Source organism: Nocardioides sp. NPDC047086 (assembly GCF_040643685.1).
Taxonomy (GTDB): Bacteria; Actinomycetota; Actinomycetes; order Propionibacteriales; family Nocardioidaceae; genus Nocardioides.
The window spans coordinates 1-113,228 of the sequence record NZ_JBEYUV010000013.1; the positions used below are offsets into that span (position 1 = coordinate 1).

The 113,228-nt window shown below is 68.3% G+C and carries 106 protein-coding genes, 1 tRNA gene, 1 other RNA gene and 1 pseudogene (1 of these 109 running past the window's edge); 76 read left to right on the top strand and 33 right to left on the bottom strand.

Features of this window, described 5'->3' with window-relative positions:
• Window positions 1-126: 126 nt before the first annotated feature.
• Window positions 127-1,275 (bottom strand): acyl-CoA dehydrogenase family protein, encoded by a 1,149-nt coding sequence (locus ABZ796_RS11650; protein WP_357337050.1) that lies wholly within the window; start codon window positions 1,273-1,275, stop codon window positions 127-129.
• A 120-nt stretch (window positions 1,276-1,395) separates the two neighbouring features.
• Between ABZ796_RS11650 and ABZ796_RS11655 the strand changes: the two genes are divergently transcribed.
• The 4 genes from ABZ796_RS11655 to ABZ796_RS11670 all read left to right on the top strand — a co-directional run bounded on the left by ABZ796_RS11655 (window position 1,396) and on the right by ABZ796_RS11670 (window position 6,192).
• Window positions 1,396-1,989: a helix-turn-helix domain-containing protein gene (locus ABZ796_RS11655; RefSeq protein WP_357337051.1), complete on the top strand. Its 594-nt coding sequence runs from the start codon at window positions 1,396-1,398 to the stop codon at window positions 1,987-1,989.
• Between the two features lie 53 nt (window positions 1,990-2,042).
• Window positions 2,043-3,254 (top strand): acetyl-CoA C-acetyltransferase, encoded by a 1,212-nt coding sequence (locus tag ABZ796_RS11660; protein ID WP_357337052.1) that lies wholly within the window; start codon window positions 2,043-2,045, stop codon window positions 3,252-3,254.
• A gap of 134 nt (window positions 3,255-3,388) precedes the next feature.
• Window positions 3,389-5,554: a 3-hydroxyacyl-CoA dehydrogenase NAD-binding domain-containing protein gene (locus ABZ796_RS11665; protein ID WP_357337053.1), complete on the top strand. Its 2,166-nt coding sequence runs from the start codon at window positions 3,389-3,391 to the stop codon at window positions 5,552-5,554.
• Window positions 5,555-5,673: 119 nt separating this feature from the next.
• Window positions 5,674-6,192, top strand: a complete 519-nt coding sequence (locus ABZ796_RS11670) for an SPFH domain-containing protein (protein WP_357337054.1) — start codon at window positions 5,674-5,676, stop codon at window positions 6,190-6,192.
• A gap of 24 nt (window positions 6,193-6,216) precedes the next feature.
• On the opposite strand, the gene ABZ796_RS11675 is transcribed toward ABZ796_RS11670, so the two are convergent.
• Window positions 6,217-9,030 carry a M4 family metallopeptidase gene (locus ABZ796_RS11675; protein WP_357337055.1) on the bottom strand — a complete coding sequence of 938 codons (2,814 nt, stop codon included), beginning with the start codon at window positions 9,028-9,030 and terminating at the stop codon, window positions 6,217-6,219.
• 156 nt (window positions 9,031-9,186) lie between these two features.
• On the opposite strand from ABZ796_RS11675, the gene ABZ796_RS11680 reads away from it, so the two are divergent.
• The 4 genes from ABZ796_RS11680 (at window position 9,187) to ABZ796_RS11695 (ending at window position 13,351) form a co-directional block, all read left to right on the top strand.
• Entirely contained in the window at window positions 9,187-9,738 is a 552-nt protein-coding gene (locus ABZ796_RS11680) for a PadR family transcriptional regulator (protein ID WP_357337056.1), read from the top strand.
• Entirely contained in the window at window positions 9,735-9,884 is a 150-nt protein-coding gene (locus ABZ796_RS11685) for a hypothetical protein (RefSeq protein WP_357337057.1), read from the top strand. The genes ABZ796_RS11680 and ABZ796_RS11685 overlap by 4 nt, the downstream gene beginning before the upstream one ends.
• Window positions 9,877-10,599, top strand: a complete 723-nt coding sequence (locus ABZ796_RS11690; protein ID WP_357337058.1) for an ABC transporter ATP-binding protein — start codon at window positions 9,877-9,879, stop codon at window positions 10,597-10,599. The genes ABZ796_RS11685 and ABZ796_RS11690 overlap by 8 nt, the downstream gene beginning before the upstream one ends.
• A 76-nt stretch (window positions 10,600-10,675) precedes the next feature.
• The gene (locus ABZ796_RS11695; protein ID WP_357337059.1) at window positions 10,676-13,351 is read left to right on the top strand and encodes an ABC transporter permease; all 2,676 of its coding nucleotides are present in this window, start codon (window positions 10,676-10,678) and stop codon (window positions 13,349-13,351) included.
• 262 nt (window positions 13,352-13,613) lie between these two features.
• Here ABZ796_RS11695 and ABZ796_RS11700 read toward each other — a convergent pair whose 3' ends face one another.
• Window positions 13,614-13,973 carry a VOC family protein gene (locus ABZ796_RS11700; protein ID WP_357337060.1) on the bottom strand — a complete coding sequence of 120 codons (360 nt, stop codon included), beginning with the start codon at window positions 13,971-13,973 and terminating at the stop codon, window positions 13,614-13,616.
• Window positions 13,974-14,087: 114 nt separating this feature from the next.
• On the opposite strand from ABZ796_RS11700, the gene ABZ796_RS11705 reads away from it, so the two are divergent.
• The 7 genes from ABZ796_RS11705 (at window position 14,088) to ABZ796_RS11735 (ending at window position 23,276) form a co-directional block, all read left to right on the top strand.
• Complete coding sequence (locus ABZ796_RS11705; RefSeq protein ID WP_357337061.1) at window positions 14,088-14,687, top strand: TetR family transcriptional regulator; 600 nt, start codon at window positions 14,088-14,090, stop codon at window positions 14,685-14,687.
• Window positions 14,688-14,763: 76 nt separating this feature from the next.
• Window positions 14,764-15,558: a TIGR03084 family metal-binding protein gene (locus ABZ796_RS11710; RefSeq protein ID WP_357337062.1), complete on the top strand. Its 795-nt coding sequence runs from the start codon at window positions 14,764-14,766 to the stop codon at window positions 15,556-15,558.
• A complete protein-coding gene (locus tag ABZ796_RS11715) occupies window positions 15,555-17,303 on the top strand; it encodes an acyclic terpene utilization AtuA family protein (protein WP_357337063.1) in 1,749 nt (582 codons plus the stop codon). The genes ABZ796_RS11710 and ABZ796_RS11715 overlap by 4 nt, the downstream gene beginning before the upstream one ends.
• Entirely contained in the window at window positions 17,300-18,433 is a 1,134-nt protein-coding gene (locus ABZ796_RS11720; protein WP_357337064.1) for an acyl-CoA dehydrogenase family protein, read from the top strand. The genes ABZ796_RS11715 and ABZ796_RS11720 overlap by 4 nt, the downstream gene beginning before the upstream one ends.
• Window positions 18,430-20,064 carry an acyl-CoA carboxylase subunit beta gene (locus ABZ796_RS11725; protein WP_357337065.1) on the top strand — a complete coding sequence of 545 codons (1,635 nt, stop codon included), beginning with the start codon at window positions 18,430-18,432 and terminating at the stop codon, window positions 20,062-20,064. Before ABZ796_RS11720 ends, ABZ796_RS11725 begins: the two co-directional genes overlap by 4 nt.
• A gap of 126 nt (window positions 20,065-20,190) precedes the next feature.
• Window positions 20,191-22,098, top strand: a complete 1,908-nt coding sequence (locus ABZ796_RS11730) for a biotin carboxylase N-terminal domain-containing protein (protein ID WP_357337066.1) — start codon at window positions 20,191-20,193, stop codon at window positions 22,096-22,098.
• Window positions 22,095-23,276 (top strand): acyl-CoA dehydrogenase, encoded by a 1,182-nt coding sequence (locus ABZ796_RS11735; protein ID WP_357337067.1) that lies wholly within the window; start codon window positions 22,095-22,097, stop codon window positions 23,274-23,276. Before ABZ796_RS11730 ends, ABZ796_RS11735 begins: the two co-directional genes overlap by 4 nt.
• A gap of 63 nt (window positions 23,277-23,339) precedes the next feature.
• Here the strand turns inward: ABZ796_RS11735 and ABZ796_RS11740 are convergent, their stop codons facing one another.
• Window positions 23,340-24,035: an RDD family protein gene (locus ABZ796_RS11740; RefSeq protein ID WP_357337069.1), complete on the bottom strand. Its 696-nt coding sequence runs from the start codon at window positions 24,033-24,035 to the stop codon at window positions 23,340-23,342.
• A gap of 51 nt (window positions 24,036-24,086) precedes the next feature.
• A complete protein-coding gene (locus ABZ796_RS11745; protein ID WP_357337071.1) occupies window positions 24,087-24,647 on the bottom strand; it encodes an RDD family protein in 561 nt (186 codons plus the stop codon).
• A gap of 96 nt (window positions 24,648-24,743) precedes the next feature.
• Here ABZ796_RS11745 and ABZ796_RS11750 point away from each other — a divergent pair, with 96 nt between their 5' ends.
• Window positions 24,744-25,877, top strand: coding sequence for a YihY/virulence factor BrkB family protein (locus ABZ796_RS11750; protein WP_357337073.1), 1,134 nt, complete (start codon window positions 24,744-24,746; stop codon window positions 25,875-25,877).
• On the opposite strand, the gene ABZ796_RS11755 is transcribed toward ABZ796_RS11750, so the two are convergent.
• Entirely contained in the window at window positions 25,874-26,452 is a 579-nt protein-coding gene (locus ABZ796_RS11755) for a protein-L-isoaspartate O-methyltransferase (protein ID WP_357337074.1), read from the bottom strand. The two genes, ABZ796_RS11750 and ABZ796_RS11755, sit on opposite strands and share 4 nt — an antisense overlap.
• A 19-nt stretch (window positions 26,453-26,471) precedes the next feature.
• On the opposite strand from ABZ796_RS11755, the gene ABZ796_RS11760 reads away from it, so the two are divergent.
• Complete coding sequence (locus ABZ796_RS11760; protein WP_357337075.1) at window positions 26,472-27,239, top strand: enoyl-CoA hydratase family protein; 768 nt, start codon at window positions 26,472-26,474, stop codon at window positions 27,237-27,239.
• Between the two features lie 116 nt (window positions 27,240-27,355).
• Entirely contained in the window at window positions 27,356-29,545 is a 2,190-nt protein-coding gene (locus tag ABZ796_RS11765) for a UvrD-helicase domain-containing protein (protein WP_357337077.1), read from the top strand.
• A gap of 88 nt (window positions 29,546-29,633) precedes the next feature.
• Here ABZ796_RS11765 and ABZ796_RS11770 read toward each other — a convergent pair whose 3' ends face one another.
• From ABZ796_RS11770 to ABZ796_RS11780, 3 genes are read right to left on the bottom strand one after another with little or no spacing between them, the layout of a single operon-like run.
• A complete protein-coding gene (locus ABZ796_RS11770; protein WP_357337079.1) occupies window positions 29,634-30,278 on the bottom strand; it encodes a hypothetical protein in 645 nt (214 codons plus the stop codon).
• Between the two features lie 40 nt (window positions 30,279-30,318).
• Window positions 30,319-30,936: a hypothetical protein gene (locus ABZ796_RS11775; RefSeq protein WP_357337081.1), complete on the bottom strand. Its 618-nt coding sequence runs from the start codon at window positions 30,934-30,936 to the stop codon at window positions 30,319-30,321.
• Window positions 30,933-31,433, bottom strand: a complete 501-nt coding sequence (locus ABZ796_RS11780; protein ID WP_357337083.1) for a SigE family RNA polymerase sigma factor — start codon at window positions 31,431-31,433, stop codon at window positions 30,933-30,935. The genes ABZ796_RS11775 and ABZ796_RS11780 overlap by 4 nt, the downstream gene beginning before the upstream one ends.
• 96 nt (window positions 31,434-31,529) lie before the next feature.
• Between ABZ796_RS11780 and ABZ796_RS11785 the strand changes: the two genes are divergently transcribed.
• The 4 genes from ABZ796_RS11785 (at window position 31,530) to zwf (ending at window position 36,847) form a co-directional block, all read left to right on the top strand.
• On the top strand, window positions 31,530-33,470 hold the full coding sequence (locus ABZ796_RS11785; RefSeq protein ID WP_357337084.1) for an anthranilate synthase family protein: 1,941 nt from the start codon (window positions 31,530-31,532) through the stop codon (window positions 33,468-33,470).
• On the top strand, window positions 33,467-34,054 hold the full coding sequence (locus ABZ796_RS11790; protein ID WP_357337085.1) for an aminodeoxychorismate/anthranilate synthase component II: 588 nt from the start codon (window positions 33,467-33,469) through the stop codon (window positions 34,052-34,054). The genes ABZ796_RS11785 and ABZ796_RS11790 overlap by 4 nt, the downstream gene beginning before the upstream one ends.
• Entirely contained in the window at window positions 34,051-35,313 is a 1,263-nt protein-coding gene (locus tag ABZ796_RS11795; RefSeq protein ID WP_357337086.1) for an anthranilate synthase component I family protein, read from the top strand. Before ABZ796_RS11790 ends, ABZ796_RS11795 begins: the two co-directional genes overlap by 4 nt.
• Window positions 35,314-35,389: 76 nt before the next feature.
• Window positions 35,390-36,847: a glucose-6-phosphate dehydrogenase gene (zwf, locus tag ABZ796_RS11800; protein ID WP_141802270.1), complete on the top strand. Its 1,458-nt coding sequence runs from the start codon at window positions 35,390-35,392 to the stop codon at window positions 36,845-36,847.
• Window positions 36,848-36,851: 4 nt separating this feature from the next.
• Here the strand turns inward: zwf and ABZ796_RS11805 are convergent, their stop codons facing one another.
• The 7 genes from ABZ796_RS11805 to ABZ796_RS11835 all read right to left on the bottom strand — a co-directional run bounded on the left by ABZ796_RS11805 (window position 36,852) and on the right by ABZ796_RS11835 (window position 42,710).
• Window positions 36,852-37,388 carry a hypothetical protein gene (locus tag ABZ796_RS11805; protein WP_357337087.1) on the bottom strand — a complete coding sequence of 179 codons (537 nt, stop codon included), beginning with the start codon at window positions 37,386-37,388 and terminating at the stop codon, window positions 36,852-36,854.
• Window positions 37,389-37,399: 11 nt separating this feature from the next.
• Window positions 37,400-38,818, bottom strand: coding sequence for a HAMP domain-containing sensor histidine kinase (locus ABZ796_RS11810; RefSeq protein WP_357337088.1), 1,419 nt, complete (start codon window positions 38,816-38,818; stop codon window positions 37,400-37,402).
• A complete protein-coding gene (locus tag ABZ796_RS11815) occupies window positions 38,815-39,489 on the bottom strand; it encodes a response regulator transcription factor (RefSeq protein ID WP_357337175.1) in 675 nt (224 codons plus the stop codon). Before ABZ796_RS11815 ends, ABZ796_RS11810 begins: the two co-directional genes overlap by 4 nt.
• A 116-nt stretch (window positions 39,490-39,605) precedes the next feature.
• A complete protein-coding gene (locus ABZ796_RS11820; protein WP_357337089.1) occupies window positions 39,606-40,388 on the bottom strand; it encodes an ABC transporter permease in 783 nt (260 codons plus the stop codon).
• A gap of 76 nt (window positions 40,389-40,464) precedes the next feature.
• The gene (locus ABZ796_RS11825) at window positions 40,465-41,475 is read right to left on the bottom strand and encodes an ATP-binding cassette domain-containing protein (RefSeq protein WP_357337090.1); all 1,011 of its coding nucleotides are present in this window, start codon (window positions 41,473-41,475) and stop codon (window positions 40,465-40,467) included.
• Window positions 41,476-41,623: 148 nt separating this feature from the next.
• The gene (locus ABZ796_RS11830; protein WP_357337091.1) at window positions 41,624-42,265 is read right to left on the bottom strand and encodes a PadR family transcriptional regulator; all 642 of its coding nucleotides are present in this window, start codon (window positions 42,263-42,265) and stop codon (window positions 41,624-41,626) included.
• 31 nt (window positions 42,266-42,296) lie between these two features.
• Window positions 42,297-42,710, bottom strand: coding sequence for a VOC family protein (locus ABZ796_RS11835; protein WP_357337092.1), 414 nt, complete (start codon window positions 42,708-42,710; stop codon window positions 42,297-42,299).
• Window positions 42,711-42,762: 52 nt separating this feature from the next.
• Here ABZ796_RS11835 and ABZ796_RS11840 point away from each other — a divergent pair, with 52 nt between their 5' ends.
• From ABZ796_RS11840 to ABZ796_RS11850, 3 genes are all read left to right on the top strand, one after another.
• A complete protein-coding gene (locus tag ABZ796_RS11840) occupies window positions 42,763-43,440 on the top strand; it encodes a helix-turn-helix domain-containing protein (RefSeq protein WP_357337094.1) in 678 nt (225 codons plus the stop codon).
• 98 nt (window positions 43,441-43,538) lie between these two features.
• Entirely contained in the window at window positions 43,539-44,240 is a 702-nt protein-coding gene (locus ABZ796_RS11845) for a winged helix-turn-helix transcriptional regulator (RefSeq protein ID WP_357337095.1), read from the top strand.
• Window positions 44,241-44,326: 86 nt separating this feature from the next.
• The gene (locus ABZ796_RS11850) at window positions 44,327-45,031 is read left to right on the top strand and encodes a winged helix-turn-helix transcriptional regulator (protein WP_357337096.1); all 705 of its coding nucleotides are present in this window, start codon (window positions 44,327-44,329) and stop codon (window positions 45,029-45,031) included.
• Window positions 45,032-45,041: 10 nt separating this feature from the next.
• Here ABZ796_RS11850 and ABZ796_RS11855 read toward each other — a convergent pair whose 3' ends face one another.
• Window positions 45,042-45,374, bottom strand: coding sequence for a hypothetical protein (locus ABZ796_RS11855; protein ID WP_357337097.1), 333 nt, complete (start codon window positions 45,372-45,374; stop codon window positions 45,042-45,044).
• A 112-nt stretch (window positions 45,375-45,486) separates the two neighbouring features.
• Between ABZ796_RS11855 and ABZ796_RS11860 the strand changes: the two genes are divergently transcribed.
• Complete coding sequence (locus ABZ796_RS11860; RefSeq protein WP_357337099.1) at window positions 45,487-46,365, top strand: MoxR family ATPase; 879 nt, start codon at window positions 45,487-45,489, stop codon at window positions 46,363-46,365.
• The gene (locus ABZ796_RS11865) at window positions 46,362-47,723 is read left to right on the top strand and encodes a VWA domain-containing protein (protein WP_357337100.1); all 1,362 of its coding nucleotides are present in this window, start codon (window positions 46,362-46,364) and stop codon (window positions 47,721-47,723) included. The genes ABZ796_RS11860 and ABZ796_RS11865 overlap by 4 nt, the downstream gene beginning before the upstream one ends.
• A 140-nt stretch (window positions 47,724-47,863) precedes the next feature.
• On the opposite strand, the gene ABZ796_RS11870 is transcribed toward ABZ796_RS11865, so the two are convergent.
• The 3 genes from ABZ796_RS11870 to ABZ796_RS11880 all read right to left on the bottom strand — a co-directional run bounded on the left by ABZ796_RS11870 (window position 47,864) and on the right by ABZ796_RS11880 (window position 51,631).
• Window positions 47,864-48,643: a GntR family transcriptional regulator gene (locus ABZ796_RS11870; protein ID WP_357337101.1), complete on the bottom strand. Its 780-nt coding sequence runs from the start codon at window positions 48,641-48,643 to the stop codon at window positions 47,864-47,866.
• A 557-nt stretch (window positions 48,644-49,200) separates the two neighbouring features.
• On the bottom strand, window positions 49,201-50,709 hold the full coding sequence (locus tag ABZ796_RS11875; protein WP_357337102.1) for a fused MFS/spermidine synthase: 1,509 nt from the start codon (window positions 50,707-50,709) through the stop codon (window positions 49,201-49,203).
• A 10-nt stretch (window positions 50,710-50,719) separates the two neighbouring features.
• On the bottom strand, window positions 50,720-51,631 hold the full coding sequence (locus ABZ796_RS11880) for a DMT family transporter (protein WP_357337103.1): 912 nt from the start codon (window positions 51,629-51,631) through the stop codon (window positions 50,720-50,722).
• Window positions 51,632-51,672: 41 nt separating this feature from the next.
• Here ABZ796_RS11880 and ABZ796_RS11885 point away from each other — a divergent pair, with 41 nt between their 5' ends.
• Together ABZ796_RS11885 and ABZ796_RS11890 are read left to right on the top strand one after the other, a co-directional pair.
• Window positions 51,673-52,161: a MarR family transcriptional regulator gene (locus tag ABZ796_RS11885; RefSeq protein WP_357337104.1), complete on the top strand. Its 489-nt coding sequence runs from the start codon at window positions 51,673-51,675 to the stop codon at window positions 52,159-52,161.
• A gap of 65 nt (window positions 52,162-52,226) precedes the next feature.
• Window positions 52,227-53,222, top strand: coding sequence for a MerR family transcriptional regulator (locus ABZ796_RS11890; protein WP_357337105.1), 996 nt, complete (start codon window positions 52,227-52,229; stop codon window positions 53,220-53,222).
• 102 nt (window positions 53,223-53,324) lie between these two features.
• Here ABZ796_RS11890 and ABZ796_RS11895 read toward each other — a convergent pair whose 3' ends face one another.
• From ABZ796_RS11895 to ABZ796_RS11915, 5 genes are all read right to left on the bottom strand, one after another.
• Window positions 53,325-54,428, bottom strand: coding sequence for a hypothetical protein (locus ABZ796_RS11895; RefSeq protein ID WP_357337106.1), 1,104 nt, complete (start codon window positions 54,426-54,428; stop codon window positions 53,325-53,327).
• A 134-nt stretch (window positions 54,429-54,562) separates the two neighbouring features.
• Window positions 54,563-55,969, bottom strand: coding sequence for a hypothetical protein (locus ABZ796_RS11900; RefSeq protein ID WP_357337107.1), 1,407 nt, complete (start codon window positions 55,967-55,969; stop codon window positions 54,563-54,565).
• Window positions 55,966-56,844 carry a hypothetical protein gene (locus tag ABZ796_RS11905; protein WP_357337109.1) on the bottom strand — a complete coding sequence of 293 codons (879 nt, stop codon included), beginning with the start codon at window positions 56,842-56,844 and terminating at the stop codon, window positions 55,966-55,968. Before ABZ796_RS11905 ends, ABZ796_RS11900 begins: the two co-directional genes overlap by 4 nt.
• The gene (locus ABZ796_RS11910; RefSeq protein WP_357337110.1) at window positions 56,841-57,206 is read right to left on the bottom strand and encodes a hypothetical protein; all 366 of its coding nucleotides are present in this window, start codon (window positions 57,204-57,206) and stop codon (window positions 56,841-56,843) included. The genes ABZ796_RS11905 and ABZ796_RS11910 overlap by 4 nt, the downstream gene beginning before the upstream one ends.
• 94 nt (window positions 57,207-57,300) lie before the next feature.
• On the bottom strand, window positions 57,301-58,476 hold the full coding sequence (locus tag ABZ796_RS11915) for a pyridoxal phosphate-dependent aminotransferase (RefSeq protein ID WP_357337112.1): 1,176 nt from the start codon (window positions 58,474-58,476) through the stop codon (window positions 57,301-57,303).
• Window positions 58,477-58,528: 52 nt separating this feature from the next.
• Here ABZ796_RS11915 and ABZ796_RS11920 point away from each other — a divergent pair, with 52 nt between their 5' ends.
• Entirely contained in the window at window positions 58,529-60,019 is a 1,491-nt protein-coding gene (locus tag ABZ796_RS11920; RefSeq protein WP_357337113.1) for a potassium/proton antiporter, read from the top strand.
• Between the two features lie 12 nt (window positions 60,020-60,031).
• Here the strand turns inward: ABZ796_RS11920 and ABZ796_RS11925 are convergent, their stop codons facing one another.
• The gene (locus ABZ796_RS11925) at window positions 60,032-60,547 is read right to left on the bottom strand and encodes a LytR C-terminal domain-containing protein (RefSeq protein WP_357337114.1); all 516 of its coding nucleotides are present in this window, start codon (window positions 60,545-60,547) and stop codon (window positions 60,032-60,034) included.
• A gap of 27 nt (window positions 60,548-60,574) precedes the next feature.
• Window positions 60,575-60,868: a type II toxin-antitoxin system VapB family antitoxin gene (locus ABZ796_RS11930; protein WP_357337115.1), complete on the bottom strand. Its 294-nt coding sequence runs from the start codon at window positions 60,866-60,868 to the stop codon at window positions 60,575-60,577.
• Between the two features lie 49 nt (window positions 60,869-60,917).
• Here ABZ796_RS11930 and ABZ796_RS11935 point away from each other — a divergent pair, with 49 nt between their 5' ends.
• Together ABZ796_RS11935 and ABZ796_RS11940 are read left to right on the top strand one after the other, a co-directional pair.
• Window positions 60,918-62,480: a helicase HerA-like domain-containing protein gene (locus tag ABZ796_RS11935; protein ID WP_357337116.1), complete on the top strand. Its 1,563-nt coding sequence runs from the start codon at window positions 60,918-60,920 to the stop codon at window positions 62,478-62,480.
• Window positions 62,481-62,547: 67 nt separating this feature from the next.
• Window positions 62,548-64,041 (top strand): amidohydrolase family protein, encoded by a 1,494-nt coding sequence (locus ABZ796_RS11940; protein ID WP_357337117.1) that lies wholly within the window; start codon window positions 62,548-62,550, stop codon window positions 64,039-64,041.
• A 112-nt stretch (window positions 64,042-64,153) separates the two neighbouring features.
• Here the strand turns inward: ABZ796_RS11940 and ABZ796_RS11945 are convergent, their stop codons facing one another.
• Window positions 64,154-64,324 (bottom strand): hypothetical protein, encoded by a 171-nt coding sequence (locus ABZ796_RS11945; RefSeq protein WP_357337118.1) that lies wholly within the window; start codon window positions 64,322-64,324, stop codon window positions 64,154-64,156.
• Between the two features lie 193 nt (window positions 64,325-64,517).
• Window positions 64,518-65,405: a fused MFS/spermidine synthase gene (locus ABZ796_RS11950; protein WP_357337119.1), complete on the bottom strand. Its 888-nt coding sequence runs from the start codon at window positions 65,403-65,405 to the stop codon at window positions 64,518-64,520.
• Window positions 65,406-65,531: 126 nt separating this feature from the next.
• On the opposite strand from ABZ796_RS11950, the gene ABZ796_RS11955 reads away from it, so the two are divergent.
• The 9 genes from ABZ796_RS11955 to ABZ796_RS11995 all read left to right on the top strand — a co-directional run bounded on the left by ABZ796_RS11955 (window position 65,532) and on the right by ABZ796_RS11995 (window position 75,832).
• Entirely contained in the window at window positions 65,532-66,896 is a 1,365-nt protein-coding gene (locus ABZ796_RS11955) for an RDD family protein (RefSeq protein WP_357337120.1), read from the top strand.
• Between the two features lie 64 nt (window positions 66,897-66,960).
• Window positions 66,961-71,466, top strand: a complete 4,506-nt coding sequence (locus ABZ796_RS11960) for an FtsK/SpoIIIE domain-containing protein (RefSeq protein WP_357337121.1) — start codon at window positions 66,961-66,963, stop codon at window positions 71,464-71,466.
• Between the two features lie 124 nt (window positions 71,467-71,590).
• The gene (locus tag ABZ796_RS11965; RefSeq protein ID WP_357337122.1) at window positions 71,591-71,878 is read left to right on the top strand and encodes a WXG100 family type VII secretion target; all 288 of its coding nucleotides are present in this window, start codon (window positions 71,591-71,593) and stop codon (window positions 71,876-71,878) included.
• A gap of 247 nt (window positions 71,879-72,125) precedes the next feature.
• Window positions 72,126-72,413 carry a WXG100 family type VII secretion target gene (locus tag ABZ796_RS11970; RefSeq protein WP_141791345.1) on the top strand — a complete coding sequence of 96 codons (288 nt, stop codon included), beginning with the start codon at window positions 72,126-72,128 and terminating at the stop codon, window positions 72,411-72,413.
• 114 nt (window positions 72,414-72,527) lie between these two features.
• Entirely contained in the window at window positions 72,528-72,860 is a 333-nt protein-coding gene (locus ABZ796_RS11975; protein ID WP_357337123.1) for a flagellar protein FlgN, read from the top strand.
• A gap of 26 nt (window positions 72,861-72,886) precedes the next feature.
• A complete protein-coding gene (locus ABZ796_RS11980; RefSeq protein ID WP_357337124.1) occupies window positions 72,887-74,077 on the top strand; it encodes a hypothetical protein in 1,191 nt (396 codons plus the stop codon).
• A gap of 93 nt (window positions 74,078-74,170) precedes the next feature.
• Window positions 74,171-74,743: a hypothetical protein gene (locus tag ABZ796_RS11985; protein WP_357337125.1), complete on the top strand. Its 573-nt coding sequence runs from the start codon at window positions 74,171-74,173 to the stop codon at window positions 74,741-74,743.
• Complete coding sequence (locus tag ABZ796_RS11990) at window positions 74,733-75,353, top strand: hypothetical protein (RefSeq protein ID WP_357337126.1); 621 nt, start codon at window positions 74,733-74,735, stop codon at window positions 75,351-75,353. Before ABZ796_RS11985 ends, ABZ796_RS11990 begins: the two co-directional genes overlap by 11 nt.
• Window positions 75,353-75,832, top strand: a complete 480-nt coding sequence (locus ABZ796_RS11995; protein ID WP_357337127.1) for a hypothetical protein — start codon at window positions 75,353-75,355, stop codon at window positions 75,830-75,832. The genes ABZ796_RS11990 and ABZ796_RS11995 overlap by 1 nt, the downstream gene beginning before the upstream one ends.
• Window positions 75,833-75,887: 55 nt before the next feature.
• Here ABZ796_RS11995 and ABZ796_RS12000 read toward each other — a convergent pair whose 3' ends face one another.
• Entirely contained in the window at window positions 75,888-76,325 is a 438-nt protein-coding gene (locus tag ABZ796_RS12000; RefSeq protein ID WP_357337128.1) for a DUF3592 domain-containing protein, read from the bottom strand.
• Between the two features lie 457 nt (window positions 76,326-76,782).
• Here ABZ796_RS12000 and ABZ796_RS12005 point away from each other — a divergent pair, with 457 nt between their 5' ends.
• The 20 genes from ABZ796_RS12005 (at window position 76,783) to ABZ796_RS12100 (ending at window position 95,421) form a co-directional block, all read left to right on the top strand.
• A complete protein-coding gene (locus ABZ796_RS12005; RefSeq protein ID WP_141791345.1) occupies window positions 76,783-77,070 on the top strand; it encodes a WXG100 family type VII secretion target in 288 nt (95 codons plus the stop codon).
• 339 nt (window positions 77,071-77,409) lie between these two features.
• Window positions 77,410-77,697 (top strand): WXG100 family type VII secretion target, encoded by a 288-nt coding sequence (locus ABZ796_RS12010; protein ID WP_141791345.1) that lies wholly within the window; start codon window positions 77,410-77,412, stop codon window positions 77,695-77,697.
• 130 nt (window positions 77,698-77,827) lie between these two features.
• A complete protein-coding gene (locus ABZ796_RS12015; RefSeq protein WP_357337129.1) occupies window positions 77,828-78,130 on the top strand; it encodes a flagellar protein FlgN in 303 nt (100 codons plus the stop codon).
• A 56-nt stretch (window positions 78,131-78,186) separates the two neighbouring features.
• Window positions 78,187-79,419, top strand: a complete 1,233-nt coding sequence (locus ABZ796_RS12020; RefSeq protein ID WP_357337130.1) for a hypothetical protein — start codon at window positions 78,187-78,189, stop codon at window positions 79,417-79,419.
• A gap of 150 nt (window positions 79,420-79,569) precedes the next feature.
• The gene (locus tag ABZ796_RS12025; RefSeq protein ID WP_357337131.1) at window positions 79,570-80,100 is read left to right on the top strand and encodes a hypothetical protein; all 531 of its coding nucleotides are present in this window, start codon (window positions 79,570-79,572) and stop codon (window positions 80,098-80,100) included.
• Between the two features lie 20 nt (window positions 80,101-80,120).
• Window positions 80,121-80,708 carry a protein TPRXL gene (locus tag ABZ796_RS12030; protein WP_357337133.1) on the top strand — a complete coding sequence of 196 codons (588 nt, stop codon included), beginning with the start codon at window positions 80,121-80,123 and terminating at the stop codon, window positions 80,706-80,708.
• 39 nt (window positions 80,709-80,747) lie between these two features.
• On the top strand, window positions 80,748-81,455 hold the full coding sequence (locus tag ABZ796_RS12035; RefSeq protein WP_357337134.1) for a hypothetical protein: 708 nt from the start codon (window positions 80,748-80,750) through the stop codon (window positions 81,453-81,455).
• A gap of 39 nt (window positions 81,456-81,494) precedes the next feature.
• The gene (locus ABZ796_RS12040) at window positions 81,495-81,920 is read left to right on the top strand and encodes a hypothetical protein (RefSeq protein WP_357337135.1); all 426 of its coding nucleotides are present in this window, start codon (window positions 81,495-81,497) and stop codon (window positions 81,918-81,920) included.
• Between the two features lie 322 nt (window positions 81,921-82,242).
• Window positions 82,243-82,530, top strand: a complete 288-nt coding sequence (locus ABZ796_RS12045) for a WXG100 family type VII secretion target (protein WP_141791345.1) — start codon at window positions 82,243-82,245, stop codon at window positions 82,528-82,530.
• A gap of 324 nt (window positions 82,531-82,854) precedes the next feature.
• Window positions 82,855-83,142: a WXG100 family type VII secretion target gene (locus ABZ796_RS12050; protein ID WP_141791345.1), complete on the top strand. Its 288-nt coding sequence runs from the start codon at window positions 82,855-82,857 to the stop codon at window positions 83,140-83,142.
• 101 nt (window positions 83,143-83,243) lie between these two features.
• A complete protein-coding gene (locus ABZ796_RS12055; RefSeq protein ID WP_357337136.1) occupies window positions 83,244-83,600 on the top strand; it encodes a flagellar protein FlgN in 357 nt (118 codons plus the stop codon).
• Between the two features lie 48 nt (window positions 83,601-83,648).
• Window positions 83,649-84,749: a hypothetical protein gene (locus tag ABZ796_RS12060; RefSeq protein WP_357337137.1), complete on the top strand. Its 1,101-nt coding sequence runs from the start codon at window positions 83,649-83,651 to the stop codon at window positions 84,747-84,749.
• Between the two features lie 30 nt (window positions 84,750-84,779).
• The gene (locus tag ABZ796_RS12065) at window positions 84,780-85,442 is read left to right on the top strand and encodes a hypothetical protein (RefSeq protein ID WP_357337138.1); all 663 of its coding nucleotides are present in this window, start codon (window positions 84,780-84,782) and stop codon (window positions 85,440-85,442) included.
• Window positions 85,435-86,133 carry a hypothetical protein gene (locus ABZ796_RS12070; protein WP_357337139.1) on the top strand — a complete coding sequence of 233 codons (699 nt, stop codon included), beginning with the start codon at window positions 85,435-85,437 and terminating at the stop codon, window positions 86,131-86,133. The genes ABZ796_RS12065 and ABZ796_RS12070 overlap by 8 nt, the downstream gene beginning before the upstream one ends.
• A gap of 24 nt (window positions 86,134-86,157) precedes the next feature.
• Window positions 86,158-86,787, top strand: coding sequence for a protein TPRXL (locus ABZ796_RS12075; RefSeq protein ID WP_357337140.1), 630 nt, complete (start codon window positions 86,158-86,160; stop codon window positions 86,785-86,787).
• 332 nt (window positions 86,788-87,119) lie between these two features.
• A complete protein-coding gene (locus tag ABZ796_RS12080; RefSeq protein WP_357337141.1) occupies window positions 87,120-88,226 on the top strand; it encodes a hypothetical protein in 1,107 nt (368 codons plus the stop codon).
• A 133-nt stretch (window positions 88,227-88,359) separates the two neighbouring features.
• On the top strand, window positions 88,360-88,995 hold the full coding sequence (locus ABZ796_RS12085) for a transcriptional regulator (RefSeq protein WP_357337142.1): 636 nt from the start codon (window positions 88,360-88,362) through the stop codon (window positions 88,993-88,995).
• A gap of 272 nt (window positions 88,996-89,267) precedes the next feature.
• Window positions 89,268-90,818 carry a hypothetical protein gene (locus ABZ796_RS12090; protein ID WP_357337143.1) on the top strand — a complete coding sequence of 517 codons (1,551 nt, stop codon included), beginning with the start codon at window positions 89,268-89,270 and terminating at the stop codon, window positions 90,816-90,818.
• 56 nt (window positions 90,819-90,874) lie between these two features.
• Complete coding sequence (locus tag ABZ796_RS12095) at window positions 90,875-93,085, top strand: protein kinase (RefSeq protein WP_357337144.1); 2,211 nt, start codon at window positions 90,875-90,877, stop codon at window positions 93,083-93,085.
• A gap of 272 nt (window positions 93,086-93,357) precedes the next feature.
• The gene (locus tag ABZ796_RS12100; protein WP_357337145.1) at window positions 93,358-95,421 is read left to right on the top strand and encodes a protein kinase; all 2,064 of its coding nucleotides are present in this window, start codon (window positions 93,358-93,360) and stop codon (window positions 95,419-95,421) included.
• A gap of 73 nt (window positions 95,422-95,494) precedes the next feature.
• Here ABZ796_RS12100 and eccCa read toward each other — a convergent pair whose 3' ends face one another.
• Window positions 95,495-99,526: a type VII secretion protein EccCa gene (eccCa, locus tag ABZ796_RS12105; protein ID WP_357337146.1), complete on the bottom strand. Its 4,032-nt coding sequence runs from the start codon at window positions 99,524-99,526 to the stop codon at window positions 95,495-95,497.
• Between the two features lie 174 nt (window positions 99,527-99,700).
• Here eccCa and ABZ796_RS12110 point away from each other — a divergent pair, with 174 nt between their 5' ends.
• From ABZ796_RS12110 to ABZ796_RS12135, 6 genes are all read left to right on the top strand, one after another.
• Window positions 99,701-101,074 (top strand): hypothetical protein, encoded by a 1,374-nt coding sequence (locus tag ABZ796_RS12110; protein ID WP_357337147.1) that lies wholly within the window; start codon window positions 99,701-99,703, stop codon window positions 101,072-101,074.
• A 154-nt stretch (window positions 101,075-101,228) separates the two neighbouring features.
• Window positions 101,229-101,564: a WXG100 family type VII secretion target gene (locus ABZ796_RS12115; protein ID WP_091043262.1), complete on the top strand. Its 336-nt coding sequence runs from the start codon at window positions 101,229-101,231 to the stop codon at window positions 101,562-101,564.
• A gap of 47 nt (window positions 101,565-101,611) precedes the next feature.
• On the top strand, window positions 101,612-101,905 hold the full coding sequence (locus tag ABZ796_RS12120; RefSeq protein ID WP_357337148.1) for a WXG100 family type VII secretion target: 294 nt from the start codon (window positions 101,612-101,614) through the stop codon (window positions 101,903-101,905).
• A 183-nt stretch (window positions 101,906-102,088) separates the two neighbouring features.
• A complete protein-coding gene (gene eccD / locus ABZ796_RS12125) occupies window positions 102,089-103,459 on the top strand; it encodes a type VII secretion integral membrane protein EccD (protein WP_357337149.1) in 1,371 nt (456 codons plus the stop codon).
• On the top strand, window positions 103,459-104,874 hold the full coding sequence (locus ABZ796_RS12130; protein ID WP_357337151.1) for a type VII secretion protein EccB: 1,416 nt from the start codon (window positions 103,459-103,461) through the stop codon (window positions 104,872-104,874). Before eccD ends, ABZ796_RS12130 begins: the two co-directional genes overlap by 1 nt.
• The gene (locus ABZ796_RS12135) at window positions 104,856-106,001 is read left to right on the top strand and encodes a S8/S53 family peptidase (RefSeq protein ID WP_357337153.1); all 1,146 of its coding nucleotides are present in this window, start codon (window positions 104,856-104,858) and stop codon (window positions 105,999-106,001) included. Before ABZ796_RS12130 ends, ABZ796_RS12135 begins: the two co-directional genes overlap by 19 nt.
• Window positions 106,002-106,005: 4 nt before the next feature.
• Here ABZ796_RS12135 and ABZ796_RS12140 read toward each other — a convergent pair whose 3' ends face one another.
• A complete protein-coding gene (locus tag ABZ796_RS12140) occupies window positions 106,006-106,371 on the bottom strand; it encodes a helix-turn-helix domain-containing protein (RefSeq protein WP_357337154.1) in 366 nt (121 codons plus the stop codon).
• 77 nt (window positions 106,372-106,448) lie between these two features.
• Between ABZ796_RS12140 and ABZ796_RS12145 the strand changes: the two genes are divergently transcribed.
• Window positions 106,449-106,859: a Rid family hydrolase gene (locus ABZ796_RS12145; RefSeq protein WP_357337155.1), complete on the top strand. Its 411-nt coding sequence runs from the start codon at window positions 106,449-106,451 to the stop codon at window positions 106,857-106,859.
• An 81-nt stretch (window positions 106,860-106,940) separates the two neighbouring features.
• Here ABZ796_RS12145 and ABZ796_RS12150 read toward each other — a convergent pair.
• Window positions 106,941-107,028: transfer RNA gene (locus ABZ796_RS12150), tRNA-Ser, on the bottom strand.
• Between the two features lie 100 nt (window positions 107,029-107,128).
• Between ABZ796_RS12150 and ffs the strand changes: the two genes are divergently transcribed.
• From ffs to ABZ796_RS12190, 8 genes and pseudogenes are all read left to right on the top strand, one after another.
• An RNA gene (ffs, locus tag ABZ796_RS12155) (signal recognition particle sRNA small type) lies at window positions 107,129-107,219 on the top strand.
• 66 nt (window positions 107,220-107,285) lie between these two features.
• Entirely contained in the window at window positions 107,286-109,445 is a 2,160-nt protein-coding gene (locus tag ABZ796_RS12160) for a DNA polymerase III subunit gamma and tau (RefSeq protein WP_357337157.1), read from the top strand.
• Between the two features lie 10 nt (window positions 109,446-109,455).
• Window positions 109,456-109,845 carry a YbaB/EbfC family nucleoid-associated protein gene (locus ABZ796_RS12165; RefSeq protein ID WP_357337158.1) on the top strand — a complete coding sequence of 130 codons (390 nt, stop codon included), beginning with the start codon at window positions 109,456-109,458 and terminating at the stop codon, window positions 109,843-109,845.
• 33 nt (window positions 109,846-109,878) lie between these two features.
• A complete protein-coding gene (recR, locus tag ABZ796_RS12170) occupies window positions 109,879-110,475 on the top strand; it encodes a recombination mediator RecR (RefSeq protein WP_008356228.1) in 597 nt (198 codons plus the stop codon).
• 86 nt (window positions 110,476-110,561) lie between these two features.
• Complete coding sequence (locus ABZ796_RS12175; protein WP_160025786.1) at window positions 110,562-111,149, top strand: DUF5063 domain-containing protein; 588 nt, start codon at window positions 110,562-110,564, stop codon at window positions 111,147-111,149.
• Between the two features lie 11 nt (window positions 111,150-111,160).
• Window positions 111,161-112,468, top strand: a pseudogene (locus ABZ796_RS12180) (aspartate kinase); the annotation flags it as partial.
• Between the two features lie 69 nt (window positions 112,469-112,537).
• Window positions 112,538-112,999 carry an ACT domain-containing protein gene (locus ABZ796_RS12185; RefSeq protein WP_357337177.1) on the top strand — a complete coding sequence of 154 codons (462 nt, stop codon included), beginning with the start codon at window positions 112,538-112,540 and terminating at the stop codon, window positions 112,997-112,999.
• Window positions 112,996-113,228: the beginning of an aspartate-semialdehyde dehydrogenase gene (locus ABZ796_RS12190; protein WP_357337159.1), read on the top strand. The gene runs 811 nt beyond the window's last position; only the first 233 of its 1,044 coding nucleotides appear in the window; its start codon is at window positions 112,996-112,998; the stop codon falls past the right edge of the window. Before ABZ796_RS12185 ends, ABZ796_RS12190 begins: the two co-directional genes overlap by 4 nt.

Genomic DNA, 113,228 nt, shown 5'->3' on the forward strand with positions numbered 1-113,228 from the left:
CCCGCCGCCGCTGGGCGGTGGCGTTCCTCCACCAACACGGTCCCATCGAGCGCGACAGGGGACCGTGTTGGTCTCGACACGCTCGGCCGCAGGCGGCCTCACGGCTCGACCAGCGAGGACCGGGCGTTACAGGCCGAGGTGGCGGCTGATGATCAGCTTCTGGACCTCGGTGGTGCCGCCGTAGATCGTCTGGATGCGGCTGTCGACGAACGCCTTGGCGATCGGGTACTCCATCATGTAGCCGTAGCCGCCGTGGATCTGGACGCCCTGGTCGACGAACTTCTTCTGCAGCTCGGTGGTCCACCACTTCGCCATGCTCGCCAGGACGGTGTCGGCGGTGCCGGCGTTGAGCTGGGTGACGGCGTCGTTGAGGAAGAGGCGGGCGAGGTAGGCCTCGGTGGCCATCTCGGCGAGAGTGAACGCGGTGTTCTGGAAGCGACCGATCGGGCGGCCGAAGGCCTCGCGGGTGCGGGCGTAGTCGAGGGAGAGCTCGAGGACCTGCTCGACCGCGGCGACGGCGATCGAGGCGACCGAGATGCGCTCCTGCGGCAGCAGGGTCATCAGCGAGATGAAACCGGAGCCCTCCTCGCCGAGCAGGTTCTCCTTCGGGACCACGACATCGGTGAAGGAGAGCTCCGCGGTGTCCTGCGCCTTCATGCCGACCTTGTCGAGGTTGCGGCCGCGCTCGAAGCCCTCCATGCCGCGCTCGACCACGAGCAGCGAGATGCCGTGGGCGCCCGCCTCGGGGTTGGTCTTGGCGACCACGATGACGAGGTCGGCGTTGATGCCGTTGGAGATGAACGTCTTCGAGCCGTTGAGGAGGTAGTGGTCCCCCTTGTCGACCGCGGTGGTGCGTACGCCCTGGAGGTCCGAGCCGGCGCCCGGCTCGGTCATCGCGACGGCGGTGATGATGTCGCCCGAGACGCAGCCCGGCAGCCACCGGGCCTTCTGCTCCGGGGTCCCGAGGTGGGAGATGTAGGGGACGATGATGTCGGTGTGGACGAAGAAGCCGGGCCCGCTGGCGCCGATCTTCGCCATCTCCTCGTGGAGGACCGAGTTGAACCGGAAATCCTTGATGCCGGGGCCGCCGTACTCCTCATCGACGTCGAAGCAGAGCAGCCCGGTGTCGCCGGCCTTCTTCCACAGCTCGCGCGGGACGATGCCGTCCTTCTCCCACTGGTCGTGGAACGGGACGACCTCCTTCTCGAAGAAGGCCTTCGCTGTCGCGCGGAAGTCCTCGTGCTCGGCTTCGTAGATGGTGGGCTTCGCGGGCATGACACTCCTTCGTCGGTGGTCGATCTCATCGGGCTCACGACTGTGACGCAAGACACCGACGGAGCAACTGTGACAGTAACACTGGCGAAGTAGCAACACTTTGGTCTACGGTCCCTGGCTATGACCGAGACGACCGATGAGCTGCTGACGATCGATGAGCTGTCGACCGTCACCGGGGTGTCGGTGCGCACGACGCGCTACTACGCGAGCCTGGGGCTGATCCCGCCCGCGATCAGGCGCGGCCGGATCGCCTACTACGGCCCCGAGCACCGCGCCCGCCTCGACATGGTCACCGCGCTCCAGGAGCACGGCTTCACCCTGCAGGCGATCGAGCGCTATCTCGCCAGGCTCCCGGCCGAGACCACCCGGGAGGATCTCGCGATGCAGCGCGCCATGATCACGTCCTGGGCCACCGAGCCGACCGACGACATCCAGGCCAGGATCGGCCGCGAGCTGATCGCTCTGGGGCTGCCCCGGGACGCGCTGGCCGCGGCGTACGCAGCGACCTCGCGCCTCATGGCGGACCTCGCCGCCGAGCTCAACACGATCCTGCGGGACCAGGTGATCGACCCGTTCAAGCGGACCCATCACACCCCGGAAGAGGCGGCGCGCCTGGAGGAGGTGCTCCCGCGGCTGCGGCAGCTGACCACCGAGGCCATCGTGGTGAGCTTCCAGGACGCGGTGAACCGGACGATTTCTCGCAATCTGTCGTGAACCTTTGGGCAACACCCTGTTGACTGTGACAGTTTTAGTGTCACAATCGGCGCATGGCTGAAGCATTCATCTATGACCACCTGCGCACGCCGCGCGGGAAGGGTAAGAAGACCGGAGCGCTCCACGAGGTCAAGCCGATCGACCTGGTGGTCGGCCTGATCGACGAGGCGCGCAAGCGGAACCCCAACCTCGACCCGGCGCTGATCGACGACGTCGTCCTCGGTGTCGTCACCCCTGTCGGCGAGCAGGGCGGTGACATCGCCAAGACCGCCGCCATCAAGGCCGGTCTCCCCGAGACGACCGCCGGTGTGCAGCTCAACCGCTTCTGCGCCTCCGGCCTCGAGGCCGTGAACCAGGCCGCCTCCCGCGTACGCGGCGGGTTCGAGGACCTCATCCTCGCCGGTGGTGTGGAGTCGATGAGCAAGGCGCCGATGGGCAGCGACGGCGGCGCCTGGGCGCAGGACCCCGACACCGCGCTCAAGACCGGCTTCGTCCCGCAGGGAATTGGCGCCGACCTGATCGCGACGCTCGAGGGCTTCAGCCGCGCGGACGTCGACCGCTACGCCGCCCAGTCCCACGCCCGCGCGGCCGCCGCGTGGGAGAACGGCTACTTCAAGGACGCCGTCATCCCGGTCGTCGACCAGACCGGCCTGACCGTCCTCGACCACGACGAGCTGATCCGCCCCGGCACCACCGCCGAGACCCTGGCCGGCCTCAAGCCGTCCTTCCTCCAGCAGGGCCAGGAGGCCGGCTTCGACGACGTCGCGCTGGCCAAGTACCACTGGGTCGAGAAGATCGACCACGTCCACCACGCCGGAAACTCCTCCGGCATCGTCGACGGCTCGGCTCTGATGCTGATCGGCTCCGAGGAGGCCGGCAAGGCCAACGGGCTCACCCCGCGTGCCCGGATCATCTCGGCCGCTGTCTCCGGCGCCGACCCGACGATCATGCTCACCGGCCCCGCTCCGGCCTCGCGCAAGGCGCTGGCCAAGGCCGGTCTCACCGTCGACGACATCGACCTGTTCGAGATCAACGAGGCGTTCGCCGCGGTCGCGATGCGGTTCATGAAGGACATGGGCATCGACGAGTCGGTCACCAACGTCAACGGCGGCGCGATCGCCATGGGTCACCCGCTGGGCGCGACCGGTGCCATCATCCTCGGCACCCTGGTCGACGAGCTCGAGCGTCAGGGCAAGCAGCGCGGTCTCGCCACGCTGTGCGTCGGTGGCGGCATGGGTATCGCGACGATCGTCGAGCTGGTCTAGCCCGCGAATGCTCACCGAGGTAACTCGGTGAGCGCCCACTTCCCTCGTGGAACTCCGCGAAGGAAGCGACAGCTGACCGAGGTACCTCGGTGAACATCCCGGGCCGTGCCCGACACAGACTTGAAGGAAGACAGATGAGCGAGACCGCAGTCCGCTATGACCGCGATGCCGACGGCATCGTCACGCTGACCCTGGACGACCCGAACCAGTCGGCCAACACCATGAACGAGCTGTACAAGACCTCGATGGCGGAGGCCGTCGAGAAGCTGTACGCCGAAGCTGACGACGTCACCGGCGTCGTGATCGCCTCCGCGAAGAAGACCTTCTTCGCCGGCGGTGACCTCAAGAACATGATCCAGGTGCGCCCGGAGAACGGCGCCCAGGTCTTCGAGGAGGTCGAGTCGATCAAGGCGACCCTCCGCAAGCTGGAGACCTTCCCCAAGCCGGTCGTCGCGGCGATCAACGGCGCCGCCCTCGGTGGCGGTCTGGAGATCGCGCTGGCCGCGCAGCACCGCATCGCCCTGGACGCTCGCTACGACATCGGCCTGCCCGAGGTCTCCCTCGGTCTGCTCCCGGGCGGCGGTGGCGTCACCCGCGTCGTACGCCTCCTCGGCATCATGACCGGGCTGATGGACGTCCTCGGCCAGGGCACGAAGTTCAAGCCCGCCGCTGCCCTCGAGAAGGGTCTGATCCACGAGCTGGTCTCCTCCCCCGATGAGCTCGTGCCCGCCGCGAAGGCGTGGATCAAGGCCAACCCCGACGAGATCGCCCAGCCGTGGGACAAGCCCGGCTACAAGATGCCTGGTGGCAAGCCGACCTCGCCGGCGCTCGCGGGCTTCCTGCCCGCGTTCCCGCCGATCCTGCGCAAGCAGCTCAAGCAGTCCGACATGCGTGCGCCGAAGGCGATCCTGTCGGCCGCGGTCGAGGGCGCGATGGTCGACTTCGAGACCGCCACCCGGATCGAGTCGCGCTACTTCGTCTCGCTGGTCACCGGCCAGCAGTCGAAGAACATGATCCAGGCGTTCTTCTTCGACCTCGGCGCCATCGGCGCCGGCACGCTGCGCCCTGACGGCGTCGAGAAGTTCAAGGCCACCAAGGTGGGTGTGCTCGGCGCCGGGATGATGGGTGCGGGCATCGCGTACTCCTTCGCCCGTGCGGGTGCCGAGGTCGTCCTCAAGGACGTCGCCATCGAGTCGGCGGAGAAGGGGAAGGCGTACACCGCCAAGCTCAACGAGAAGGCCGTCTCGCGCGGCAAGCTCACCCAGGAGAAGGCCGACGAGATCCTCAACCGGATCACCGCGACCGTCGCCCCGGAGGACTTCGCCGGTGTCGACGTCGTCGTCGAGGCGGTCTTCGAGGACGTCGCGCTGAAGCAGAAGGTCTTCAGCGAGATCGCCCCGTTCGTCAACGATGACGCGGTGCTCTGCTCCAACACCTCGACCCTGCCGATCACCGAGCTCGCCAAGGGCATCGACCGCCCGGCCGACTTCATCGGCCTGCACTTCTTCTCGCCCGTCGACAAGATGCCGCTGGTCGAGATCATCCGCGGCGCCGAGACCAACGATGTCGCGCTGGCCAAGGCGTACGACGTGGTCCAGCAGATCAAGAAGACCCCGATCGTGGTCAACGACAGCCGCGGTTTCTACACCTCGCGCGTCATCGGCACCCAGATCCAGGAGGGCCTGGAGCTGCTCGCCGAGGGCTTCGCGCCCTACTCGCTCGAGCGTGCCGCGACCCAGGCCGGATTCCCGGTCGGGCCGCTGCAGATCGCCGACGAGCTCAACCACGAGCTCATGGTCAAGATCGCTCGGACGACCCGGGAGGCCGCCGGCATCGAGGAGCCGACCACCACGGAGAAGGTGCTCAACCCGCTCATCGAGGCGGGTCGTTCCGGCAAGCTCAAGGGTGCCGGCTTCTACGACTACACCGACGGCAAGCGCGGCTCGATCTGGGCCGACCTCGGCAGCGTGTTCCCGGTCGCCGAGAAGCAGATCCCGATCCGGGACGCCGAGGAGCGGATGCTCTTCATCGAGGCCCTGGAGACGGCGAAGTGCTTCGAGGAGGGCGTCATCACCTCCGCCGCGCACGCCAACATCGGCTCCATCTTCGGCATCGGCTTCCCGCCGCAGACCGGTGGTGCGGCCCAGTTCATCACCGGCTACGAGGCCGCCGACGGCTCGATCGGCATCGACGCCTTCCTGGCCCGTGCCGACGAGCTGGCCGAGACGTACGGCGAGCGGTTCCGCCCCACGCAGTACCTCCGCGACCTCGCGGCGAAGGGTGAAGGCTTCCCCGCCTGACCTACGGCACATGTGGTGAACCGGCACGGATCCTGTGAAGGAACCGTGCCGGTTCGCCGTTCTCGAATGGGTGGCAGCGCCCATTCGAAATCGGCTGCGGGCCGAGAAGACTCGAAGCCATGGGGGAGATGGCGACGGTTCTGGTGATCGCGGCGATCGCGGTCGTCCTCGTGGCGGCCTCGTTGGTACGTCGGGCGCCCCGTGGTGAGTGCCTGGTCGTGACCAGGCACCGGCGGATCGTCCGGATCGCCTCCGACTCGATGACTTTGGCGGTCCCGGGCTTCCACGAGGTGCTCGAGTGGCCGACCGGCCCGATGGAGATCGCGATCGTCGTCCGGACCCGGACCGCCGACGCCCAGGACGTACGCGTCCTCGCGACCTTCACCGTCGAGGTCGACCCGCCTCGGGTCGGGGCGGCGTACATCGACCCGCGCGCGGTCCTGCACACGGCGCTGGAGCGACGGGTCTCCGACGCGGTCCGCGCGCGTCCCGCGTCGCGACTGACCGGGCCCGATGGCCTCACGGCCGCCATCGAGGGCATCCGGATCGACGGTCTCGCCGCCGGTGTCGTGACCGACATGGTCATCGACGAGGTCGATCTGCTGCTGCACCCCGGCCGACCCGACGATGACGGCTGAGGTCGCCGTCACCGTCGGGGAGGGTCATCGGATCACGCTGGTTGCTGCGGAGGTGCGCACCTTCGTGTAGTAACCGGTCTTGCGGCCGGTCACGCGGACTCGGATCCGGTCGCCGCGGTCGACCGTCTTGAGCCGGTACGTCTTGCCGGTGGCTCCCTTGATGACCTTGCCGTTGCGCAGCCACTGGTAGGAGAACGTGATGCCGGACGGGCTCCACGTGCCTCGGGTCGCGGTCAGCAGCCGGCCTACGGCCTTGGTGCCGGTGATCTTCGGTGTCGCCGAGCTGAGGTAGCCCGCGCTGATCGCACCGGTCGCCGCGCTCGTCCTGACCCCTGGGTTGGCCGCGGGCCAGGAGGACGAGTAGGCGGTGACCCTGACCTGGATCTTCCGGGCGTGGTCCGCCCCGGTCAGCTTGTACGTCGCCCCGGTGGCTCCGCTGATCGCGGCACCGTTGCGCAGCCACTGGTAGCGCCAGCTGGTCGCGGTCGGGCTCCAGGAGCCCTTCGACGCGGTCAGCGTGTAGCCGACCCGCTGGGTGCCGCCGACCTTCGGCACGGCCGTGTTCGCGATCGTCTGCGGGGTGCAGCTGTAGAGCTCCAGCTCGTCGATGAACCAGCCGATGAACGCATCCGACTCGTCGCCGCGTACGACCCACTGGAACTGGACAGTCTTGCCGGCGAACGAGGAGAGGTCCACCCGGGAGGCGGTCCAGCCGTTCGAGTCGCCGCCGAAGCCGGACAACGGCTTGTCCGGGTTGCTGAGCAGCAGCTTCTGCTTGGGCCCGTTGACCCACGCCGAGGCCGGGATCGCGGTCGCCTTGCCGTCGATGACGAGCCGGACCTCGCCGCCATCGATGTGCACCGTCGGGTGGTCGGGCGTAGCCGGATACCACTCGAACAGGTGCCACTGGGAGAAGCGGACGTAGGTCCGCTTGCCCGACGGCACCTTGAAGGCGCTGGTCGACAGGATGCTTGCCGTCGGGTCACCGTATGCCGCCGGGTCGGGGTCCCAGCCGAACTCGGAGCCGTTGCCGTCGCGGTCGTTGGCGGGGACGCCGACCGAGGGATCGGGAGCCTGGGTCCACAGGACCCCGCGGCTGAGCGACGGGGTGGTGATCGCGGCCTTGTTCAGGCTGCCTGCGGGGCAGGTGTTCGGGGCGTCTGCCGGACGGACCGCGCCGACCTTGGTCGGTGACTTGGCAAGCTCGGTCGCCGCTGTGGCGAGCCGGACCTGGGCGCAGTCCTCAGCGGTGAAGCCGGAGGTGCCGGCAGCAACCAGCACGTCACAGCCGCTGGCCAACGTGCGGCCGAGGTCGGCGTACTGGCTTCCGGAGACGAGATGCTGGATCGCGTAGAGGTAGAGCGTGGCGGTCTTCTGCAGGCTCGCGTCAGCGCCGTCGATGCCGGTGATCGTGCGGCCGTTGAACGTGCCGCCTTGGGAGATCAGGTACGCGGTCTTGTTGCCGACGCCGCTGTTGGTGTGTACGCCGCCGTTGTCGGCGTACAGGCTGTTCTCGTCGGCCTCCCACAGCGCGCTGGTCATCCGGTCGGGCTGGTCGAGGATCGTCGGGTCGGCCATGTCGCGCAACGCGCCGAGGCGGGTGTCCTCGCCGATGCGCCAGTCGGTCGGGCTGTCGTCGGCGGTGGCGTAGCGGTGGTCGAGGATCTCGCCCATGACGTCGGCCATCGACTCGTTGATCGCGCCGGACTCGAACCAGTAGAAGAGGTTCGAGCTGCGCTCGACGACACCGTGAGTCAGCTCGTGGGCGATCACGTCGTCGCTGCCCATGCCGCCGCCGGCGAAGAACTCCTGACCGTTCCAGTAGGCGTTGTTGTAGGGGGAAGCCGCACTGCAGGCCTCAGCCGGGTCGCAGTAGCGGACGTTGGCGGTGATTGCCTTCGCCGTACCGCCCGACTGCCAGCCGAGCAGGTCGGTGAGGTCGATGCCGAGGCCGGCGTACATCTCGGCGGTGGCGCCGACGATGTCGTACGCAGCGTCGACCTCGGTCACACCGGTGGCCGCGTCGCCCTCGCGGCGGGCGACGCGAGTGCTGGACGTGCCGCACTCCTGGGGGACAGTGGTCGCCGTGCGGGTGTTCTGCCAGTCGCAGATGCGGCGGTTGGCGTGCGCGATCTCGTCGACCCGCATGAGAACGCGGCCGCTGGTCGCGTCGACCAGGACGGTCTCGCGGATGGCCGAGCCGTCGGTCACGGTGAGCCGGCGGACGCTGGCGGTGCCGACCTGCGGGCCGCGGACGAGCTCGTCGTCGTAGAGCCAGACACCCTGGTCCTCGACGGTGAGCCGGTTGGTGGTGCTGCGGTGGGCCTTGGTGACGATCTTTGTGGCGGCCGCGGCCGCCGAGGCGCGGCTGACGTTCGCCTCCGGCGCCGAGGTGGCGTCGGAGAGGCTGGTGGCTGCGGAGTTGAGCCCGCGCTCCTCATCGAGGCCGACGACGACCTCGCCGCCGAGGACCGGGAGGCCATCGACGTACTGGTCGAACCGGGTGACCGAGCCGCCGCCGACGGCTGCGGTGGTGTTCTGCTCGCGGAGGTCGAGGTCGTCGGTGCCGAGGGCCTCGCCGGCCCGGGTGAGCTGGGTCCGGGCGGCCTTGCCGGGCGCGACCGAGGCACCCAGCGGCTCGGCCGCGTCGCTCTTCGCGCCGATGAAGTCTGCGTCGCCGGTGGTGTTCCGATGGATGGTCAGGGGGACGCCGGTGCGGTCCTTGTAGGTCGCGATCGGGTCGGGTTCGGCGGCGTACGAGGTCATCGGGATGACGCTCACCCCGCCGAGAACGAGTGACGCCGCGGCCAGCGCGACGACACGTCCATGACGTGACACTTCTTGTCCCTTGGTCAGGTGGCTGGTGGATGCCGACCCGAACCGGCCGCGGAATTGTTTCATGCAAGGGGAGGCATCGGCAGCGGAATTTCGGCTTGCCCTTGGATGCATACTCGGTATATACATACTCAGTAAGTAATCAAGGGAGGTGATCGAGTGTCCGTGAAACACGCACTGCTGGCGCTGCTGGAGAAGCCGCGCTACGGCTACGAGCTGCGCGCCGAGTTCGAGCAGCGCACCGGGGCCAGCTGGCCGCTGAACGTCGGGCAGGTCTATACGACCCTGTCGCGACTCGAGCGTGACGGCCTCGTGGAGGCGGGAGGGACCGACGCGGAGGGACGGTCCCTCTACCAGCTCACCGAGGCCGGCAGGGTCGAGGTGCAGGGGTGGTTCGACACTCCGGTGGAGCGTACGCAGCCACAGCGCGACGAGCTCGCGATCAAGCTCGCGGTCGCGGTCGCGGTGCCGAGCGTGGACGTCGGCAAGGTCGTCCAGCAGCAGCGCAACGCGACGATGCAGGCGCTCCAGGGATACCGCCGCCAGTCGCGATCCGGAGCCGGCGAGGACCTCGCCGGCGGGCTGGTCCTCGATCGCCTGATCTTCGCGGCCGAGGCCGAGATCCGCTGGCTCGACCACTGCGAGGCCCGGCTCCGCCGGGCGGCCGCGTCGAGCACCGCTCCGGACCCCGTCGACGGAGCGGGCCGATGAACGCCGCTCTCGCCCACGACCTGCGCCGCCTCAGCCACGACCAGAACCGCTGGCTCGCCGACGCCCGCGAGCGGCTGAGCCGCCGCACCCACGCCACGCCCGTCAAGCCGGGCACCACCTCGACCAAGGAGTCCACCGATGAGTGAACCCGTCCTCCGGCTCACCGACGTGAGCCGCGTCCACGGCACCGGTGCCGCCGAGGTGCACGCCCTGCGTGGCGTCAGCCTCGCGGCGTACGCCGGTGAGCTGGTCGCGATCATGGGGCCGAGCGGCTCCGGGAAGTCGTCGCTGCTGACCATCGCCGGCGGCCTCGACTCACCGACCTCCGGGTCGGTGCGCGTCGACGGCCAGGATCTCGACGAGGCCGGGGTCAGCGGGCGCGCCAAGCTGCGGCGTACGTCGATCGGCTATGTCTTCCAGGACTTCAACCTGATCCCGGCGCTGACCGCCGCCGAGAATGTCGCGCTGCCGTTGGAGCTCGACGGCGCCGGGCGCCGCCCGGCGCGGGACGCGGCGCGGAAGGCGCTCGAGGAGGTCGGGCTCGACGGCTTCGCCGACCGGTTCCCCGACGAGATGTCCGGCGGGCAGCGGCAGCGGATCGCGATCGCCCGGGCGATCGTCGGCAATCGCCGACTGATCCTGGCCGACGAGCCGACCGGCGCCCTCGACACCGAGACCGGCGAGGACATCCTCAAGCTGATCCGCGCGCGCTGCGACGCGGGCGCGGCCGGCGTGCTCGTCACCCACGAGCCGCGCTACGCCAGCTGGGCCGACCGGGTGATCTACGTACGCGACGGGCTCGTCGTCGACGAGGCCGGCGAGACGCCGAGCACGGTGCTCGTGGACGAGGTGGAGGCATGAGCGAGCGACAGCGAGCGACAACAGGCCTCAGGCCGCCGCGTCCGTATTCCTCGCTCTCTGCGACGGAGGCGGCGGCATGAGCGGCGGCCTCGGCGGCTGGCGGCTCGCCCTCCGCCTCGGGCAACGGGAGGCCCGGCGGGCGAAGTGGCGCAGCCTGCTGGTCGTCTTGATGATCGCGCTGCCGGTGGCGGGCGTGACCGCGGTCGCGGTGACGTACCGGACCTATGACGTCGACACCGTGGAAGGTCTCGACCGCCGGCTCGGCACCGAGGCCGCGGCCAGCATCGACGTCCAGGGCTCCGCTTCGGTGCGGCAGGGCATCGATCCCGAGAACGCGTCCGAATGGCTGGACGAGTCCGACGCCGACCCGCTCGACGCGGCGGGGGTGAGGGCCGTCATCGGGGACCGTCCGCTGCTCGCGGCCGAGGACCAGACCTTCGACGTACGCACGGACAAGGGGGTCACCTGGGCCAGCGGTCTGCAGACGGATCTGAACGACCCGCTCGCCGCCGGGCTGGTCCGGCTGACCGACGGACGACTCCCGCAGAGCCCGGACGAGGTCGTGGTCAACTCCGACCTCGCGTTCCGTGGTCCGGGCATCGGCGAGGAGCTGCTGATCCCCAACGGCGACACCGACGAGACGCGCAAGATCGTCGGGATCGTCGAGTCGGCGGACGTACGCAACGACCCCTTCATCGCCGGGCAAAACCTGCCGGTGGACTACACCAGCGAACGTTCGACCTGGCTGGTCGGCGGTGGACCGGTGACCTGGTCCGACATCGAGGACCTGAATGCGGCGGGTGCCTTCGTGCTCTCGCGCTCGGTCGTCATGGACCCGCCGGCAGCGGCCCGCGCGGCCGACAAGGAGCTCCGTCCGCCCATGGGCGCCCCGGACGCGTCCGAGCTCGTGGTCCTCGTCCTCATCGTCGTCATGGTGATCCTCGAGGTGGTCCTGCTCGCCGGGCCGGCGTTCGCGGTCGCGGCCCGGCGCCAGGCGCGCGACCTGGCCCTGATCGCGGCCTCGGGAGGGACCGCTCGACAGTCCCGGCGTGTCCTGCTCGGGATGGCGATCGTCATCGGTGCTGTCGCGGCTGTCGTCGGTGCCGTCCTCGGGGTCGGGCTGGCGCGGCTGCTCCAGCCGTTGGCTCAGGACCAGGTCTCGGCGTGGTTCGGCCCGTTCGAGGTGCCGTGGCTGCAGGTCCTGGCGGTCGCGGTCATCGGCTTCGCGGCCGCGATCTGCGCGGCCATCGTCCCGGCCTGGATCGCCTCGCGACAGAACGTCGTCGGCGTACTGTCCGGGCGGCGGTCCGAGAGCCTGCCCTCGCGGCGCTCGCCGATCATCGGCCTCGTGCTCGTGGCCGCCGGGGTCGCATCGGCGGCCTTCGGCACCCGGAACGCGCTCAGCGGGATCCCGATCGCTCTCGGCGTACTGCTCTGCGTCGCCGGGGTGCTGTTCATCCTTCCCGCCCTCGTGTCCGCGGCAGCGCGGTTCAGTGCTCGGCTGCCGTTGGTGATCCGGTTCGCGACCCGCGACGCCGATCGGCACCGCACCCGGACGGTGCCGGCTGCCGGTGCGATCGCGGTGACGGTGGTCGGTGTGGTCACGCTCGGGATCGCGTTCAGCAGCGATCAGGAGCAGAACCAGGAGAGCTACCTGCCCTCCTTCGCCATCGGCGACGCCGTGGTGCATCCGCGGCACAGCGCCGCCGGGGGCGACGTCGACCCGGACGCGACGAGAGCGCGGTGGGAGAACGTCGCCGCGCAGGTCGAGAAGGCCATCCCGGGAGCGAGCGCGGCACTCACGTACGGTGCGACGACCGAGGCCGACGGGCAGTACGTCGCCGTCGAGACCGGCGATGGTGGGTCGATCCCGCTCGACACCACCATCGGCGAGTTCGGGGACCTCGTCGTCGCCGACGCCGACGGCACCCTCCCGCCGGCCGTGGCGCGGTCGCTCTCCGAGCGCGACGCCGCCGCTGCCACCGAGACCCTGCGGTCCTCCGGTGCGGTGGTGTTCACCACCGACGACGAGCTGAGGTCTTCGCAGCAGTCCGCGCGACTGGTCATCAAGGAGTGGTCGGAGGAGGAGCAGACGGATCGCGACGCAGTCACCGTCGAGGTGCCGGCGACCTACCTCGACGTCGGTGAGCGGGCTTCGCCGGCGTACGCGGTCGTGACGCCGGGGATGGCGCAGAAGCTCGGTGTCGAACCGCGGGTCCTGGGCCTCTACATCGAGAACGCCCGGCTCGGCGCCGATGCCGAGACGGACCTCGACGAGGCCCTGGCCGCCGGGCAGTTCCCGACGACGATCCTGGTCGAGCGCGGCTACCAGGAGACGGACACCGCCGTGATCGTCTGGCTGCTCCTGGTCACCCTGGGGGCAGTGCTGATGATCGGTGGCGCGCTGACCGCGACGCACCTGGCGCTCAACGACGCCCGCCCCGACCTGGCGACGTTGTCGGCGGTCGGCGCCAGGACGCGTACGCGACGCGGGGTCGCTGCCTCGTACGCCCTGGTCGTGACGCTTCTCGGGGCCGTCCCGGGAGCCCTCATCGGGTTCGTTCCGGGGATCGCGATCAGCTTTCCGATCACCACCGAGGGCTGGCCGGAACGCGACAGCGTCGCCGCGCACTACCTCGAGATCCCGTGGGAGCTCGTCGGCATCGTGGTCGTCGGGCTGCCCCTGCTGATCGCGCTCATCGTCGCGGTCACCACCCGCGGTCGGCTGCCGATGGTGGCCCGCGTCGAATAAGCACCTGTGGCGGGCCGAATCCTCAGTTGTGGGGGGGGGGGGGCCGGGTGTTGGGGGCGCACAAAACGAAAGCGTACGCCACAACTTGCGAGCCAGGGCGGCCGGGGCGGGGGGCCGGGGGCGGGGGGGGGGGGGGGCCCCCCCCCGCGCCCCGCGCCCCCCCGCCCCCCCCCCCCCCCCCCCCCCCCGCCCCCCCCCCCCCCCCCCCCCCCCCCCCCACAACTGCATTCTCGGCACGCCATTTCTGCCGACTCGGCGGGAGTCAGGCCCGGCAGAGGCAGAAGGGGTGGCCGGCGGGGTCGAGGAAGACGCGGAAGCTCTCGCCGGGCTGGACCTCGTGCTTGGTGGCGCCGATCTCGAGGACCTCGGCCTCGGCCTTGTCGAGGTCGTCGACGGTGACGTCGAGATGCGTCTGCTGAGGTACGTCCTGGCCGGGCCACTGCGGGGCCCGGTAGTTGTCGACGCGCTGGAAGTCCAGCGATCCGCCGTCGCCCCAGGCGCTGGCCCAGCCGCCGTCGTCGTCGACCTTGGACTCCCATCCGAGGAGCTGTGCGTAGAAGGTGGCCAGGGCTGCCGTGTCGGGACAGTCGATGACCCACTGAGGATTGCGTGCGATAGCCATGGGACCGACGTTAGGTGCGGTTCCGGACGTTTCGCTTCCGCCTGCAAGGTCGTCGTCTCAGAAATATACAGTCAGGGTTGACTGTTTGTTTCTGGAGCGGCAGAGTGCCTGCCTGTGAGCCAGGCCACCCGGATCCCTCAGGAACAGCGCACCCGCGCGATGCGGGCCCGCCTCCTCGACGCCACCGTGGAGCTGCTGGCCGAGCGCGGCTTCGCCGGCACCTCGACCACGCTCGTCTCCCAGCGGGCCGGGGTCTCCCGTGGGGCCCAGCTGCACCACTTCCCGGCCAAGAACGACCTGGTCGTGGCGGCCGTCGAGCACATCACCGAAGCCCGTGGCGAGGCGCTGAAAGAGGCTGCCGGCGCGCTTCCGGAGGGCGGGCAGCGTACGCGGCACGTGCTCGCCATGCTCGCCGAGCAGGTCACCTCGCCGGTCTTCGCCGCGGCCCTGGAGCTGTGGGTCGCGGCCCGCACCGACGAGCAGCTGGCTGCGGCGGTGGGTCCGCTCGAGCAGCGCATCGGCCGCGAGCTCCACCGGGCCACGGTCGAGCTGCTCGACGTGGACGAGTCGAAGCCCGGTGTGCGCGAGCTCGTGCAAGCGACGCTTGATCTCGTCCGCGGCCTGGCTCTGGCTGACACGATTACCGACGACGCCGCCCGACGCGAGCGGATCCTCGATCACTGGGCCGAGGTCCTGGAAAGAGAGCTGCAATGAGTGAGCGACAGCGAACGACAACGAGCCTCAGGCGGCCGCGTCCGTATCCTGGCGCTTGCGCTACGGAGGTGGCCGCGTGAGCCTGCTGGATTCCCTTCTCGAGGACCTCTCCATGGAGGGGTTCGAGCTGCGCCAGGTGGTGGCGGGCCTGAGTGAGGCGGGCTGGCGCGAGCCGACGCCGGCCGCGGGCTGGGACGTCGCCGCCCAGATCGCCCATCTGGCCTGGACCGACGAGGCCGCGATCGCCGCGACCGAGTGGGTGGCGGGTGATGCGGCCGCGTGGGACGAGCTCGTCAACGAGGCCATCAAGAACCCCGAGGGCTACGTCGACGAGTCCGCTCTGGCGATGGCCGCGATGCCGGCGACGGAGCTTCTGCAGCACTGGGACGGCGTACGCGGCGAGCTCGCCGGGGCGCTCGCGAACGTCCCCGACGGGCAGAAGCTGCCCTGGTTCGGGCCGCCGATGTCACCGGCGTCGATGGCGACCGCGCGGTTCATGGAGACGTGGGCCCACGGGCTGGACGTGCGTGAAGCGCTCGGCCACACCTACGAGCCCAGCGACCGCATCAAGCACGTCTGCCACCTAGGCACTCGCACCCGCGACTTCTCCTACGGAGTGCAGGGCCTGACGCCGCCTTCCGAGCCGTTCCGCGTCGAGCTCACCGCACCGTCCGGTGAGGTGTGGGAGTGGGGGCCGGAGGACGCGGCGCAGAGCGTCCGGGGCCCGGCGTACGACTTCGCCCGGCTCGTCACCCAGCGCATCCACCGCGACGACACCGCGCTCGAGACCACCGGGGACGACGCCGAGAAGTGGCTGAGCATCGCCCAGGCGTTCGCCGGGCCCACCGGGGGCGGGAGGCCCAAGAAGTGATCACCATCGGCAACTGCTCCGGCTTCTACGGTGACCGGTTCTCGGCGATGCGCGACATGCTTGAGGGCGGTCGGCTCGACGTGCTCACCGGGGACTACCTCGCCGAGCTCACCATGCTCATCCTGGGCAAGGACACGCTCAAGGACCCGACGACGGGCTATGCCAAGACCTTCCTGCGTCAGGTCGCGGACAGCCTCGACCTCGCCCTGCAGCGAGACGTCAAGATCGTCTCCAACGCCGGCGGGCTCAACCCCGCCGGTCTCGCGGCCGCCATCGAGGCGCTCGGGACCCGCGCCAAGGTGGCCTATGTCGACGGCGACGATCTGCGCGGTCGCCTCGACTCCCACCCCGACGCACTGACCGCCAACGCCTACCTCGGTGCCTTCGGGATCGCGCACGCGCTCGACGCCGGCGCCGACATCGTCGTCACCGGTCGCGTCACTGATGCGAGCGTCGTCGTCGGGCCGGCGATCGCCCACCACGGCTGGAAGCGCGACTCCTACGACGAGCTCGCCGGTGCCGTGGTCGCCGGGCACGTGATCGAGTGCGGCACCCAGGCCACCGGCGGCAACTTCTCCGGGTTCCTGACCATGTCGCCGCAGGCCCGCGCACGGCCGCTGGGATTCCCGGTCGCCGAGATCGCCGTGGACGGCTCTTCGATCATCACCAAGCAGGACGAGACCGGCGGCACGGTCACGGTCGACACGGTCACCGCACAGCTGCTCTACGAGATCCAGGGTCCGCTCTACCTCGGTCCCGACGTGACGACCGACCTCACCTCGATCCGTCTGGAGGAGGTCGGGATCGACCGGGTCGCGATCACCGGCGTGACGGGCACCCCGCCGCCGGCGACCCTCAAGGTCGCGGTCAACTCGCTCGGTGGCTACCGCAACTCGGCCGAGTTCGTCCTCACCGGCCCCGACATCGACGCCAAGGCCGCCTGGCTGCGTGACCAGCTCGACGCCGAGCTCCCGATCGGTCCCGACTACACCTGGTCCACCTACCGCATCCCCGCGCCCGACTCGCCGACCGAGGAGGGAGCCGCCTGCATCCTGCGGCTCTCAGCGCGGGCGGCGGATGCCGATGCCGTCGGACGCGCACTGACGGCTCCGGCCATCGAGCTGGCGCTCGCCTCCTACCCGGGCTTCCACGTCACCGCGCCCCCGGGGCGGCCGTCTCCGTTCGGCATCTACAAAGCTGCGTACGTCCGGCGCGACCGCGCCCCGGAGACCGTCCACCTCCCCGACGGTTCGACCTACGAGGTTCCGTCCCCCCTCGCCTATGCCGAGACGTCACGCGCGTCGGCCGAGACGTCACGCGCATCGACGGGAGTGACGTCTCGTACGACCGGGGCGACGTCTCGGCCGACGGGGGCGACGTCTCGGAGAGAGCTGGGAGAGCTGGTCTACGCGAGATCCGGGGACAAGGGCGGCGACGCCAACCTCGGGCTCTGGGTGCCGCAGGGACGGCCGGAGGCTGCTGTCGAGTGGCTCTTGGACACCGTCACCCCACAGTGGGTGCGGGAGCTGCTGCCCGAGGCCGAGGACCTGGCCATCGACATCACGCCGCTGCCGCACCTGCGGGGCGTGAACATCGTCATCCACGACCTGCTCGGGGAGGGTGTGGCCGCATCGACCCGGTTCGACCCGCAGGCGAAAGGGCTGGGCGAGTGGGCGCGGAGCCGATTTGTCGACATGCCCCTAAATCTCCGTCCTGACGACGGCAACTCGGAGGCGATCCGATGACCGACGACCTGTTCGAGCTGGGCGCCGAGTTCGCCCGCCGTGAAGTCTTCCCCGATCTTCAGGAGTGGGAGGACAACCAGGAGATCCCGCGGGAGCTCCACAAGGCCGCCGCGAAGCAGGGTCTGCTCGGGATCGGCTTCCCCGAAGAGGCCGGCGGCGAGGGCGGCGGACTGGCCGACACGGTCGCGGTGACCGAGGGACTGATGTCCGAGGGCGCCTCCTCCGGCCTGCTCGCGGGCCTGTTCACCCACGGGATCGCGCTGCCGCACATCGCCAAGCACGGCTCGCCCCACCTCATCGACACCTACGTGAAGCCGACGCTGGCGGGCGAGAAGATCGGCAGCCTCGCGATCACCGAGCCCGACGGCGGTTCCGACGTCGCACACCTCCGCACGACCGCAACCCGCGACGGCGACGAGCTCGTCGTCAACGGCGCGAAGACGTTCATCACCAGCGGCGTGCGCGCCGACTTCGTCACCACCGCCGTCCGCACGGGCGGGAAGGGCGCCGGCGGCATCAGCCTGCTCGTGATCGACAAGGACACCCCCGGCTTCACGGTCACGCGCAAGCTCGCCAAGATGGGCTGGCACTGCTCTGACACCGCGGAGCTCGCCTTCGAGGACGTACGCGTCCCGGCCGCCAACCTCGTCGGCGACGAGAACGCCGGGTTCGTCTACATCGCCGAGGCGTTCGTGACCGAGCGGATCGCGCTGGCCGTGCAGGGCTACGGCACCGCCGCCCGCTGCCTGGCGCTCACCGCCGACTACTGCCGCCAGCGGGAGACGTTCGGTGAGCCGCTGATCAAGCGTCAGGTCGTACGCCACAAGCTCGTCGAGATGCACCGGCAGGTCGAGGTCGCCAAGGCCTACACGCACGCGGTCGTCGCCCGTTACGACCGCGAAGGCTCGACACAACAGACGATCGCCGAGGCGGCGCTGGCCAAGCAGACAGCGGTCGAGGCCTGTACCTGGGTCGTCGACCAGGCCGTCCAGCTCCACGGCGGGACGGGATACATGCACGGGACCGAGGTCGAGCGGCACTACCGCGACGCCCGGATCCTGCCGATCGGAGGAGGAGCCACCGAAGTGATGACCGACCTGGCGGCCAAACTGTTGGGACTGGACCGATGACCGGAAACGACTCTGTTGGTCTCGACACGCCTCCGCCTAGCGGCTCCGGCGGCTCGACCAGCGGTGGGAACAGAGAAGCCCTCCTCGAGAAGATCGAGGCCCTCGACGCGGAGCACGCGAAGGCGGCAGCCGGCGGCGGCGAGAAGTACGTCGCCCGCCACAAGGCCCGCGGCAAGCTCCTCGCCCGCGAGCGGATCGAGCTGCTCCTGGACGAGGGCAGCCCGTTCCTCGAGACCCAGCCGCTGATCGGCTGGGGCAGCGACTTCCCGGTCGGCGGCTCGATCATCACCGGCATCGGTGTGGTCGAGGGCGTCGAGTGCATGATCGTCGCCAACGACCCGACGGTGAAGGGCGGCGCACTCAACCCCTACTCCCTCAAGCGTTCCTTCCGGGCGGCCGAGATCGCCGAGAAGAACGGTCTCCCGACGATCAACCTGACCGAGTCCGGCGGCGCCGATCTGCCCACGCAGAAGGACATCTTCATCCCGGGCGGCAAGGGCTTCCGCGACCTGACAAGGGCCTCCGCCCGTAAGCAGCCGACCATCTCGGTGGTCTTCGGCAATTCCACGGCCGGAGGTGCGTACGTCCCCGGCATGAGCGACTACGTGATCATGGTCAAGGAGGGCGCGAAGGTCTTCCTGGCCGGGCCGCCGCTGGTGAAGATGGCGACCGGTGAGGACACGGACGACGAGTCGCTGGGCGGGGCCGAGATGCACTCGCGCATCTCCGGCTCCTCCGACTTCCTCGCGATCGACGAGCACGATGCGATCCGGCAGGCGCGACGCGTCGTGGCCAGGCTCAACTGGCGCAAGCGCGGGCCCGAGCCGAAGGCGAGCTACGAGCCCGAGCTCGATCCCGATGGCCTGCTCGACCTGATCCCGACCGACCTCAAGGAGCCCTTCGACCCACGTGACGCGATCCTCCGGATCGTCGACGGGACCGGCCCCGACAACGAGGTGCCGTTCGACGAGTTCAAGCCTCTCTACGGATCGAGCCTCTGCGTCGGCTGGGCCCGGCTGCACGGCTACGAGATCGGCATCCTCGCCAACGCGCGCGGCGTACTCATGTCGGAGGAGGCTCAGAAGGCGGCGCAGTTCATCCAGCTCGCCAATCAGAAGGACACCCCGCTGCTGTTCCTGCACAACACCACCGGCTACATGGTCGGCACGGAGTACGAGCAGGGCGGCATCATCAAGCACGGCGCCCTGATGATCAATGCCGTCTCCAACTCCACCGTCCCGCACCTGACCGTGATCATGGGCGCCTCCTACGGCGCCGGGAACTACGGCATGAACGGCCGTGCGTACGACCCTCGCTTCCTGTTCACCTGGCCCTCCGCCAAGTCCGCGGTGATGGGTCCGGCCCAGCTCGCCGGCGTGATGGAGATCGTCGCCCGCGAGTCGGCCGAGAAGAAGGGTGAGGTCTTCGACGCCGAGGGGTTCAAGGGCGTCAAGGAGATGGTCGAGGGGATGGTCGAGGAGCAGTCGCTGCCGATGTTCCTCTCCGGCCTCGGCTACGACGACGGGGTCATCGACCCGCGTGACACCAGAACCGTGCTCGGCCTCTGCCTCTCCGCCATCGCGACGAAGGAGATCGAGGGGGCGATGAACTTTGGTGTCTTCCGGATGTGACCAGCAACCGTCGGTCGAGCCCGCGAGCGCAGCGAGCGGTGTCGAGACCAACACAGTCGACTCTGTTGGTCTCGACACGCCTTCGCCTAGCGGCTCCGGCGGCTCGACCAGCGAAAGGAAGTGCCCATGATCACCAGATTGCTTGTCGCCAACCGTGCCGAGATCGCCTCGCGCGTCTTCCGCACCGCCCGCAAGCTCGGCATCGAGACCGTCGCGGTGCACTCCGACGCCGACGCGGCCCTGCCGTTCGTGGCCGAGGCCGACCATGCCGTACGTCTCACGGGCAACGCCCCCGCCGAGACCTACCTCCGCGCCGACCTCATCATCGAGGCGGCCAAGGTGGCCGGTGCCGACGCGATCCATCCGGGCTACGGGTTCCTGTCGGAGAACGCCGACTTCGCGCGCGCCGTCGAGGCGGCCGGTCTGGTCTGGATCGGGCCGAGGCCCGAGTCGATCGAGCAGATGGGCTCCAAGATCGAGGCCAAGAAGATCATGGCCTCCGCCGGGGTCCCCGTGCTGGAGGCCCCGGCCTCGCCGGTCGAGGCCGACCTGCCGCTGCTGGTGAAGGCCTCCGCCGGTGGGGGTGGGCGCGGGATGCGGATCGTCCGCTCACTTGGCGATCTCGGCGCCGAGATCGCCAAGGCGGAGGCCGAGGCCGCGTCCGCGTTCGGGGACGGAACCGTCTTCGTCGAGCCGTACGTCGAGGCCGGCCGCCACGTCGAGGTCCAGGTCGTCGGCGACGGCTCCGGCAATGTCGCCGTCTTCGGCGAGCGCGACTGCTCGGTGCAGCGCCGCCACCAGAAGGTCGTCGAGGAGTCCCCGGCCCCGCTGCTGCCCGAACCCGTCCGTGAGGCGCTGCACGAGGCGGCCCGGAACGCCGCCGCTGCGATCGACTACCGCGGGGCGGGCACCGTCGAGTTCCTCTACGACGCCGCCTCGGAGCGGTTCTGGTTCCTGGAGATGAACACGCGGCTCCAGGTCGAGCATCCGGTGACCGAGCTGGTGCACGGGGTGGACCTGGTGGAGCTGCAGATCGCGGTGGCGGAAGGTGTTGGTCTCGACACGCCTCCGCCTGGCGGATCCGGCGGCTCGACCAGCGGGGTTGACGGGCATGCGGTGGAGGTTCGGCTCTACGCCGAGGATCCTTCGGCGGACTATCAGCCGCAGTCGGGGACGTTGACGGCGTTGGAGTTCCCTGGCGACGCGCGGGTCGATGCCGGCTACACGTCGGGCTCCGCGGTCAGCACCTTCTACGACGCGATGCTGGCGAAAGTGATCGTGCACGCGCCCACGCGCGACGCGGCGATCCGGCGGTTGGTCTCGGTGCTGCGTACGGCCAGGATCCACGGCCTGGTGACCAACCGGGAGCAGCTGCTCGGGATCCTCGGCTCGGACTCGTTCCGGAGCGGCGAGGTCACGACGGCTCTGCTCACGAAGGAAACCTTTGTTTCAACGGCCGAGGACACCGGTGCCCCGGTCGCCGCCGCGATCGCTCTGGCCGAGCGGACCCGCCGCCCCGGGATCCCGGTCGCCTGGCGCAACGTCACCAACCAGCCGCAGCGGACCGTCTTCGAGGACGGCTCGGACGACGGCCTCGTCGTCGAGTGGTACGGCACCCGCGACGGCTACCGCATCGATGGCTTCGAGGTCATCGGTGCAGGTCAAGGCCAGGTTGCGCTCGAGAAGGACGGCCTACGGACGACGTACGCGATCTCGATCGAGGGTGATCGGATCGACGTCGACTCCGCGTTCGGTCACACCGCGCTGAGGAGGCGTCCGAGGTTCACCGACCCCGCGACCCAGACCCAGCCCGGAAGCCTGCTGGCGCCGATGCCGGGATCGGTCGTCAGCGTGCTCGCCGAGTCCGGCAGCAGCGTCACCGAGGGCCAGCCGCTGCTGGTCCTGGAGGCGATGAAGATGCAGCACACGGTGACCGCGCCGTCCGACGGCGTACTCACCCAGATCCACGTGAAACCAGGAACCCAGGTCGCCGCCGGCGAGGTGCTGGCCGTCGTCGAGGAGGAGACAGCATGACCACCACAACTGTGCCCAACCCATTTGGTGAGCCCGAGGAGCGGATCGCGCTGCGCGAGGCGGTGGCGAAGCTGGCCGGGAAGTACGGTCACGACTTCGTCGCCAAGCAGGCCCGCGAGGGCGGCAAGATGACCGAGATGTGGCTCGAGATGGGTCGCCACGGGTTCCTCGGCGTCAACATCGCCGAGGAGTACGGCGGCGGGGGCGGCGGCATGAGCGACCTGGCCGCGGTGCTCGAGGAGGCCGCGACCGCCGGCGCGCCCCTGCTGATGATGGTCGTCAGCCCCGCGATCTGCGGGAGCATCATCGGCCGCTGCGGCACCGAGGAGCAGAAGAAGCGCTGGCTTCCCGCCATCGCCGACGGGAGCCTGCTGATGGCCTTCGGCATCACCGAGGCCGACGCCGGCTCCAACTCCCACAAGATCACCACCACGGCCAAGCGTGACGGCGACGAGTGGGTCCTGAACGGCCAGAAGACCTTCATCTCCGGGGTCGACGAGGCCGACTCGGTACTCATCGTCGCCCGGACGGAAGATGCCAAGACCGGCAAGCTCAAGCCGGCCCTCTTCGTGGTCCCGACCGACGCGCCGGGATTCGAGAAGCAGGTCATCCCGATGGCCTGGGAGGCGCCGGAGAAGCAGTTCACCCTCTTCATCGACGACGTACGTCTCCCCGCGGACGCCCTCGTCGGCGACGAGGACGGCGGCATCTGGCAGCTCTTCGCCGGCCTCAACCCCGAGCGCATCATGGGCGCCGCCCTCTCCTGCGGGATGGCCCGCTACGCGCTCGGCAAGGCGGTGGCGTACGCCGCGGACCGCTCGGTCTGGAAGGACGCCCCGATCGGCTCTCACCAGGGCATCGCGCACCCGCTGGCGAAGGTCAAGATCGAGCTGGAGCAGGCCCGCCTGCTGTGGCAGAAGGCCGCCGCGCTCTACGACGCCGGTGACGACGCCGGCGCCGGGGAGTACGCCAACATGGCCAAGTACGCCGCCGGCGAGGTCGCCTGCAACGCCACCGACGCCGCCGTCCACACCCACGGTGGCAACGGCCTGACGGTCGAGTACGGCCTGGCCAACCAGCTCGTCGCCGCCCGACTGGGCCGGATCGCCCCGGTCAGTCGGGAGATGATCCTCAACTACATCGCGATGCACACCCTGGGACTCCCGAAGTCCTACTGAGCACGCCACAACGAGTACAGGGCCGGACGCGCGAGCGACCGGCCCTGCTGCGTACGTCTGTGTCTACCGCTTCGGCTCGACGATGACGATCGTGCTGAGGATCTTGTCGGCGAAGGTCTGCCGCTTGTCGTCCCACAGCGGCCACAGGTAGCCGATGTAGCAGGCGAGCTGGTCGAGGTAGTGGACGAAGAAGCGCCCGATCGAGAACCAGGTGCCGAGGACCTGGCCGTCGGCCTCCTTGACGACCTTGATGCCGAGGACACCCTTGCCGATCGAGTAGCCGGTCTTGCCCTGCTTCAGGCCGTAGTTCCAGAACAGGAAGGCGAGCGAGACGAGGAAGCCGATGAACATGAGCAGCCCGCCGATGGCCATGAGCGCCCCGTTGGGCTCGCCGCCAGGCGTGTACATGCCGGTGTTCGGGTCATACTCCGAGGCCCCACCCGCGGCGGCTCCGCCGATGAGCAGGCCGTAGCCGATCCAGAACGGGATCATGGCCACCGCACCGACGAGCCCGTCGATGATGAAGGCTCCCGCACGTGCACCCCAGGAGGCGTACGGCGGCGTCGGAGCGCCGTAGCCGTATCCGGCCGGGGCGGCGCCGTAGCCGGTGGGCGCGGTGGGGGCCGCGCCGTATCCCGGTGCAGGCGGAGGCGGCGGAGCGCTGGGCTGACCGTAGGCCGGTGCCGGCGGCGGAGTCGGCGGCAGGGGCTGGCCGGAGGGGTCCTGCGGGGCGCCAGGAGGCGGGCCGTAGTTAGACATGCGCCGAGTATGGCCACATCGCAACGTAAATGTCAGCGCACACGCCACGCATCACGTGTGCGACCGCGGCTCCACGACGACCAGCGTCCCGACGATCTTGTCGGCGAAGGTCTGCCGCTTGTCGTCCACCAGCGGCCACAGGTAGCCGATCAGGCAGAACGCGTCGAGGACGTGCAGCAGCTGCCGGACCAGCGCCGTCGGGGCGCCGATCGTGGCCTGCGACTCCTTGCGGACCAGCTTGATCCCGATGACGCCCTTGCCGATGGTGTAGCCGGTGCGGCCCTGCTTGAGGACGTGGTTCCAGACGGCGAAGCCGATGAACCCGAACCAGCCGACCGCGGTGACCAGGAGGCCGAAGACGGTGACGAAGAAGCCGGACTCCTGCGACAACCCACCGCCCACGCCGGCGACCAGGTAGAACGGCACCAGCAGGGCCGCGTCGATCAGCGCACCGCCGGCCCGTCGGCCCCAGGTCGCCAGCGGCGGGCCGGAGGGGGCGTACGCCTGCTGTGCCCAGGGCGGGGCCTGCGGCTGCGGTCCACGAGCGGGGTCCTGCGGTGCGCCTGGCGGCGGCCCGGGCGGCGGGCCGAAGTTCGACATCTGGTGGGTCATCTCCTCGAGTGTGCTGGCCTGCTGACCTGGCCGACGTTCAATCTATCGGGTCGCACAGGGGTTAGCCTGACCCTTATGGCTGGAGCGGCGACGGCAATGGATCGGGCTCAGCGCCGGTTCCCGCCGGTCGCGTTCCCGCTGGCTGTCCTCTACAAGTTCTGGGACGACCAGGGCAACAACCTCGCCGCGATCATCACCTACTACGCCTTCGTGGCCGTCTTCCCGCTCCTGCTGCTCGCCTCCTCGATCCTCGGCTTCGTACTGGAGGGCAACCCGAGCCTGCAGGAGGCGGTGCTCGACACGGCGCTGGCGCAGTTCCCGATCATCGGTGACCAGCTCGGCCGCAAGGAGCTCACCGGCTCGACCGGCGCGATCATCATCGGTGGTCTCACGGCCCTCTACGGTGCCCTCGGCCTGGGCCTCTCGTTGCAGAACGCGGTCAACACCGCCTGGTCCGTGCCGCGCAACAGCCGTCCCAACCCGATCCTGCTGAGGGTGCGGGCGCTGCTCATGCTTGCCGCCGGCGGTCTGGCCATCCTCTCGGTGACCGGGTTGTCGCTGGTGCTGAGCCGCACCGACTTCCTCGGGTTCAAGGCCGTCGACATCGGCTACTGGCTGGTGATCCTCGGCACCGTCGTGATCGTCACCGGCATGCTCTGCGTCGTCTTCCGGATGGCCACCACCCGCGACCACGCCCTGGTCCACGCCCTCCCGGGTGCGTTCACGTTCGCGCTGCTGTGGCAGGTGCTGCAGTACTTCGGTGCGGAGTTCGTCCAGCACGTGCTCGCCGCCACCCGCGGCATGAACCAGACCTTCGCGCTGGTCCTCGGTCTGGTCGCGTTCCTCTACATCGCCGCGCTGATGATCGTGATCTCGATCGAGGTCAACGTCGTCTATTCCCGCCACCTGTGGCCGCGCGCGCTGCTGACCCTCTTCACCGACGAAGTCGACCTGACCGAGGCCGACCGCCGCGCCTACGCGAGCTATGCCCTGATGCAGCGCCACAAGGGCTTCGAGACCGTCGCGGTCACCTTCGACGGCCGGGACGGCAACAGTCACGAGATCGTCATGGATCCCTCCTGGCTCCGCAAGACCGCGCGGCGGATCCGGCGCCGCGACGAGTTCAGCCGGCCGATGCCGCCGACCAAGCCGCCGCCCCCGGTGCCGCCGGGCCAGCTGCGCGCGCTGCCGCATCCGGACGAGGACGAGCCGAAGCGGCGTACGCCCTAGGTCCTGCGTAGCGGCACGAAGCGATACCAGCCGTGGCTGCTGAGCCGCGCCGTGCCGGTCGGGTTCCGTTCGACCAGCATCATCAGGCCGGCGACCGGGATCACCATCCGGCCGGGCGCGGCCAGCTGGTCCAGCAGCTCGTTTGGCAGCGCATCGGCTTCGGCGGAGACGAGGATGCGATCGTACGCAGCCTGCTGCGGCCAGCCGAGGACCCCGCTCTTCGCCTTCTCGATGCGAGCCCACGGCTGGCCGGTCGCGGCCAGGTTCCGGCGGCCGAACCTGACCAGGGTCGGCTCCAGCTCGACCCCGGTGACGCTGCCCTCGGGACCGGTCAGGTGGGCGAGCAGCGCGGTGGTCCAGCCCGATCCAGAGCCGACGTCGAGCACCGTGTCGCCCGGCGCTACCTGGAGGAGTCGGAGCATGTCGGCCACGGTTCGCGGCTGTGAGTTGGTCTGTCCGTGGCCGATGGGAAGCGGCTCGTCGAAGCCCGCGAAGTCCCGCTCCTCGGGTGGCAGGAAGCCCTCCCGAGGGATGGCGGAAAATGCAGAGAGGACCGGGTCCACACGTCCAGTCAAGCACCGTAGGGTCTGCCCCATGACTGAGTCGCCCGAAACCACCACCGAGCTCGTTCACCTCGACGTCGCCGACGGTGTCGCCACCATCACCCTCGACTCGCCGGCCAACCGCAACGCGCTCTCCCGCCAGCTGGTCACCGAGCTGTTCGAGGCCTTGCACACCTCCGACAAGGACGCCTCGGTCAAGGCGGTCGTGCTCCAGGCCACGGGCACCGTCTTCTGCTCCGGTGCCGACCTCTCCGAGGCTGCGACGGTGCCGATGGAGGAGGGCACCCGCGGGATCGTACGTCTCCAGCGCACCATCGTCGCCCTGACCAAGCCCGTCGTGGCGAAGGTCCAGGGCCCCGTGCGCGCCGGCGGTCTCGGGCTCGTGGCCGCCGCCGACATCGCGATCGCCGCCGACACCGTCTCCTTCGCGCTCACCGAGGTCCGGCTGGGCCTGGCCCCCGCCGCGATCTCCCTCTCGATCCTGCCCCGGATCGACTCCCGCGCCGCCTCCCGCTACTTCCTCACGGGCGACAAGTTCGACGCCGCCGAGGCGGCCCGCATCGGCATCCTCACCGCCGCCGTCCCGGCAGACTCCCTCGACGACGAGGTCGCCGCCATCACCTCCTCGCTCCTCCAGGGATCCCCCCAGGGCCTGCGCGAGACCAAGCGCCTCATGGTCCGCGGCCTCGTCGAGCACATCGACGCCGGCGGCGAGGAGATGGCCGCCCTCTCCGCCCGCCTCTTCGGCTCCGACGAGGCCCGCGAGGCGATGACCGCCTTCCTGTCTCGTAAGCGGTAGTCGTTTGGTGGCACCCGTGCCCGCATAACACCACGTCGGGGGTAGAATTACCTCCTTGCCGTGCGCCATGGGGGGCGCACGGCGGGTGTGGATCTTTGTGACGGGGGAACATCCAGTTGAACGACAAGCTGGCTGAGCGCGAGATCGCTCAGGAGCAGGGGTTCGTAGATCGTGTCTACCTCCAGCTGGGGGAGTCGGCGCGCGCTGCGCAGGAGCTGGCCAACGAGGGCCGCGAACGTGGGGCTCTGGGGCACGAGGGTGGTCTGGTCGAGCGCGACGCGTTCGCCTTCCAAGCGGCGCGACGCATCGCGCAGCTCGATGCCGCCCATGAGGGGCTGGTCTTCGGTCGCCTCGACCTCGACCCGTCGGTCGACCCGGAGCCGCGCTACGTCGGCCGCATCGGTCTGCGCGACGCCGAGCGTGACTCGCTGCTCATCGACTGGCGGGCGCCCGCAGCAGCGGTGTTCTACCAGGCCACCGCGGTCGAGCCGAGGTCCGTGATCCGGCGGCGGGTGCTCCGCTCCGAGGGGCAGAGCGTGATCGGTGTCGAGGACGAGCTGCTCGACGCCGAGGCGCTGGAGCGCTCCGGGGCCGACCTGCCGATCGTCGGCGAGGGCGCGCTGATCGCCCAGCTCAGCCGCGCCCGCGACCGCACGATGCACTCCATCGTCGCGACCATCCAGGCCGAGCAGGACAAGGCCATCCGCGCGCCCGGCAAGGGTGTCACGACCATCTCCGGCGGTCCGGGTGTGGGCAAGACCGTGGTGGCACTCCACCGCGCCGCCTACCTGCTCTACACCGAACGTCGCCGCTACGAGTCCGGCGGCGTACTCATCGTGGGGCCGTCGGGCGTCTTCATGCGCTACATCGAACGCGTCCTGCCGAGCCTCGGTGAGACCGCGGTAGCGCTGCGTTCGCTGGGTGAGGTCGTGGACGGCGTACGCGCGACGTGGCACAACGACCCAGCCGTCGCCGATGTGAAGGGATCGGCCCGGATGGCCGAGGTGCTGCGCCGGACCTCGCGCCAGCAGGCACCGGGATCCCCGCGCGAGTTCAAGGTCTTCTACCGCGACGACTCGCTGCGGCTGGACGGCAAGCGGCTCGGTGAGCTGCGGCGACAGCTGATGAGCCAGGGCCGGCGCAACCAGCAGCTGCGTCGCGTACCGCAGATGCTCCTCGACATCCTCTGGCGGCAGGTACGCGGCGAGCGTGGCCGTGAGCGCGGCCGCGAGGTCTTCAACGACGAGATGCTCGACAACCCCGCCTTCCTGGAGTTCGCCGCCGCGTGGTGGCCCGCGCTGGAGGCGCGCGAGGTGCTCGGCTGGCTCCGCGAGCCCGAGTTCCTAGCCCGCGTCTCCGAGGGAGTCCTGACCCACGACGAGCAGCAGCTGCTCCTCAAGTCGTGGGCCGGCCGCGGCCTGACCGATGCCGACCTGGCCATCGAGGACATCCCGCTGCTCGACGAGCTCCGCTACGCGATCGGCGACATCCCCGAGCAGGCGGCCGACGAGCGTGACGCCGACCAGAGCGGCATCGACATCGCCGAGCTGATGACCGCCTCCGACCGCGAGTTCGCCTCGGGCCGGGGCTGGCGTCCGCCGACCTACCGCATCGACGACGACCCGTTCGCCCACATCCTCATCGACGAGGCCCAGGACCTCACCCCGATGCAGTGGCGGATGGTCGGTCGCCGGGGACGTACGGCTTCCTGGACGATCGTCGGCGACCCCGCCCAGTCCTCGTGGCCGGTGGCCGCCGAGGCCGAGGAGGCGCGGGCCAAGGCGCTCGAGGGTAAGCCGGTCCACGCGTTCCACCTGTCCACGAACTACCGCAACTCGGCCGAGATCTACGCCTTCGCCGCCGCCTACGCCGAGCGGGTCGGACTCAATGCCGACCTGCCCACCGCGGTCCGCTCCACCGGCGTCGAGCCGAAGGTCATCGAGCACGCGGTCGACCTGGAGAAGGCCACGCGCGAGGCGGTCGGCGAGATCGCGGCCCAGGTCGGCGGCACCGTCGGCATCGTGGTCCCGGTCGCGCGCCGCTCCGAGGTCAACTCGTGGCTCGCGTCCTGGTCGGAGTTCGAGGCCGACGCCCCCTCAGCTGCTGCCTCGGCCGCCGATCCGACCTCGGTGCCCTCCGGCGAGGACCGCATCGTCGTCCTCACCGGCCTCGACACCAAGGGTCTCGAGTTCGACGGCATCGTCGTCGTCAGCCCTGACGAGATCGAGCGCGAGTCGGCCACCGGCCGCGCCACCCTCTACGTCGTCCTCACCCGCGCCACCCAGCTCCTGACCACCGTCTCCTGACCCTCCGATCGCCGAGTCGGCGCAAGCTGACCAGATCGAAGGTCGAGTCGGCGCGTTATAACGCGCCGACTCGGCGATGGTTGGGTGGCTAGAGGGCCGCGATCCAGGTGTGGCCGGGCAAGGTCTGCTCGAGCGCGCGCCCAAGCCAGCGACGCCGACGGTCGTCGAGCAGCGGCAGGGTGTTGTCGAAGTCGAGCTGGTCCTTCGAGCGAAGCCCTGGGGCCTTGTAGAGGAGCTGGATCTCGGGCTGGAGATAACGGATCCCGTCTCGCTCCCAGACCGCCTCGGAGATCGGCAGCCGGATCGACTCGTCCCGCCGGTAGACCCACTCGTCGGCGGTGCCCGGGTTGAGCAGCAGGTCGTACTCCCAGGGATCCTGAGCGCTCCGCCGCGTCCAGACCTGACCCTCCGTCTCCCAGAGGACGTCGTCTGCGGCGCCATCGGGATCGTCGTCGGGGAGCAGCGGACGCAGCGCCGCGGTGCCGGCCGCCCACACGTCGAGGCGCCCGGCCAGATGCTTGCGCAGCACGGCGAGCTCACTGCGGAGCACGCTGACGTCGATGTCCTCGTGCTCGCGACGCACGCCGGTGAACGCCTCGATCGCCCAGCCGCCGGCGATCCACCAGGTGCCGGGATACCCGTCGAAGAGAGTCGCCACGTCGGCCGGGGTGTGCGTCGCCCAGGGCCCGTAGAGCCGCTCGAACTCGTCGTTGCTCAGCTCGTTGACGCCCACCCGCGAAGCCTAGCGGCGCGGGTGGGCGTCGGGAGGAGAATCAGCCGACGGAGGGCTTCGCGTCGGTGGTGACCTCGACGCCCTCGGCGAACTCGACGAGCTGCTCGTCGGTGAGGTGGATGGTGCTCCACATCTGGATGACGACGGTGAAGTCGCGGTAGGCGTACTTGAGCATCGTCGCGCCGTCGGGGGTGGTGACGAGGGTGGCAGGTCGGCCGTCGACGGTGGTGTTGGCGGAGTCACCGGCACCGGACGTGCTCGCCTCGAGGGTGACCACGATCTTGTCGCGGAAGTCGCTGATCGAGGACGTGTCCTCGGGGCGGGCGACGGCGAGGACGTACTGGTCGGAGCCCTGCAGCACGAACCCCTCGGGCACCTTCGCCACGGTGTAGCCGGGCAGCTGAGTGCCGTCGTAGTCGACCAGGCGTACGCTGTCGGCGGCCTGGACGGTCGGCGCACCCTCGTCGCCGGAGGTCAGCGCGATCCCGCCGAACGCGCCGCCCACCGCGAGGGTCAGGGCAGCGCCACCGAGAGCGGCACGCTTGATCCGGCGCCGGGAGAGCGCCCGGTGGCCACGGCGCAGATCGGCCGAGGCGTCCTCCGCCGGGGCGGCCGGGGACGGGGTCAGGCGGGCGAGGCGGTCGATCACGTCGTTCATCGGGAGTCTCCTGTCAGTTGGGTGGGGGTGAGCAGCGCGCGGAGCTTGTCCAGGCCGCGTGCGGTCTGGGACTTCACGGTCCCGGTGGAGCAGCCGAGCGCGTCGGCGACCTCCTCGACCGAGAGGTCGTGGACATGGCGGAGGACGACGGCGGCGCGCTGTCGTGGTGGAAGCTCGGCCAGTGCGGCGACCAGCTCGGGATCGACCATCGCCGGATCCTTGACCGGGGCCTCGGGCAGCGAGACCGCGCCGTGCTCGCGCCGGAAGAACGGGCGCCTGCGGTGGTCGGTCAGGCAGTTGACCAGGGTCCGGCGAGCGTACGCAGCGGGCTGCTGGGACGCTCGCCCCCAGGCGAGATAGACCTTGACCAGGGTCGTCTGGACCAGGTCCTCGGCGAGGTGGGCGTCGCCGGCGGTCAGCAGTCGGGCGGTGCCGACGAGCTGCGGTCGGTGGCGGCGTACGAAGGCCTCGAACTCGGCGTCTTGGGAACGTCTCACGCACTGTCAACGGATCGGGGTCACCGTGAGGTTGCACGCGGCCCACCATCCGAATCGAATGCGTCTCGCGCGAGCGACCGGATTAGGCTCATGCCCATGACGACCAACAGCCCTGCCAAGACCGCGATCGAGGAGATCACGGGGCACGAGGCGTGGGCGATCATCCGGCGCTCCTCGCGGGCCGGTGACCGCGACACGGTCGGCATGCTGGCCGGCACCCGGTCGGTGGTCGAGTCGCTGCTCGACGTACCTCTCGAGGAGGGCACCCCGGAGCCCGGGAAGGTGGCCGACCGGCTGCTCGCGGTGCCGTTCCGGCAGGTCAGCGAGCGAGGGTTCGAGGCCCACGACGACGGCACCCCGCTCGTGGTCGTCGACGTGGAGCGTGAGTGGGAGTTCTCGGTCGCCGAGGTGATCGAGGCGCTGCCGGACGTACCGGTGGAGTTCGTCGATCGCGGCGGGTTCGACGTCGACGACGACACCTACGCCGACCTGGTCAAGACGGTCATCGAGGACGAGATCGGGCAGGGCGAGGGCGCCAACTTCGTCATCGGCCGCCACTACCGGGCCCAGCTCGACGACTGGAACCACGATCGCGCGCTCACCGTGCTGCGTCGACTCCTGGAGCGCGAGCGCGGGGCGTACTGGACCTACTGCTTCTTCACCGGCGACCGCTACCTCATCGGCGCCTCGCCGGAGCGCCACGTGAGCGTCCACGGCGGCGACGTCCGGATGAACCCGATCTCCGGCACCTTCAGGCTGCCGCGCGACCTGGAGGGTTCGCCCGAGAAGATCGCCCACGACCTCAAGGGGCAGCTGACCGACTTCCTGACGGATCAGAAGGAGGTCTACGAGCTCTTCATGGTGGTCGACGAGGAGCTCAAGATGATGTGCGACATCTGCGACCAGGGCGGCCAGGTGCTCGGGCCGTTCCTCAAGCCGATGTCGCGGCTGATCCACACCGAGTACCTCCTCGCCGGCCGCTCCGCCCGGGACCCGCGCGAGATCCTGCGCGACACGATGTACGCCGCCACCGTCACCGGCTCGCCGGTCGAGAACGCGTGTCGGCTGATCAAGAAGTACGAGCCGGAGGGCCGTGGCTACTACGGCGCCGCGCTCGCGCTCCTCGGCCGTGACGAGTCCGGCGCCCCGACGGTGGACAGCCCGATCGTGATCCGCACCGCGGACGTCTCTGTCGACGGTCAGCTGAAGGTGAGCGCCGGTGCGACCCTGGTACGCGACTCCGACCCGAACTACGAGGTCGCCGAGACGCACGCCAAGGCCGGCGGGATCCTGTCGGCCTTCGGGCTGGTGCCGGCCGCGCCGGCGCTCGCGCAGGACGTCTCCGAGCTGGTCAACGACGAGGACCTGCTGCTGACCCTGGCCGCCCGCAACCGCCGGCTGTCGTCGTTCTGGCTCACCGACCAGGCCGACGAGGAGCCCTCGGCCCACCTCGCCGGCAAGCATGCGGTGATCCTCGACGGCGAGGACGACTTCGTACGCATGCTGCGCCACGTCCTGCGGGTGCTCGGCATGACCTCGTCGGTGGTCCGGCACGAGGACTACTCCGAGGGTGCCTTCGAGGGTGCGGATCTGGTGATCGTCGGGCCCGGTCCCGGGGACCCGCGGGACGGCTCCGACCCCAAGATGGCCAAGCTGCGTGCCGCTGTCGCCTCGCTCTTCGAGACCGGGCAGCCCTTCCTGGCGGTCTGCCTCGGTCACCAGGCGCTGTGCCATCAGCTCGGGATCGGGCTGCACTACAAGGACATCGTCTTCCAGGGCACCCAGACCCGGGTCGGCCTCGGGTTCGGTGGGCGGCCGCGGCGCGAGCGGGTCGGGTTCTACAACACCTTCGTCGGACGGGTCGGCTCCACGGAGCTGCCCGCGGGGGTGTCGGTGGACGCCGATCCCGAGACGGGCGACATCCACGCCATCTCCGGGCCGCACTACGCCGGCATCCAGTTCCACGCGGAGTCGGTCCTCACCGAGCGCGGCTACGACCTCATCCACGACGTCGTCAGCGATCTGCTCGCCCCATGACCAGAGTCGTCGTGGTCGACCACCACGACTCCTACGTGTGGAGCCTCGTCCACATGATCGCGCAGGTCAGCGGGGTCCTTCCGGACGTGGTCGAGCACGACGAGGTGAAGCTCGGGGACCTCGCCGGCTACACCCATGTGGTCCTCTCGCCCGGGCCCGGCCACCCGGCCGACCCGGCGGACTTCGCGGTCGGGCGGGACGTACTCCTGGACGCGGGGCGGCCGGTCCTCGGCGTCTGTCTGGGGATGCAGGGGCTGGTGACCGCCTACGGCGGCGTCGTCGACCGGATCGAGCCCGCTCATGGCGAGGTCGCGCGGGTGACGCACGACGGGCGCGGCGTCTTCGCGGGTCTCCCGTCACCGCTCGAGGCGGTCCGCTACCACTCCCTCGCGGCCGTGTCGGTCCCCGACGTGCTGGAGGTGACGGCCCGGTCCGAGGACGGCGTCGTGATGGGCGTACGTCATCGGGAGCTGCCGCTCGAGGGCGTGCAGTTCCACCCCGAGTCGGTGCTCTCCCACCACGGCGCGGAGATGGTCGCGAACTTCTTGAACCAGCAGCGCCTGGGTCGACCGGCGCCGCGATGAGCGTCGAGGAGCTCTTCGCCGAGGTCGCCGCAGCCCACCCCCGCTGCGTCTGGCTCGACGGCGGCGGCGCGCGCGAGTGGTCGGGAAGCCGGTCGCTGATCGGCTGGCTGGAGGACGACGACGTCTCGCTGACCTACTCGGCCGCGCGCCGCGAGGTGCTGCGCCACTCCGGCGGCAGGTCCGAGGTCGTCGGCGACGACATCTGGGAGACCCTGGAACGCGAGGTCGCACCCGGGGAGCAGTGGTTCGGATACCTCGGCTACGCCTGCCGTACGGACCTTCCGGCGACGCCGTCGGAGGACGTTCCGGACGCTGTCTGGATGCGGCCGTCGCATGTGCGGATGTTCGACCATGGCGGGGTAGTCCGGGAGCGAACTGCCTATATACCCGCCAGTAATGGGCAGTTCGCTACCGGACTACCCCGACGTGCCGCCTACGCCGCCGCCTTCCGCCAGGTTCAGGAAGCTCTCCGGGCGGGTGACACCTACGAAGCGAACCTGACCTATCGCGTCACCGTGCACGGTGCCGCCGACCCGGTGGAGACCTATCTGCGGCTCAGGAGCATCAACCCCGCCCCGTACGCAGGATTCCTCCAGCACGACGTCGCCGGCCATGCGGCGTGGCTACTGAGCTCGAGCCCCGAGCGCTACGCGCTCATCGACGAGGACCGCACGATCGAGACCAGGCCGATCAAGGGCACGACCCCACGAGGTGCCACGGCGGCGGAGGACGCCGCCAGCGCGGAGCTGCTGCGCACCGATCCGAAGCTTCGCAGCGAGAACCTGATGATCACCGACCTGCTCCGCAACGACCTGGCGATGGTCTGCGAGCCGGGGACGGTGGAGGTTCCCGGACTGATGCGGGTCGAGTCCTACCCGAGCGTGCACCAGCTGGTCAGCACGGTCAGAGGCCGCCTGCGGGACGGGATCACCACGATCGAGGCGCTGCGCCGACTCTTCCCCGCCGGGTCGATGACCGGCGCGCCCAAGCTGCGCACGATGGAGGTCATCGAGCGTGCCGAGCGCGAGCTGGGTGGGCCGAGGGCGGCGTACGCCGGTGCGTTCGGCTGGATCTCCGGTGACGGACCGGCCGATCTGGGCGTCATCATCCGGACCGTGACGACCCACGACACCCACACCTGGCGGATCGGCACCGGGGGCGGGATCACGGTCCGATCCGACGTCGCCGAGGAGGCTGCCGAGGCGCGATTGAAGGCCGATCGGGTGCGCGCTTCCCTCGGCGGATCATCAAACAGGTGAAAAGACGGCGACACGTTGAGACGGCGGCCGTTGTCTATTGGATCGTTCATAAAACGAGGACTACCGTGGACTCATCATGGCCACCATCGATGACAAAGCCCTGCCACATGTGATCGTGCTCTTCGGTGCGACGGGTGATCTGGCGCGCCGCAAACTCCTGCCTGGCCTGCTCAGACTCAACGAGGCCGGGCTGATGACGGATGCCCAGATCGTCGGTACGTCGCTGGAGGACCTGTCCGACGAGCAGTTCATCGAGTTCGCCCGCGAGGCGTGCGAGGAGTTCGGCAAGGGCGACATCACCGACGAGCGCTGGGAGGCGTTCGGGGGGATGCTCTCCTACGTCTCGACCAAAGAGGGCCCGCACGCGCTCGCCGACGCGGTGAAGCTCGCCGAGAAGAAGCTCCAGGGTCTCGGCAGCGACGTGCGCCGCCTCCACTACCTCAGCGTCCCGCCCAAGGCCGCTCAGGACGTGATCCGCCAGCTCGAGGAGGCCGACCTCGTCGAGCGCGCCCGGATCATCATGGAGAAGCCCTTCGGCACCGACCTCGAGTCGGCCAAGGAGCTCAACGCGAAGATCCACGAGGTCTTCTCCGAGGAGCAGATCTTCCGGATCGACCACTTCCTCGGCAAGGAGGCCGCGCAGAACATCCTGGCCTTCCGCTTCGCCAACGGACTCTTCGAGCCGATCTGGAACCGCAACTTCATCGACCACGTCCAGATCGACATCCCCGAGACGTTGGGCCTGGAGGGACGCACCGCGTTCTACGAGAGCACCGGCGCCTACCGCGACATGGTCGTGACCCACCTGATGCAGGTGCTGGCGTTCATGGCGATGGAGCCGCCGACCTCGCTTGCGCCCGACCCGATCGGCGAGGAGAAGAACAAGGTCTTTCGGTCGATCCGGCCGCTGGACCCGCGCAACGTGGTGCGTGGTCAGTACTCCGGCTACCGCGGCAAGAACGAGGTCGCCGACGACTCCGACACCGAGACCTTCATCGCGATGAAGGTGATCATCGACAACTGGCGCTGGGCGGGCGTGCCGTTCTTCCTACGCACCGGCAAGAAGCTGGCCGAGGGCGCGCGGATCATCTCGATCGCGTTCAAGGAGCCGCCGCTGACGATGTTCCCGGCCAACTCCGGCGCCGGCACCCAGGGTCCCGACCACCTCACCTTCGACCTGGCCGACCAGTCGAAGATGTCGCTGTCGTTCTACGGTAAGCGCCCCGGTCCCGGCATGAAGCTGGAGAAGCTCTCCATGCAGTTCGCCACCCAGGAGACGAGCTCCTCGACCGGCGTCCTCGAGGCGTACGAACGCCTCATCCACGACGCGATGCGTGGAGACCACACGCTCTTCACCACCGCCGAGGGCATCGAGACGCTCTGGGAGATCTCCCAGCCGCTCCTCGACAACCCCCCGCCCGTACGCCTCTACGCCCCCGGCTCCTGGGGCCCCAACTCGATCCACCAGCTGATCGCCCCCCACGCCTGGCGCCTCCCCTTCGAGCGCTCCTGGCGCGAGACGAAGAAGCACTAGCCGGCTACGGCGCGTTGGCGCTGAGCTGCTCGAGGAGGGCCTCGGCGGCACGGTCCATGGCGTCGCCGTCGTAGGGCTCCAGGTCGACGGAGTTGAAGCTCTGGATCAGGGTGCCGTTCTGGATGAAGCCGGTGACGGCGTACGAGTTGGTGCCCTGCTGCTTGACCAGCCGAGCGTCCTCGGCGCCGTCGATCTCGGGCTCGCTGACCTCCCCGGACTTCACGTCCATGGTCTTCCACGCATCCGCGAGGGTGCCGTTGAAGGGCAGGTAGTTCAGCTCGTACGCAGTCCCGCCCGACTCCTCGGGAAGCAACGCGCAGCGGGGTGCCTCGGAGGTGCCCTTCTCGACGCGGAGCTGGGTGCCGAGGGCCTTCTCCACGGGGGAGATGTCGAGCCCGTCGCACGGGTTGAACGTCTCCTTCGAGGCATGCTCCGGGGATGATGCGGAGGCGGACGCCGACGGATCGGCGATTTCCTCGGCTCCGCAGGCAGCGAGGGAGAGGAGCGCCACCAGACTGGGCGCCAGAACGGCGTACTTCAAAGATTCAACCCTCAATTGTTCAACACCGCCGTGGGCGGTTCTGTCGGCTTGGGAGAGGCGGAGCCGGGCAGACGCAGGGTCATCCGCGCGCCACCCTGCGGGGATCGGGCCGCGGAGACCGATCCGCCGGCGCGCTCGGCGACCTGCCGGACGATAGCGAGGCCGAGCCCGGAGCCGGGCATCGAGCGGGCCTCGGTGGAACGGTAGAACCGGTCGAAGACGTAGGGGATGTCGTCCTCGGCGATGCCCGGACCCTCGTCGTCGACGTTGAGCACCCCATCGCGGAGCGAGACGTGCACCGTGCCCGACTCGGGCGACCACTTGGCGGCGTTGTCGAGCAGGTTGGTGACCGCACGCTCCAACGAGCTCGCGTCACCCAGGACCCACCACGGCTCCATCTCCTCGGTGAAGGTCACCGACGGCGCGCGCAGGCGCACCCGGGAGAGTGCCCGGTCCACCACGTCGGAGAGGTCCACCGTCTCCAGCGTCGGCTCGGCCGGCGCATCGCGGGCCAGCTCGACGAGATCGCCGATCAGATTGGTGAGCTCCTCGATCTGGGCCCGGATGTCGCCGAGCAGGTCGGCGCGCTGCTCGCCGGAGATCGAGGCGTCTGCCTGGGTGAGGAGCTCGACGTTGGTGCGGAGCGAGGTCAGCGGCGTACGCAGCTCGTGCGAGGCGTCCGCCACCAGCTGCCGCTGCCGGTCGCGCGACGCGGAGACCGCGGACAGCATCCGGTTGAACGAGGTGGCCAGCCGGGCGATCTCGTCGTCGCCCTCGACCGGCAACGGGGTGAGGTCCTCGGTCGTCGCGATCCGGTCGACCGAGGCGGTCAGCCGTCTCACCGGTCGGAGTCCGCCGGCTGCGACGACCCACCCGGCGAAGGCTGCCGCGACGACCCCGGCAGCGCCGAAGAAGAGCACGACGAGCCCGAGCCGCTTGTACATCGCCTTCTGCGGCTCCAGCGACTGCGCCAGCATCAGCGCCGTATCGCTGCCGGAGATCGGCACCGTCACAACCCGGAAGTCGCCGTCCCCGGTCGCGATGGTGCGCACCATCATCGGCACCTCCCTCGTGGCGACCTTCACCTCGGGCGGGCCCGGGCGAGGAAAGCTCTTCTGCGTCGGCGACCAGGAGTCGTGGTCGCTCACCTCCGCGACCTGGATGTCACTGGCGTTGAGGACCCAGGTCGGAACGGTCTCCCCGGTGCGGGTGTTGCGGATCAGCAACGGGTACTCCGCCGCCGCCGTCGCCCGCCTCAGTAGCGACTCGTCCATGTTGGCCTGCAGCTGGACACGTACGGCGAAGTAGAGCCCGACCGCGATCAGCGCGATCGAGCCGGCGACCGCGAGGGTCGTCAGCAGGGTGACCCGCCCCGCCAGAGAGCCGCGGTAGCGCGAGCTGGTTGCCGGCGTGGTCACGGCGCTGCTCACGGCTCCTTCAGGACATAGCCGATGCCGCGTACGGTGTGGATCAGCCGGGCCTCGCCCTCGGCCTCGGTCTTGCGTCGCAGATAGCCGACGTAGACCTCGAGCGAGTTGGCCGTCGTCGGGAAGTCGTAGCCCCACACCTCTTCGAGGATGAACGACCGGTCGAGTACGCGGCGGGGCCGGCGCAGGAACATCTCCAGGAGCGTGAACTCGGTGCGGGTGAGCTCGATGGCGCGTTCGCCGCGGGTCACCTCGCGGGTGGTGGTGTTCATGGACAGGTCGGCGAAGGTGAGCGTCTCCTCGTCGTCCTCGCCGATCGGCGCGGCCCGGCGCAGCAGCGCGCGCAGCCGGGCCAGCAGCTCCTCGAGCGCGAACGGCTTGGTGAGGTAGTCGTCGGCGCCGGCGTCGAGGCCGTCGACCCGGTCGCCGACGGCGTCGCGGGCGGTCAGCACCAGGATCGGTACGTCGTTGCCGGCCGCTCGCAGGGCCTTGGTGGCCTCGATGCCGTCGAGGCGGGGCATCATCACGTCCATCACGACCACGTCGGGACCGTGGTTGGCGATCCCGGCCAGTGCCTCGGCGCCGTCGCCGGCCAGGGCGACCACGTAGCCGTTGAACTCCAACGACCGGCGCAGCGACTCACGCACGGCCTTGTCGTCGTCGACGACCAGCACGTGCGGCTTGTCGCCGGGGCCGTCGCTGGACCCATCACGAGGGGTGGCAGGGCTGTTCACACTCCTACCTTGCCACCCCTCGCTGAGTCGCTACTGAGAACGGCCCCGGTGTTTTGCTAAGCGTTCTCCTTGCGGAAGGTGGAGATGCCCCACCAGACCGCGAGGCCGAACAGCGCGACCGTCCAGCCGAGACCCCAGCCGATGTCGCCCATCCCGAGGTCACCGAAGAACGAGGCGCGGACCGCGTCGACGATGTGCTTGGTCGGGATGACGTCGGCCAGCGCCTCGAGCCACCCGGCGCCGAAGCTCATCGGCAGGAAGATGCCCGAGAGCAGCAGGATCGGCATCAGCAGCATGTTGGTCACCGGCGCCATCACGTCCTCGCTCTTCACGAGCAGCGCGAACGCGTTGGAGGCGGCGGCTCCGGCGCCACCGATCATCACGGTGATCGCGATCCCGACGAGGATCCCGACCGGCTTGAAGTCCATGCCCATCACCAGGCCGAGGGCGACCAGGATGATCGCCTGTACCAGAATCTGCAGCAGGTCGCGGTAGAGACGCCCGAAGAGCAGCGCGCCGCGCGAGGCCGGGGTGACCCGTTCCGCCTCGATGACGCCCTCGCGCCACTCGCCGATCAGCGAGAAGCCGGCGAACATCGCGCCGAAGATGCCGAGCTGGACGAGCATGCCGGGGACGAACCAGTTGTAGGCGTTGCCGCCGAGCTCCTCGATGAGCGGCTCGAGCAGCGGGCCGAAGAGCAGCAGGTAGAGGATCGGCTGCATCACGCCGATCAGCACCCAGGCGGGGTTGCGGAGGTTCATCCGCAGCTGGCGGTTGAAGACGACCATCGACTCCCGGAAGAAGCCGGACTTGAGGACGGGCTGCTGGAACTCGGTCATGCCGCCACCTCCGTAGGGCAGTGCGGAGAATACGGACGCGGCGGCCTGACGCTCATTGCCGCTCGCTTGCGCTCACTCATCGGTTGGCCTCCTGCTGCTCGGTGGCCTCGTCGGCCTCGGGTGTGCCTGAGTCGGCATCGCGCAGCGATCGCCCGGTCAGCGTCAGGAAGACGTCGTCCAGGGTGGGGCGGGCGACCTCGATCGACTCCAGGGAGACGCCGTTGGACTCCAGGTCGCGCAGCAGCCCGGGAACCGCTTTCCCGGCCCGCGGCACCCGGCCGCTGACCAGTCGCTCGTCGACCTCGACGTTCTCCGAGATCGAGCCGAGCTTGTCGCGCGCGATCGCGACCTGCTCGTCGGTGGCGACCTCCAGCGAGACGAGGTCGCCGGAGACGGCGGCCTTGAGGTTCTCCGGGGTGTCGTTGGCGACGATGCGGCCCTGGTCGATGACCATGACCCGGTCGGCGAGGGTGTCGGCCTCGTCGAGGTAGTGGGTGGTCAGGAAGACCGTCGCCCCGTGGTCCGTACGCAGCGAGGCGATGTGGTCCCACAGATTGGCCCGTGCCTGCGGGTCGAGGCCGGTGGTGGGCTCGTCGAGGAAGACCAGCTTGGGGGCATGGATCAGCGCCATCGCGATGTCGAGGCGGCGCTTCTGCCCACCGGACATGTTGCGGGGCTTGCGGCGCCACAGCCCGTCGAGCTGAAGCCTCTCGAAGAGCGCCTGCCCGTGGGCGACGGCGTCCTTCTTGGACATCCCGTAGAGCATGCCGTGGTCGACGACCTCGTCGCCTGCGTAGGCGCCCGAGAAGGTCGAGCCGACCTGCGAGCAGTAGCCGATGCTCCGCCTGACCTCGACGGACTGCTTGGCGACGTCGAAGCCCGCCACCGTGGCGGTGCCTGCCGTCGGCTTGAGGAGGGTGGTGAGGATGCGCAGCGTGGTGGTCTTGCCGGCGCCGTTCGGGCCCAGGAAGCCGACCACCTCGCCCTCTTCGACGTCGAGGTCGACTCCGTCGACCGCGACGACTTCCTTCTTCTGCTTGCCATGGCCGGAGGCGAAGGTGTGCCTCAGGCCGCGTGCGTGAATCATGTGTCACTCCCTTGTGCGTGCGAGTCCAGACAAGCACGGACGACCGCCGACGATCACCCGATTTAATCCGCATATTCAAACTTGAATATCGTGAGTGTTCAATTTTGATCCCGGGTTGTCAAACCCGTTCCTCCCGAGCCGCGTCGGCTCAGCCGCGCAGCATCTCCCGATAGCGCTTCCGGTCGGCGTCCATCTGCCACCCCGGGTCGTCATCGGCAGGCGCCCAGCCGGACGTCTCGCCGATGAAGAAGAGCTTGCCGCTGCGTACGTCGTCCAGGACCTCCACCAGCCAAGCCCGCTCGGAGCGGAGCTTGTCGAGCTGGAGGTGCAGGGCGGAGACGGTGTGGGGCGGCACCATCCGGGCGTTCACCCGGACCGCGGCGTCGAGCTCCTTGATCGTGCGCTCGAGGTTCTTGAGGCGGACGCTCAGGTGCTGGATCACGGCCGGCCGCTCCAGCAGCGGCACCAGCGAGAAGGCGGCGTAGAAGGAGAGGCCGTTGTAGGCGTCGACGGCCTCCAGCGACCGGGTGATCAGACGCTCCAGCTCCGCACGCCCGCTGGCGCTGATCTCGTAGACCGCGACCGTACGCCCGTTGTCGACCAGATCGTGCCTGGTCAGGTGGCCCTTGTCGGTCAGCGAGGTCAGTGCGTGGTAGATCGAGCCGGGGTTGATGTTGGCCCACTGGTCGACCTGCCACGACATCAGTTCGCGCCGGATCTGGTAGCCGTTGACGGGCTCGAACAGCGCCACCGCCCCCAGCAGCAGCATCCGCGTGTCGTCTCCGGCCATAGGGAGATTCTAGGGGCGGCATGACCGGTCCTCAGCGGGACGTCAGCTGCCAGAGATGGCCGTCGGGGTCCGCGACGAGCGCGCGGTACTCGCCCCACGGCGCCGCTTCCGGCGTGAGGACATCGCGCCCGATCGCCGTCGCGGCCGCATGGCGAGCGTCGACCTCGTCGCGCGAGTCGAGCTCGATGGTGACCAGGCACTGTTTCGGGCCTTCCGGCGGGGGCAGGGTCGCCGCGTCGATCGGCTCGTCCGCGAGCTGGCCGGTGACCCACTTGAACCCGCCGGTGGGGATCATCATCACCTCGCAGGACTCCGACAGGGTTGCCCGCAAGGGCTCGGGGACCCCGTCCTCGGCGAGCTCGCCGGGCGTCTCGAGACCGAGGCCGTCGCGGAGGAAGACATGGGACCGGGTGCGATCCCGGGTGGGCAGAGCGATCGTGATCATGAGACTACGTTAAACATAGTTTATACTCTTGTGAAGAGAGTTTGGAGGATCGATGCCGAAGAAGCAGACGTACGCCGACGTTGGGGATGCCTGCGCGACCGCGCACGCCATGGACGTCATCGGCGACCGGTGGAGCCTGGTGATCGCGCGCGAGCTCCTGCTCGGTCCGCGCCGCTTCGCGGACCTGGCCTCGGCCGTCGTCGGGATCACGCCCGCCGTGCTCACCGCTCGGCTGAAGGCGCTGCGGGACAGCGGCGTCGTGGAGCAGGCCCGGCTCGACGACCTCGGGCGGACCCGCGTCTACCGGCTCACCGAGTGGGGGCAGGGGCTCGAGGACGTGATGCGGTCGCTCGGTCGCTGGGCGCAGCGCTCGCCCGGCTTCCCGGTGCCGGAGGGCAGCATGACCCCCGACGGGGCGATCGTCGCGATGCGCACGATGGCCCCCTACGCCACGGTGGCCGGCTGGGACGAGGGCCCGGTCCGGATCGCGATCGAGCTGCACGACGAGCGGCGTCCCGCCGCGGGCGTACGCCGCTACCGGCTGCACTGGGACGCCGACGGATTCGAGCTGACCGAGGGTGCGGACGATGCGCCCGAGGCGACCGTCTCCGGCGACTCGACCGCCTGGGCCGGCGTGGTCTTCGCCGGCGCCCCGGCCGCCTCGGTCGGCATCGAGGGCGACCGGCGGGCCGTGGAGCGGGTCGCCGCCGCGTACGCTGCGATCGCGTAGCGCCGGCATTTCACCGCCACGCGGGACCTCTGGCACTGACGACCCGTAGTTCGGGCTCACTACCCTCGATGGGATCGAATGACTCGGAGAGGATCGACGTGACCCTGAACCTGACCTACGGGGACCTGGGCGACGCGTGCGCAGCCGCGCACGCCCTGGACCTGATCGGTGATCGGTGGAGCCTGATCGTGGTGCGCGAGCTGATGTTCGGGCCGCGTACGGCACGCGACCTGGAGTCCTCGGTGATCGGGGTCAGCTCCGACGAGCTCAAGGACCGGCTGCAGTTCCTCGAGCACGCCGGTGTCGTGGTCGAGACCGAGCTCGGCTACATCACCAAGACGACGGCCTACGCCCTCACCCCGTGGGGCCGCGAGCTCGAGTCGATCCTCGGGGCGCTCGGTCGCTGGGCCCACGGCTCGACCCGCTTCCCGATCATGTCCGCCGGGATGACGCCCAGCGGTGTGATGGTGGCGATGCGCACGATGGTGCCCGCCGGCAGCGCGACGACTCCCGAGCCGGTCAGCGTCGCCTGGGAGCTGACCGACGCCCGCCGTCCGGACGCCGACCCACAGCAGTTCCGGCTCGTCTGGAAGGGCAACCAGTTCGACCTCGCCGAGGGCGCCCTCGAGGACGCCGACGTCACCATCGCCGGTGACTCGACGGCCTGGACCGGGGTCGTGTTCATGGGCTTCCCCGTGGACGCCGCGATCGCCGAGGCCGGGCTCGAGGTCGCGGGCGACCGCGCCGCGCTGGACCGCGTGCTCGGGCTGTTCGAGGGCACGCTCGCCGAGGCCAGCTGACCCCCGGCTGACCTCGGTGCCCACGCGCTGTGGGTGTGGCGTGGTTCACTGGAACCGGCGGATCCAGCGACTCGGAGAGGATCGACGTGACCCTGAACCTGACCTACGGGGACCTGGGAGACGCGTGCGCGGCAGCGCACGCCCTGGACCTGATCGGTGATCGGTGGAGCCTGATCGTGGTGCGCGAGCTGATGTTCGGGCCGCGTACGTCTCCAGATCTGAGGTCCTCCCTGATCGGGGTCGGCCCCGAGGAGCTCAACGACCGGCTGCTGTTCCTGGAGCGTGCGGGCGTGGTGGTCGAGACCGAGCTCGGCTACCTCACCAAGACCACGGCGTACGCCCTGACCGACTGGGGCAGGGAGCTGGAGGCGGTCCTCAGCGCCCTGTCGCTGTGGGCCCTGGAGGGATCTGCCCACTTCCCGGTCCCGTCGACCGGGATGACGCCCAGCGGTGTGATGGTCGCGATGCGCACGATGGTCCCGCCACGGAGCCTGACCACCCAGGATCCAGTCCGGGTGCGGTGGAATCTGACCGACGCTCGCTGTCCGGACGTGGCGCCGCAGCAGTTCCGGCTGGACTGGACCGAGTTCGGCTTCGACCTCGACGTCGGCGACCTCCCCCGGGTGGACGTCGCCGTCACCGGCGACTCGACGACCTGGGCGGGCGTGGCGCTCCTCGAGCAGCCCCTGGACGAGGCCTTGGCGAAGGGCGATCTCCAGATCGACGGCGACCGAACGGCGCTGGAGCGCGTGATCCGGGTCTTCCTCGACGCGATGGCCGCGGTGGGCTGACCCTGCGTCTCTAGGGAGCCGGGTCGGCGCAGAAGGCGATCAGCTCGCCGCGGGCCTTGCCCTGCTCGATCAGCTGGCCGACGTCGAGGGGGACGTGCTTCAGCTCACCGAGCGGGGAGCGGATGATGGCGCTCTCCCGGCGCCAGGGCGCGATCGTCGGCGGAGCCACGCAGTGGTGCTGCTCGAGCATCGCGGCGAGCTCGGGCTGTTCCTTCTTCGCCAGCGACCGAGGCTCGGACGGCGTGGTGACGGCAACCAGACAGAAGGCCGCCAGCGCGGTCAGAGCGCAGACCTTCATGGCGACGACGACCAGCGTCAGGAGTCGCGGGGTGTCCGAGTGCACGCCTGTCCAACGACCGATATGCCCGACGGTGACGGTCTGCGCCGGGCACTATGACGAAAGTCCCACCCGGACACCGGGAGCAGACCAGGAGCGGAGTCGCTAGTGTCGCGTCATGCCTTTGCGTACGTCTTCCTGGTTCTCCTCGCCCGCCGAGGCCGTCACCCGTCTGGGAGACGTCGGCTACCTCGCGGACGACTCGACCGCGCTGACGACCTACCTCGCGGGGGCGCTGGAGAAGCCGGTGCTCATCGAAGGACCGGCCGGCGTGGGCAAGACCGAGCTGGCCAAGGCGATCACCCGCGCGACCGGCGCGGAGCTGGTCAGGCTGCAGTGCTACGAGGGTCTGGACGAGGCCCGGGCGCTCTACGAGTGGAACTACAAGAAGCAGCTCCTCCGCATCCAGGCGGCCAGCGACGGCCAGGCCTGGGAGGAGACCCACGACGACATCTTCTCCGAGGAGTTCCTGCTGACGCGGCCGCTGCTGACCGCGATCCGCCGTGAGGAGCCGACGGTGCTGCTCATCGACGAGGTCGACAAGACCGATGTCGAGGTCGAGGGGCTGCTGCTCGAGGTGCTCTCCGACTTCCAGGTGACCATCCCCGAGCTCGGCACGATGACCTCGACCCGCCGTCCGCTGGTCGTGCTCACCTCCAACGCCACCCGCGAGCTCTCCGAGGCGCTCAAGCGCCGCTGCCTCTACCTCCACCTCGACTACCCCGACGCCGACCGGGAGCGCGAGATCGTCCTCTCCCAGGTGCCCGGCCTCGACGACAAGGTCGCCCGCCAGCTCGTCTCGGTCGTCGGCCGGCTGCGCGAGCTCGAGCTCAAGAAGTCGCCGAGCATCGCCGAGTCCGTCGACTGGGCGCGCACCCTGATCGCGCTGGAGATCACCGACCTCTCAGACAAGGCCGTCGCCGACACCCTCGGCGTCGTCCTCAAGCACTCCTCCGACGTCGACCGTGCGGTCCGAGAGCTGCGGTTGAAGAGGTGACCCTTCTCGACCGGCACATCGAGTTCCTCGAAGCGCTTCGGGGAGCCGGGCTGCCGGTGTCGCTCTCCGAGGGCCTCGACGCGGTCACTGCCCTCGGCCTGATCGGCTGGAACGACCGGACCCAGGTCAGGGAGGCGTACGCCGCGACCCTGGTCAAGCGCGCCAACCAGCGCACCACCTTCGACGGGCTCTTCGAGCTCTACTTCCCGCGGATGGTCGGCTCGGGGACGGACGCAGGGGCCGAGGCCGCCGGGGTGGCGAAGGACGGGCCCGAGGCGCTCTCCGAGTTCACCTCGCGGCTGGCCGAGGCGCTCGAGGCCGACGACGTCGAGATGCTCCGTCAGCTGGCCGCCGAGGCGGTGGCGCGCTTCGGCGCGATGCCGGGCCGCGGGCCGGGGCTGAGCTCGTGGTCGTCCTACACCGCGCTGCGCCGGCTCTCGACCGACGAGCTGACCGCGCGGCTCGTCGAGGGCCTCCAACAGGGCGGCTGGACCGACGAGGAGGCCGCGCGGGTCGGCACCCGGCGGGTGGATCGGTTCGCCGGCCTGGTCGAAGCCGATGCCCGGCGAAGGATCGCGGAGGAGAAGGGCCCCGAGCAGATCGCCAAGATCGCCGTACGCCCCACCATCGAGAAGCTCGACTTCCTGCACGCGCGCCGGGCCGACCTGGAGGCGCTCCGGCGCGAGATCTACCCGTTGGCCCGCCGGCTGGCGACCCGGCTCACCCAGGAGCACCACGCCCGCCGGCGAGGAGCGGTCGACCTGCGGCGTACGCTCCGGTCCTCGATGTCCACCGGCGGGGTCCCCGTCGACCTGCGCTACCGCCCGAAGCGGCCGCACCGCACCGAGCTGGTGATCCTGTGCGACGTGTCGGGTTCGGTGTCCAACTTCGCGACGTTCACGCTGATGCTCGTCTTCGCGCTGCGCGAGCAGTTCGGGAAGGTGCGCGCGTTCACCTTCGTCGACGAGATCCACGAGGTCACGTCCTACTTCCGTCCCGGCGCCGACCTCGTCGACACGATGACCGAGCTGACGAAGACGACCGAGCACTCGGCCCGGATGGGGCGGACCAACTACGGCCGGGCCTTCTCCCTCTTCCAGGAACGGCACGCCGACGCGCTCGGCCCGAAGTCGTCGCTGCTGATCCTCGGCGACGCCCGGTCCAACTACTCCGACCTCGCCGTCGGCTCGCTGCGCGCGATGGCCGAGTCGGCGCGGCACTCCTACTGGCTCAACCCCGAGGTCCGTACGCAGTGGGACACCGGTGACTCCGAGGCGACCCGCTACGGGTCGATCATCGAGATGCGGGAGTGCCGCAACCTCACCCAGCTCTCCGAGTTCGTCCACGACCTCGCGTGAGGCCACCGGCTGGTCGAGCCGCGAGGCCGCCCGCGGCCGAGCGTGTCGAGACCAACACGGTCCCATCGAGCGCGACATGGGACTGTGTTGGTCTCGACACGCCTACGCCTAGAGGCTCCGGCGGCTCGACCAGCGGGGCGTCACTGCAGCTTCAGGTCCAGCCCGTAGACGATCCGGTCGGCGACCCCGACGGAGTCGGTCACGCACACGACGCGGTCGTCGGCGAGGAACCGGCGCCGGTCGGAGAGGACCGGGGTGCCGTCGGGGATCTGCAGGTCGTAGGTCTCCTGCGGCGTCGGCATCCGTGACTCGATGTCCATCGCGACCGTGGTGACCTTCACGCCGACCGTGGCCAGCAGGTCCTTGATCGGCGGCTGCGGCCAGTCCTCGGTCGGGGTGGCCAGCGGGGTGTCGATGACCAGCGGATACAGGATGTAGGCCGTGGTGCGGTATTCGGCGGTGTCGTCGCCGCTGATGTAGAAGGTGTAGGTGGTGCTGAGGAGCTCGCTCCGGGGATCGATCTCGAAAGCCGCCCCCAGCTTCTCGCCGGCCGCGATCACCTCGTAGGAGTGCTCGATCGAGAGGCCGTCCTCCGGGCCACGTGGGGGCTGGTTGTAGGCCGCGTCCGGCTTCGCCGGGTGGCTCCGGTCGGTGATCAGCATGCTCATCAGGTCGTAGCGGGTCTTGGTGGCGTCGCGTACGAAGACACCACGGCCCTGCTCGCTGGTGATCAGGCCTTCGTTGCGCAGCACCGCCAGACCCCGCCGGATCGTGGCACGGTCGTAGGGGAAGGTGTCCATCAGCTCGGGCTCGGTCGGTAGACGCTCGCCGGGCTGGTAGGTGCCGTCGTCGATCTGGGCCCGCAGATAGTCGGCCACGTGGAGGTATTTCGGCAGGCCGCGCGGACGGGGGTTGCTCATGGGGGAACACGTTACTGAGGCGTACAGATCCCGAATAGCCGCATAGCCCCACCCTTTCCGCCTTGACCCGTTGCAATGAGTGGACTTAGGGTCGAAGCAGCCTCGGGGCGTTGGGCACCTGGCCCCCGCTGGAGACCGGCGTCTCGAGGCACTCAATGACGAGAGCCATCGACATTCCTTGGGGGGAATTCGTGTTCGTAGACGACAGACTCAGCATGCGATCCAGCGAGAGGCCGCCGGTCCTGGCCAAGGACCCGCTGGTCTACCGCACCGACCGGGGCAGCTTCTGGCACCTTCGCTCGGTCAAGAGGAGCAACGGGTACGTCCTGACCATGTGTGGCCGCCGGCTGGGCACGTGGCACGTGCTGCCGCCGCGCAGGCTCAGCAAGGTCGCGCCCGACCAGGTCTGCGTCGGGTGCCTGCGCAAGACGCCCATCGGGGAGGTCATCTCTCCTCCCAGTGGATCTCGACACGCGGACGCGGCTTCGCAAGCTCAGCCGCGCGCTCGCTCGATCTCACCTGACGACGCCGGCAGCTCGCAAGCTCGCTGCCGACTGTCAGGCGACCTCGAGAAGGCTGAGGTCGGTGAGCCACTCGACCGGCGCGACGTCATCGGTGTAGACCGTCCCGCCCCGGACTCCCGGCTCGAGTCGGGCGGCGGAGTCGGTGAGGGTGCCGGCGAGATCGGCGGGCTGCGACTGCGCGGTGGCGACGAGGTCGGCGGCAGGATCCGCATCCGGGTCGACGGTCGCGATCAGGTGCGTGTTGGTCGGGCCGGAGTCCGACCGCCACACGGCGTCGCCGAACGAGGTCCGCAGGGTTGCGGTGAGGACCTTCTCCAGCGCTGTGGAGCCCTCCGGGTGGGCTGAGTTCACGACGAGCACCCCGCCCGGGTTCAGGTGGGACTTCGCCAGCGCGAAGAACTCCTTCGTGGTCAGGTAGAACGGGATGTAGGGCTGGTGGTAGGCGTCGACCATGATCGCGTCGTACTTCCGGGTCTGCTTCTGCAGCCACGGGCGGGCGTCGGCGGTGTGGAGGTGGAGGTTCGGCCGGTCCTGGAGGTCGAAGAGCTTCTGGCCGACCTCGGTGACGTCCTCGTCGATCTCGACGGCGTCGACCCGGGTCTCCGGGGCGAAGTGACCGAACTGGCGCGCGGTCGTCCCGGCGGCCGAGCCCAGGATCGCCACCGACTTCGGGGCCTCCGCACCGGCGTACGACAGCGAGAGCATCTCGTCCCAGTAGGCGCCGGTGAGCCATTCGCCCTTGTTGTAGACCGAGTGCACGGCGTGGCCCTCGTTGAGCTCGAGGTAGCGGCTGCCGTCGTCGTACTCGACCACACGGGCGTACTGGTATTCGGTCTCCTTCTCCCAGATCACCTCGCCGCCGTTGCTGGTCAGCGTCTTGATCGACCCGGTCGGCAGGGCGATCAGCGCGAGGATCGCCACCGGCACGACCGCGGCCGGCAGTCGGCGCTTGACCAGGTGCGGGATCGCGCAGACCGCCATCAGGAGAGCGAAGATCAGGAACGTACGCCGCGTCCCGACGACCGGGATGAGGAACAGCGAGGCGGCGAAGGTGCCTACCAGGGAGCCGACCGTCGAGATCGCGTAGAGGCGCCCGGCCGCGTGGCCGGCGTCCTCGACGGCTTCGACGCTCAGCCGGACGGCGTAGGGGCTGACGATGCCGAGCAGGAAGAGCGGGATCGCGAGCAGCACGCCGACCCCGACCAGTGAGCCGGCGAAGGTCGCGATGCTGAGCTGGTCGACCGCCCTGACCGCGAGCGGGAGGAACGGGTCGGCGATGAACGGCACCGCGGCCAGGAGGGCGGCGGCGACGAGCACGATCTTGGCGAGGCCGGAGGGGTGCGGGTTCCGGTCGGCGATCCTGCCGCCGACGGAGTAGCCGATCGCGAGCGCCACCAGCACCGTCGCGATCGTGTTGGCCCACACGATCGTCGAGTCCCCGAACCACGGAGCGAGCAGCCGAGCCGCGGCCATCTCCGATCCCAAGGTGCCGGCACCGACGGTGAAGACGAGAAGCTCGAGCGCACGTGCACGCAGTTTCATGGGGGTGAACCTATCCGGCTGCTCCAACGTCGGCACACGAGGCGGGTTCTGGCCGACGTCTGGTGCTGATCCGGTCCAGCACGGCAGGCTGCCCGAGGAGTACGCCACCGAGCACCAGCGCCATCCCGAGCCCGCTGAGCGGGGTGAGATGTTCTCCCGCGAAGGCGAGGCCGATGAGGATCCCGGCGACCGGGTTGAGCAGGCCGACCAGCGACACCGCGGCGGCCGGCAACCGCCGGGCGCCACGGAACCAGACGGCATACGCGACGACGGTGCCGACGATGCCGATGTAGGCGTAGCCCCCGATCGCGGGCAGGTCGAGAGTGGGCGGCGGGCCTTCGACGAGGAGGGCTACCGGCGCGAGGGCGAGGCCACCGAGAACCAGCTGCCAGGCGGTGAACGTGAGCAGTCCGACCGGCGGCTGCCAGACCTTGACGAGGATGAAGCCGGTGGAGAAGACGGCTACCGCGGCGAAGGCGGCCAGGACCCCGATCAGGTCGAGGCTCGCGCCGCCGCGGAGCACCAGCAGGGCCACCCCGATGGCGCCGATGACGCCGGCGGCGAGCGATCCGGCCCGCGGGCGTTCGCCGGCGAAGGCCCAGGCCAGCAGCATCACCACGATCGGCGAGACCGCGGTCAGGGTCGCGGCGAGGCCGCCGGGGAGCCGGTAGGCGGCGACGAAGACGAGGGCGAAGAACGCCCCGAAGTTCAGCAGGCCGAGCGCTGCCGTACGCCACCACCAGGAGCCGTGGAGCAGGCCGGGTCGTAGTGCCAGGAGCAGCAGGCCGAAGGGCAGCGCCCGGACCACAGCACCGAACAGCGGCCGGTCGGGAGGTAGGAACGTGGCCGTCACGAAGTAACCGGACCCCCAGGCCACCGGAGCGATCGCGGTCAGCGCGAGCGTCACGAATCTACTTTCCATGGAAGAGATAATATCTTCCTTGTCAGATATATTCCACTGTCATGGCAGACCACGTCTCGACCGTGATGGCGCAGTGGGAACGGGAGCGTCCCGACCTCGACATCACTCCGCAGGCCGTCATCGCCCGGCTGCACCGACTCGCGCTGCGGCTCACCGACGAGCTCGTCGAGGTCTACGCGGCCCATGGCCTGGGCGAGGGCGAGTTCGACGTGCTGGCGACGCTGAGGCGGCAGGGTGCTCCGTACGCCCTGACTCCGAAGGAACTCGGTGAGCAGACGATGGTCTCCTCGGGGGCGGTCACGAAACGGGTCGACCGCTGTCTCGCCCAGGGCTGGGTCAGCCGGGACCGCCGGGACGAGGACGGCCGCGGGCGCCGGATCGCGCTGACCGAGAGCGGGCGCGAGCTGATCGACGCGGCTTTCACCGACCACATCGCCAACGAGCACCGCCTGCTCGCCGTCTTCACCGCGGCCGAGCGGCGTTCCCTCGCCCGGCTGCTGGAGAAGTGGGCCGAGCAGACCGGGGCTTGAGGTTGCCCCAGGGGGAAGCACCAATCTGCTTCCACCGGTGACCATCACCGGGGAGGATGGTGACTATGAGCAGCCTGAAGGGGCTTGTGAACATCGGCGACTTCGCCCGGGCGACCGGGCTGACGCCGAAGGCGCTGAGGTTGTACGACGACCTCGGTCTGCTGCTTCCCGCCGAGGTGGACGCGGCTTCCGGCTATCGCCGCTACGCGCCTGACCAGGTGGAACGCGCTCGCCTGGTGGCCAAGCTGCGTCTGATCGGGATGCCGCTGGCCCGGATCCGGGAGGTCGTCGACCTGCCCGCCGCGCTGGCGGCGGTCGAGCTCGAGACCTACTGGCGCCAGGTCGAGGCCGACACAGCCACCCGTCGCACCATGGTCTCCGTCCTCGTCCACGGATTGAGGAGCGAGGCACTTCAGATGACTACGTCAACCGAGACCCTGCACGCCGAGTTCGGCGTCAGCCACGAGACCGGGGGCCGGTCGAGCCAGCAGGACGCCGTCCTGGTCACCTCCGAGCTGATCGCCGTCGCCGACGGGTTCGGCGAGCGCGACGACCTCGCCGGGGCAGCCCTGACCGCGTACGCCGGAGGTGGGCTGCGGGCCGCCATCCAGGAGGTGTTCGCGGAGGTGCCGAAGTCGGGCACCACCCTGACCGCCGTCGATCTGCACGGCTCGACCGCGCGGATCACCCACATCGGCGACGCCCGGGTCCACCTGGTGCGGGATGGATTCGTACGCCAGGTCACCCACGACCACACGGTCGTCGCCGCGATGGTCGAGGCCGGTCAGCTGACCGCCGACGAGGCTCGTTCTCACGAGCACCGGGCGCTGCTCAACCGCGCCCTGGTGCCCGGGGTCGTCGCCGACGAGATGTCGCTCGACCTGCTGCCCGGTGACCGGCTAGTGCTCACCACCGACGGCGTCCACTCCTACGTGGACGACCTGGATCCCCTGATCACCGCAGAGGCCGCCCCGCAGGCGGTCGCCGATGCGGTCTCGGCCGCCGTCGTCGCCGCCGGGGAACCCGACAACCACACCATCGTGGTCGCCGACCTCTCGTAGCCGTCGCCCGCTGGTTGAGCCGCGAGCGCCAGCGAGCGTGTCGAAACCAACACAGTCCTACCGAGCGCGGATCTGACCGTGTTGGTTTCGACACGCCTCCGCCTAGCGGCTCCGGCGGCTCACCCAGCGGCCCCACCGGCGCTGCTGCCGCCCGGCTGGCGCTCTGTCCAGCTCGGCGGCAGCAGCGGCGAACGAGTCCCGCAGCGACGGGTAGACGAGCTCGATCTCGGGGTGCTCGAGCAGCGTCTGGGAGATCCGGCGGGTGAGCCGCTTGCCGACGATGGCGATGTGGCGGACGACGGCGTCGACCTCGTCGTCGGTGAGCTGTTGCGGGCGGAAGGGCTTCGGCGGCTTCTCTCGCAGCAGCTCCCGCATGGGCTCGAGGGAGTCGATGTCGTATCGAAGCGCGAGCGCGCGCAGCTCGTCGTCGGCGGTCTTCCGGAGCCGCTCGTGCTCGGCCGGAGCCATCAGCGTGTAGGTGGTCGGCCCGAGGGGGCAGGACTGCAGGTGGACGTCGAGGCGCTCCTGCAGCTGCGGCCCGATGGGGAGGACGTTGAGTGCTCGCTTGATCTCGAGCGCGTGCAGCGAGTAGGAGAGGTTGACCCGCTTCAAGGACAGGTCACCGAGCTCGGCGGTGTCGATCCCGGCTGTGTCGAGCAGGTCCGTGAGCAGGTTGCCGCCGACGAAGAGCTCGGGCAGGTAGGGCCGGAGGACCAGCCGGGAGCGTACGGCCTCGGAGTCGAGCGCGTGGTAGAGGTGCTCGTGACCCAGCCATCCGCCGTACGCACCAGGAGACGCCTCGAACGGATCGACGTGCGCGAGTCGCTTGACCCGCTGGTTGTAGTCGGACTCCAGGAACGCGAGAGGGTCGCGGACGTACAGGACGAACCGGGCCTGTGGCAGCAGCTCGGCGATCCCGGGCAGCTCGGGGAGGAACGCCTCGGAGGAGAGCAGCAGCGTGTGGCAGCCGCTGGCCGCGAACTCCTCGAGCGTCTTGGCGACCGCGTGAGCCGAGGCCACGAAGAGATGACCTGAGCGCTCCATCAGTGACCCGGCGTTGCCGGCGCTGATGCCGTTCTGGTCGACGCGGTGCTGGGGATAGTGGATGCCGGCCTCGGCGAGCGTGTCCCTGTTTGCGCTGAAGAACGCCTGGACCGCGGAGGTGCCCGTCTTGGGGAGGCCGGCGTGGACGACGATGGACTTCACGAGGACCGATCAGGTAGGCGTCAGAGTGCCCTCTGCGATCGACTGGCCGGTGACCGAGCACAGGTGAGGTCGGGGATGGTGCCGAGGGTCGCCTCCACCGTATCGGCTCCCATCCCCGAGGCAAGCCCGTGGCTCTAGCCGAGGTAGCCCAGACCGCGGATCCGCCCGATCTCGTCGCGGAGCTCGTCGTGGGCGGCGTTGTCCGCGGCCCGCCCGCCGGCCACGTACTGGCTCTCCTGCGCGCTGCGCGCGCTCACTCCCTCGCTCGGCTCGGACGGACGAGCAAGCTCGCCGCCCGGCCTCGCTCCGGTCGTCTCCGCCACGGTGCCGTCGTAGACGACCGTGAACCGGTGTCCGACACCCGCGTTGATGAGCCCGCCGAGGAGCGCGACCGGGTCGGAGCGATCCTCCAGCGACAGCACCCGCGTGGTCTCGGGAACCCGCGGCGCTGCCGCGCCCGGAGCACCCACGGTGACCACCTGGTCCACGACGTACGCAGCCCCGGCTGCCGCCGCGATCGCGGCCGCTGCGGTTCCCCCTGCCGCGGCGCCGACGAGCATCACGTGCGAGCCGGCCTCGACCGCGTTCTCGATGGTCCGCGACGCGGTGGCGATGTAGTCGGAGAGGTCACCGGAGACGAGCCGCAGGCGACGGCGGCCGGCGTAGGGGCCCGGCAGGTAGGCGATGTAGCGACCGGGTGCCGTCTTCTGGACCGCGACAGAGGTCTCGGTGGCCTCGAGGGTGCGGATCAGCTCCTCGATGGTGGCCGGGGCGGCGGCGGTGACGTCGCTGGCGGAGGTCTCCTCCTCGGTGGCGGCCAGCGCTCCGCCGACGTCGCGCAGTGCGTGACCGGCGTCGGTCGCGAACGCGTCGATACCGACGGCACGCAGCGCGCCCGCGGTGGCTGCCCCGGCGTCGTCGCCGCGCGGGAAGTCGGCGGTGAGCAGCGAGCGCAGCTCGAGCGACTCGAGCAGCCCGCCGCCGGTGGCGATGTGGTCCATCAGCTCCGGATGACCCTGGGCGAGCTCGCCGAGGTAGGCGGTGACGCCCTCACGGTCGAGCGCGTCGGTCTCGATCAGGCCGGCGGACAGCAGCGACCCACCGAGCTCGACCTCGGGGGCGAGGTAATCGAGCGCGTTGGCGGCGATGGCGCCCAGCGTGCTGCGGGCCGCGGCCTGGAGCTCGTCGATCCAGCGGTAGGTCTGCACGGTCGCGCGCACCGAGAGCGCATCGGCCTCGAGAGCCTGGCCGAGCCCGAGGACGCCACCCTTCTCGGAGGTCGCGGCCCGGATCTCCTCCTCGGCCGGCTCCCAGGTCTTCGCGGAGAGCTCGGCGGAGGAGGTGACGTCGTCGTCTGTGAGGATCTCCGCGCCGATCTCGGCCCACTCGCGCAGCTGCGCGCCGGCGTCGCCGATGGAGCCGGCCAGGCTGAGGATCTGCTCGTACTTGTCCTCCGGACCCGCGGGCGGCGGCACCGAGTCGGGTGCGCCATCGGGGAGCGGTCCCAGGCGGTTGATCGGATCGTTGGACGAAGTGCTCATCGGACCTCCGCGAGAACAGGGGCAAGGTCTGCGGCGAGCTCGGACGGCTCGACGCTGGTGATCAGCAGCGTCAGCTCGCCATCGAGTGACACCGTACGCATCGAACGCCAGCCGTCGTTGACCAGCGTCCAGGAGACCGTGCCGATCAGCGGGTTCTCCGGGTCGGCGGTCGTCGCGACGACCGCGCGCAGCCGGCCGTGGGCCTCGGTGGACAGCGCCTCGAGGGCCCTGGAGACGACGACGTCGCCCTCGGTCAGCACCGGCACCAGATCGCCGCGCCCGGTGCGCAGGGCCTCGAAGACGGCGTCGGCGGTCGCGAACGGGACCTCCAGCTGCTCGGGCACCGCCGAGGTCAGCCGGGCGGTGTCACCCGGCAGCGTCGCGGTTCGGCCGAGCTCGCTCGACCAGGCCGCCGAGGGATACCAGGAGAGCTCGAAGACGAGGCCGTCCACGGTGGCGAGCGAGGCGGCCGCCTCCCCCTTCTGCCGGTGCCAGGCGCGGCCACGGAGGCCGTCGACGACGACGTCGAGGTCGATGACCACCTCCGGGGTCGCCAGCAGACCCAGCGCGCCGGTGATCCCGGCGTCGAGGGTGCCGTTGGCGTCGAGGAGGTCACGGCGGCGGAGCGAGGCGCTGCCCTCGCCGAAGCCGGCGACGGCGCGGGCCAGGGCCTCGTCCTCGGCTGCCGAGCGGGTCTGTCCCAATCGGGCGTCGAGCCCGTCGTCGCGGTGCGTCGCGACCTCGAACGGGAGCGGCGCCCCGATGCTCTCGCAGGCGTGGGTGAGCTCGGGAAGGGTCAGGCCGACCCGGCGGGGGACTCCTTCCCACGGCTCGGTCGGCGCTGCCGGAGCGGGGCCCAGATCGATCGTCGTCATCGGAAGGTGACCTCCAGCCAGTCCTTGTGGCCCGGCTCAGGGGCCTCGAATCCGTCGACCGCCAGCCCGTCGGCGGCCAGCGACTCGGCGCGAGCCTCCGCCTCTGCGATCTGCTCCTTGAACAGGTCTACCTGCTTGAGGTGCTTGGCCAGAGCGTCGGCCGCGCGATCATGCTTCTCGGCCGAGCTTCGCAGCGCGGTGGCCCGCTCCTTCATCCGTCCACGGAGGGACTCGGCGGCCCGCCCGCGCCAGGGCACGGCCTCGGCCTGTGTCACCAGCTTGTCGGCACTCGTGCGGATGTCATCCGCCTGCTCACGCAGACGGCTCACCCGGCGGCGGATCACGTCGCTGTCGCCGTACATATCCCTCCTCGGACAGATCTCTGTGTTGGTCCTACCCCGCCGGAGAGGTTCTAAACGTAAAATCGTGAACTTTCTCGAAATCGCCCGCGTCGGCCTAGCGCAGGACGGTGGAGAGGCGGTCGAGGCCCTGCTCGATCTCGGCGGCGGAGCCGGCGAAGGAGAGACGTACGAAGCGGTGTCCGTCGACCGGGTCGAAGTCGATCCCGGGCGCCATCGCGACGCCGGTGCGGTCGAGGATCTGGTGGCACCAGGCCATGGTGTCGTCGGTCCAGCGGCTGACGTCGGCGTAGACGTAGAACGCGCCGTCGGCCGGGGCCATCTCCGTGACCCCGAGCGAGCGGAGGCCGTCGAGGAGCACCTCACGGTTGGTCGCATAGCGGGTCACGTGACCGTCGAGCTCGGCGTACGCGTCCGGGGTGAACGCTGCTACGGCGGCATGCTGGGCGAGCGCCGGCGGGCAGATCGTGAAGTTGCCGACCAGTACGTCGATCGCGCGTCGCAGATGGGCGGGCGCCAGCAGCCAGCCGATACGCCAGCCGGTCATCGAGAAGTACTTGGAGAACGAGCCGAACACGACCGCGTCGCGCGAGGTCTCCCAGGCGCTGCGGCCACGGCTACCGTCCCCGCCATACGTCAGCCCGTGGTAGATCTCGTCCGAGATCAGCTGGATCCCGGCCTCCTCGCAGTAGCGAGCCAGTGCGGCCAGCTCCTCGGGCAGCAGCATCGTGCCGGTCGGGTTGGCCGGACTGGCCACCACGAGCCCCTTCAGGCCGACGCGCTCGTGCAGCTCCCGCACCTGCTCCACGGTCGGCTGGAACCGCTCGGCGGCACCGGTCGGGATCTCGACGACCTCGCACCCGAGGGCGGCGAGCACGTTGCGGTAGCAGGGGTAGGACGGCCGGGCCATCGCCACCCGGTCCCCGACGTCGAACGCCGCCAGGAAGCTCGCCAGGAAGCCGCCGCTGGCACCGGTCGTGACGATCACGTCGTCGGGGGAGACCTCGATCCCGTGCCACGCCCGGTGATGTCCGGCGATCGCCTGGCGCAGCTCGAGGATGCCAGTCGCCGGCGTGTAGCCCAGCGGGTCACCGCTCTGCAGCAGCCGCACCGCCTCGGCGCTGACCGCCTGCGGCGCCCCCGTGGAGGGCTGCCCCGAGGTGAGCGAGATGAGATCGCCGTACGCCCGCTGTCGCTGCGCCGCCCGCTCGAGCATGTCCATCACGTGAAAGGGAGGCACGTTCGCGCGTTGGGCGACAGTCAGGCGGTCCATAGGAGCAAACATTAGGATGCAGTCCCAGAGGTCGGAGGGGGGCCCGGCGCGCATGAGTTTCGACGTCCATCAGTTCGACATGTTCGTGTTGATCGGCTCCCTGGTCACGCTCCTGGCGATCCTCGCGGTGCGCATGTCCACGAAGGCCGGGCTCCCGTCGCTGCTGATCTACCTGCTGATGGGCGTCCTGCTCGGTGAGTCGGTGCTCGGGATCCGGTTCGACGACGCCGCGCTCGCGCATGCGGTCGGCTTCGGAGCGCTGGCGCTGATCCTGGCCGAAGGTGGTCTGACGACATCGTGGAAGGACGTACGTCCCTCCTTCGGGCTCGGGTTGATGCTGGCCACGGTCGGGGTCGTGATCTCGATCGGGATCGTCGCGGCGGGTGCGCACTACCTGCTCGGGCTCTCCTGGCAGCTGGCGTTCCTGCTGGGGGCGGTGACCTCGCCGACCGACGCGGCCGCGGTGTTCTCGGTGCTGCGGGTGGTGCCGCTGCCCAAGAGACTGACCGGCGTCCTCGAGGCGGAGTCCGGGCTCAACGACGCCCCGACCGTGGTGATCGTGACGCTGATCGCCAGTGGTGCGATCGCTGAGCACCACCCGGTCGTGGTGGCCGGGATCGTGGTCGGCGAGCTGTTGCTGGGCATCGCGATCGGCCTGCTCGTCGGGTTCGGTGGTGCATGGCTGATGCGGAGGGCCGCGCTGCCCTCTGCCGGCCTCTACCCGCTGGCGGTGATGACGTTGGCCTTCCTGGCGTACGGCGGAGCGGCGTGGCTGCACGGGTCGGGGTTCGCGGCGATCTACGTGGCCGCGCTCGTGCTCGGCAACTCCGAGCTGCCCCACCGAGGTGCCACCAGATCCTTCGCCGAGGGCGTCGCCTGGCTGGCCCAGATCGGGCTCTTCGTGATGCTCGGGCTGCTGCTCTCCCCGGGGCGTATCGACCTCCAGACGATCGGGCTCGCGTTCGCCGCCGGTCTGATCCTGACCCTCGTCGCCCGGCCGGCATCCGTGCTGGTCAGCACCGTGGTCTCCCGGATGTCGTGGCGCGAGACAGCGTTCGTCTCCTGGGCGGGGCTGCGTGGCGCGGTGCCTGTCGTGCTGACCACCATCCCGCTGGCCGAGGGCGTCGACCGCGCAGAGGAGCTCTTCGACCTGGTCTTCGTGATGGTCGTCGTCTACACGCTGCTGACCGGCCCGACGCTGCCGTGGGTCGCCCGGGTGCTCGATGTCGCCCGCCCCAACGACCCGCGCTCGCTCGACCTCGACGTCGCGCCGCTGGAGCAGATCGCGGCAGACCTGATCCAGCTACGGATCCCGCCCGAGTCGCGCCTGCACGGCGTCGAGATCAGTGAGCTCCGGCTGCCCACGGGGTCGTCGGTGTCGCTGCTGATCCGCGACGGACGGACCCTGGTTCCGGAGAGCACCACGGTGCTTCGCGCCCGCGACGTCGTCCTGGTCGTCGTGCCTCGCCACCAGCGTGAGCACGCGGAACGGCGCCTCGAGCTGGTCAGCCGGAAGGGACGGCTCGCGGGCTGGTTGCGGTGACGAGGGCGTGCCTTACTCGACCGGAGGGCTGCAGATCGTGCCGCCCGCCTTGGCGGTCACGGTTTTCTCGCCGCCGGTGACCTTGGGGAAGTTCTCGCCGGTGACGACCACGATGCCCGGGATGTCGGACTTGGTCTCGACGATCTTCGCGTCGCCGAGCCAGCTCGCGACGAGCGCGGCGGAGGGTGCGTTCTTGTCGGTCGTCCACACCTCGACGGTCTTCAGCTTGGTGCCGCTGGGTGCGTTGCCGGTGGACCCCTTGACGAAGCCCGCGTCGACCAGATCCGTCATCGCTCGGGTGGCGAGCCCGGCCCGCGTGCTCGCGTTGAGCACGGTCACGACCACCTGCGACGGATAGACCTCGGAGCCCTTCTTGACCGGCGTGTCCACGCACGGCCCGACATCGACCTTCTGCGGGAAGGGTGCGGTCATCGCCTTCCATCCCCAGGCTCCGGCCAGAGCGACCGCGGCCGCGAGGACGGCGAGGATGATGAACGTACGAACTCCCGTGAGGGCCGAATCGAGCATGACGCCGAGCCTAACCGCTCGGAGGGTCTAGCCCAGCGTGTGCACGCGGGCGTGCAGCACGTTGCGCTGCTGCAGCGCCGCGCGGAGCGCCCGGTGGAGCCCGTCCTCGAGATAGAGGTCGCCGTTCCACTCCACGACGTGGGCGAAGAGGTCCCCGAAGAACGTCGAGTCCTCGTTGAGCAGAGCCACCAGCTGCAGGGTGTCCTTCGTGGTCACCAGCTCGTCGAGACGGACCGTTCGAGGAGGCAGCGCGGCCCACCCCTTGGTCGTCAGACCATGGTCAGGGTAGGGGCGAGAGTCGCCGACACGCTTGAAGATCACCCTCGTGACTGTATCGCCCTCGGGGCAAAACCCAACATAGAGTCGGCGCATGACGGATGCTGCTGCTCTCTCAGAAGCGGTCGGGCCCGGCTACCAATTCGAGGGTTCCGCCCTCGAGCTCGGGGGCCTCATGGCGGACGCTGAGACGTTGTTGGAGACGCCGATTCGCATTCCCTTGGGGATGTTGAACCGGCATGGGCTGGTCGCCGGCGCGACCGGCACGGGAAAGACGAAGACCCTGCAACTGCTGGCCGAGCAGCTCTCCGCAGCCGGGGTCCCGGTGTTCTCCGCCGACATCAAGGGCGACCTCTCCGGTCTGGCCGCGCCGGGCGCGTCGAGCGAAAAGCTGACGGCGCGGGCGGCCTCCGTCGGGCAGACCTGGCAGGCGCGCGGGTTCCCGGTCGAATACTTCGCGCTCGGCGGCGAGGGCACCGGCATCCCGGTCCGGGTCACGGTCGACGCCTTCGGCCCGACGCTCCTCTCCAAGGTGCTGGACCTCAACGAGACCCAGGAGTCCTCGCTCGGCCTCGTCTTCCACTACGCCGAGAAGGCCGGCCTGAAGCTGGTCGGGCTCGACGACCTGCGCGCGGTGCTGCAGTGGCTGGTCTCCGACGAGGGCAAGGCCGATCTCAAGGGCCTGGGCGGCCTCTCGTCCGCGACGACAGGAGTGATCCTGCGTACGCTCATCGCCTTCGCCGACCAGGGTGCGGACGAGTTCTTCGGTGAGCCGGCCTTCGCCGTCACGGATTTCGTACGCAACGACGGGGACGCCGGGATCATCTCGCTGCTCGAGCTGCCCAACCTGCAGGACCGGCCGGCGATCTTCTCGACCTTCCTGATGTGGCTGCTCGCCGAGCTCTTCCGGGCGCTGCCCGAGGTCGGCGACGTCGACAAGCCCAAGCTGGTCTTCTTCTTCGACGAGGCGCACCTGCTCTTCAACGACGCTTCCGACGCGTTCCTCGACCAGATCACCAACACCGTCCGGCTGATCCGCTCCAAGGGTGTCGGGGTCTTCTTCGTCACCCAGAAGCCGACCGATGTCCCCGACGACGTGCTCGGGCAGCTCGGCTCGCGCATCCAGCACCAGCTGCGCGTCGCCACGCCCAACGACGCCAAGGCCCTCAAGGCCAGCGTCAACACCTACCCGACCTCCTCCTACGACGACCTCGGCGCGGTCATCCAGACGCTCGGGATCGGTGAGGCGATCGTGACCGTCATGAACGAGCGCGGCGCGCCGACGCCGGTCGCCTGGACGCGGCTGCGCGCCCCCGAGTCGCTGATGGGTCCGGCAGAGGCTGCCGCGATGGAGGCTGCCGTGGCGGCCTCGCCGCTGGCGGCGAAGTACACCGCGGCCGTCGAGGTCGAGTCCGCCGCCGACCAGATCAAGGCGAAGACGGACGCGGCAGCGGCCGCACGCACCGCCGAGGCGGAGGAGAAGGCGGCCGAGAAGGCGGCCAAGAAGACCGCCTCGAAGAAGCCCTCGGGTTCGCGGTCGCGGTCGCGTGACGATGACGACTCGATGATCGAGACGGTGGTGAAGTCGACCGCCTTCAAGCAGGCTGCGCGCACCGCCGCCAGGGAGCTGGTCCGGGGGATCTTCAAGCGCCGCTGAGCCGGGTGAGTTGCGGTCGTCCGGGTCTGATTGGCACGGGCATGGGCAGAATCTTTATCGTCTGCTCATGCCCGACCTTCTCCTCCGGAACGTACGCATCGTTCCGCTCTCACCCCGCGCGCACGCGCCCGCCGGGGTGGTTGACGTTCTCGTCGCCGACGGTGTCGTGTCGGCTGTCGGAGAAGGCCTCGCCCGACCTGATGGTGTCGAGGCGTACGACGCCGGTGGCCGCTGGCTCGTGCCGGGTCTGTGGGACGCCCACACCCACCTCGGCCAGTGGACGCTGCGGGCCAGCAGGCTGGACCTGCACGGCACCCGTTCGCCCGCCGAGGCGCTGGCACGGGTCGCCGCCGCCGCGCGGGAGGTCGAGCCGGGTGAGGCGATCGTCGGTATGGGGCATTCGGCCGGCACCTGGGACCGCTGGGGCACCGTCTCCGAGCTCGACTCGGTCACCGGCGGCACGCCCGCGATCCTCGTCAACCACGACTTCCACCACGCCTGGCTGAACACCGCCGCGCTCGACGCCGTGGACCTGCCGCGCCGGGAGGACATGGTGCAGGAGACCGAGTGGTACGAGACGTACCCGCGGATCGCGGAGCTCTTCGAGTCCAGCGGAAGCACGCCGGCGGCGTTCCGCCGGATGCTGACCCGGACCGCCGCGCTCGGCGTCGTCGGGATGACCGACTTCGAGGTCGGTATCCGGCTCGACGACTGGCGCTCGCGGTGGGTGTCCGGGTGCGACCTGGTCCGCATCCGGGTCGCGACCTATGCCGACCAGCTCGACGAGGCGATCGCCGAGGGGCTGCGTACGGGCGACCGGCTGCTCCCGGGCGAGGACCGGCTGACGATGGGTCCGCTCAAGATCATCAGCGACGGCTCGCTCGGCACGCGAACGGCGTGGTGCTGCGACCCGTACGCCGACGACCCCGACAGCTGCGGAGCGCCGAACCAGTCTCCGGACGAGCTGCAGGGGCTTCTGGCGAAGGCACACACGGCCGGCCTCGAGGTGGCCACCCATGCGATCGGTGACCGGGCGGTGTCGGAGGCGCTGGCGGCGTACGCGACGACGGGGGCGCGGGGGAGCATCGAGCACGCCCAGCTCGTACGTCACGAGGATCTGCCGCTGATGGCTCGACTCGGGATCACCGCGTCCGTGCAGCCGGCGCACATCCTCGACGACCGCGAGATGACCGAGGACGTCTGGCCGGGTCGGGAGGACCGCTGCTTCGCGACCCGCTGGATGCTCGACGAGGGCGTGCGGGTTGCGCTCGGGTCGGATGCTCCGGTCGCGCCGCTCGACCCGTGGCTGGCCATCTCGGCCGCCGTCGGTCGTTCGCGTGACGGCAAGGAGCCGTGGCATCCCGAGCAGGCACTCACCATCCAGGAGGCGTTGGCGGCGTCGGTCGACGGTCGGCCCACGGTCGCTCCCGGATCTCGAGCCGACCTGGCCGTGCTCGACATCGACCCGCTCCGGGCCTCGGTCGGTGATCTCGCCGCGATCGCTCACGGCGGGGTCGTGCTGACCACCGTCGGCGGCCGGATCGTCCACCGCAGCTCCTAGGCCGTGTCTCCCAAAGACACGGCCTAGCCGGAGCCTCGGAAATTGGCGAAGGCCCGGCCGTCGGCCGGGCCTTGCGCAACGGGATCGGTGGATCCCCCCAATTAGCTGCTGGTCACGCGGACCAGCGGACCGAGTCGTCGACGAAGTCGGCGAACACGTGAACACCGCGCAGGTCCTGGCGCTCGTCCATGAGCTTCGTCAGGGCACTGGCGTGACGGAACTTGAGGCTGTGCTGCTTCGCGGCATTGTTGGCCTCAGGCTGGGTGGCGGTGAGTGTTTCCATCGAGGTCCCCCCTACAACGGATAGATGGTGTGCATCGTGGTTTGTTCTGCGCATCAAGCATCCCGCCCGCAAGTCGCAAGCAGGTTGTTTGAACGTTACAAGCCGGTTTCGGTAAAAGAAATGGTTGTCGATGCCTGTCGCGGTATCTGCCGAGCGATAGGGCCGAATCTCGCTAGACAAAGCCGATGGAGACTCAGTCCGCGGCGGATCTGAGCGTGTCGACCGCCTGGCGGGCCTGCTCGAGGAGCCGCAGCGCGGCGCTCGCGTCGGGGAGGTTCGGCTCGGGGGACCAGAGCGGGTCGGCGTCGCTGATCGGATCGGCTCCGTCGATGATCGGGTCGAGGTCGGTCACCAGGGCGCCCTTCGACGGGTCCCCGCCGAGCGACGAGCGGATCGCGTCGCCGTCGATCGGGGACGCCGAGCCGATCAGCGTGGCGTTGCCGAACCTCGCTCCCGCGAGCGCGGAGCCCTGCACGATCATCGCGACATGCCCGAAGACCGTACGCAATGTGGCGAGCTCGCGGCGGGTGAAGAGCAGTTCGGGGCCGGCGACGGAGTTCAGCACGAGCCGGCCCTCCTCGCACAGTGCGCTGCGTGCTGCGGTCATGCACTCGAGCGAGGTGAACGCCGGCGGGATCCGATTGCCGACGAAGACGTCGATGACGATGGCGTCGTGCTCCGAGCCCGGGTGCGCCTCGAGCCACGAGCGTGCCTCGGCGGTCTCCATCGTGATCCCGGAAGGAAGCGGGAACCGTGACCTGGTGAGCTCGACCAGCGCAGGCTCGAGCTCCACGACCGTCTGCGTGACCGAGGGCCACCGGTGGGCGACCGCGCGCGGGAGGGCCAGCAGCGCCCCGCCCAGGTGGGCGGCGCTGCGGGGCGCCTGATCCCCGAGCGCAGCCAGCATCCACCGGATCGAGGCGAGCTTCGGCGGCAGCGCCGGGTCTTCGCCGAGGTGGGACTGCGCGACGCCGTCGATCTGGATGGCCCAGCCGTCCTCCTTGCGTACGAGATCGGCGGTGCTCCCGTCCGAGAAGACGATGCGCTCGAGGCTCCCTGATGGCCCGGAGGGTGTTGACATGCGTCGATCCTGCCAGACACCATCGCGCCCGAGCCGGGACATTCCGGTAACCTGCTGGCGTCGTTGGTCAGCGCCGCAGTTCTCGGACGTCGGGACTCGGATATCGGGCGTGAGGGAGTTCTTGCGGTGGAGATATGGGAGGTCGCCGAGCATGACGACCGGATCGAGGGTCTCACCGCCGATGGTAAGCCGGACCCGGCCTACGCCGCCTCGCTCGGGCTGAAGGACGCGCCGCTGGGCCGTCGTGCCGTCGCGGCCGCCGTCGACATCGTCTGCTACCTGCTCCTGCAGATCCCCTACCTCGTCTTCACGCTCCCGCTGCTGATGAAGCTGGCGCAGGGCAAGTTCGGCTTCGCCCGGTTCCTGAGTCACCCCGACTTCATGCTGGCGGCGATCGCGGGCGGCGCGACCGTGCTGCTGAGCCTGATCTTCGTCATCGTCCAGATCGTCTTCCACGGCCGCCGCGGGGTCACGCTGGGCAAGTCCGTCGCCGGAGTTCGCTCGATCAACGTCAAGACGCTCGAGCGACCGGGCGTCGGCCGCGCCTTCCTCCGCGCCCTGGTGCTCTGGGGCTCCGGGATCATCCCGATCGCTCCGATCGCCTTCCTCGCCTCACCGCTGTTCGACAAGGAGAACCGCAACCGCGGCTGGCACGACAAGGTCGCCGAGACCTGGATGGTCGACGTCCGCGCCGGCCTCGACCCCTATGACGAGAAGCGGATGCGCATCGCCCGGAAGACGGTCGCGGCTGCGCCCGTCGCGGAGCGGAAGTCGCTGCCGTCGCTCAGTACCCCGAACGACCACGACGCCGGCAGCTACCGCCCCGCCGGGCGGGTCAGCGCCGGCGTGCTCGGCGTATCCCGCCCGAAGGCGAAGCACGACGAGACCGGCGCCTCGCCCGGTGGCGCGCTCGCGACCCCGCCGTCGGGACCGGTGGCACCGAAGCCGGTGACCCCGTCGATCCCGACCTCGCGCGCGGTGACGCCCGACCAGAGCCAGACGGTGCCCCCGCCGCCGCCCACCCCGACACCGACGCCGTACCCGACCCCGGCTCCGACGCCGCCGGCCCCGACGCCACACCCGACTCCCGCCCCGACGCCGCACCCCACCCCGCACCCGACGCCGCATCCCACGCCTCCGCCCACGTCCGGCGGTCAGCCGCCGCGCGAGCGGGGCATCATGCTGAAGGTCGACTCCGGCGAGCGGATCCCGGTGACCGGCCTGGTGCTGGTCGGCCGTGACCCGGCTCTGACGGAGAACACGCTGGGCGCGCGTACGGTCTCGATCATCGACGTGTCGGTCTCGAAGACCCACCTGTCGCTCCGCCCCAGCGGCGACGGCGTCGAGGTCACCGACCGCGGCTCGACCAACGGCACCGTCGTGATCCACGAGGGTGCCACCCGACGGCTGAACGCCTGGGAGCCGGTGCTGGCACCGGTCGGCGCGATGATCCGTTTCGGCGACCGCTCAGCCCTGGTGCGCCGCGGGTGACGCGGCCCCACTCGCACGATCCTGCTGCATGGTCTCTTAGGCACGTTGACGAGGGGAACGAAGGATGAAGGTCAAGCTCACTCTGCACCGGCCTGGTGTCGCGCCTGCGGATGTGATCGTCACGGCCGACTCCACGGCCACCGCCGGTGACGTCGCTCGGCACATCGCCGACGCGGACCCGGCGCGCTCGATCATCGCGGGCGAGCACGACGTCTTGACCCTGGCGGTCGCCCCGCCGACCGCGGAGCGGATGGAGCCGCTCCAGCACGACATCCCCATCGGCGAGGCTCCGATCGGGTCCGGGTTCGCCGCTGCGGTGGTCAACCTGGGACCGGACCACGAGGCGACCGGCTCCCGGCGCAAGAGCGTCGGCGTGCTGCGAGCGATCGACGGGCCCGTGCGAGGGCAGGCATTCCCGCTGGTCACGGGGCATGCCTCGATCGGTCGTGGCCCGGAGAACGAGATCGTGCTCGCCGACCCGATGGTCTCCAAGCGCCACGCCCGCATCGAGGTGGACCGCTCGGTCGAGCTGGTCGACCTCAACTCCGCCAACGGCGTCGTCGTCGACGGCACCCAGGTCTCCCGCGTACGTCTGGCGCCGGACACGCCCGTCGTCATCGGCAGCACCACGCTGGTCATGCAGCTCTCGGCCGACTTCCTCTCCGCCGTCGAGGACCCGGTGCTCGAGCGCGGTGGCGGCCTGCTCTTCAACCGCAGCCCGCGGGTCGACGTCCGCTACCCCGGCACCGAGCACCCGCCGCCGTGGATGCCGACCGAGATGCAGAAGAAGCTGTTCCCGTGGTTCGTGCTGATCGCGCCGATCATCATGGCGCTCTCGATCTACGCGATGACCGGCCGCGCCCGGGCGCTGCTGCTGGTCGTGATGACCCCGATGATGGCGGTCGGCAACTACATCAACCAGCACCGTCAGGCCGGCGCGAAGCAGGACCACGAGATCGAGCTCTTCGAGCGGCAGTTCGAGAAGCTGGAAGAGGTCTTCTACCGCAGCAAGCCCGAGGAGGAGCTGGCGCGCAACGAGGAGGTCCCTGCGGTCGCGGAGGTCTTCGAGCAGGCGATGCAGCTCGGTCCGCGGCTGTGGACCAGGCGTCCCGAGCACTGGAACTTCCTGGCCGTACGTCTCGGCACCACTCGCGCGCTGTCGCGCAACTCGATCGCGGAGCGCGACACCCAGAACGGTCTGCCCGAGTTCATCGAGCGGATCGACCGTCTGAAGGAGCGCTACAAGTACGTCGACGACGTACCGCTCCTGGAGTCGCTGCCCGCGGTGGGCTCCGTCGGTGTCGCCGGTCCGGCCGGCCCGGCCGCGGATGCGATGCGTGGGCTCGCGGTGCAGCTCTTCGGTCTGCACGCGCCCAACGAGGTTGTCACCGTCGCCTTCGCCGACCCCGACTGGGTCGAGGAGTTCGAGTGGCTGAAGTGGCTGCCGCACACCACCTCCGAGACCAACCGGTTCAAGGACATGCCGTTGGCCGACTCCGCGCCGACGGCCAACGCCCTGCTCAGCGCGCTGGAGGAATACATCATGCGCGCCGGGAGGACCGCGGAGCACCGCGGCCCGTTCCCCGAGAAGTGGAACCCGATGCAGTACGGCACCGACGTCGCTCGGGCCGGCGAGGAGACCAACGCCCGGGTGCAGGTCTCCATCATCGTCTTCGTCACCAACGACGCACCGGTGGACCGTGCCCGCCTGGTCCAGGTCCTCGAGCGCGGCGCCGATGTCGGCGTACACGCCGTCTTCATGTCGTCCACCGTCGAGGCGCTGCCGGCGGTCTGCCGCAGCTACCTGGACGTCAGCGAGGGTCTGGAGAACGCCACGGTCGGCCTGGTCCGCAACGGCGACCTCTATGAGGGTGTCACCGTCGAGGGCGTCTCCAACGCCTACATGGACATGTTCGCCAAGCGGCTCGCGCCGGTCGTGGACGCCAGCACCGTCGTCCACGACTCCTCCGACCTGCCGAACTCGGTCGGCTTCCTGTCCCTCGTGGGCAACGAAGTCGCCGAGGACCCGCACTCGGTCATCGAGCGCTGGCGGCAGAACAACTCGATCATCGACCGCTCCGACCGGCCGCGGCCGCGGCTGAAGAAGGCCGGAAACCTCCGCGCCATCATCGGACAGGGCGCCTCGGACGCGATGACCCTGGACCTGCGTACGCAGGGCCCGCACGCCCTCGTCGGCGGCACCACCGGTGCCGGTAAGTCCGAGTTCCTGCAGGCGTGGGTGCTCGGCATCGCCTCGGCCCACTCGCCCGACCGGGTGACCTTCCTCTTCGTCGACTACAAGGGCGGTTCGGCCTTCGCCGACTGCATCGAGCTCCCGCACTGCGTCGGTCTGGTGACCGACCTGAGCCCGCACCTCGTCCGCCGCGCGCTGACCAGCCTCAAGGCCGAGCTGCACTACCGCGAGCACCTGTTCAACCGGAAGAAGGCCAAGGACCTCCTCGAGCTGGAGAAGCGCCAGGACCCGGAGTGCCCGCCCGCGCTGGTGCTGGTCATCGACGAGTTCGCCGCTCTGGCCGGTGAGGTGCCGGAGTTCGTCGACGGGGTCGTCGACATCGCTCAGCGAGGCCGTTCGCTCGGCATCCACCTGATCATGGCGACCCAGCGTCCGGCCGGTGTCATCAAGGACAACCTGCGGGCCAACACCAACCTCCGCGTCGCGCTGCGCATGGCCGACGAGACCGACTCCAAGGACGTCGTCGACGACCCGATCGCCGGGACCTTCCCGCCGTCCCTGCCGGGCCGCGGCATCGCGAAGACCGGGCCGGGACGCCTGACCCCGTTCCAGTCGGCCTACGCGGGTGGCTGGACGCGCGACGACGAGGTGGTCACCGCCGATGTGAAGGTGGCCGAGCTCAAGTTCGGTTCGATCACCGAGTGGGAGCCGGAGCGGCCGCCGGAGAGCGACTCGCACGACGAGGACCTCGGCCCCAACGACCAGAAGCGGATCGTGGCCACCCTGATCAAGGCGTCGGCCACCGCCGGGCTGATGACCCCACGGCGCCCGTGGCTCGACGACCTCGCCTCGGTGGTCGAGATGCGCGACCTCCCGCTGGAGGGCGACGGTCAGATCCTGCTCGGTCTCGCCGATATCCCCGAGCGGCAGCAGCAGAACGCGACCTACTTCGTCCCCGACCGTGACGGCTCCCTGCTCATCTTCGGCTCGTCGGGGTCGGGTAAGTCGACGCTGCTCAAGACGATCGCGACCGCCGCGGGTGCCCGGCCGGAGCTCGGCCGGGTCCAGGTCTACGGTCTGGACTTCGCCTCCGGCGCGCTGGGCGCGATCGAGCGTCTCCCGCACGTCGGCTCGATCATCGACGGCGACGACGCCGAGCGTCTGCAGCGGCTGATGCGCACCCTCGAGCGGGAGATGGACCGTCGCTCGGAGCTGTTCTCCAAGGCCGCGGCCGCGAACCTCAGTGAATACCGCGAGATCGCCGACCAGTCGATGCCGCGCATCCTGCTCCTGATCGACAACTACCCCGAGTTCAAGAAGGAGTGGGAGATCGCCGCCGGTCGCGCGCCGTTCTACCAGTCCTTCATGCGGGTCCTCGGTGAGGGCCGCCCGCTCGGCATCCACGCGGTGATCACCGCCGACCGGTCGGGGTCCGTCCCGACGGCGGTCTTCGCGAACATCCCGCGCCGTGTCGTCATGCGGCTCTCCGACCCGAGCCAGTACGTGCTGGTCGGAGCACCCAAGGACGTACTCAACGAGCAGTCGGTGCCCGGCCGTGCCGTCGTCGACAAGGCAGAAGTGCAGCTCGCCGTTCTGGGTGGCACGACCAACGTCGCCGAGCAGACCAAGGCCCTCGACGAGCTGGTCTCCCAGCTGCGGGCACAGGGCGTCCCGGAGGTCGGCGAGATCGGTGCCCTGCCGACGAAGATCTCCAGCCGGGATCTGCCAGCCCAGGCGAACGGCCAGCCCGTCTTCGGTATCTCCGACGACACCCTCTCGGCGCGCGGCTTCGACCCGATCGGCTCGTTCATCATCACCGGCCCGCCGCAGTCGGGTAAGACCAACGCCCTCAAGGCCCTGGTCGAGTCGGTCGAGCGCTTCGACCCCGAGGTGAAGCTGTTCCACCTCGGCAGCCGCCGTGCCCTGCTCCGCGACTTCAGGCCCTGGGTACGCAGCGCCACCCGCCCCGACGACGAGAAGGCGCTCGTCACCGAGCTCGCCGAGATCGTCGCCGACGAGTCCTTCCCCGGCCGCATCATGATCGTCGCCGAGGACATGACCCACCTGGCCGACGGTCCCGCCGACCGCCCGATGCGTGCCCTGCTGCAGGCGGTCAACAACTCCGACCACCTCTTCGTCGGCGACGCCGACGTCACTCGAGCCGGCGGCGGCTCGGGCGTCATGGGTGAATGGAAGGCCGCTCGCCAGGGAATCGTGCTCAAGCCGGACACCTATGACGGCGACACGCTGTTCAAGGTTCCGTTCGGCAAGCTCAAGCGCACCGACTTCCCCGCGGGCCGCGGAATCTTCGTCCAGGCCGGGCGCATGGTGACCATGCAGATGCCTCTGGCGAGCGACTCCGAGGGCTCCGCATGAACCTCTGCATGAATCCGAGAACAAATCGTTTTTACCCTTCACAACCTCGTGAAGGGTGGCCTACGGTGGCGAGCGGCGCGCTTACGTGCGTCAACTCATGAAATCTCGGGAAGGGTAATGATCGATGAGTGACTTCGGGGCAACATACGACGAGATGACCGGCGCTGCCGACAAGCTCGACCAGGGCAAGGACACGATCGAGTCGGCGCTGGATGAGTGCCAGGGTTACGTGGACGAGCTGGTTCAGGACGGGTTCAAGACGGAGAAGGCGTCGGGCAAGTTCCAGGACGGCTACTCGGAGATGACCACGGGTCTGAAGGACGCCATCGGTGGCGTCGAGGACATGGCGCAGGCTCTGCGTGACATGGCCACTGCCATCCAGGACCTGGACTCGCAGCTCGCCGGCGGCTGATTCACAACGCTGCGACCTCTAACCGAGTTTGGCCGATACTTTACTTTCGGAGACGTTTAGAACTCGGCGAAGCGGGTAGAAGGACTGTGACGATGTCGATCGCCCGGATCTCGGACCGTATCTGTGATGAGGGTGTCGGCTCGTCGGTTTCGCGCCTCACGTCCATGTGACGCGCGATTTACGGTGACGGACGACGCTGCTGTGACGGGGCGTCGTGCAAATGAAATTGTGGGAAAGGCAATGATCGATGAGTGACTTCGGTGCAACTTACGACGAGATGACCGGCACCGCCGACAAGCTCGACCAGGGTAAGGACACGATCGAGTCTGCTCTGGACGAGTGCCAGGGCTATGTCGACGAGCTGGTTCAGGACGGGTTCAAGACGGAGAAGGCGTCGGGCAAGTTCCAGGACGGCTACTCGGAGATGACCACGGGTCTGAAGGACGCCATTGCTGGTGTCGAGGACATGGCGCAGGCTCTGCGTGACATGGCCACGGCGATCCAGGACCTGGACTCGCAGCTCGCCGGCGGCTGATCTGGCAGAGATCCTCTACGGTGGGTCTCGGCAGTCGCCCGGATCCACCGTAGAAGCGTCAATCAGCGCTAGCAGCGGCAACTGTTTCGTCTAGGGAGAAGCAGAGACATCGGTATGGCAGACGACTTCTACATTGACCTGAATCAGCTCAACGAGGTCAAAGACGCGCTCAAGGAGATTACCTCGGAGTTCGAGGACGCGGAGGACAACGCGGATGACCTCGAGGACGCCATCGGCGACCCATACGGGCGATCGGAGTTGCGCGAAGCCGCAGAGGACTTTGAGGACCGCTGGAACCACAAGCGCGACGAGCTGAAGGAGAGCCTCGCCGACGTTCTGGAGCACGTTAAGGGTGTCATCGAGAACGTTGAAAAGTGGGACAGCGACACCGCGATCCAGTTGTCCGCCCCAGAAGTGAAGGCCGCCAAGGCCCCGGCTGGACGCTAATCGGGACGACTGGCTAGGAGACTTCAGTGGCTTATATGGAAAATTCGCCCAAGGGGCGCTTCATCGAGACGGTCGATGGCGAGCATGAGGCAATCAGCAAGCGCGGGACGAAGATCGAGGAACTCGGCGACATGATGCTCAGCAGCGCATTGGTGCTGCAGAACATCGCCGACAACGCCCTAGGTGGAGACTCGATGAAGGGTAAGGCGATCAATGCCCTTCGTGACTCAATCGGGGATTCTCATGAGACTCTCAAACAGGCCGGAGAACTTTACAAACCGGTCGGTCCGGTGATCAAGGCCTACGGAGATGCTCTCGAAGAGATCCAGGGAAAGATCGAGACCGCCGTCAATGACGCGCAAGACAGGTACGACCACTACATCTCGTTGCCTGGCGATAAAGAGGACAGCCAGAGCGAGGAAGAGGGCGGGCTGCTGGGCATCGGCGGCACTGACAAGGAAGAAGCCGCCGAGAATCAGGCAAAAGCACAAGCTTACCAGGATTTCATCGACAAGGCGACCGAGTTCGACTCGCACTACGACACCTGGGAAGACGCCTTCGAGACTGCGGCAAACGGCATCGAGGACAAGACCGCCGGGAGCATCGAAGACAGCGCATGGTCGGACTGGGCCGATGTCCTCAAGGTCGTCGGCACGATCGTTGCCATTGCTGCCTTGTGTACCGGCATCGGTGCGCTCGTCTGGCTAGGGGTCGGGATCGGTGTACTCGCCACGGCAGTCACGATTGGGCAGGTCGCGAACGGTGAGGCCGACTGGCTGGACGTCGGAATAGCGGCGTTAAGTATCATTCCAGTCACCAAGGCTGGAAACGTTGCTGGCTCGCTGGGCAGGATGTCGCTAACCGGCGAAAAGCTTGGCGTTGCCATGTTCAAGAATGCTGCGCCTTCCTTTACTGGTCTGCTGAAGATGTCCGATGACAGTCTGATCGGTGCGTGGAAAGCTGGCGGGCTGAGCACCGTGGGGAAGTTCATGGCCACCGGTTCGACTGGCGGAGTCGCAGGTGTCGCTGACGGTCTTCTTGCCAAGTCGATCGGAATGGGTCCCATGACACTGAGCCAAACCAGCGTCGTGTCCTCAATGAGCAAGTACGTTTCGGGTGGTAATGGGATCGGCAACGTGCTGAGCATCAACGGCTGGGCCGGGAACCTTGGTTTCCCGAGCGTAAGCGTTCCGGACACGGCAGGGTTGGTATTCTAGATATGCGAGTGACACATGGGTGACCTTGACCGCTGGGGTGTTCAGGTCGTCGAGGACTTTCGGGAGCCTGGGTGGTTCCACATACCGAGTCGCATGACCAGCACCGAGGCGGAGGCGTGGGTCGAGTCTGCGTTCGCACAGGTGAGCGGGTTCGTCGGTGTTCCGCGATGGGACGGTTCGGCAACACCCGAGGAAATGCTGCGCGAAATCCTTGAGTACGGAGTTCAGGATGAACCTGCGCTGCCCTCGGTGGCAACCTTTCAGGTATGGCCACTGGCGGGTCCCGCCGTCCTGACATGTCGTGTTTGTCTGGTCGACCACGATTCCGTTCCTGATTTCACCGAGGTAGTCGGTGCCGCTGTCCATGTTGTTGAGTCGAAGGAACTCGGGACTGGGATCCAGTTCTCGACCAAGAAGGTGGTGAAGGACGCGGGCGGCGAGGCGACTCTTCACTCCGTGGACCTGATCTTTTCTGATGACGATGCCGCAATGGTTTTCAGCCTCGAGCAAAGTCTTCCTGCGTTGATCGCCGGGGCGATGCCTGGACTGGGTGTCCTCAAGAACGTGTTTCGAGTGTTCCGGCCGGACGGCGCGAAGTTCTCTGGACGTGCACCTGCGAACGTACTCGATGAGAAGGCTTGGGAGTTGGTGGAGAATGCCCGATAAGCTCGATCTGCGGTCAATGCTCAACATGGACCCGCAGCCGGAGTTCGCCGTCGAACTTCCTGTCGGTTGGTCGAGGCGCGAGGTGTCGGATGAGACACTTCGCGAGTTTGAGGCGTCCATAAAGCGCAACCTGATGCAGGCGCATCAACCTCAGACCTACGCAGTTCTGGGTCCTGGCCTGCGTGATTCCTTTGACAAGATGCGCAATTCAGGGGCCTTCGCTTTCTTTGCGCCTATCGACGCTCCGAAAGACTCGCCCAGGATGGCCGCATCGATCATCGCTCGGTATCGTCGCTCCGAAGACGGGCAGCCGCTGGACAATCTTGTCCGGTCCCTGATCCGAGAGCGCGGCGCACAGCCGTTGCTTGGCGACCAACGCACCGTGCGTTATGAGGATGCGGTCGACGTTCGCGTAGGTGAGGGTAGCTTCGTCAACCACTCGATTACGTACCTCACGCCAGTTCCGGGTTCGCGCCGCCTCAAGGCGCTCGAACTTGTGGCGTCTCTTGTGCGGCCTTCTGATCTGCCAAAGGACTCAGACCGCTTGCGTGCACAGAAAGAATTGCTTGACCTGATTGTGGCGAGTATCCGCTGGGTTAAGCCGAACTGATGGAAGGTAACGTGTCGAGTCAAATTGGGCCTCAGGGCGCAGCGTTCAAGCTGGGGCGGTTCTTTTTCCACTGGTGTGTGGCTTTTGGAATCGTCATCCTCCTTGCATTCCAGTCGCTAACCGCATTGATCGTTCCATCGGCCTCCGATTATGAAGTGTCGGGGCCGGTGTCGCTCTTTGGCAGTGTGGCCCTCGGAATTTTCGTCATCTACCTCGGTGTGACGACGTACCAGCTCGCCCATGGCGAGAAGGCCGTCATAGGAGCCAAGGGTGCCGGAGTGCGGATCTTTGTGTTGTTGGTGTTCGCCGTGCTTGCTCTGATTCGCGGCGCCTGGTGGGTTGTCGATATTGCAGGCGGAAACGCTGCCAGTGTCTTCAACTACGTCGGAATGGTTTGGTTTACCGTTGCTGGAATCGCCGGGGTTCCGCTGGCATTCATGCTCTTCGCTGCGCGCAAACAGCACGTAGGACAAGTTTGAGAGATGTCGCGCTTCGGCCAATTGGCCACGCCGCGCGTCGAATTGTGCGTGAGCGTCAGTTCGACATCGTGCTCAAGAGTGCGTCGGACAAGCACACGCCGGCAAAGGCAAGGAAGATGACGGTCCAAGGAATGCCAAGTATGTACCATGCGATCTTCGGGATGGTGTAGATACTGTTCTTGGTCGGGGCGTCGGGCCGATATCTGACCTCGACTTCTTCGCCAACACCAGGCTGGCCATTGACTCTGCCCATTCCTTCGTGAAGTTTTCCGTCTGGGGTCCGGAAGACATACCTAGCGCTCCGAGAATCTGTCATTGCGCCGCTAATTGTTTGATGCTTTTCGACGAAGGTGAGTTGAATACGGGCCGTGCCTCGGATCCACGTCTTTAGCGTGTGACGCTCGCGGACGTAGGCGATCGCTGGGATGCATGCGATTGCGAAAACTCCGGTGGCCATCGTCAGCATGATGATCTGGCGTTCGGTCTCCTGCATGGTCAGCTCCTCATCCGGCGTCGGTCAGCGGCCATGTAGCCGGTCTTGAGCCTACGAGAGTGCGACATGGCCTGTCTCGACAGGGGGTGATCGCTGCCGAGACCGCGACTCAAACTATCTCGCCGTACATCTGTGGGCGAGGGTTGGCGCCTCGGCGCGCGTCGCGAAGAGTTCGTACGGTCTTTGCCTCGATGTCGATTGCGCTCGCGGAGGAGGTTGGCCATGGGCGCGTCGACGGGCACGGGAGGCGTGAGTAACGGACGGGGAAACGCTCGCGAATGGCGGCGGTTGTCAGAACAACCTCACAGGTCTCGCCGGGAGAACCGGAACGCTCATGTATGAAGGTGACAACGAATCGCGATTTGCGCTTCACTACTCCGCGTCGCGTGCAATGCCGTGACGGCTGGGTGCCCCGATAGGGCGTCATGCAATGAAATCGCGGGAAAGGCAATGATCGATGAGTGACTTCGGGGCAACATACGACGAGATGACCGGCACCGCCGACAAGCTCGACCAGGGTAAGGACACGATCGAGTCTGCTCTGGACGAGTGCCAGGGCTACGTGGACGAGCTGGTTCAGGACGGGTTCAAGACGGAGAAGGCGTCGGGAAAGTTCCAGGACGGCTACTCGGAGATGACCACGGGTCTGAAGGACGCCATTGCTGGTGTCGAGGACATGGCGCAGGCTCTGCGTGACATGGCCACGGCGATCCAGGACCTGGACTCGCAGCTCGCCGGCGGCTGATCCGCAGCGTCGGTCACGATGGTGGGCTTGCTTCAACGGGCCCACCATCACCCGTCTCGGCCAGGTGCTGCTGCCGCGGTGTCGACTCCCGCCGGTGCGCTGTTGCGACCTCCTGACCGAGGTGAGTAGAAACCGTTACCTTCGGAGATGTTTAGAGCCGGACGAAGCGGGTAGAACTACCGCGACGACGTTGATCGCCTGGATCTCGGACCACGCCCGGGATAACGGTGTCGGCTCGTCGGGTTCACGCGTCTCGACCATGTGATGCGTGAGTGATGGTGACGAACGGCGCCGCAACGCGGTGTCGTGTAACGAAAATTGCGGGAAAGGCAATGATCGATGAGTGACTTCGGGGCAACATACGACGAGATGACCGGCACCGCCGACAAGCTCGACCAGGGTAAGGACACGATCGAGTCGGCGCTGGATGAGTGCCAGGGCTACGTGGACGAGTTGGTTCAGGACGGGTTCAAGACGGAGAAGGCGTCGGGCAAGTTCCAGGACGGCTACTCGGAGATGACCACGGGTCTGAAGGACGCCATTGCTGGTGTCGAGGACATGGCGCAGGCTCTGCGTGACATGGCGACCGCCATCCAGGACCTGGACTCGCAGCTCGCCGGCGGCTGATTCATACAGTTGCCCAGATGGTGGGTTAGCGCCTGCTAGCCCACCATCTCTCCATTTCTTTCCCTCGATCACGCGCTGCGAAGACAACACTCTGCGGCGTGCTCAGTAACCACGTGAAGGGTGCACAGCCATGGCGGATATCTTGATCAAGATCTCCGAGCTCGAGAAGGTCAAGACGTCATTGGACTCGATCGTCGACGAGTTCGAGAACGCCACTGACAGCTCTGAGGATCTCGAGTCTGACATCGGCGACCCGTTCGACATGAGCGATCTGCGCGACAAGGCATGTGACTTCGAGGAGCGCTGGGACGACAAGCGCAATGACCTCAAAGACAGCCTGAAGAAGGTCAGTGAGCACATCAAGGGCGTTATCGACGGGATCGAGGAGTGGGACAGCGAGACCGCCCTCCAGTTCGAGCCCAAGACGAAGTAGAACCCACAGTCTTTAAACGCTCCTGACGGAAAGGACAACCCCCCATGTTCGGTGGCATGCAGGATTCCCCGAAGGGGCGCGAGATCAAGTCGGTCGAGGGTTCGCCCTCGGGGATCATCGCGCGAGGGTCCGCGATCGAGCGGCTCGGCAAGATGATGGATGCCTCGGCTGACACGCTGCGCGACATCAAGGAGAACACCTTCGCCGGCGGCCAGCAGCAGGGTAAGGCCATCGAGAAGCTTCAGGAGACCATCGGTGACTCCTACAAGGTCCTCGAAGAAGCCGCCGACCTCTACAAGCCTGTTGGTCCGGTGCTCGTCACGTACGGTGAGATGCTGGAGACCTACAAGCCGCTGATCGACCGCACCGCGTCCTCGTGCAGCGACCTCTGGGACATCTACGACGCCCTGCCCGGTGACAAGGACGACAGTACGACCGAGGACGACGGCGGCTTTCTCGGTATCGGCGACACCGACAAGGAAGAGGCCGCCGACAACAAGGCCAAGAAGGAAGCCTACGAGAACTGGGAGACCGAAGCCGAAGTCTTCGACACTTGGTACGACGTATGGGAGGACGGCTTCGACGCAGCCGTCAGCGGGATCTCCGACGGCCTGTCCGGATCCATCGAGGACGGCTTCTGGGACAACTACGGGGACTTCATCGACGCGGTCTACGAAGTCCTGACGTGGGCCGCTCTGATCATCGCTGTGGTCGCGATCTTCTGCACCGGTTTCGGTGCGCTGGCAGCCATCCTCGCGCTCGCCGCCTTTGCCGTTTCCGCCATCAAGTTCGCCTGCGGACAGCAGAGTCTGGGGCAGCTGGGCCTAGATGCCCTGGCCATCATTCCGATCGGGAAGCTGTCGAACCTTTCCAAGCTCGGCCATCTGGCCAATATGGCGAAGGGCAGCAAGCTGACCGCTCTGTCCAGGAGCTGGAAGGCCATGAGCAAGGGTCCGCTCGGCGACCTGACCAAGGCAGCGCGGCTCAAGGACGCTTTCAAGGTGAAGAGCGGCGCCGAGGTTCTCGAGGGCGTGATCGGTAAGCCCTTCAAGGCCTTCCGGACCGACAACCTGAAGATGTACATGGGCAACCTCGACGCACTCAAGGGTGGTCTGGGCGCGTTCCGTGGCCTCACGAAGGTCGAGTTCGGGGTGGCCCGCTTCGGAGCGACGCTCGGCACCCTCGGTAATGCCGGAAAGCTCACGCAGGGGACGGACCACTTCGACCCCATCCCGATCGACATCCCTGAGATCAAGGTCCCGGGCATGCCTGCCTGGCTTGGTTTCTAGGTTCGGTTCAAGCGCAACAAACGTCTGAGGTGCAGAGTGGCGAAGTGGGCAGTAGAGCTGGTTGACGACCTGGATGTTCCAGGTTGGCTCCCTGTTCCTGAAGGGCTGACGCCCACCGAGAGTGAACGGTGGGTCGACGAGACGTCGAGCATGCTCGACGAGCTGGTCGGTACGCCGCGCTGGGACGGTGAGGCGACGACGATCGAGGACATCCGCGGGCTGCTGCAGATGGCCCTCGACGAGCGTGAGACCTCTGAGGCGTACGCGCTGTTCCAGGTTTGGCCGGTCATGTCGGCGGCTGCGGTGATGTGCCACCTGCACGTGGTGGAGAGCGGGTCGGCACTGGACATGTCCCTATGGGACGGCGTCGTGCACGCGGCCGACGCCGATCACATCGGACCCGGCGCTCAGCTGTCGTCGCGCAAGGAGCTGAACTTCGAGGGTGGATCGGTCATCATCGAGTCGGTGAACTTCGCGTTCAGCGATGGTGAGACTCTCCTGCTGCTCGGCGTGGACGAGTGTATTCCGCAGCTGACGACCTCGGTCGTTCGCGGACTGGTGGCGCTCAAGGACATACTTCGGATGGTCCGCGAGGACGGGAAGGTGTTCGAGTCGGTTCCTCTGCTCGGAGTGCCGGTGGACGAGTCTTGGCCGATCGCGACGGATGGGGCGACGCTGTGAACCTACGTGAGCAACTCGGCGTGCGTAAGACTGTGGACTTCGAGATCGACCTTCCGCGAGGGTGGGCTCGTTTCGACATCGATGGTGGCCACGATGAGCTCCTCGGCGGGATGAAGAAGCGCTTCATGGAGGCTCACCGCCCCGACCTGTTCGTCGAGGCGAAGGCCATGTTCGACAAGGCATTCGACGGGATGCGGAAGAACGACGTCTTCGCATTCTTCGCGCCGGCAGGCGAGCAGCCGGACGGCGCCGTCGTCCTGCCGGCCTCGATCAACGCTTCGATCCGCACGGGCGAGCCCGGTCAGTCATTGGACAAGATGGCCCACAATGCCATCCAGAAGTACGGCGCGAAGCCGTTGTTCGGCGACCCGCGCACCCTGCGGTTCGAGCGGGAGCGGACGATCGATCTCGATGGCGAGCCGATCATCAACCACTCCCTGATCTACTTCACCCCGATCCCCGGCACCCAACGGCGTAGGGCGTTGCAGCTGGTCGCAGCCTTCGCGCGTACGCCGGACGTAGGACCTGACGCGCCCGCGCTGGTCGCGACCCGCGCGCTCCTTGACGCATGCGTCGCTACGCTGCGGTGGAAGCGCGGCAGCGCGTGACCTGGGGACTGATTCCTATCGATTGTGGAAGGCCTGAACTTGCTGTCCTTTGACAAGGGCCCATCGGCGCAGGAGTGGGCACGGTCTGCCAACGTCGCCACCCCGATCAAGTGGGGCGACCTCGAGAAGCAGATCATCTCGGAGCGGCTCACCCCGAACGGAGACGAGGGTGGGCCGAAATGGCTCCTCGGCGTGCTCATGGTTCCGATGTTGATGGTGCTCGGTGCTTTCCTGCTGGCGCCGGCGCTCGCGGCCGGCCTGGTCGCATGGGCGACCACGACGGAGGACGCTTCCGCCCAGGGTGATCTGACGCTGATCGCGACCTTCCTGTTCGTCATCTCGATCGTCGTCTCGGCCACCTGGCTCAGCATGTGGTGGCAGACGCGTTCCCGGTCGGTGATCGCGATCGTGTCCGGTCTTGTGGCGACCGTGTCGGTCGTGGTCACCTTCGTCGTCGGGAAGTCCTACGACGGTGAGCTTCCCGGGGACTGGCTCGAGTGGTCGGCGTTGGTCGCCGGCGTCCTCGGTCTCGCCCTGACAATCCTCCAGTTCGTGTCGAAGTCGGAGCATCGTGCAGGCGTGCCGAAGAGCGATCGCGCGCAGCGGCGCTACAGCGCCGCTCGCGAGGAGGTCCTCGACGTGCTCAGCCAGCGCGGGATCGTAGAGCTGACCCCGGATCAGCGTCACCGGATGCAGCGAATGCGCGTCGGAACGTGGCACAAGTTCGATGCTCAGGGGCGCGTGTAACTTCACGGCTTTCATCCATCTATGTTGCAAAGGGTTCACGTGGGTTCGGAACGAGCGAGAAGCGCTGACCTCGACGTCACCCCGGAGGCGGCCTTCCAAGCTGCCCTCGGCGTGGCACAGCACGAGAAGAAGTACGAGATCAGGGCCGTGCACAATGAGGGCCAGGCCCTGATCATCAGGCAGAAGACCAAGGCCCTGTCGTGGCCGAAGGTCATCATGCTTCGAGTCCACCAGAACGGGTCGGGGTCGTCGGTCAACGTCCTGGTCCAGAACATTCCGGGCGGGCCGACTGCCCTGCTCGACGGTGTCTTCAACGGAAAGATCGCCGAGAAGTACCTCAATGGCATCCAGGGCGCGTTGGACGGAACCGTCACCGCTCCGGCAACCGCAGTGACGTCCCACTTCGTTCGTGACAACGGCTCCGAGGGCCCCTGGGGTGACCCGGACGAACTCCCCGAGTTCTGAGGTCACTCGATTCCGTGACTCGGGCCGCGACACATTGGCCTGTCGCGCGATCGGCGTGCGGTTGGCGCCGGTAAGGTGATCGGCTGGTTCTGGTTGCCCGTATCCCGCGTTCTTTGTGTGCCTTGCGGGATATTTCGGTTGGGTCGCGACGGTCTCATCGGCGACCCAGCGGATTCCGCTGGCGGGCGTGAACGAGAACTCTGTATGAAGATGACAACGAATCCGTTATTGCGCTTCACAAGCTTGTGAGGCGTGACCTACGGTGACCAGCGGCTGCCCATTGGGGCACCGTGCAAATAAATCGCGGGAAAGGCAATGATCGATGAGTGACTTCGGGGCAACATACGACGAGATGACCGGCACCGCCGACAAGCTCGACCAGGGCAAGGACACGATCGAGTCTGCTCTGGACGAGTGCCAGGGCTACGTCGACGAGCTGGTTCAGGATGGCTTCAAGACGGAGAAGGCGTCCGGTAAGTTCCAGGACGGCTACTCGGAGATGACCACGGGTCTGAAGGATGCCATTGCTGGTGTCGAGGACATGGCTCAGGCTCTGCGGGACATGGCGACGGCGATCCAGGACCTGGACTCGCAGCTCGCCGGCGGCTGAGCCCCCGCGTTGGTCAAGTTGGTGGGCTGGCGTCCGTCGGCCTACCACTACCCGTCTCGGTCAGGTGCTGCGGTGTCGACTCCCGCCAGTGCGCCGCTGTGAACTCCTCAACGGAGCCAGCAGAAGCTTTACTTTCGGAGATGTTTAGAACTCGACGTAGTGGGTAGGACTACCGTGACGACGTCGATCGCTCGGATCTCGGCCAAGCCCCGGGATGACGGTGTCGGCTCGTCGGGCTCACGACCACGTGACGCATGAGTGACGGTGACGAACGGCGCCGCAACGGAGCGCCGTGTAAGCAAGATCGCGGGAAGGCGAAGATCGATGAGTGACTTCGGGGCAACATACGACGAGATGACCGGCACCGCCGACAAGCTCGACCAGGGCAAGGACACGATCGAGTCTGCTCTGGACGAGTGCCAGGGCTACGTGGACGAGCTGGTTCAGGATGGCTTCAAGACGGAGAAGGCGTCCGGTAAGTTCCAGGACGGCTACTCGGAGATGACCACGGGTCTGAAGGATGCCATTGCTGGTGTCGAGGACATGGCTCAGGCTCTGCGGGACATGGCGACGGCGATCCAGGACCTGGACTCGCAGCTCGCCGGCGGCTGAGCATTCGCCCGCGGGGCGGGGTGAAGACATTCGCCCCGCCCGCGGCGACAATTCGGCACTTTGACCGGGCAATTTGACGGAAGTTCGAAGGGAAACGGGCGATGGCGGACGTCAAGATCAAGATCGAGACACTCTCCAGGATCCAGACGCAGCTCAACGCGATCGTCGACGAGTTCGAGAACGCGACGGGCAATTCTGAGGCGCTCGAGGCAGCGATCGGCAACCCCTACGGCCGCGGTGAGCTACGCGACAAGGCGCAGGACTTCGAGGAACGCTGGGACGACAAGCGGGACGACCTCAAAGAGAGCCTGAAGGAGCTTCACGACCATGTCAAAGGCGTAGTCGACGGGTTCGAGAACTGGGACAGGGAGACTGCTCTCCAGTTCCAGTCGAACACCTCCGTGCAGGCGCCGGGTGCCCCAGGTGGGTCGGCCTCAAGCTCATCCGCCGCGGTGTGAGCACATTCATTCCCAGACTCAAGTCTCGAACGAAGGAACGCATCTGCCATGGACTCGTCTCCCAAGGGTAGGGAAATCAGGACGGTCGAGGGAGATCCCTCCGCTGTCATCTCGCGCGGCAACTGGATCGAAACCCTGGGCGGGATGATGGAGGACTGCGCCCAGGAGCTGCAAATGATCGCCGTCCACGACCTTGCGAGCGGCGAGATGGACGGCAAGGCGGTCGAGAAGCTTCAGGACAAGATCGGCGACTCGTGGGAGACCCTTCGTGAGGCCGCGCAGTTGTACAAGCCGGTGGGCCCGATCATCGCAACCTACGGCGAAGAGCTCCAGCAGTGGCAGCCTCTGATCAGGGCGCAGGTCGACACGTGCAAGGACATGTGGGCCAAGTACGACAACATGGAAGGGGCGCCGACGCGCCTTCCAGGTACTGGGCCGGACGAAGGTAGTCCTGAGGCGCAGCAGGAGGAAGAGGCTGCCCAGGCCAAGGAGCAGGCTCGCGAGGACTGGGAGGACGCCGCCGAGACCTGGGATGGCTACTACGATTCCTGGGAGGATGCCTATGACGCGGCAGTCAATGGCATCGGCAACGAGATGTCCGGCAAGATCGAGGACGGCTTCTGGGAAGTTCTCGATGACATCATCGCCGTGCTGGAGATCGTGGCGCTCGTCGTCCTTGTTCTGGGAATTTTCCTCACTGGTCCGTTCGCTGCGATCGCATTCGCAATCTCCGCCGCGGTTTTCGCCATGCGCGCGGTCCAGTACTGCGCCGGTGAGTGTTCCCTTCTAGAACTTGGGCTGGCCGCTCTCGATGTTGTTCCATTCGGAAAATTCGGGGCCATGGCGGACGCGATGACCGATCTGGGCGCGAATGCCACAAAGTTTGCGAAGTTCTCGGCCGCTTTCAAGGCTGGGTCGGGATTCGGCGATATGGCGTGGGCGGGGCGAAAGGCATTTCCGGACATGATGACCGCCCTCCACACCGGTCTCGACGTCAAAGACTTCGAGCGAATCGCAAGCAATCCCAAACTGTGGGCAGCTGCGGGCGAGGTTCAGGGTGCGATGGCGAAGTATGGAAACTCGTTCTACAGCAGTGTTCAGACTGTCACGGGGATGTTTGAGGGGTCGTTCGTCGACGTCGTCAATTGATGCCTTCACGAACTCAGTTGAATGCGTGGCTTGAATAACGGAAAGAGCGTAACGGTGGACGAAAATTGGCGCATCGAAGGAGTTTATCCGGACGGCGGATGGACTTATGCGGCGTGTGACCTCAAGACCGACATCAATCAATGGATCGAGACGGAAGAGGAGCGTCTACGCAACTGGTGGGGCGAGGCATGGGCCCGGGACGAGGCCGCCAATGACTTGAATCGTGCGGCGCTGAGGGATGCGTACCACGCCGCTCACGTGCCAGGAACCCTGGTCGCCATGCTGCACTGGCCGCTGCCCTTGCCGCTCCCGAGTCGGATTCGTGTTGAGCTCGCGTCTGGATCTCCCGTTACCGTCGAGGCATGGCGGGATGCAGGGTTTGACGTCGACGAGTGGAGCGGCTCGGCACTTGGTCCCGGTCTGAAGTGCATCGCAGCGCGCGACGAGGTGATCGACGGCGTCCCCTTGCACCTTTCTACCGCAGCATATGTATTCGCGAATCAGGACGGTGGAGTGATGGTCACCGTGGAGTCAGGAACACGTGAGGTGTTCGATCTCACGCTGGCGAAGATGCCAGCTGTCTTGTCGACACTCACGTTATATCTCCCGGGAGGCGTACGATTCATCGCCTCCGATGTGAAGGGTATGACACGAAACGCGATGGACGAGTGGGAGAAGGTAACCGATGCCTAAGGCTGCGGCGCCTCGGCCAGCTGAATGGGCGAATCGTAGGGATCGACACAAGCCGTTCGACCTCGACGAACTGAACCGGGTTGTGTGGGATCATGCCTACATCGACTTGGAAGCGGCCCGTCGGCGTCGCGGGAATCCCTTGATGCGAATTGGTGCAGCGTTGATGTTCTGGGTCGCCGCGCTGGGAACGGCTGGGCCGCTGTTCGCTGCCGCCGTGTTCGTGAGCGGTGGCGGATATCGAAAGTTCTCTGAAGACTTTTCTGCAGGCTTCGAGGTCCAGTGCATCTATATTGGATCGCTTCTAGGAAGCGTTGCTGTCCTTTACTTCCTTGTGCCTTGGCTCCGAGCGTCACATCGGCAATGGAGCGGGACGCTCGCCGCGATGTCGGTGGCAGTCGCCGTGACGACGGTGATTTTGCTAGTCCTCATCTACACGAGCGATGTGGACATCTATCCACGTCTTCCGATGGTCATCCCCGTGTGGATCACGTTCTTCCTGGCGATCGCTGCCGTGATTGCTGACTATCGCCTGCACTCGAACGTGAAGCCCCCCGAGGTCGCGATCGATAGCCTGTCTGATGAGGACATCGAAGTCTTGCGCGCCAGCCGTCGGCAGGCGCTGAGAATCTTCCGGACGCAGGGGCTCGTTGGCTACGGGGAGTTCACTGACTTCGACAAGAGTCCACTATGACCCGATTGGATCGAGGTGTCTGACATGGTCGGAACCGACGGTGGTTCGCTGCGCGACCTTCTTGGCGTTCAGAAGGATCCAGAGTTTCATCTGAAACTGCTGGACGGCTGGGAGAGGCATCTCCCGGATGACGCAGACCGGGAAGCGATCGATGCCGAACTGAAGCGGCGTTTCATGGCCGCCAACAGGCCAGATCTACACGCGATGCTGCGGGCGCAGATGGATCAGGCCTTTACCTTGATGAAACAGCAGAGCGTCATCGCCTATTTTTCTGCCACAAACGAGACGGCGAGCAAGGCCTACATTCCTGGGACGATGTTCGCGACCGTTCGGCGGACGCCGAACGGTGAGACCCTCGATGGGTACGTGACTCAAGCGATCACCGAGTACGGCGCAAAGCCACTGTACGGTGACAAGCGCTTCATTCGCTTCGAACGCGAGTCGACGAAGAAGTTCGAAGGCGGTTCGATCGTGATGACGTCGATCGTCTATGTCACGCCGATCCCAGGTTCGAACAGGCGCCGCGGCCTCCAACTGACGGCGTCGATCGCTCGCCCCGTGGAGATGTCCGTTGAGGATCCGAAGTTCGTCGGCTGGAAGACTGCCTTTGACCTCTGTGTCTCGACCCTTCGCTGGTCACCGCCGTCGGCGTAGTCGTGGAAGGTTGACGGAGTTCGACGACACAGTCGGTCACCGATGTCGGTGCGGCTTGAACATGCGGCTTCGTGCAGGTTCAGAGCCCATGACGCTCCAAGTATCCGCGGGCGGGGCCTACTCACTCCGGTCTGCTGCGGGCCGCTAAGTCGTTGTCAGGTCGCAGTCTGGGATCGTTAGCCTGAGCGTCCCTCTAATCAACTACAGACGGCGGGATGTGCACGGTGGCTCGGGGTTTGGCAGGAATGGGGATCGCTACGGCGGTGTTGGTGTCGGGTTGTGCGGTCGGTCCACCGCCGGAGGACTTCGCGATCGAGGATGCGGTCGCTGCGATGCGAGTGCACGAGGGCGGGGAGGACTCCAGCTATCTGGTACTGGTCTCGCCCGAAGGGAAGACGCGAGCGATCGAGCTCGAGGGGATCGAAGGCGCCGGAATCTCCTGGACGGAGCACGGAATCACCACGTCCGATCCGAAGCACGACTATGTGATCGACGAGTCCGGGCTCATCGACCGCAAGCGCACGAGTGGCGACGAGTCGCTCGAGACGAATCAAGAGTGGTACCGCGTGCAGGTCGGCGCGGGGACGTTGGTCGGTTTCAGCCCCGCGGACTCATCCAAGGATCCGTTCGTGACCTACATCGATGGCGAGAGCGGCGAGACGACTACACGCTTGTCTCCGTACGGTCAGACGTCGACAGCGGCGGTGTGTGGTGAGCGAGTCTTCGCGCCGGGGAGGGGGACTGACACCAAGGCGTTCGAGGAGGACAGCCAATCGGTCCCGGAGGACCAGCTGGACCGCGCGGCGCTGACCTCGGCCTATCCGCATGACGGCACGGACATCTTGAGCACCTTGGAGCCCACCAGCCCGGGCAGCACGTCGCCCTGTGCCGACGGCATCGTCTACGAAGGGTGGGAGAACGACGACGACCAGCACTTCTTCCGCACCTGGACCACTGCGAAGGGGATGTCGCCGGACAAGGCTGCTGTTGACCACGAGATCGTCTATCCGGAGGAGGCCTCCTCGCAGATCGGTGCACCCTCGGCGGTGACGATCGCGGACGGCCAGCTCGTCTGGGTCGTCGAGAACACGATGTGGAGCGCCCCACTCCCGACGAGCGCGACAGCACCGGTCCAGGCGCGCGAGATCGGTTGGGTGGAGGGATACATCGGGCTCGACGCGGAGGTGCTCACCTACTCCTCGAACGCCGTGTACTCGATGACCAACGAGACCGAGCTGCACAAGCGGTTCACCAAGCGCCGGAGTGACCGGGTGTGGACCGAGCTGACAGCGCTGAGCCTCGTACGCACGGACCTGGCGACCGGCAAGCCTTCGATCGCCTTGGAGATCGATGTGGAGGACGTCGACTTCCCGACCAAGGACGCTTCGGTGACGGCTCTGGCGGTCAACCCGGAGTGGGTGGCCGAGAACAGCCGATAGGTGAAGGCCAGGCGATGTCGTCGGGATCACCGCGACACGCCGAAGTAAAGAGCGGCCACCAGGGGCTCGGGTTGCCAGGGTGGCGCCATACCTCTCGATCTCGGGAACAGTCACTGTTGAAAGGGACATCTCCATGCGCACTCGCACCACCGTCCGGACCTATCGATCGGCCGCCGTCGGCCTCAGCCTCGGCCTCGCGCTCGCGTTGACCGGGTGCGGCTCCGAGGAGACCGACTCGGACGCTGACGCGGCGGTCGAGGTCGAGTCCAGCGCGCCGGCCTCCGAGTCTCCGTCCGCAGCACCGGCGGGTGAGGAGAAGGAGGTCAAGATCGGGAAGACGATCAAGGACCCCGACATGGGCGACACGATCGAGGTCGTCTCGGCCGTCCGTGACTTCCCGTCGACGGAGGAGGCCGAGCTCATCGCCGAAGGTGGCGAGGTCGTGCTGCTGCAGGTGAAGATCAAGCCCGGCAAGGAGTACGGCGGCCGGATCTCGGACGGGAACTTCGAGATCTCCTGGGACAACGGCGCCGACTTCGAGAGCGCCGACACCCGTCTGATGACCGAGGAGCTGACCGCCGCGAAGCGTACGCCGCTCGAGGACGTGCAGCGGCGCGACGGTGGCGAGCACACCGGCTGGATCGCCTTCCAGGCGGAGGAGAAGGCCGACACGTACCTGGTCGAGTACGAGCGCGACGGGGCGAAGGTGATCGGCTCGGACAAGACCATCGCAGAGTTCACGGAGCAGGTGGAGATCCCCGCCGGCTGAGGTCTCGGCAACCTGGTGGGCGGAGACCGGCTACGCCGGTAGCCGGTCTCCGTCGAGGCTCGTTAGGATCTGGGCGTCCGTTGTCTCGGAGAGGGGACTTGAAGGTGCATCCTGGGGCACGTCGTCGAGCGGGACTCGTTTCCGTTGCCAGTCTGGCGCTTGTCGCCACCGCCTGCTCGGGTGATCTTCCGGCTTCGGTGGAGGAGGGGTCCGAGGTCGCCGTCGCGTGGACGGGTTCCCTGACGAGCACCAACCCCGCGAGTGCGGCGAGCGTGACCGACGGAAACCTCGACATCGCCTCGCTGACCCGCGGCGCCTTCGGCACCCTGATCGGGGACACCGTCGAGATGGACGAGACCTTCGGCAAGGTCACGATGGAGGGCGACAAGCAGGCCAGGGTGCGCTACGACCTGGCCGAGCCGACGTGGTCCGACGGGGTGCCGATCGACACCGCCGACCTGATGCTGGCCTGGGCCGCCACCTCGGGCTACTTCGGCACCGCCCAGGAAGGCAGCGACGGCAAGGTGGACTTCGGCGGAGTGCCGACGGGTCTGACCAAGAGCGCCTACATCCCCGAGGTCGACGAGGGCGCGCGCGCCATCGAGGTCCCGCTGGTGGTGCCGGTGGTCGACTGGCGTACGGCCTTGGACGTCGCCGTGCCGGCGCACGTCGTCGGGCAGAAGGCGCTGAAGATCGAGGACCCGATCGAGGCCAAGGAGGTCGTCGAGACCGCGATCGAGGAGTCCGACACCGCCAAGCTCACCAAGATCGCGGAGGCGTGGAAGTCGACCTTCGCGGTCACCGAGGACGGCAAGGCGTCCGAGGATGCGTTGCTCTCCAGCGGGCCCTACAAGGTCTCGAAGATCTCGGCAGGAGAGGGCGGCCAGGAGGTCGACCTGGAGGCCAACTCGGAGTACGCGGGCGAGGCCAAGCCGACCTACGAGCAGGTACGCCTCACCCCGGCCGGCGCCGACGCGCTGGACAGCCTGGGAGAGAAGGTCGACGTCGTCCAGGTCACCCCGACCAAGGCCAACCGGAAGCAGGTGCGCGACCTCGAGCGCCGCGACTACGGCGTCGCCAACGCCGACGACGGCACCATGTGGGCGCTGATCCTCCGCGCCGACCGCGGCTTGTTCAAACGCAAGGACACCCGCACGGCCTATCTGCGGTCGGTTCCCCGCGGCGACATCGCCGAGGGCGGCGCGGGCGAGTGGGCCGAGGCGTACGAAGCCACCGACGTGGTGCTGTTCCCGCCGGGTGGGGAGGGCTACCAGATCGCGACCGAGGACTCCGGGTTCTCCACGAAGTTCGGAGCCTCCCAGGACGCGAAGGCGCCGCGTGGCGCTCGGGTGTGCATCGCCTACGACAAGTCGAGCGCCTTCGCCTCGGGCGCCTATGACGCCATCGCGAACGCCGTCGACGACGAGGGCTGGAGCACCGCCGACTGCGGCGTGTCCTCGGCCGACAAGGTGCTCTCCGGCAACAGGTCGGATGCCGTCCTCGCCCGGATCCCGATCCCGCAGACGCCGGCGGAGATCTCGGCGCAGTGGGGTAGCAAGGGCAGCCAGAACGCGACCGGCGGCGGCGACCGCGAACGCGACCGCCTCATCAGCGAGCTGGCCCGCACCGCCGATCCCTACGAGGCCCGCGACGTACGCGTCCAGATCGAGAAGACGCTGGTCCGGGACTCGATCGTCGTGCCGATCGTGATGAATCCGACGGTGACGGTGAGCGACAAGAAGGTCGACAGCGTACGGCCGCGGTCCGGGCAGGTCGCACCGCTCGTCTCCACCATCGTCGAGTGGTCGCCGACCAAGCAGTAGGCGACTTTTAGCGCATTGGAGTGGTTGGGTTGCGCGACCCTGAATAGGGTGCGGGCATGACGACGCTTCATCCCGGGGCAGTGTTCGGCCACTACCGCCTGGATCGCATTCTCGGCGAAGGTGGAATGGGCGTGGTCTATGACGCCTTCGACACCAAGCTCGAACGGCAGGTCGCCCTGAAGATGGTGCATGCCCACCTGGCCGACCGGCAGTTCATCGACATGTTCATCCGCGAGGGGCAGACCCTGGCGCAGATCAGGTCGCCCCACATCATCGCGATCTACGACATCGGTGAGCAGCAGGGCAGCCCGTTCATCGTCACCCAGTTCATCAAGGGCGGTGATGTGACCGGACTCGTACGCAGCAACGGACCGTTGGCGCCGCACCTGGCGTGCCTGGTGAACGCCCAGGTGGCGGGGGCGCTCCACGACGCCCACCAGGCGGGGATCATCCACCAGGACGTCAAGCCGTCGAACGTGCTCGTACGCAACCCGGCGAGCCCGCTCGACCCGTTCGCGTTCCTGTGCGACTTCGGGATCGCGACCTCGTCCGCCGACTCGCCGGCCGGCGGGATCACGGGCACCTGGAACTACCTGGCGCCCGAGTACATCCGCGACGAGCGTGACGCGCATGGCCGGCCGATCTCGCCGGAGCCGTCACGAGACATCTACGCGGCCGGCTGCATGCTGTGGTTCACGCTGACCGGCAAGATCCCCTACTCGGGTGCGGCCGTGCAGGTGGCGATGGCCCATCAGAGCGCGCCGATCCCGCAGTTCGTCGGCTCCGACGACTGGACCAAGGCGGCCAACCGGATCCTGCAGCTCTCGATGGCGAAGGACCGCCGGAACCGCTACCAGAGCGCCGCCGTCTTCAAGGACGACCTGCTGAAGCTGCGCGAGATCACCGCGCCCGCTCAGCTGGTGCCCGCGCCGTCGATGAGCGACCCCAACCCGGTGCCGATCCCGGTCGCGGCCGTGCGGGCGCCCTCCGAGAGCGAAGCGATCCTGATCGAGGAGGCGCAGCGGCCGTCCAAGATCACTCCGCTCCGGGTCGGTGCCGCGATGGTCGGGGTGGCTGCTCTCGGGGTCGGCGGGGCCCTGGCGATCACCCAGCCCTGGGTCGAGCACGGGCCCGAGCCCATCGTGCCGACCGTCAAGGGAGCTGCGTACGCGGATGTGAACGGTGACAAGTTCGGGGACGTGGTCACCAACGTCCAGAATCCCGACGGCGAAGGCGTCGACGTCGTCACCTGGAGATCGGACGGACGTAGGCTGACCCCGTCGAAGCCAGTCACGTACACCGACCCTGCGCTTCCGGCCGACAACGACGGAGGCGAGGTGTTTCCGCTCTGCGGCGACTTCACGGGTGATGGCAAGAACTTGTTCCTCACCTTCGTACGGAGTGAGAAGGGCTTCACGTTCCAAGGCGATCTGGAGGGATCCCTCAAAGCTCCCGCGGGTGTCGTCGACCAGGGCAAGAAGATGACGGGCTCGAACTTCTACTACGACCTCGGCACCGACGACTTCGACGGTGACGGTGTCGCCGATCTGTTCATGTCCACCCACTTCGGCGACCCGGACCCCGACCTCGACCGGCAGGGGAGAAGGGCCGGGGACGGCTCGATATGGGTCTACCGAGGAACCAGGTCAGGGTTCGCGGAGCCGACGCTCTTCGCGTCCTATCCGGCCACGCCGGTGGAGCAGGTCGCGGTGGGCGAGTTCACCGGCGACGAGAAGGCGGATCTGGTGGTCCTCAATCGGTCCGAAGGCAGCCCGGAGGACATGACGCTCACATCTGGCTCCTCTGAGGTGGACCTCTATCAGGGAGAGGGAACGACGGTCGCCGCTGCGAAGACGTTCCCGTTCAAGCACCAGTCGATCAGCTCGTTCCTCGCCGGTGACGTCAACGGTGACGGCAGGGACGAGATCATCGCCACGGAATCCGGTCGTGGTGAGGGCCAGTCGATCACCGTCGGTACGTTCAGCGAGGACCTGACCCAGTTCTCGATCGCCACCCGCGGGAAGCTTCCCAAGCCCCGCAACACGCTCAAGACCACCAGCAGGTATCCCGCGACCGTTGCCGACGTCAACGGTGACGGACGGACCGACATCGTCGCGGTCACGCAGGACACCAGTGAAAGCCCCTACGCCTTCTACGTGGCGTTGGCCTCGAAGACCGGGACGTTCTCCGGTCACAGGATGGCGACGTGGAAGAAGTCGCCCGACGATGTCCGCCGCTACAACCTGATGGGAGGAACCCTCGGATGAGCGATTCCACCGGAACCCCTGACAACACCCCTCGCGGGCCGCAGCCGTCGTTCGAGCGTCCTCCGGTCGATGACTCCGACAAGACCACGATCAGGCCCCGGATCGCTCGGCCCAGCGGCCCCACGAGTACGCCGCCGCCACCCCCGCCTCCTGCTCCGACACCACCACCACCGCCTCCTACGACCCTGCCGCCGACCCAGGCCCCGCCGCCCCCGCCTTCCCCTGTGCAGGCACCTTTGCCGGCGACCGTGCTAGGAGCGGATGCGCCCGGCATGATCGGGCCCTACCGGCTCGAGCAGCAGGTGGCGTCCAACGAGATGGCGGTCGTCTACAGGGCCACCGACACCCGGCTCAACCGAGCGGTCGCCCTCAAGGTGCTTCTCGGGCACAGCGCCCGGGACCCCGAGTTCGTGTCCCGGTTCGACAAGCAGGCCACGCTGATGGCCAAGCTGGACTCGCCCCACATCATGGGCGTCTACACCAACGGCCGGACCAACGACGGCGCTCCCTATCTGGTCTCCCAGTTCGCCGACGGCGGCGACCTCGGCTCGCTGCTGAAGGCCCGCGGCCGTCTTCCCGGCCCGCTGGCCGCCGACATCTGTGCCCAGATCGCCGACGGTCTGGCGGCGATCCATTCGCCCGAGGTCGGCGTCGTGCACGGCGACGTGAAACCGTCGAACATCCTGCTGCGCGACGGCAACAGTCCGCCGTACGCCTACCTGTCCGACTTCGCGGCGGCGCGCGCTGATGACTCCGCGACCGCCAGGCCCGGGATCCACTCCGGCGCGTGGAACTACCTGGCACCCGAGCGCGCGATGGGTGCGCCGGCCACTCCGGCGAGCGACCTCTACTCGCTGGGCTGCCTGTTCTACGAGCTCGTCACCGGGACCGTTCCCTTCACCGGGGCCAACGACGTCGAGACCGCGATGGCTCATGGGTCGCAGCCGATCCCGACCCTGCCGGGTCGCGATGACTTCACCCTGCAGGCCAACGACCTGCTCTCCGGTGAGCGTGGTCTGCTCGCGAAGGATCCCGCCCAGCGTACGAACGAGGCGGTCCGGGTCCGGGACCGTTTCGCCGCGATGGCCGGGCGACAGATGGGCTTCGCTTCCGGCGCCACCGTCACGCTCAAACGTGCCAAGGCCACGTGGTGGATCGCCGGGGTGGCGGCACTCGCGGTCCTCGTTGCGGGCGGCACCGCCGTGGGCGTCACCCTCGCGACCACGGAGAACACTCCCGCGAAACCCAAACCGGCGGTGAGCGGAGACATCGACGGAGACCGGCTGGGTGACCTGGTGCTCGGTGCGCCGTTCGGTGACGTCAACTACAACTGGGACGGCAACGCCGCGACCCTCTTCGCCTCCACCGGCAAGGGGTTCGAGGCAGGCACCACCAAGGGCCTCAAGTTCGGCAACCTGCTCGGCGACCTCGATGCCGACGGGCGGGTCGACGTGGTGCAGGTCTCCGGAATCGGATCCTCGTTCAACGTCGACTCCAACGCGACGAACCAGCCTGACGGCGCGATCCAGGTGCCGGCATCGGGCAAGCGGCTGGCCATGTTCTGCGCCGACTTCAACGGCGACGGGCGCGACGACATCGGGATGATCTCGGTCGGCAACGGGACCAAGCTGCCCAAGGAGGACGCCGACCTGGCCAAGCTCGAGGACCTCGAGTTCCAGATGACGGTCATGCTGAGCAAGGCGGACAACACTTGGGGCAAGAGTGCCGAGTGGTACACCGGTCCCTGGAAGGGCCCGACGTTCGACATCAACTTCGACGTCGGTGACTTCGACGGCGACAAGCGCGCCGACGTCGTCATGGGTGCCAGGGAGGCCTCGCCGGCCGCGGTGGTCCTGCTGATGAGCAATGGCTCGAAGCTCACCAAGACCGACCTCGAGGTGCCCGGACCCGACGGTGACCGGGTCGCCGGGTCGTCGAACTTCGCCGACGTCACCGGCGACGGGAAGGACGAGCTGATCACCCAGGAGATCGTGGACCAGAAGTGGGCCATCCGCGTCTACTCCTACGATCCCGAGGGCAAGAAGTTCGTTCCCGAGCCCTCGTGGGACATCGACGACCCGGTCAAGAACGACGACGCGCTCAGCGGGTCTCAGATCCCTGGGGTCGCCGACGTCAACGGTGACGGCAGGGACGACCTGGTCAACCCGTTGCGTGCCGGTGACGGGGACTACGAGTACCTCAACAAGGCGTCGGTCCTGATCTCCGGCAAGGACGGGTTCACCGCCGAGACCTGGGACATGCCCGGAGCCGACCAGTTCCAGACCCACCCGCCGTTGCGCAAGGCCTCTAACAACAACGGCACCGGGACGCTCTGAGCACCGGCGAACGAGGAGACGGCCCGCGACCTGGATCAGGTCGTGGGCCGTCTCTCGTCGGAGCGCTCGAGAACTAGACCGTCGACTCGCTCCAGGCCAGCTGGATGACCTCGATGCCGCGGTCACGGGTGACCAGGCGCCCGCGACCCGGGAGGGTCGGGACCGGCTTCAGGTTGCCGATGAGCGGGCCCTCGTCGGGGTTGCCGGAGAGCAGCAGGCCCGGCATCGCCAGGTCGCGCATCGACTGGATGACCGACTCGTAGAGGGAGCGCGACGCACCACCCGAACGGCGGGCGAGGATGACGTGCAGGCCGACGTCGCCGGCCTGGGCCATCAGCGGCTGCAGCGGCGCCAGGGGCGAGCCCTGCTGGGTCGAGACGAGGTCGTAGTCGTCGACGAGCACGAACAGCTCCGCGCCGGACCACCACGACCGGCTGCGCAGCTCCTCCGGCGTGACGTCGGGGCCGGGGATCCGCTTCGTCAGGTACGCCGCCAGGTCGTTCAGCGTCGGGTTCGCCTGCGTCGCCGAGGTGAGGTAGCCGACCAGGTAGTCCTCGGGGATCTCGCCGAGCAGCGACCGCCGGTAGTCGACCACCGCGATCTGCGCCTCCTTGGGCGTGTGCGTCCGCATGATCTCGCGGGCGATGCTGCGCAGCATCGAGGACTTGCCGGACTGGCCGTCGCCGAAGACGAGCAGGTGAGGCTCGGTGTCGGGGTTGAGGCCGACCGGGGCCAGCTCCTTCTCGTTGATGCCCAGAAGCAGGCGCTTGCCGGGCTTGTCGTCGGTGACCCCGGCCTGCTCGCGGATCCGCTCGATCGTGATCCGCTCCGGCAGCAGCCGCAGCTTCGGCCCGGCGGGACCTTGCCAGGCCGCGGAGATCCGGGAGATCAGGTCGTCGACGCCATCGCCCAGCGTCGCCGCCGAGCCGTCGCCGTCCATGCGGGGCAGCGCGCTGAGGAAGTGGAGCTTCTCCTTCACGATGCCTCGACCCGGACGCCCGGTTGGCACCAGGGCGGCGAGCTTGCGGTCGAGCTCGGAGTCCATCGGGTCGCCCAGGCGAAGCTCGAGCTTGGTGCCGAAGATGTCGCGCATCGAGGAGCGGAACTCGGCCCAGCGGCCGGCCGCCGCGACGATGTGGACGCCGAAGGTCAGGCCACGCGGAGCGATCTCCTGGATGGCGTACTCGAGGTCGTCGAAGTCGGCGCGCAGCGTGCCCCAGCCGTCGATGACGAGGAAGACGTCGCCCCAGCCGTCGTCGGCCTGGCCGCGGGCGCGGCGGGTGCGGTAGGTCTCGATCGAATCGATGCCCTGCGCCCGGAAGTAGGCTTCGCGGCGGTCGATGATGCCGGAGATCTCGGCCAGGACGCGGCGTACGACATCGGGCTCGGAACGAGTACCGACGCCGGAGACGTGCGGGAGCTTCGCCAGCGGCGCGAACGTACCGCCACCGAAGTCGAGCACGAAGAACTGCACCTCCTGCGGCGTCATCGTCAGCGACATCGAGGCGACGATGGTGCGGAGCGTGGTCGACTTACCGGTGCGGGGTGCACCGATGACCGCGACGTGACCGGCGGCCCCGCGCAGGTCGACGGTGAGGGTGTCGCGGAGCTGCTCACGCGGCTTGTCGACGATGCCGAGGGGAACGACCAGCCCGCCGAGCCGCTTCCAGGCGGGCGAGTGCAGGCCGAGCTCGGTCGAGGTGGTCAGGTCGGGCATCAGCGAGTCGAGCGTGTCGGGGATGTCGAGCGGCGGCAGCCAGACCTGGTGGGCCGGGGTGCCGTGGCCGGTCATCCGGTCGACGGCGATGTCGAGCATCGACTTCTCGACGCCGTCCGCGCCCACGACGGGGGTCGCCGGACGCTCCTCGTCCTCGACCGGCATCGCCAGCTGCTTCACCTCGGCGATCGAGAACGGGAAGATCCCCTGCAGCTTGCCGCCCTCGTCGCGGCGGATCCGCGAGCCCGCGGCCGGCGGCCCCGAGACGTACGCAGCCCGGAACCGCTGCATGTTGGTCGGGTCGGGCTTCAGGTAACCGAGGCCGGGAACAGCCGGAAGCTCGTAGGCGTCCGGCACGCCGAGCACGGTCCGCGACTCCTGCGCGGAGAAGGTGCGCAGACCGACACGGTAGGAGAGGTGCGAGTCGAGACCGCGCAGGCGGCCCTCCTCGAGGCGCTGCGAGGCGAGCAGCAGGTGGATGCCGAGGGATCGGCCCAGACGACCGATCGCGACGAACAGATCGATGAACTCGGGCTTGGCCGAGAGCATCTCGGAGAACTCGTCGACCACGATGAACAGCGACGGCAGCGGCGCCATCGACGGGTCCTGCGTACGGGCCTTCTCGTAGTCCTTCAGCGAGGAGAAGTTGCCGGCCTCGCGCAGGAGCTCCTGGCGGCGGGTCATCTCACCGGAGAGCGCGTCCTGCATACGGTCGACCAGGGTGAGCTCGCCCTCGAGGTTGGTGATCACCGCGGAGACGTGCGGCATGCCGGCCATCCCGGCGAAGGTCGCACCGCCCTTGAAGTCGACCAGCACCAGGTTGAGGACCTCCGGCGGGTGGGTGAGCACCAGGCCGAGGACGAGGGTGCGGAGGAACTCCGACTTACCGGAACCGGTCGCACCGATGACGAGGCCGTGCGGCCCCATTCCCTGCTGGGCCGACTCCTTGATGTCCATGTAGATCTGCTGGCCGGCCTCACCGACACCGACCGGCACCCGCAGCCGGTCGCGGTTGGCGCGGGGGCGCCAGGCGACGTCCGGGTCGAAGGAGCGTACGTCGCCCAGACCGAGCAGCGCCATGTAGTCCTTCGGGGCCGCGATCTCGGTGTCCTGCGGGGTCTCGGCGGCCGCGTCGGAACCCTCCGGAGCCACGGTGTAGAGCGCGGTCAGGCGCCGGGCGTAGGCCTCGGCGTCCGCCATGGTCATCTGGTCCACGCGCAGCCGGACCGGATCCATGCGTACGCGCACCTGGTAGCCGGAGACCGTGTTGTTCTCGTCGGGCTCCTCGTCGTCGATCAGGAACCGCACCCGGCTGGAGTCGAACAGCTCGTCCCAGTGGGTCGGCAGGTCGATGACGGTGACGCCCTGGATGCCGTCGTCGGGAAGCACGTGGTTGCCCGGCGGGACGGAGCCGCCGTCGACGATGACCACGACCTGCGGCGAGGGGATCCGGTCGTCGGTGCCCCAGCGGGCGCGCTCGCCGACCTCGGTCGGCAGCAGGGCGCCGAGGTCGTTGATGTTGGTGACCACCATGCGGCGCGGCCCGACGGCGTCGACCTCACGGCCGCTCTGTGCGTGCGGGAGCCACTTGACCCAGTCCCACTCGGCCAGGTTGCGCTCGGAGGTGAGCACGGCGACGATCAGCTGCTCCGGCGAGTGGAAGGCCGTCATCCCGCAGATCAGGGCGCGGGCGAGGGCCCGGGCCTGGTCCTCGTTGCCGCAGATCTCCATCTTGTCGAAGCCGCGCAGGTTGGTCGCGGCCGGCAGATCGGGCTGCACCCGGTGGACCGTCAGCAGCCGGTGCAGCGCGCTCGCCGACGCGGGGTCGACCTGGTCGATCGGGGTCTGCTGGGGCGGCACCAGGGTCAGGGCCAGGGGCTGGTGAGCGACGCCGTAGCGGACGTCGAGATAGCGCTTGTGGGTGTTCGCGCGCTCCCACAGCCGACTGCGCTCCTCGGCGATCGCGGGCAGTGAGGACGGCGCGGGATAGTGCCAGGTCAGCGCCTTGCGCTGCTGCTCACCGGCTTTGCGCGCCGACTGGCGGACGCCGGCCAGGTAGCGCAGGTAGTCGGTGCGCTGCCCACCGACCTGCTTCTGCTTCTGCTTCCGCTGGCGGTCGATCTGCACGAAGATGAAGCCGAGCGTCGCGAAGAGGAACATGCCGGCGGCGATGTAGCGCTGGATCGGCGGGGAACCGCCCGCACCCGACTGCATCGTCGCGATGAGCACGATCGACCCGAGGCCACCGAGCATGGGGATGGCGTTCATCAGGATGCCGCCGACGCCCTCGCCCTCTTCGATAGCCGGCGGAGCATTCAGAGCCAGCTCCCCCTCAGGGACCTCCGGCTCCTCGGTGCGGGTACCGCCGGCTGTCGCAGCGATGGTCACGTGTCCCCCTGAGACTGGTTCAGTGCCCCGCGGGCCCGGATGCCGCAGGTGGTCAGGATCTTAGAGTGCCCGCTACCCGGCTACTACCCTTAACCGTGCCGGTCGGGTAAAACGGGCGGTGGAGCTTCCGATGTGGAACTCTGTCACAGGGTCATCACGCATCCGGGAGGTGTCATGCCCACTCAGACGGCCGATGCCGTTGAGCCGGCGCTCGCAGCAGGCGGCCTGGCGGTCACGGTCCACGGCACCGCCGGAGTGGTCGACATCGTCGTCCCGTCCGATGCGCACGCCTCGGACCTGGCGCGGGAGTACGCGACGGCCGTCGGCCTTCCCGCGGCTCCGGTGCTGCGCGACCGCCGTGGCGAGGTGATCCGGCCGGACGCATCGCTCGCCTCCCGCGGCATCACCTCGGGCGCCCTGCTCGCCGCCGACTCGCCGCCCACGCAGGCCTACGCGCCGCGCGAGGTCGTCGAGACGGCCGCCCCGGTCCAGGCGGGCAGCTTCTCGTTCTACTGGGTCGGTCTGGCCACCCTCCTGGCGGTCGCCGCGGCCGGGTTCGGCGCCCAGGCCGACGGCTGGCAGCGACTGGCCATCGCCGGTCTGCTCGCGCTCGGCGCGTTGGTCGGCATCATCCCTTCGGGGCCGTACGCAGCGCGCCGAGCGATCGCCGCCCCGGCCTTCGCCGCCGGCGCCGCCTTCGTCATCACCGTCGACCCGGCGCCCGAGACGCTGCCGATGGCGGTGGGCGTGGCCGGGTTGAGTGCCGCGATCGTCGCGACGATCTCGAGGTCGCTCGTCGACACCGTCGACGAGAGCCTGAAGATCTGGACCGCGACCGGCGTGGCGGTCTTCGTGGTGACCGCCCTGTGCGCCCTGCTCGGCACCTCGCCGCAGGTGCCGTGGTCGATCCTGTTCGCCGCTGCCGCGTTGGCGGCGCGGATCGTCCCCTCGTACGCCGTCGACGTCCCGGACTCCTATCTCCTCGACGTCTCCAAGCTGTCGGTGACCGCCTGGTCGGCACGGGCCAAGACGACCTCCGGCAAGGCGACGGTCCCGATCGACGAGGTCACCGCGGTGGCCGAGCGCGGCTCCCGCACGCTGGCGGCGGCCTCCTGGGCGATTCTCGCCGTGGTCGCGGTGAGCGGGCCGGCGCTGGTGGCGACCGCCACCGACGACCTGGACCGGATCGGTGGCTGGCTGATCATGCTGGCCGGTGCCTTCGTGATCCTGCTCGCGGCCCGCAGCTACCGCTACTGGCTGCCTCGTGGCGTACTCCGGGTGGCCGGGGTTATTGCGCTGGCGGTCGGGGTCCGTGCCTTCGTAGGCTGGGCCGACCCGGAGCTGGTCTCCTGGTTCGGTCTGGGAGTCGTGGTGATCGGGTTCGCCGTCATCATCGCGGCGATCGCGACCGGCCGGGGCTGGCGCTCGGCGAAATGGGCGGCTCGGGCCGACTGGGCGGAGTCGCTGTGCGGCGCCGCCGTCATCGCCTCGTTCGTGGTCTCCTCAGGGTTCTTCCGACACCTGTGGGAATCGGGTTTCAACAGCTAGACAGCAGGGCCGAAAAAGTTCAGAGATTTGTGTTTAGAACTCCGGGGACGGGGTATGAACACATTGTCCGGACCTCGGGGGAGCCCATCGGGAGCCGGGCTCCAACAGGTATCTAACCTAGGAAAGCCGGTTCCGCCGGTGGAAGGACAGCACCATGAGCAGTGAGATCAAGCAAGGCCAGGCGATCAACACCGCCGTCAACTTCATCAACGAGACCAAGGCCAAGCTGCAGAGCGTCAACAGCCGCACCGTCTCGGAGGCCCAGGCGGAGGGCGCATCGGGCTGGAAGGGCGCCGGCGGCACCTCGTTCCAGCAGCTGATGAACACCTACAACGAGAAGTCGCGCGAGATCACCAACGCGCTCGACGAGCTCACCGCGGGTCTCGAGAACGCCCGCAAGGTCGGTAGCCAGGCCGACGAGGATGTTGCCGGGCAGTCCAGCTCCGTCACCTCCAGCATGGACAGCATCTCCTACAAGATGGGTGGCTGACCACCCGGTCAGGCCGCATTTCAAGCACAGGACTGGAAGGAACTGACATGGGTGAAGAGATTGTCGTAAACCACGGAAAGATGGGCTCCGTCGCCGACGTCCTGCTCAAGGGCGTGGCGGACATGGACCGCGAGCTCGACGAGCTCGAGCGTCACATCATCGGCCTCCAGGAGAACTTCACCGGACAGGCGGCCGACGCCTACAACCGGGCGCAGGCCAAGTGGAACCAGAGCATCCGCGAGCTCGGCATGGCGCTGGACCGCGGCAGCAAGTTCGTCAACGAGGCCAACGCTGACATGCACCGCGCGGACCAGCGCGGCGCCAGCGGCTTCGGTGGCTGAGTTCTTCAGCACACAAGCAACACGGGGGGATCGGTGCGGGGCACCGGTCCCCTCGTCGCTGCTTTTATGGCAAAGTCAGCGCTGATGCTCGCCGGCTGGCTCAGCCGGCGATGGTAGGGCGTAGATCTCGGGACATTCGGTCGGTTCGTCTCGGGCACAGGCACGACGCGAGGAGTTCGTGAAATGACGCAGGCGCAGGTGGCGCCCACTGGGCTGGTCCGGGTCACGGTCGCCTCCGGCACACGTCGGATGGACCTGGTGCTGCCGGGCTCGGTGCCGGTGGCGGAGCTCGTGCCGGAGCTTGCGCGAAGCGTCGGGTTGCTCGACCCGCAGACGGCCTACGCCGGCTACCGCGTCGTGCTCGCCGACGGCCGCAAGCTCGCCGGTGACCTCGGTCTGATCCCGCAGGGCGTCGAGGACGGCGGCGTCCTCACCGTGAGCGCCGGGATCGACGACAAGCCGCCGCGGGTCTACGACGACGTGGTCGAGGCGATGACCGACGTCGTCGAGAGCGAGATGGCTCCCTGGAAGCCCGAAGCAGGCCGGCGTACGTCACTGCTGGCCGCCGCGCTGCTGCTGCTCCTCGGTGCCGGCGCCCTGTGGACGCAGGCGCCGTCGATGCTCGCCGGCGTCGCTGCCGGGGTGATCGGCATCGTCCTCGCCGGAGGCGCGATCGTGCTCTCCCGGCTCGAGGCCGAGAACGACGCCGCGATCGCCGCGGTGTGGATCGGTGAGGTCTACGGCGCGGTCGCCGGCTTCCTGATCGGCTCGGCCTCGCTCGGCCCCGAGGGTGGCGTCGGGATGCCGCTGGCCTTCGCCGGCGCGGGCGCGATGCTCGCCGCTGCGATCGGCTTCCTCGGTCTGGGTGAGGCCCGGATGCTGGCGATGCCGGGCGCCCTGGTCGGTGGTGTCTTCCTGGTGGCGGGCATGCTGCTGAGCATGACCGGCTGGAAGGCCGGTGTGGTGCTCGGGATCGTGCTGGTCGTCGTGGTGCTGGCCGGCAGCTTCTTCCCATGGCTCGCGCTGAGCACGACCAAGACCGACGTCCCTCAGCTCTACTCCGACGAGGACATCAACCTCGACCCCGACGAGATCCGTGAGGACCAGGTCCGGGTCGACGCCAAGGTCGCCCACGAGATCCTGGTCGCGATCTCGCTCTCCGTCGGCGTCCTGGTTGTGCTGACCGCGCCGTTCGTGGTGCGGCTCGGGCTCTTCGGCACGCTGCTGGCGCTGGCCGCGTGTGTCGTGCTGATGCTGCGTACGCGGCAGTACCGGACGGGTTCTGAGGTGCTCGTCGGCCTGGTCTCCGGCATCGCCGGCCTGCTCGCGATCGGTGCCGCGCTGCTGGTCTACCACGAGTCGTGGCGGCCGACGACCGCCGTCGTGCTGGCGGCCGCGGGTGGCGTACTCCTGGTGCTGACGCTGGTCCCCGACGTCGGGTCGATCCGGCGCGGTCGGCTGGCTGATGTCGCCGAGACGATCTGCCTGCTCGCGATGCTGCCGCTGATGGTGCTCGCCTCGGGCCTCTTCGGCGCCGCGGTGGCTGGTTTCTGATGGCCAGCAAGAAGGACCTCGTAGAGGCGCATGCCTTCAGCCGCCGCCGGCTCGTCTCCGCGTTCCTCTCCGGCGCCCCTGGTGGGCGCGAGGTGGAGCCCGCTCGCCCCGGTCGCTCTGTCTTCGGTGGCCTCGTGCTCGCGGTGCTGCTCATCGCAGGCGGCGCGGTCGCCCACTTCCTCGCTCCCCGGCCCGCGACGGGATGGGCAGACCAGCCCGGCCTGATCGTGACCAAGGGCGGGGCGCGGTACGTCGTCACCGGCCCCGAGAACGGCAGGGCGCTGTACCCGGTCGTCAACCTGGCCAGCGCCCAGCTCATCCTCGGGCTCGACCTGGAGAAGAAGTCCAAGGTCATCGACCAGGAGGAGATCGACAAGGAGTTCCCGAAGCAGACGATCGGCATCTCCGGTCCCAAGGTCCCCGAGGAGCTGCCGCTGACGTCCGACTTCATCAACACCGGCTGGACCGCGTGCACCGCCAACGGCGCGGGCACGCATCTGAACATCTCCGCGAAGCCGGACGTGAAGGCTGCCACGGACACCGGCTTCATGGTGCAGACCGAAGAGGGCAACTACCTCATCGCGGAGTCTCGGACGGATGAGGGTTACACCCAGGCCTACAGCTACAAGATCGAGGGCGATCAGGAGACCTACGCCGACCGTGTCTTCAACGATGCGCCGCCGACGCTCAAGGTTCCACAGTCGTGGGTCAACCTGTTCCCTTCCGGCTCGCCGTTGGGGGCGGAGGCGTTCGGAAGTGCCTATTCGAAGTTCGGCCAAGCGGTGGCCGGCGAGGACTATCCGATCGGGACGAGGGGCATCTTCGACACCAAGAGCTACCTGCTGATGGAGAGCGGCTGGATCCGCATCAGTGACTTCACTGCTGAGGTGTACGACACGGCCCTGCAGGCAGCGGGCAAGTCGGTCAGTCTCCAATCGCTGGACAGCGGCCCGCAGATCAATGGCGAGGAGCCGGAGACTTCCTGGCCGGCAGAGACCCTCGAGCCCGGCACCGGCAGTGTCTGTGCCAAGCTCGAGACGGAGGACAAGACGACGGTGCGGCTCGGTGTCGAGCCGGGCGAGGCCGCCTGGCCCGCGTCGGAGCCTCCTGGGGCGAGCGACCTCACCTCGGCGCGGGTCGATCCCGGCAAGGGCGCCTTCGTGTACGCCGCCAATGGCGAGGAGCTCCAGAAGCAGAGCGCGACGCCATACCTGATCGACGCCCGTGGCACCGTCAACACCCTCGACGGTCCGATCACGGTCGCGCGGCTCGGCCTGACAACCGACTCCGGCCCGATCGTTCCCGGAACCTGGCTGCGACTGCTGCCTAGTGGGGCCGCGCTCTCGACCGAGTTCGCGCTCTGCCCGCCCAACACGGGAGACGTTCAGGAGAGCCAGTGCGTGGCGACCGAGTGACGCTGCTGCGTAGCGGCATCGCGCTCGCTGCCGTCCTGGGCGGGCTGACCCTGTTCGGCAACTCGGGCCCTGCGTACGCAGCAGAGGAACGGCCGGTCTGCAAGGCGTACGAGAAGAACATCGGTGGTGGCGCGCCGCAGAAGGCGGAGACCCAGACTGCGCCAGTGCCGGAGACGGTGGCTCCGTTCGCGATCATGAGGATCGCCGAGGCGCAGAAGGTGAGCAAGCAGGGCCAGGGGATCCGCATCGCCGTGATCGACTCCGGCTACAGCGCCAAGGCGCAGGACTACCACGGCACCGTTGCGGCAGGCCTGATCTCCGGGATCGCTCCCAAGGCGACGCTGAGCGACCACCCTGTCCTCAAGGTCGGCCAGGAGAAGTCCACGATCGATGCCAAGCGGATGGTGGCCGAGCTCAACTCACTGGCCAAGGGCAACGCGAAGGGGCTGATCGTCGACATCGGTCTGCCCGCGACGCAGGGCGCGTCCGGCCTGGACACGGCTGTCGACACGCTCATCAAGAAGGGGGCCATCGTCGTGATGGCCGCCGACTGGTCGGGCATCACCACCGCCACGGACCGCGACATCGCGCCCAAGGTCTTCCCCAACGCCAACGACTCCGTGGTGACGGTCAGCGCCTCCGGCACATCGGCCTCTGACCCGGACTTCGCGGTGCTTCCCAACTCCCACACCGACGTCGCCGCTCCGACGTACGGGGCCGCTTCTAAGACGCTCTTCGGTCAGCCCTGCTGGGTCGACTCGATCTCGACGTCCTTCGCTTCCGCCGAGGTCTCGGCGGTGCTCGCGCTGATCTGGTCGACCAACCGGAGCTGGAGCGCCGACCAGGTCATCGACCGTCTCTACAGCACCACGTCCGGCCGTGAGGGCCAGGGCGGCCGCTTCTGGGGTGCGGGTGTCGTGAATGCGTACGACGCGCTCACCAGGCCGCCGGTCGAGGAGGCCGCGGCAGCGCCGGAGATCGAACAGGCCCCGATGGCCCGCGACAAGGTCGATCCCCTCGCGACCGTCCGCGACAACGCGATCTGGTGGGGCATCGCCGGCGGCGGCGCACTCGGTCTCGGGCTGGTCCTGAGGCCGCTGTTCTCGCGGCGCAAGAGCTCCATGTAGCGCGTCAGACCGAGCGGTCGAAGGCCTCGCGTGCGGCCTCGACCTCGGGCAGTGTCGTCGTCGTCCAGTGGTAGAGCCGGTCGATGAGGTCCTGCAGAGTGCTGCCCAGCGGGGTGATGCGGTACTCCACCGCGAGCGGTCGCGTGCTCAGCACGACGCGCTCGACCATGCCGTTGCGCTCCAGGCGGCGGAGTGCGGTGGTGAGTGACTTCTGGGTCACCGCCGGGATCGCCTGACGCAGCTCGTTGAAGCGGCGCGGCCGCTCGCAGAGCGTGTCGAGGACCTGGAGCGACCACTTGTCGAGGAGCTGGTCGAGGAGCTCGCGATGCTCCTGGGTGAGCCGCAGCGGTTCAGGAGTGGTATCCGGCATGACACCTAGTCTCGTTGAAGTGTCCGCTGGATACCAAGTACACATGAGAAACCTTAACTCATGGAAGGAATCTCATCGTGTCCGTCGATCTGCTCACCCCCGAAGGCATGTTCCAGCCCGTTCCCTACCACCACGTCTCCGTGGCCACCGGCACCCGCCACGTCCATGTCGCCGGACAGATCGCCCGGGACGAGCTCGGTCGTGGCGCGGCGCCGGACGATCTCGCCGGCCAGCTCGCCCATGCCCTCCGCAGCACCGCCCGTGGTCTGGCCGGCGCCGGCGCCACGTTCGCCGATGTCGTACGCCTCCGGTTCTTCGTCACGGGCTGGAGCCCGGACAAGTACGACGCGTTCGTCGCGGGTCTCGAGAGCGTCGTCGACGAGCTCGGCATCCCGCAACCTCTGCCGCCGCTGTCCGCCATCGGCGTGGACTACCTCTTCGAGCCCGACGTGCTCGTCGAGGTCGAGGCGTACGCCATCTTGGACTGACCTGCTGGGAAATGCAGAACGCCGATCCGGAGCTTGCGCTGTCCGGATCGGCGTTCTTGCAGGTCAACCAAGGTTTCCTGCTGGCGGATCTGGGGGGATTCGAACCCCCGAGGGCGTTAACCCAACACGGATTCCAGCCGTGCGCCATAGGCCACTAGGCGACAGATCCGTGAGGGATCCTACGCGGCTCCGCGAGCATCGGGGAAATCGGCGGAGGGCCGGCGGGCCGCCTTTGGGATCGGCGAGCGTACTCGTCTAGACTCTTCGGCAACCCCCCATGTGGCGACATCTTGTCGAACCTCCCCAGGGCCGGAAGGCAGCAAGGATAAGCGAGCTCTGTTGGGTACGTGGGGGGCCTTTTCTATTTCCCGACAGCTCGCCCCGCGCGGTCGCAAACTGTCGGTGCGGACGGATAGGGTCTACCGGGTGGACGCACCGCTAGCTCTCTACCGCCGCTACCGGCCGGAGACGTTTGCCGAGGTCATCGGCCAAGATCACGTCACCGGCCCGCTGCGCAATGCGCTGGCGGGCAACCGGGTCAACCATGCGTACCTCTTCTCCGGCCCACGCGGCTGCGGCAAGACGACCTCGGCGCGGATCCTGGCGCGGGCTCTGAACTGCGAGAGGGCGCCGATCGCGGACCCGTGCGGGGAGTGCGAGTCGTGCCGCGACCTGGCGCGCGGAGGCCCCGGCAGCATCGACGTGATCGAGATCGACGCGGCGTCGCACGGTGGCGTGGATGATGCCCGTGACCTGCGGGAGAAGGCGTTCTTCGCTCCGGTGAAGAGCCGCTACAAGGTCTACATCATCGACGAGGCCCACATGGTCTCGACGCAGGGCTTCAACGCGCTCCTCAAGCTCGTCGAGGAGCCGCCGGAGCATCTGCGCTTCATCTTCGCGACGACCGAGCCGGAGAAGGTCATCCCGACGATCCGGTCGCGCACCCATCACTATCCGTTCCGTCTCTTCCCGCCCAAGCTGGTCTCCGACTACATCTCGACGCTGTGCGAGAAGGAAGGGATCAACGTCGAACCGGCCGCGCTGCCGCTGGTCGCGCGCGCGGGCGCCGGGTCGATGCGCGACAGCCTCTCGGTCATGGACCAGCTGCTCGGTGGCGCGGGGCCCGAGGGCGTGACGTACGAGCTGGCCGCCGGGCTGCTCGGCTACACCCCGGACGCGCTCCTGGACGAGGTCGTCGACGCCTTCGCCGCCCACGACGGCGCCGCGGTCTTCGGGGTGATCGACAAGATCATCGAGACCGGCCAGGACCCGCGACGCTTCACCGAGGACCTGCTGCGGCGACTGCGCGACCTGGTCATCGTCAAGGCGGTCCCGGACGCGCCCGCGACCGGGCTCATCGACGTCTCCGAGGACGGGGGCGAGCGGCTCGTCGCCCAGGCCGGACGCTTCGGGCCACACGATCTCTCGCGGGCCGCCGATGCGGTCGCGACCGGCCTGACCGAGATGCGCGGCGCCACCGCGCCCCGACTCCTGCTCGAGCTGATCTGTGCCCGGGTGCTGCTGCCCGCGGCCGACGGTGCCGACGGTCTCGCGGCCCGGCTCGACCGTCTGGAGAGGCGGATCGAGATCAGCGGTACGCCGACGGTGACCGCTCCTCCCGCCGCGGCCGCCCCCGCCCAGGACCGGCCGGTGCTCAAGCCGTCCGTCGGCGCTCCGGGGCACGAGCCGGCCGCTCCCGCGGCGCCGCAGCCCGAGCCCGTCCAGACGTACGCCTCGACCCCCGAGCCGACCCCGGAGCCGGTCCGAGAACCCGCTCCGGCCGCGCAGACGCCTCAGCCGCAGATGTCTCAGCCGCAGGCGCCAGCCGCTCCCGAGCCGTCGAGCCAGCCTCAGCCGCAATCAGCGACGCCGCCGCCGGCACAGGCTCATGCACCCGCGCAGTCGCCGGGCGGGATGGGCAACGTGGACGTCCGCCGCCTGTGGGACGACGTGATCGCCCAGACCAAGGGCCTACGTCGGGCGACCTGGTCGCTGGTCGGCCAGAACGCTCAGGTGGTCGACTTCCGCGACGGCGTACTCACCCTCGGGTTCGCCTCGCCGGGTCTCCGGGACCGGTTCGCGACCGGTGGGCACGAGCCGATCCTCGGGCAGGCGCTGGTCAACGTGATCGGCATCCAGCCGAAGATCGAGGCGATCGTCGCGGGCGGCGGGCAGCCTGCTCTGCAGCGGCAGGCCCCGCCTCCGCCGCAGCCGAGCCAGTCCCAGGAGCCCGCCCAGCCGCAGCAGCCGCCGGAGGCATCCTGGAACGAGCAGGTGCCACCACCCGACTGGGCCGCCGAGCCGCCGCCACCCGACCGGCCACAGGCTCCGCCGGAGCCGCAGGCGACGTCGGCTGCGCAACCGGCAGACCCCGGCGCGATCGCGTTGGCTCGGGAGGCCATCCGGCCGACGCGTGCGGCCGACTACGAGCCCCCTGTCGACGACACCGTGGCCCGCCTGGCGGAGGCCGATGCCGCGGTGAACCCCGACGACCAGGCCTACGACGGGCCGGCCGCGATGGGCGCCGAGGCGCTGCTCGCTCAGGAGCTGGGTGCAACCATGATCGAAGAGATTCCTCACAACTAGGACGGCACAGATGACGAACCCACTCGAAGGCCTCGGCGGCGAGGGCGGCTTCGACCTCAACGCGATCATGCAGCAGGCCCAGGCGCTGCAGAGCCAGATCGTTGACGCCCAGGAGAAGCTCGCCGAGACGATCGTCGACGGCACCGTCGCCGGTGGTGCGGTGACCGTCAAGCTCACCGGCACCGGCGAGCTGGTCGGTGTGGAGATCAAGCAGGGCGAGTTCGACGGCAGCAGCCCCGACGACCTCGAGGACCTCGGCGCCGTGATCGTGGCCGCCTACCGCGAGGCGAAGGGCAAGGCCGACGCCCTCGCCGGTGAGGCGATGGGCCCGCTGGCGGGCGGTCTCGGTGGCCCCGGTGCCCCCGGCGGTGGCGAGCCGCCGTTCAAGCTCGGGTTCTGAGACAAGCTCCGCTAGAGACAGGCGATAACCAAGTTGTACGAGGGTGTGGTCCAAGACCTCATCGACGAGCTGGGACGGCTGCCGGGCGTAGGTCCGAAGAGTGCCCAGCGGATCGCGTTCCATCTGCTCCAGGCTGATCCCGCCGACGTACATCGGCTGGCCTCGATCCTCAACGAGGTCAAAGCGAAGGTGAAGTTCTGCTCGGTCTGCTTCAACGTCTCCGAGGAGGAGACCTGCCGGATCTGTCGCGACCCACGTCGCGAGCAGTCGGTGCTGTGCGTGGTCGAGGAGTACAAGGACGTCGTCGCGATCGAGCGCACTCGTGAGTTCCGCGGGCGCTATCACGTGCTCGGTGGCGCGATCAGCCCGATCGACGGGATCGGTCCCGACCAGCTGCGCATCCGGGAACTCGTCCAGCGGCTCAACGACCCCGGGATCACCGAGGTGATCCTCGCCACGGACCCCAACCTCGAGGGCGAGGCGACGGCGACCTACCTGACCCGTCAGCTGAGCCCGCTCGGGCTGAAGGTCACCCGTCTGGCAAGCGGTCTCCCGGTCGGTGGCGATCTGGAGTACGCCGACGAGGTCACCCTCGGACGCGCCTTCGCCGGACGCCGTGCGGCTGAGTAGTGGCTAAGAGCCGACTCTTCGCCCTCGTCAGGCCGCGACTTCGGCGGTAGCCTGACGATTCAAGGGACCTCGGGAAGGGGGCCGTCATGACGAACGACTTGACCGGCAAGGACTTCGCCACCAGCATCGCCGACTCGGTGGAGAGCTTCCTGCTCTCGGTGCGGGCGATAGCTGCCGACGGCGATGGTGGCAGCGCTGTCCCGATGCTGCTGCTGGAGGTGAGCCAGATCCTGCTGGCGGGCGCGCGGCTGGGCGCCCAGCAGGACTTCGAGCCTCGTGAGGAGTTCCAGCCCGACGTGGGCATGGAGGCCGACGTGGACGAGCTGCGGATGGGGCTCGCCGAGATGTTCGGGGACATCGACACCTACAGCTTCGTCTTCGATCCGTACAGTCCGGACGTGGTCGACAGCCAGATCTCCGACGACGTCGCCAGCCTGGTGACCGACCTGGAGTACGGCCTGCGTCACTACCGTCTCGGCGACGTCGACGAGGCGCTGTGGTGGTGGCAGTTCAGCTACGTCAACAACTGGGGCAACCTGGCCGGTGCCGTGCTCAACGCGCTGCTCACCGTGGTCGCTCACGACCGCCTAGACTCCGAGCCGTTCACCGGTGAGGACGAGGACCTGGCTGCCGCTGATGAGATGCTGGAGAAGACGGCCGCGTCGGCAACGTAGACTTTCCCGCCGTGGGAATCGTCGTTCAGAAGTACGGTGGCAGTTCGGTCGCGGACGCTGCAGGCATCAAGCGTGTTGCTCAGCGAGTGGTCGCGACCAAAGAGCAGGGCCACGACGTGGTCGTGGCCGTCTCTGCCATGGGCGACACCACCGATGAGCTGATCGACCTGGCCAACAAGGTCTCGCCCGACGCAACCGCGCACGCGCGCGAGTTCGACATGCTGCTCACCTCCGGCGAGCGGCAGTCGATGGCGCTGCTCGCGATGGCGATCAACGACGTCGCGAACGAGCGCGGGCTGGCGTACGAGGCTCGGTCGTTCACCGGGTCGCAGGCCGGTCTGATCACCGACGCGCAGCACGGCCGCGCCAAGATCCTCAGCATCACCCCGGAGCGGATCCAGGCAGCGATCGGCGACGGCGCGATCGCGATCGTGGCCGGCTTCCAGGGCGTCTCCAGGGACACCAAGGACATCACCACGCTGGGCCGAGGCGGCACCGACACGACCGCGGTCGCGCTGGCGGTGGCGCTGAACGCCGACGTCTGCGAGATCTACACCGACGTCGACGGTGTCTTCACCGCCGACCCGCGGATCGTGCCGACCGCCCGCAAGCTGAGCTCGGTCGCCTTCGAGGAGATGCTCGAGCTGGCGGCCTCCGGAGCGAAGGTGCTTCACCTGCGCTCGGTGGAGTTCGCGCGGCGTCACAGCCTCCCGATCCACGTACGCTCCTCCTTCTCCACCCTCAACGGCACCGTGGTCAAGGGCAGCATCGACGCGGGCTCGCCGCAGGGCGACCACCAGCCGGGCACGGATGCCGGCATGGAGGCGCCGATCGTCGCTGCCATCGCCTACGACCGCAGCCAGGCGAAGATCACCGTCGTCAACGCGCCCGACAAGGTCGGCGCCGCCGCGAAGGTCTTCGAGATCATCGCCGGGGTCGGGATCAACGTCGACATGGTCGTCCAGGACGCCTCGGCGGCCAAGACCGAGCGCACCGACATCACCTTCACCCTGCCCCGCGACGACGTCGAGCGTGCCGTGGAGGCGCTGGAGCTGGCCCAGGCAGAGGTCGGCTTCGAGCGGGTCAGCGCCGAGCCGAGGATGGGCAAGGTCTCGCTGATCGGCGCCGGGCTGCGCACGCAGCCGAAGAAGATCGCCGACTTCTTCTCGGCCATCGCCCAGGCCGGGGTCAACATCCAGATGATCTCCACCTCCGAGGTGCGGGTCTCGGTCGTCGTCGACGACGACGAGGTCGACCGGGCGGTGCAGGCAGCGGCGGAGCAGTTCAGCGACGTCGAGGTCGAGAAGGTCTCCTACGGTGCCGAGCCCAACGGCGACGTCCCGGAGATCGTCGGCATCGCGCACGACCGCAGCGAAGCCAAGATCACCCTGGTCGGTGTCACCGACGAGCCGGGCGAGGCGGCCCGCGTCTTCGACACCCTCGCCGAGGCCGGTATCAACATCGACATGATCGTCCAGAACGTCTCTGCCGAGGAGACGCGGCGCACCGACATCTCGTTCACGCTTCCGCGCACCGACGTCAAGCTGGCCCGAGCGGCCCTCGGCGACATCCAGAGCGAGATCGGCTTCGCCGACCCGATCGCCGACGAGCAGATCGGCAAGCTCTCCATCGTCGGTGCGGGGATGCGTACGCATCCGGGGATCACCTCGCGATTCTTCGCCGCGCTCGCCGCTGCGGGAGTCTTCATCCGGATGGTGTCGACCTCGGAGATCAGGGTCTCGGTGCTCGTCAGCGCCGACGATCTCGACCGCGCCGTGCGCGCCACACACAGAGCATTCGGCCTCGACAGCGACGTAGAGGCCATCGTCTACGGAGGGACCGGCCGATGAGCATCAACTTGGGAATCGTGGGAGCGACCGGACAGGTGGGCGTCGCCGTACGCCAGATCCTGCTCGAGCGCGGCTTCCCGCTCGGCGAGGTTCGTTTCTTCGCCTCGGCGCGCTCGGCCGGCAAGACCATCGAGTTCGGTGACCGCTCGATCGTCGTCGAGGACGCCACCACCGCTGACCCGGCGGGTCTCGACATCGCGATCTTCTCCGCCGGCGGCGCCACCTCCAA

Bases quoted from the DNA above. Each gene is read 5' to 3' on its own strand.
- ABZ796_RS11650 (WP_357337050.1), bottom strand. From the start codon at position 1,275: ATGCCCGCGAAGCCCACCATCTACGAAGCCGAGCACGAGGACTTCCGC.
- ABZ796_RS11655 (WP_357337051.1), top strand. From the start codon at position 1,396: ATGACCGAGACGACCGATGAGCTGCTGACGATCGATGAGCTGTCGACC.
- ABZ796_RS11660 (WP_357337052.1), top strand. From the start codon at position 2,043: ATGGCTGAAGCATTCATCTATGACCACCTGCGCACGCCGCGCGGGAAG.
- ABZ796_RS11665 (WP_357337053.1), top strand. From the start codon at position 3,389: ATGAGCGAGACCGCAGTCCGCTATGACCGCGATGCCGACGGCATCGTC.
- ABZ796_RS11670 (WP_357337054.1), top strand. From the start codon at position 5,674: ATGGGGGAGATGGCGACGGTTCTGGTGATCGCGGCGATCGCGGTCGTC.
- ABZ796_RS11685 (WP_357337057.1), top strand. From the start codon at position 9,735: ATGAACGCCGCTCTCGCCCACGACCTGCGCCGCCTCAGCCACGACCAG.
- ABZ796_RS11690 (WP_357337058.1), top strand. From the start codon at position 9,877: ATGAGTGAACCCGTCCTCCGGCTCACCGACGTGAGCCGCGTCCACGGC.
- ABZ796_RS11695 (WP_357337059.1), top strand. From the start codon at position 10,676: ATGAGCGGCGGCCTCGGCGGCTGGCGGCTCGCCCTCCGCCTCGGGCAA.
- ABZ796_RS11700 (WP_357337060.1), bottom strand. From the start codon at position 13,973: ATGGCTATCGCACGCAATCCTCAGTGGGTCATCGACTGTCCCGACACG.
- ABZ796_RS11720 (WP_357337064.1), top strand. From the start codon at position 17,300: ATGACCGACGACCTGTTCGAGCTGGGCGCCGAGTTCGCCCGCCGTGAA.
- ABZ796_RS11725 (WP_357337065.1), top strand. From the start codon at position 18,430: ATGACCGGAAACGACTCTGTTGGTCTCGACACGCCTCCGCCTAGCGGC.
- ABZ796_RS11730 (WP_357337066.1), top strand. From the start codon at position 20,191: ATGATCACCAGATTGCTTGTCGCCAACCGTGCCGAGATCGCCTCGCGC.
- ABZ796_RS11735 (WP_357337067.1), top strand. From the start codon at position 22,095: ATGACCACCACAACTGTGCCCAACCCATTTGGTGAGCCCGAGGAGCGG.
- ABZ796_RS11740 (WP_357337069.1), bottom strand. From the start codon at position 24,035: ATGTCTAACTACGGCCCGCCTCCTGGCGCCCCGCAGGACCCCTCCGGC.
- ABZ796_RS11745 (WP_357337071.1), bottom strand. From the start codon at position 24,647: ATGACCCACCAGATGTCGAACTTCGGCCCGCCGCCCGGGCCGCCGCCA.
- ABZ796_RS11750 (WP_357337073.1), top strand. From the start codon at position 24,744: ATGGATCGGGCTCAGCGCCGGTTCCCGCCGGTCGCGTTCCCGCTGGCT.
- ABZ796_RS11760 (WP_357337075.1), top strand. From the start codon at position 26,472: ATGACTGAGTCGCCCGAAACCACCACCGAGCTCGTTCACCTCGACGTC.
- ABZ796_RS11775 (WP_357337081.1), bottom strand. From the start codon at position 30,936: ATGAACGACGTGATCGACCGCCTCGCCCGCCTGACCCCGTCCCCGGCC.
- ABZ796_RS11785 (WP_357337084.1), top strand. From the start codon at position 31,530: ATGACGACCAACAGCCCTGCCAAGACCGCGATCGAGGAGATCACGGGG.
- ABZ796_RS11790 (WP_357337085.1), top strand. From the start codon at position 33,467: ATGACCAGAGTCGTCGTGGTCGACCACCACGACTCCTACGTGTGGAGC.
- ABZ796_RS11795 (WP_357337086.1), top strand. From the start codon at position 34,051: ATGAGCGTCGAGGAGCTCTTCGCCGAGGTCGCCGCAGCCCACCCCCGC.
- zwf (WP_141802270.1), top strand. From the start codon at position 35,390: ATGGCCACCATCGATGACAAAGCCCTGCCACATGTGATCGTGCTCTTC.
- ABZ796_RS11820 (WP_357337089.1), bottom strand. From the start codon at position 40,388: ATGACCGAGTTCCAGCAGCCCGTCCTCAAGTCCGGCTTCTTCCGGGAG.
- ABZ796_RS11825 (WP_357337090.1), bottom strand. From the start codon at position 41,475: ATGATTCACGCACGCGGCCTGAGGCACACCTTCGCCTCCGGCCATGGC.
- ABZ796_RS11830 (WP_357337091.1), bottom strand. From the start codon at position 42,265: ATGGCCGGAGACGACACGCGGATGCTGCTGCTGGGGGCGGTGGCGCTG.
- ABZ796_RS11835 (WP_357337092.1), bottom strand. From the start codon at position 42,710: ATGATCACGATCGCTCTGCCCACCCGGGATCGCACCCGGTCCCATGTC.
- ABZ796_RS11840 (WP_357337094.1), top strand. From the start codon at position 42,763: ATGCCGAAGAAGCAGACGTACGCCGACGTTGGGGATGCCTGCGCGACC.
- ABZ796_RS11860 (WP_357337099.1), top strand. From the start codon at position 45,487: ATGCCTTTGCGTACGTCTTCCTGGTTCTCCTCGCCCGCCGAGGCCGTC.
- ABZ796_RS11870 (WP_357337101.1), bottom strand. From the start codon at position 48,643: ATGAGCAACCCCCGTCCGCGCGGCCTGCCGAAATACCTCCACGTGGCC.
- ABZ796_RS11875 (WP_357337102.1), bottom strand. From the start codon at position 50,709: ATGAAACTGCGTGCACGTGCGCTCGAGCTTCTCGTCTTCACCGTCGGT.
- ABZ796_RS11880 (WP_357337103.1), bottom strand. From the start codon at position 51,631: ATGGAAAGTAGATTCGTGACGCTCGCGCTGACCGCGATCGCTCCGGTG.
- ABZ796_RS11885 (WP_357337104.1), top strand. From the start codon at position 51,673: ATGGCAGACCACGTCTCGACCGTGATGGCGCAGTGGGAACGGGAGCGT.
- ABZ796_RS11890 (WP_357337105.1), top strand. From the start codon at position 52,227: ATGAGCAGCCTGAAGGGGCTTGTGAACATCGGCGACTTCGCCCGGGCG.
- ABZ796_RS11900 (WP_357337107.1), bottom strand. From the start codon at position 55,969: ATGAGCACTTCGTCCAACGATCCGATCAACCGCCTGGGACCGCTCCCC.
- ABZ796_RS11905 (WP_357337109.1), bottom strand. From the start codon at position 56,844: ATGACGACGATCGATCTGGGCCCCGCTCCGGCAGCGCCGACCGAGCCG.
- ABZ796_RS11910 (WP_357337110.1), bottom strand. From the start codon at position 57,206: ATGTACGGCGACAGCGACGTGATCCGCCGCCGGGTGAGCCGTCTGCGT.
- ABZ796_RS11915 (WP_357337112.1), bottom strand. From the start codon at position 58,476: ATGGACCGCCTGACTGTCGCCCAACGCGCGAACGTGCCTCCCTTTCAC.
- ABZ796_RS11920 (WP_357337113.1), top strand. From the start codon at position 58,529: ATGAGTTTCGACGTCCATCAGTTCGACATGTTCGTGTTGATCGGCTCC.
- ABZ796_RS11925 (WP_357337114.1), bottom strand. From the start codon at position 60,547: ATGCTCGATTCGGCCCTCACGGGAGTTCGTACGTTCATCATCCTCGCC.
- ABZ796_RS11935 (WP_357337116.1), top strand. From the start codon at position 60,918: ATGACGGATGCTGCTGCTCTCTCAGAAGCGGTCGGGCCCGGCTACCAA.
- ABZ796_RS11940 (WP_357337117.1), top strand. From the start codon at position 62,548: ATGCCCGACCTTCTCCTCCGGAACGTACGCATCGTTCCGCTCTCACCC.
- ABZ796_RS11945 (WP_357337118.1), bottom strand. From the start codon at position 64,324: ATGGAAACACTCACCGCCACCCAGCCTGAGGCCAACAATGCCGCGAAG.
- ABZ796_RS11950 (WP_357337119.1), bottom strand. From the start codon at position 65,405: ATGTCAACACCCTCCGGGCCATCAGGGAGCCTCGAGCGCATCGTCTTC.
- ABZ796_RS11960 (WP_357337121.1), top strand. From the start codon at position 66,961: ATGAAGGTCAAGCTCACTCTGCACCGGCCTGGTGTCGCGCCTGCGGAT.
- ABZ796_RS11965 (WP_357337122.1), top strand. From the start codon at position 71,591: ATGAGTGACTTCGGGGCAACATACGACGAGATGACCGGCGCTGCCGAC.
- ABZ796_RS11970 (WP_141791345.1), top strand. From the start codon at position 72,126: ATGAGTGACTTCGGTGCAACTTACGACGAGATGACCGGCACCGCCGAC.
- ABZ796_RS11975 (WP_357337123.1), top strand. From the start codon at position 72,528: ATGGCAGACGACTTCTACATTGACCTGAATCAGCTCAACGAGGTCAAA.
- ABZ796_RS11985 (WP_357337125.1), top strand. From the start codon at position 74,171: ATGACCAGCACCGAGGCGGAGGCGTGGGTCGAGTCTGCGTTCGCACAG.
- ABZ796_RS11990 (WP_357337126.1), top strand. From the start codon at position 74,733: ATGCCCGATAAGCTCGATCTGCGGTCAATGCTCAACATGGACCCGCAG.
- ABZ796_RS11995 (WP_357337127.1), top strand. From the start codon at position 75,353: ATGGAAGGTAACGTGTCGAGTCAAATTGGGCCTCAGGGCGCAGCGTTC.
- ABZ796_RS12000 (WP_357337128.1), bottom strand. From the start codon at position 76,325: ATGCAGGAGACCGAACGCCAGATCATCATGCTGACGATGGCCACCGGA.
- ABZ796_RS12005 (WP_141791345.1), top strand. From the start codon at position 76,783: ATGAGTGACTTCGGGGCAACATACGACGAGATGACCGGCACCGCCGAC.
- ABZ796_RS12010 (WP_141791345.1), top strand. From the start codon at position 77,410: ATGAGTGACTTCGGGGCAACATACGACGAGATGACCGGCACCGCCGAC.
- ABZ796_RS12015 (WP_357337129.1), top strand. From the start codon at position 77,828: ATGGCGGATATCTTGATCAAGATCTCCGAGCTCGAGAAGGTCAAGACG.
- ABZ796_RS12020 (WP_357337130.1), top strand. From the start codon at position 78,187: ATGCAGGATTCCCCGAAGGGGCGCGAGATCAAGTCGGTCGAGGGTTCG.
- ABZ796_RS12025 (WP_357337131.1), top strand. From the start codon at position 79,570: ATGCTCGACGAGCTGGTCGGTACGCCGCGCTGGGACGGTGAGGCGACG.
- ABZ796_RS12045 (WP_141791345.1), top strand. From the start codon at position 82,243: ATGAGTGACTTCGGGGCAACATACGACGAGATGACCGGCACCGCCGAC.
- ABZ796_RS12050 (WP_141791345.1), top strand. From the start codon at position 82,855: ATGAGTGACTTCGGGGCAACATACGACGAGATGACCGGCACCGCCGAC.
- ABZ796_RS12055 (WP_357337136.1), top strand. From the start codon at position 83,244: ATGGCGGACGTCAAGATCAAGATCGAGACACTCTCCAGGATCCAGACG.
- ABZ796_RS12060 (WP_357337137.1), top strand. From the start codon at position 83,649: ATGGACTCGTCTCCCAAGGGTAGGGAAATCAGGACGGTCGAGGGAGAT.
- ABZ796_RS12070 (WP_357337139.1), top strand. From the start codon at position 85,435: ATGCCTAAGGCTGCGGCGCCTCGGCCAGCTGAATGGGCGAATCGTAGG.
- ABZ796_RS12075 (WP_357337140.1), top strand. From the start codon at position 86,158: ATGGTCGGAACCGACGGTGGTTCGCTGCGCGACCTTCTTGGCGTTCAG.
- ABZ796_RS12080 (WP_357337141.1), top strand. From the start codon at position 87,120: ATGCGAGTGCACGAGGGCGGGGAGGACTCCAGCTATCTGGTACTGGTC.
- ABZ796_RS12085 (WP_357337142.1), top strand. From the start codon at position 88,360: ATGCGCACTCGCACCACCGTCCGGACCTATCGATCGGCCGCCGTCGGC.
- ABZ796_RS12095 (WP_357337144.1), top strand. From the start codon at position 90,875: ATGACGACGCTTCATCCCGGGGCAGTGTTCGGCCACTACCGCCTGGAT.
- ABZ796_RS12100 (WP_357337145.1), top strand. From the start codon at position 93,358: ATGATCGGGCCCTACCGGCTCGAGCAGCAGGTGGCGTCCAACGAGATG.
- ABZ796_RS12110 (WP_357337147.1), top strand. From the start codon at position 99,701: ATGCCCACTCAGACGGCCGATGCCGTTGAGCCGGCGCTCGCAGCAGGC.
- ABZ796_RS12115 (WP_091043262.1), top strand. From the start codon at position 101,229: ATGAGCAGTGAGATCAAGCAAGGCCAGGCGATCAACACCGCCGTCAAC.
- ABZ796_RS12120 (WP_357337148.1), top strand. From the start codon at position 101,612: ATGGGTGAAGAGATTGTCGTAAACCACGGAAAGATGGGCTCCGTCGCC.
- eccD (WP_357337149.1), top strand. From the start codon at position 102,089: ATGACGCAGGCGCAGGTGGCGCCCACTGGGCTGGTCCGGGTCACGGTC.
- ABZ796_RS12130 (WP_357337151.1), top strand. From the start codon at position 103,459: ATGGCCAGCAAGAAGGACCTCGTAGAGGCGCATGCCTTCAGCCGCCGC.
- ABZ796_RS12140 (WP_357337154.1), bottom strand. From the start codon at position 106,371: ATGCCGGATACCACTCCTGAACCGCTGCGGCTCACCCAGGAGCATCGC.
- ABZ796_RS12165 (WP_357337158.1), top strand. From the start codon at position 109,456: ATGACGAACCCACTCGAAGGCCTCGGCGGCGAGGGCGGCTTCGACCTC.
- ABZ796_RS12175 (WP_160025786.1), top strand. From the start codon at position 110,562: ATGACGAACGACTTGACCGGCAAGGACTTCGCCACCAGCATCGCCGAC.